The 112,398-nt window shown below is 69.6% G+C and carries 106 protein-coding genes, 1 tRNA gene and 1 pseudogene (1 of these 108 cut by a window edge); 44 read left to right on the plus strand and 64 right to left on the minus strand.

What is annotated here, in order from left to right:
• Positions 1-148: 148 nt before the first annotated feature.
• The 3 genes from ACFWDI_RS20205 to ACFWDI_RS20215 all read right to left on the minus strand — a co-directional run bounded on the left by ACFWDI_RS20205 (position 149) and on the right by ACFWDI_RS20215 (position 4,214).
• A complete protein-coding gene (locus ACFWDI_RS20205; RefSeq protein ID WP_385305688.1) occupies positions 149-2,602 on the minus strand; it encodes an ATP-binding protein in 2,454 nt (817 codons plus the stop codon).
• Positions 2,603-2,864: 262 nt separating this feature from the next.
• Positions 2,865-3,188, minus strand: a complete 324-nt coding sequence (locus ACFWDI_RS20210; RefSeq protein ID WP_327328499.1) for an STAS domain-containing protein — start codon at positions 3,186-3,188, stop codon at positions 2,865-2,867.
• Between the two features lie 177 nt (positions 3,189-3,365).
• Entirely contained in the window at positions 3,366-4,214 is an 849-nt protein-coding gene (locus ACFWDI_RS20215) for a 3-hydroxyacyl-CoA dehydrogenase family protein (protein ID WP_327326120.1), read from the minus strand.
• Positions 4,215-4,571: 357 nt separating this feature from the next.
• Between ACFWDI_RS20215 and ACFWDI_RS20220 the strand changes: the two genes are divergently transcribed.
• The gene (locus ACFWDI_RS20220; RefSeq protein WP_362680072.1) at positions 4,572-5,144 is read left to right on the plus strand and encodes a cob(I)yrinic acid a,c-diamide adenosyltransferase; all 573 of its coding nucleotides are present in this window, start codon (positions 4,572-4,574) and stop codon (positions 5,142-5,144) included.
• A 62-nt stretch (positions 5,145-5,206) separates the two neighbouring features.
• Here ACFWDI_RS20220 and ACFWDI_RS20225 read toward each other — a convergent pair whose 3' ends face one another.
• Positions 5,207-5,773 (minus strand): hypothetical protein, encoded by a 567-nt coding sequence (locus ACFWDI_RS20225; RefSeq protein WP_385305691.1) that lies wholly within the window; start codon positions 5,771-5,773, stop codon positions 5,207-5,209.
• A 151-nt stretch (positions 5,774-5,924) separates the two neighbouring features.
• Here ACFWDI_RS20225 and ACFWDI_RS20230 point away from each other — a divergent pair, with 151 nt between their 5' ends.
• From ACFWDI_RS20230 to ACFWDI_RS20240, 3 genes are all read left to right on the plus strand, one after another.
• On the plus strand, positions 5,925-7,121 hold the full coding sequence (locus tag ACFWDI_RS20230) for a sensor histidine kinase (protein ID WP_385305692.1): 1,197 nt from the start codon (positions 5,925-5,927) through the stop codon (positions 7,119-7,121).
• The gene (locus ACFWDI_RS20235) at positions 7,118-7,768 is read left to right on the plus strand and encodes a response regulator (RefSeq protein ID WP_385305694.1); all 651 of its coding nucleotides are present in this window, start codon (positions 7,118-7,120) and stop codon (positions 7,766-7,768) included. Before ACFWDI_RS20230 ends, ACFWDI_RS20235 begins: the two co-directional genes overlap by 4 nt.
• A gap of 323 nt (positions 7,769-8,091) precedes the next feature.
• On the plus strand, positions 8,092-9,858 hold the full coding sequence (locus tag ACFWDI_RS20240) for a glycosyl hydrolase family 18 protein (protein ID WP_385305843.1): 1,767 nt from the start codon (positions 8,092-8,094) through the stop codon (positions 9,856-9,858).
• A gap of 68 nt (positions 9,859-9,926) precedes the next feature.
• Here the strand turns inward: ACFWDI_RS20240 and ACFWDI_RS20245 are convergent, their stop codons facing one another.
• The 26 genes from ACFWDI_RS20245 to ACFWDI_RS20370 all read right to left on the minus strand — a co-directional run bounded on the left by ACFWDI_RS20245 (position 9,927) and on the right by ACFWDI_RS20370 (position 37,832).
• The gene (locus ACFWDI_RS20245; RefSeq protein WP_327326115.1) at positions 9,927-10,373 is read right to left on the minus strand and encodes a DUF2550 domain-containing protein; all 447 of its coding nucleotides are present in this window, start codon (positions 10,371-10,373) and stop codon (positions 9,927-9,929) included.
• Positions 10,374-10,545: 172 nt separating this feature from the next.
• Positions 10,546-10,920 (minus strand): F0F1 ATP synthase subunit epsilon, encoded by a 375-nt coding sequence (locus tag ACFWDI_RS20250; protein ID WP_327326114.1) that lies wholly within the window; start codon positions 10,918-10,920, stop codon positions 10,546-10,548.
• A gap of 111 nt (positions 10,921-11,031) precedes the next feature.
• Positions 11,032-12,483, minus strand: a complete 1,452-nt coding sequence (gene atpD / locus ACFWDI_RS20255) for a F0F1 ATP synthase subunit beta (RefSeq protein ID WP_385305696.1) — start codon at positions 12,481-12,483, stop codon at positions 11,032-11,034.
• A complete protein-coding gene (locus ACFWDI_RS20260; RefSeq protein WP_362680057.1) occupies positions 12,484-13,401 on the minus strand; it encodes a F0F1 ATP synthase subunit gamma in 918 nt (305 codons plus the stop codon).
• Positions 13,402-13,421: 20 nt separating this feature from the next.
• Positions 13,422-15,011: a F0F1 ATP synthase subunit alpha gene (gene atpA / locus ACFWDI_RS20265; protein WP_385305697.1), complete on the minus strand. Its 1,590-nt coding sequence runs from the start codon at positions 15,009-15,011 to the stop codon at positions 13,422-13,424.
• Positions 15,012-15,151: 140 nt separating this feature from the next.
• Entirely contained in the window at positions 15,152-15,967 is an 816-nt protein-coding gene (locus ACFWDI_RS20270) for a F0F1 ATP synthase subunit delta (RefSeq protein ID WP_385305699.1), read from the minus strand.
• Positions 15,964-16,518: a F0F1 ATP synthase subunit B gene (locus ACFWDI_RS20275; RefSeq protein WP_327326109.1), complete on the minus strand. Its 555-nt coding sequence runs from the start codon at positions 16,516-16,518 to the stop codon at positions 15,964-15,966. The genes ACFWDI_RS20270 and ACFWDI_RS20275 overlap by 4 nt, the downstream gene beginning before the upstream one ends.
• 37 nt (positions 16,519-16,555) lie before the next feature.
• On the minus strand, positions 16,556-16,807 hold the full coding sequence (locus ACFWDI_RS20280; RefSeq protein WP_324976791.1) for a F0F1 ATP synthase subunit C: 252 nt from the start codon (positions 16,805-16,807) through the stop codon (positions 16,556-16,558).
• Positions 16,808-16,875: 68 nt separating this feature from the next.
• Positions 16,876-17,718 carry a F0F1 ATP synthase subunit A gene (gene atpB / locus ACFWDI_RS20285; RefSeq protein ID WP_327328497.1) on the minus strand — a complete coding sequence of 281 codons (843 nt, stop codon included), beginning with the start codon at positions 17,716-17,718 and terminating at the stop codon, positions 16,876-16,878.
• Between the two features lie 210 nt (positions 17,719-17,928).
• Positions 17,929-18,366, minus strand: coding sequence for a hypothetical protein (locus ACFWDI_RS20290; protein WP_327326108.1), 438 nt, complete (start codon positions 18,364-18,366; stop codon positions 17,929-17,931).
• Between the two features lie 263 nt (positions 18,367-18,629).
• Positions 18,630-19,982 (minus strand): MraY family glycosyltransferase, encoded by a 1,353-nt coding sequence (locus ACFWDI_RS20295; protein ID WP_385305702.1) that lies wholly within the window; start codon positions 19,980-19,982, stop codon positions 18,630-18,632.
• Between the two features lie 106 nt (positions 19,983-20,088).
• Entirely contained in the window at positions 20,089-21,360 is a 1,272-nt protein-coding gene (glyA, locus tag ACFWDI_RS20300; RefSeq protein ID WP_385305704.1) for a serine hydroxymethyltransferase, read from the minus strand.
• Between the two features lie 103 nt (positions 21,361-21,463).
• Positions 21,464-22,111 (minus strand): protein-tyrosine-phosphatase, encoded by a 648-nt coding sequence (locus tag ACFWDI_RS20305; RefSeq protein ID WP_385305706.1) that lies wholly within the window; start codon positions 22,109-22,111, stop codon positions 21,464-21,466.
• Positions 22,108-22,755, minus strand: a complete 648-nt coding sequence (locus ACFWDI_RS20310) for an L-threonylcarbamoyladenylate synthase (protein WP_327326104.1) — start codon at positions 22,753-22,755, stop codon at positions 22,108-22,110. The genes ACFWDI_RS20305 and ACFWDI_RS20310 overlap by 4 nt, the downstream gene beginning before the upstream one ends.
• A gap of 56 nt (positions 22,756-22,811) precedes the next feature.
• On the minus strand, positions 22,812-23,693 hold the full coding sequence (gene prmC, locus ACFWDI_RS20315; RefSeq protein ID WP_385305708.1) for a peptide chain release factor N(5)-glutamine methyltransferase: 882 nt from the start codon (positions 23,691-23,693) through the stop codon (positions 22,812-22,814).
• A 34-nt stretch (positions 23,694-23,727) separates the two neighbouring features.
• Positions 23,728-24,807: a peptide chain release factor 1 gene (gene prfA, locus ACFWDI_RS20320; protein WP_327326101.1), complete on the minus strand. Its 1,080-nt coding sequence runs from the start codon at positions 24,805-24,807 to the stop codon at positions 23,728-23,730.
• Positions 24,808-24,911: 104 nt separating this feature from the next.
• A complete protein-coding gene (gene rpmE / locus ACFWDI_RS20325) occupies positions 24,912-25,136 on the minus strand; it encodes a 50S ribosomal protein L31 (protein WP_215092884.1) in 225 nt (74 codons plus the stop codon).
• Positions 25,137-25,275: 139 nt separating this feature from the next.
• Complete coding sequence (locus ACFWDI_RS20330; protein WP_385305711.1) at positions 25,276-26,382, minus strand: LCP family protein; 1,107 nt, start codon at positions 26,380-26,382, stop codon at positions 25,276-25,278.
• A 195-nt stretch (positions 26,383-26,577) separates the two neighbouring features.
• Positions 26,578-28,338, minus strand: a complete 1,761-nt coding sequence (locus tag ACFWDI_RS20335) for a trypsin-like serine protease (protein ID WP_385305713.1) — start codon at positions 28,336-28,338, stop codon at positions 26,578-26,580.
• Positions 28,339-28,653: 315 nt separating this feature from the next.
• A complete protein-coding gene (rho, locus tag ACFWDI_RS20340) occupies positions 28,654-30,708 on the minus strand; it encodes a transcription termination factor Rho (RefSeq protein WP_385305715.1) in 2,055 nt (684 codons plus the stop codon).
• A gap of 388 nt (positions 30,709-31,096) precedes the next feature.
• The gene (thrB, locus tag ACFWDI_RS20345; protein WP_385305716.1) at positions 31,097-32,014 is read right to left on the minus strand and encodes a homoserine kinase; all 918 of its coding nucleotides are present in this window, start codon (positions 32,012-32,014) and stop codon (positions 31,097-31,099) included.
• Positions 32,015-32,435: 421 nt separating this feature from the next.
• Positions 32,436-33,506 carry a threonine synthase gene (thrC, locus tag ACFWDI_RS20350; RefSeq protein ID WP_385305717.1) on the minus strand — a complete coding sequence of 357 codons (1,071 nt, stop codon included), beginning with the start codon at positions 33,504-33,506 and terminating at the stop codon, positions 32,436-32,438.
• Between the two features lie 7 nt (positions 33,507-33,513).
• Positions 33,514-34,803, minus strand: a complete 1,290-nt coding sequence (locus tag ACFWDI_RS20355) for a homoserine dehydrogenase (RefSeq protein ID WP_385305844.1) — start codon at positions 34,801-34,803, stop codon at positions 33,514-33,516.
• A 99-nt stretch (positions 34,804-34,902) separates the two neighbouring features.
• Positions 34,903-36,294, minus strand: coding sequence for a diaminopimelate decarboxylase (gene lysA, locus ACFWDI_RS20360; RefSeq protein WP_362680018.1), 1,392 nt, complete (start codon positions 36,292-36,294; stop codon positions 34,903-34,905).
• A 13-nt stretch (positions 36,295-36,307) separates the two neighbouring features.
• Entirely contained in the window at positions 36,308-37,351 is a 1,044-nt protein-coding gene (nrtL, locus tag ACFWDI_RS20365) for an ArgS-related anticodon-binding protein NrtL (protein ID WP_385305719.1), read from the minus strand.
• A 55-nt stretch (positions 37,352-37,406) separates the two neighbouring features.
• Positions 37,407-37,832, minus strand: a complete 426-nt coding sequence (locus tag ACFWDI_RS20370) for a response regulator (RefSeq protein ID WP_327328495.1) — start codon at positions 37,830-37,832, stop codon at positions 37,407-37,409.
• A gap of 218 nt (positions 37,833-38,050) precedes the next feature.
• Here ACFWDI_RS20370 and ACFWDI_RS20375 point away from each other — a divergent pair.
• Positions 38,051-38,122 (plus strand) — tRNA-Arg (locus ACFWDI_RS20375).
• A 251-nt stretch (positions 38,123-38,373) separates the two neighbouring features.
• On the opposite strand, the gene ACFWDI_RS20380 is transcribed toward ACFWDI_RS20375, so the two are convergent.
• The 3 genes and pseudogenes from ACFWDI_RS20380 to ACFWDI_RS20390 all read right to left on the minus strand — a co-directional run bounded on the left by ACFWDI_RS20380 (position 38,374) and on the right by ACFWDI_RS20390 (position 39,789).
• Positions 38,374-38,670, minus strand: a complete 297-nt coding sequence (locus ACFWDI_RS20380; RefSeq protein ID WP_385305720.1) for a GYD domain-containing protein — start codon at positions 38,668-38,670, stop codon at positions 38,374-38,376.
• Positions 38,671-38,883: 213 nt separating this feature from the next.
• A pseudogene (locus ACFWDI_RS20385) lies at positions 38,884-39,067 on the minus strand (site-specific integrase); the annotation flags it as partial.
• Positions 39,068-39,357: 290 nt separating this feature from the next.
• Positions 39,358-39,789 (minus strand): hypothetical protein, encoded by a 432-nt coding sequence (locus ACFWDI_RS20390; protein WP_385305722.1) that lies wholly within the window; start codon positions 39,787-39,789, stop codon positions 39,358-39,360.
• Between the two features lie 533 nt (positions 39,790-40,322).
• Here ACFWDI_RS20390 and ACFWDI_RS20395 point away from each other — a divergent pair.
• Positions 40,323-41,114 carry a hypothetical protein gene (locus ACFWDI_RS20395; RefSeq protein WP_385305723.1) on the plus strand — a complete coding sequence of 264 codons (792 nt, stop codon included), beginning with the start codon at positions 40,323-40,325 and terminating at the stop codon, positions 41,112-41,114.
• Positions 41,107-41,592: a GntR family transcriptional regulator gene (locus ACFWDI_RS20400; RefSeq protein ID WP_385305725.1), complete on the plus strand. Its 486-nt coding sequence runs from the start codon at positions 41,107-41,109 to the stop codon at positions 41,590-41,592. The genes ACFWDI_RS20395 and ACFWDI_RS20400 overlap by 8 nt, the downstream gene beginning before the upstream one ends.
• A 373-nt stretch (positions 41,593-41,965) precedes the next feature.
• Here ACFWDI_RS20400 and ACFWDI_RS20405 read toward each other — a convergent pair whose 3' ends face one another.
• Entirely contained in the window at positions 41,966-42,895 is a 930-nt protein-coding gene (locus tag ACFWDI_RS20405; protein WP_385305727.1) for a DUF4344 domain-containing metallopeptidase, read from the minus strand.
• 694 nt (positions 42,896-43,589) lie between these two features.
• Between ACFWDI_RS20405 and ACFWDI_RS20410 the strand changes: the two genes are divergently transcribed.
• A complete protein-coding gene (locus tag ACFWDI_RS20410) occupies positions 43,590-44,096 on the plus strand; it encodes a hypothetical protein (RefSeq protein ID WP_385305729.1) in 507 nt (168 codons plus the stop codon).
• A 158-nt stretch (positions 44,097-44,254) separates the two neighbouring features.
• Here ACFWDI_RS20410 and ACFWDI_RS20415 read toward each other — a convergent pair whose 3' ends face one another.
• The 6 genes from ACFWDI_RS20415 to ACFWDI_RS20440 form a co-directional block, all read right to left on the minus strand.
• Positions 44,255-44,662, minus strand: coding sequence for a transposase family protein (locus ACFWDI_RS20415; RefSeq protein ID WP_385305845.1), 408 nt, complete (start codon positions 44,660-44,662; stop codon positions 44,255-44,257).
• A gap of 15 nt (positions 44,663-44,677) precedes the next feature.
• The gene (locus ACFWDI_RS20420; RefSeq protein ID WP_385305731.1) at positions 44,678-45,073 is read right to left on the minus strand and encodes a transposase family protein; all 396 of its coding nucleotides are present in this window, start codon (positions 45,071-45,073) and stop codon (positions 44,678-44,680) included.
• A gap of 26 nt (positions 45,074-45,099) precedes the next feature.
• On the minus strand, positions 45,100-45,699 hold the full coding sequence (locus ACFWDI_RS20425) for a GNAT family N-acetyltransferase (RefSeq protein WP_385305733.1): 600 nt from the start codon (positions 45,697-45,699) through the stop codon (positions 45,100-45,102).
• Positions 45,700-46,258: 559 nt separating this feature from the next.
• Positions 46,259-46,678, minus strand: coding sequence for a hypothetical protein (locus ACFWDI_RS20430; protein WP_385305735.1), 420 nt, complete (start codon positions 46,676-46,678; stop codon positions 46,259-46,261).
• A complete protein-coding gene (locus ACFWDI_RS20435; protein WP_385305737.1) occupies positions 46,678-47,145 on the minus strand; it encodes a hypothetical protein in 468 nt (155 codons plus the stop codon). Before ACFWDI_RS20435 ends, ACFWDI_RS20430 begins: the two co-directional genes overlap by 1 nt.
• A gap of 1,257 nt (positions 47,146-48,402) precedes the next feature.
• Positions 48,403-48,612, minus strand: coding sequence for a hypothetical protein (locus tag ACFWDI_RS20440; RefSeq protein ID WP_385305739.1), 210 nt, complete (start codon positions 48,610-48,612; stop codon positions 48,403-48,405).
• A 728-nt stretch (positions 48,613-49,340) separates the two neighbouring features.
• On the opposite strand from ACFWDI_RS20440, the gene ACFWDI_RS20445 reads away from it, so the two are divergent.
• Entirely contained in the window at positions 49,341-50,255 is a 915-nt protein-coding gene (locus ACFWDI_RS20445; protein ID WP_385305741.1) for a glycosyltransferase family 2 protein, read from the plus strand.
• A 260-nt stretch (positions 50,256-50,515) separates the two neighbouring features.
• Here the strand turns inward: ACFWDI_RS20445 and ACFWDI_RS20450 are convergent, their stop codons facing one another.
• On the minus strand, positions 50,516-51,982 hold the full coding sequence (locus tag ACFWDI_RS20450; RefSeq protein ID WP_385305743.1) for a DUF2079 domain-containing protein: 1,467 nt from the start codon (positions 51,980-51,982) through the stop codon (positions 50,516-50,518).
• A 510-nt stretch (positions 51,983-52,492) separates the two neighbouring features.
• On the opposite strand from ACFWDI_RS20450, the gene ACFWDI_RS20455 reads away from it, so the two are divergent.
• Together ACFWDI_RS20455 and ACFWDI_RS20460 are read left to right on the plus strand one after the other, a co-directional pair.
• Positions 52,493-52,918, plus strand: coding sequence for a rhodanese-like domain-containing protein (locus ACFWDI_RS20455; RefSeq protein WP_385305745.1), 426 nt, complete (start codon positions 52,493-52,495; stop codon positions 52,916-52,918).
• Between the two features lie 139 nt (positions 52,919-53,057).
• Positions 53,058-54,533: a DUF2079 domain-containing protein gene (locus ACFWDI_RS20460; protein WP_385305746.1), complete on the plus strand. Its 1,476-nt coding sequence runs from the start codon at positions 53,058-53,060 to the stop codon at positions 54,531-54,533.
• Positions 54,534-54,629: 96 nt separating this feature from the next.
• Here ACFWDI_RS20460 and ACFWDI_RS20465 read toward each other — a convergent pair whose 3' ends face one another.
• Positions 54,630-55,349: a peptidylprolyl isomerase gene (locus ACFWDI_RS20465; RefSeq protein WP_385305748.1), complete on the minus strand. Its 720-nt coding sequence runs from the start codon at positions 55,347-55,349 to the stop codon at positions 54,630-54,632.
• Between the two features lie 539 nt (positions 55,350-55,888).
• Here ACFWDI_RS20465 and ACFWDI_RS20470 point away from each other — a divergent pair.
• Both ACFWDI_RS20470 and ACFWDI_RS20475 read left to right on the plus strand, forming a co-directional pair.
• Positions 55,889-56,113, plus strand: a complete 225-nt coding sequence (locus ACFWDI_RS20470) for a DUF6296 family protein (RefSeq protein ID WP_385305750.1) — start codon at positions 55,889-55,891, stop codon at positions 56,111-56,113.
• Positions 56,114-56,263: 150 nt separating this feature from the next.
• Positions 56,264-56,617 carry a hypothetical protein gene (locus ACFWDI_RS20475; RefSeq protein WP_385305752.1) on the plus strand — a complete coding sequence of 118 codons (354 nt, stop codon included), beginning with the start codon at positions 56,264-56,266 and terminating at the stop codon, positions 56,615-56,617.
• A gap of 19 nt (positions 56,618-56,636) precedes the next feature.
• Here ACFWDI_RS20475 and ACFWDI_RS20480 read toward each other — a convergent pair whose 3' ends face one another.
• Positions 56,637-57,524 (minus strand): DUF2867 domain-containing protein, encoded by an 888-nt coding sequence (locus ACFWDI_RS20480; RefSeq protein ID WP_385305753.1) that lies wholly within the window; start codon positions 57,522-57,524, stop codon positions 56,637-56,639.
• Between the two features lie 45 nt (positions 57,525-57,569).
• On the opposite strand from ACFWDI_RS20480, the gene ACFWDI_RS20485 reads away from it, so the two are divergent.
• Positions 57,570-58,175, plus strand: coding sequence for a TetR/AcrR family transcriptional regulator (locus tag ACFWDI_RS20485; protein WP_385305755.1), 606 nt, complete (start codon positions 57,570-57,572; stop codon positions 58,173-58,175).
• Between the two features lie 74 nt (positions 58,176-58,249).
• On the opposite strand, the gene ACFWDI_RS20490 is transcribed toward ACFWDI_RS20485, so the two are convergent.
• Positions 58,250-59,305: a Ku protein gene (locus tag ACFWDI_RS20490; protein ID WP_385305756.1), complete on the minus strand. Its 1,056-nt coding sequence runs from the start codon at positions 59,303-59,305 to the stop codon at positions 58,250-58,252.
• A gap of 49 nt (positions 59,306-59,354) precedes the next feature.
• Between ACFWDI_RS20490 and ligD the strand changes: the two genes are divergently transcribed.
• The 3 genes from ligD to ACFWDI_RS20505 all read left to right on the plus strand — a co-directional run bounded on the left by ligD (position 59,355) and on the right by ACFWDI_RS20505 (position 61,675).
• Positions 59,355-60,230, plus strand: coding sequence for a non-homologous end-joining DNA ligase (gene ligD, locus ACFWDI_RS20495; protein WP_385305758.1), 876 nt, complete (start codon positions 59,355-59,357; stop codon positions 60,228-60,230).
• On the plus strand, positions 60,227-61,171 hold the full coding sequence (locus ACFWDI_RS20500) for an RNA ligase family protein (protein ID WP_385305760.1): 945 nt from the start codon (positions 60,227-60,229) through the stop codon (positions 61,169-61,171). Before ligD ends, ACFWDI_RS20500 begins: the two co-directional genes overlap by 4 nt.
• 66 nt (positions 61,172-61,237) lie before the next feature.
• Positions 61,238-61,675 (plus strand): nuclear transport factor 2 family protein, encoded by a 438-nt coding sequence (locus ACFWDI_RS20505; RefSeq protein WP_385305762.1) that lies wholly within the window; start codon positions 61,238-61,240, stop codon positions 61,673-61,675.
• Positions 61,676-61,750: 75 nt separating this feature from the next.
• Here ACFWDI_RS20505 and ACFWDI_RS20510 read toward each other — a convergent pair whose 3' ends face one another.
• Positions 61,751-62,551 carry a nuclease-related domain-containing protein gene (locus ACFWDI_RS20510; RefSeq protein WP_385305764.1) on the minus strand — a complete coding sequence of 267 codons (801 nt, stop codon included), beginning with the start codon at positions 62,549-62,551 and terminating at the stop codon, positions 61,751-61,753.
• A 115-nt stretch (positions 62,552-62,666) separates the two neighbouring features.
• Between ACFWDI_RS20510 and ACFWDI_RS20515 the strand changes: the two genes are divergently transcribed.
• The 8 genes from ACFWDI_RS20515 to ACFWDI_RS20550 all read left to right on the plus strand — a co-directional run bounded on the left by ACFWDI_RS20515 (position 62,667) and on the right by ACFWDI_RS20550 (position 71,836).
• Positions 62,667-64,745 carry a PBS lyase gene (locus ACFWDI_RS20515; protein WP_385305765.1) on the plus strand — a complete coding sequence of 693 codons (2,079 nt, stop codon included), beginning with the start codon at positions 62,667-62,669 and terminating at the stop codon, positions 64,743-64,745.
• Positions 64,742-65,044, plus strand: a complete 303-nt coding sequence (locus ACFWDI_RS20520) for a zinc-ribbon domain-containing protein (protein WP_385305766.1) — start codon at positions 64,742-64,744, stop codon at positions 65,042-65,044. Before ACFWDI_RS20515 ends, ACFWDI_RS20520 begins: the two co-directional genes overlap by 4 nt.
• 316 nt (positions 65,045-65,360) lie before the next feature.
• Positions 65,361-66,083 carry a hypothetical protein gene (locus tag ACFWDI_RS20525; protein WP_385305767.1) on the plus strand — a complete coding sequence of 241 codons (723 nt, stop codon included), beginning with the start codon at positions 65,361-65,363 and terminating at the stop codon, positions 66,081-66,083.
• Positions 66,080-67,369, plus strand: coding sequence for a histidine kinase dimerization/phospho-acceptor domain-containing protein (locus ACFWDI_RS20530; RefSeq protein ID WP_385305768.1), 1,290 nt, complete (start codon positions 66,080-66,082; stop codon positions 67,367-67,369). Before ACFWDI_RS20525 ends, ACFWDI_RS20530 begins: the two co-directional genes overlap by 4 nt.
• 133 nt (positions 67,370-67,502) lie before the next feature.
• Entirely contained in the window at positions 67,503-68,882 is a 1,380-nt protein-coding gene (locus tag ACFWDI_RS20535) for an FtsW/RodA/SpoVE family cell cycle protein (RefSeq protein WP_385305770.1), read from the plus strand.
• Complete coding sequence (locus ACFWDI_RS20540; RefSeq protein ID WP_385305771.1) at positions 68,879-70,336, plus strand: penicillin-binding transpeptidase domain-containing protein; 1,458 nt, start codon at positions 68,879-68,881, stop codon at positions 70,334-70,336. The genes ACFWDI_RS20535 and ACFWDI_RS20540 overlap by 4 nt, the downstream gene beginning before the upstream one ends.
• A 4-nt stretch (positions 70,337-70,340) precedes the next feature.
• On the plus strand, positions 70,341-71,390 hold the full coding sequence (locus ACFWDI_RS20545; protein ID WP_385305773.1) for an amidase family protein: 1,050 nt from the start codon (positions 70,341-70,343) through the stop codon (positions 71,388-71,390).
• Positions 71,387-71,836, plus strand: coding sequence for a DUF3291 domain-containing protein (locus tag ACFWDI_RS20550; protein ID WP_385305774.1), 450 nt, complete (start codon positions 71,387-71,389; stop codon positions 71,834-71,836). Before ACFWDI_RS20545 ends, ACFWDI_RS20550 begins: the two co-directional genes overlap by 4 nt.
• Here ACFWDI_RS20550 and ACFWDI_RS20555 read toward each other — a convergent pair whose 3' ends face one another.
• Entirely contained in the window at positions 71,837-72,478 is a 642-nt protein-coding gene (locus ACFWDI_RS20555) for a Uma2 family endonuclease (protein WP_385305776.1), read from the minus strand.
• A gap of 72 nt (positions 72,479-72,550) precedes the next feature.
• On the opposite strand from ACFWDI_RS20555, the gene ACFWDI_RS20560 reads away from it, so the two are divergent.
• Positions 72,551-72,832 carry a hypothetical protein gene (locus tag ACFWDI_RS20560; RefSeq protein ID WP_385305777.1) on the plus strand — a complete coding sequence of 94 codons (282 nt, stop codon included), beginning with the start codon at positions 72,551-72,553 and terminating at the stop codon, positions 72,830-72,832.
• 60 nt (positions 72,833-72,892) lie between these two features.
• Here ACFWDI_RS20560 and ACFWDI_RS20565 read toward each other — a convergent pair whose 3' ends face one another.
• Entirely contained in the window at positions 72,893-73,999 is a 1,107-nt protein-coding gene (locus ACFWDI_RS20565) for a ferritin-like domain-containing protein (protein ID WP_385305779.1), read from the minus strand.
• Positions 74,000-74,198: 199 nt separating this feature from the next.
• Between ACFWDI_RS20565 and ACFWDI_RS20570 the strand changes: the two genes are divergently transcribed.
• A complete protein-coding gene (locus tag ACFWDI_RS20570; RefSeq protein ID WP_385305781.1) occupies positions 74,199-75,134 on the plus strand; it encodes a diiron oxygenase in 936 nt (311 codons plus the stop codon).
• A 51-nt stretch (positions 75,135-75,185) separates the two neighbouring features.
• Entirely contained in the window at positions 75,186-75,914 is a 729-nt protein-coding gene (locus ACFWDI_RS20575) for a TetR/AcrR family transcriptional regulator (RefSeq protein WP_385305782.1), read from the plus strand.
• A gap of 175 nt (positions 75,915-76,089) precedes the next feature.
• Here ACFWDI_RS20575 and ACFWDI_RS20580 read toward each other — a convergent pair whose 3' ends face one another.
• Both ACFWDI_RS20580 and ACFWDI_RS20585 read right to left on the minus strand, forming a co-directional pair.
• Positions 76,090-77,166 carry a mandelate racemase/muconate lactonizing enzyme family protein gene (locus ACFWDI_RS20580; protein WP_385305784.1) on the minus strand — a complete coding sequence of 359 codons (1,077 nt, stop codon included), beginning with the start codon at positions 77,164-77,166 and terminating at the stop codon, positions 76,090-76,092.
• A gap of 42 nt (positions 77,167-77,208) precedes the next feature.
• Positions 77,209-78,447, minus strand: coding sequence for a hypothetical protein (locus ACFWDI_RS20585; RefSeq protein WP_385305786.1), 1,239 nt, complete (start codon positions 78,445-78,447; stop codon positions 77,209-77,211).
• A 116-nt stretch (positions 78,448-78,563) separates the two neighbouring features.
• Here ACFWDI_RS20585 and ACFWDI_RS20590 point away from each other — a divergent pair, with 116 nt between their 5' ends.
• Genes ACFWDI_RS20590 through ACFWDI_RS20600 form a run of 3 tightly spaced genes read left to right on the plus strand, consistent with a single transcriptional unit; the run spans position 78,564 to position 81,207 of the window.
• Positions 78,564-79,688, plus strand: a complete 1,125-nt coding sequence (locus ACFWDI_RS20590; protein WP_385305788.1) for a DegT/DnrJ/EryC1/StrS family aminotransferase — start codon at positions 78,564-78,566, stop codon at positions 79,686-79,688.
• Complete coding sequence (locus tag ACFWDI_RS20595) at positions 79,685-80,446, plus strand: hypothetical protein (RefSeq protein ID WP_385305790.1); 762 nt, start codon at positions 79,685-79,687, stop codon at positions 80,444-80,446. Before ACFWDI_RS20590 ends, ACFWDI_RS20595 begins: the two co-directional genes overlap by 4 nt.
• A complete protein-coding gene (locus ACFWDI_RS20600; protein ID WP_385305792.1) occupies positions 80,446-81,207 on the plus strand; it encodes an amidohydrolase family protein in 762 nt (253 codons plus the stop codon). Before ACFWDI_RS20595 ends, ACFWDI_RS20600 begins: the two co-directional genes overlap by 1 nt.
• A 42-nt stretch (positions 81,208-81,249) precedes the next feature.
• Here ACFWDI_RS20600 and ACFWDI_RS20605 read toward each other — a convergent pair whose 3' ends face one another.
• Positions 81,250-82,233: a dihydrodipicolinate synthase family protein gene (locus ACFWDI_RS20605; RefSeq protein WP_385305793.1), complete on the minus strand. Its 984-nt coding sequence runs from the start codon at positions 82,231-82,233 to the stop codon at positions 81,250-81,252.
• An 81-nt stretch (positions 82,234-82,314) separates the two neighbouring features.
• On the opposite strand from ACFWDI_RS20605, the gene ACFWDI_RS20610 reads away from it, so the two are divergent.
• Positions 82,315-83,313, plus strand: a complete 999-nt coding sequence (locus tag ACFWDI_RS20610) for an LLM class flavin-dependent oxidoreductase (RefSeq protein ID WP_385305795.1) — start codon at positions 82,315-82,317, stop codon at positions 83,311-83,313.
• Between the two features lie 34 nt (positions 83,314-83,347).
• Here the strand turns inward: ACFWDI_RS20610 and ACFWDI_RS20615 are convergent, their stop codons facing one another.
• From ACFWDI_RS20615 to ACFWDI_RS20625, 3 genes are read right to left on the minus strand one after another with little or no spacing between them, the layout of a single operon-like run.
• Positions 83,348-84,151, minus strand: a complete 804-nt coding sequence (locus ACFWDI_RS20615; RefSeq protein WP_385305796.1) for a carbohydrate ABC transporter permease — start codon at positions 84,149-84,151, stop codon at positions 83,348-83,350.
• On the minus strand, positions 84,151-85,224 hold the full coding sequence (locus tag ACFWDI_RS20620; protein WP_385305797.1) for a carbohydrate ABC transporter permease: 1,074 nt from the start codon (positions 85,222-85,224) through the stop codon (positions 84,151-84,153). Before ACFWDI_RS20620 ends, ACFWDI_RS20615 begins: the two co-directional genes overlap by 1 nt.
• Positions 85,221-86,480 carry an ABC transporter substrate-binding protein gene (locus ACFWDI_RS20625; protein ID WP_385305798.1) on the minus strand — a complete coding sequence of 420 codons (1,260 nt, stop codon included), beginning with the start codon at positions 86,478-86,480 and terminating at the stop codon, positions 85,221-85,223. Before ACFWDI_RS20625 ends, ACFWDI_RS20620 begins: the two co-directional genes overlap by 4 nt.
• Before the next feature lie 218 nt (positions 86,481-86,698).
• On the opposite strand from ACFWDI_RS20625, the gene ACFWDI_RS20630 reads away from it, so the two are divergent.
• The 3 genes from ACFWDI_RS20630 (at position 86,699) to ACFWDI_RS20640 (ending at position 90,904) form a co-directional block, all read left to right on the plus strand.
• Positions 86,699-86,974 carry a hypothetical protein gene (locus ACFWDI_RS20630; RefSeq protein ID WP_385305800.1) on the plus strand — a complete coding sequence of 92 codons (276 nt, stop codon included), beginning with the start codon at positions 86,699-86,701 and terminating at the stop codon, positions 86,972-86,974.
• 36 nt (positions 86,975-87,010) lie between these two features.
• Positions 87,011-89,614 (plus strand): PQQ-binding-like beta-propeller repeat protein, encoded by a 2,604-nt coding sequence (locus tag ACFWDI_RS20635; RefSeq protein WP_385305802.1) that lies wholly within the window; start codon positions 87,011-87,013, stop codon positions 89,612-89,614.
• A gap of 150 nt (positions 89,615-89,764) precedes the next feature.
• Entirely contained in the window at positions 89,765-90,904 is a 1,140-nt protein-coding gene (locus ACFWDI_RS20640; RefSeq protein ID WP_385305804.1) for an NlpC/P60 family protein, read from the plus strand.
• Positions 90,905-90,931: 27 nt separating this feature from the next.
• Here ACFWDI_RS20640 and ACFWDI_RS20645 read toward each other — a convergent pair whose 3' ends face one another.
• Genes ACFWDI_RS20645 through ACFWDI_RS20665 form a run of 5 tightly spaced genes read right to left on the minus strand, consistent with a single transcriptional unit; the run spans position 90,932 to position 96,607 of the window.
• Entirely contained in the window at positions 90,932-92,173 is a 1,242-nt protein-coding gene (locus tag ACFWDI_RS20645) for a styrene monooxygenase/indole monooxygenase family protein (RefSeq protein WP_385305805.1), read from the minus strand.
• A 28-nt stretch (positions 92,174-92,201) separates the two neighbouring features.
• On the minus strand, positions 92,202-92,837 hold the full coding sequence (locus tag ACFWDI_RS20650) for an ATP/GTP-binding protein (protein ID WP_385305806.1): 636 nt from the start codon (positions 92,835-92,837) through the stop codon (positions 92,202-92,204).
• A complete protein-coding gene (locus tag ACFWDI_RS20655) occupies positions 92,818-93,216 on the minus strand; it encodes a DUF742 domain-containing protein (protein ID WP_385305807.1) in 399 nt (132 codons plus the stop codon). Before ACFWDI_RS20655 ends, ACFWDI_RS20650 begins: the two co-directional genes overlap by 20 nt.
• Positions 93,213-93,695 (minus strand): roadblock/LC7 domain-containing protein, encoded by a 483-nt coding sequence (locus ACFWDI_RS20660; RefSeq protein ID WP_327326048.1) that lies wholly within the window; start codon positions 93,693-93,695, stop codon positions 93,213-93,215. Before ACFWDI_RS20660 ends, ACFWDI_RS20655 begins: the two co-directional genes overlap by 4 nt.
• Positions 93,692-96,607 (minus strand): nitrate- and nitrite sensing domain-containing protein, encoded by a 2,916-nt coding sequence (locus ACFWDI_RS20665; RefSeq protein ID WP_385305808.1) that lies wholly within the window; start codon positions 96,605-96,607, stop codon positions 93,692-93,694. Before ACFWDI_RS20665 ends, ACFWDI_RS20660 begins: the two co-directional genes overlap by 4 nt.
• Before the next feature lie 366 nt (positions 96,608-96,973).
• Between ACFWDI_RS20665 and ACFWDI_RS20670 the strand changes: the two genes are divergently transcribed.
• On the plus strand, positions 96,974-97,762 hold the full coding sequence (locus ACFWDI_RS20670) for a hypothetical protein (protein WP_385305809.1): 789 nt from the start codon (positions 96,974-96,976) through the stop codon (positions 97,760-97,762).
• Between the two features lie 17 nt (positions 97,763-97,779).
• Here the strand turns inward: ACFWDI_RS20670 and ACFWDI_RS20675 are convergent, their stop codons facing one another.
• Positions 97,780-98,262 (minus strand): MarR family winged helix-turn-helix transcriptional regulator, encoded by a 483-nt coding sequence (locus ACFWDI_RS20675; protein WP_385305811.1) that lies wholly within the window; start codon positions 98,260-98,262, stop codon positions 97,780-97,782.
• A 228-nt stretch (positions 98,263-98,490) separates the two neighbouring features.
• Between ACFWDI_RS20675 and ACFWDI_RS20680 the strand changes: the two genes are divergently transcribed.
• Complete coding sequence (locus tag ACFWDI_RS20680; protein WP_385305813.1) at positions 98,491-99,318, plus strand: lysozyme; 828 nt, start codon at positions 98,491-98,493, stop codon at positions 99,316-99,318.
• 35 nt (positions 99,319-99,353) lie between these two features.
• Here the strand turns inward: ACFWDI_RS20680 and ACFWDI_RS20685 are convergent, their stop codons facing one another.
• Together ACFWDI_RS20685 and ACFWDI_RS20690 are read right to left on the minus strand one after the other, a co-directional pair.
• Positions 99,354-100,187: a pentapeptide repeat-containing protein gene (locus ACFWDI_RS20685; protein ID WP_385305815.1), complete on the minus strand. Its 834-nt coding sequence runs from the start codon at positions 100,185-100,187 to the stop codon at positions 99,354-99,356.
• Positions 100,188-100,261: 74 nt separating this feature from the next.
• The gene (locus ACFWDI_RS20690) at positions 100,262-103,102 is read right to left on the minus strand and encodes a M4 family metallopeptidase (protein ID WP_385305817.1); all 2,841 of its coding nucleotides are present in this window, start codon (positions 103,100-103,102) and stop codon (positions 100,262-100,264) included.
• A gap of 149 nt (positions 103,103-103,251) precedes the next feature.
• Here ACFWDI_RS20690 and ACFWDI_RS20695 point away from each other — a divergent pair, with 149 nt between their 5' ends.
• Together ACFWDI_RS20695 and ACFWDI_RS20700 are read left to right on the plus strand one after the other, a co-directional pair.
• Positions 103,252-104,259, plus strand: coding sequence for a helix-turn-helix domain-containing protein (locus ACFWDI_RS20695; RefSeq protein WP_385305818.1), 1,008 nt, complete (start codon positions 103,252-103,254; stop codon positions 104,257-104,259).
• A gap of 26 nt (positions 104,260-104,285) precedes the next feature.
• The gene (locus ACFWDI_RS20700) at positions 104,286-105,098 is read left to right on the plus strand and encodes a trypsin-like serine peptidase (RefSeq protein ID WP_385305819.1); all 813 of its coding nucleotides are present in this window, start codon (positions 104,286-104,288) and stop codon (positions 105,096-105,098) included.
• Between the two features lie 119 nt (positions 105,099-105,217).
• Here ACFWDI_RS20700 and lon read toward each other — a convergent pair whose 3' ends face one another.
• A complete protein-coding gene (gene lon / locus ACFWDI_RS20705) occupies positions 105,218-107,635 on the minus strand; it encodes an endopeptidase La (RefSeq protein ID WP_385305821.1) in 2,418 nt (805 codons plus the stop codon).
• Between the two features lie 176 nt (positions 107,636-107,811).
• On the opposite strand from lon, the gene ACFWDI_RS20710 reads away from it, so the two are divergent.
• On the plus strand, positions 107,812-108,456 hold the full coding sequence (locus ACFWDI_RS20710) for a GNAT family N-acetyltransferase (protein ID WP_385305823.1): 645 nt from the start codon (positions 107,812-107,814) through the stop codon (positions 108,454-108,456).
• Between the two features lie 127 nt (positions 108,457-108,583).
• Entirely contained in the window at positions 108,584-109,066 is a 483-nt protein-coding gene (locus ACFWDI_RS20715) for a protealysin inhibitor emfourin (protein ID WP_385305825.1), read from the plus strand.
• Between the two features lie 19 nt (positions 109,067-109,085).
• Here ACFWDI_RS20715 and ACFWDI_RS20720 read toward each other — a convergent pair whose 3' ends face one another.
• Positions 109,086-109,481, minus strand: a complete 396-nt coding sequence (locus ACFWDI_RS20720; RefSeq protein ID WP_385305827.1) for a VOC family protein — start codon at positions 109,479-109,481, stop codon at positions 109,086-109,088.
• Positions 109,482-109,534: 53 nt separating this feature from the next.
• A complete protein-coding gene (locus ACFWDI_RS20725; RefSeq protein ID WP_385305829.1) occupies positions 109,535-110,317 on the minus strand; it encodes a rhomboid-like protein in 783 nt (260 codons plus the stop codon).
• Positions 110,318-110,614: 297 nt separating this feature from the next.
• Between ACFWDI_RS20725 and ACFWDI_RS20730 the strand changes: the two genes are divergently transcribed.
• The 3 genes from ACFWDI_RS20730 to ACFWDI_RS20740 all read left to right on the plus strand — a co-directional run.
• On the plus strand, positions 110,615-111,292 hold the full coding sequence (locus tag ACFWDI_RS20730; protein ID WP_385305831.1) for a spermidine synthase: 678 nt from the start codon (positions 110,615-110,617) through the stop codon (positions 111,290-111,292).
• A 103-nt stretch (positions 111,293-111,395) separates the two neighbouring features.
• On the plus strand, positions 111,396-112,133 hold the full coding sequence (locus ACFWDI_RS20735; protein WP_327326033.1) for a response regulator transcription factor: 738 nt from the start codon (positions 111,396-111,398) through the stop codon (positions 112,131-112,133).
• Positions 112,134-112,191: 58 nt separating this feature from the next.
• On the plus strand, positions 112,192-112,398 hold the start of the coding sequence (locus ACFWDI_RS20740; RefSeq protein ID WP_385305846.1) for an ATP-binding protein. It continues 855 nt past the right edge of the window; the window shows 207 of its 1,062 coding nt (coding positions 1-207); its start codon is at positions 112,192-112,194; the stop codon falls past the right edge of the window.

Consider the following 112,398-nt stretch of genomic DNA (forward strand, 5'->3'; position numbering starts at 1 on the left):
GCGTTTGGGGGTGTGTGGTGCCCAAAAACACCGGGCGGCGGGTTTCCCCCCACCAAATGATCTGTTTTTACTCCCCTTCCCGCCATGTGTGCTTGAGCCCGCCCCGGGCCGCCACGCCCCCCCGGGGCCGTACTGCATCAACTGAAGGTCAGATCACCGGCGAGCCGGCGCTGGAGCCGGACGGTTCGGACGACGCGGACGACCCGGGGGCGCTGCTGTTCGTGACAGGGGCGCTGGCCGAGTCCGGTGTCGACGGGGTGGGCGTCGGCGTGGTGGACGGCGTAGTGGACGGCGTGCTCGAAGGCGAGGAGGTGGACGGAGAGGGGTGGCTCGACGATGAAGGGGTCGGCTTCGTCGGGGGGTTCGTCGGGGGCCTGCCCGAGGTCGACGGCCTGCCCTCCGGCGTCGCCGAACTCGACGACGGCTTCCCGCCCGGCGTGGACTGCGCACCCGACGAAGAGGTCGCGCCCGGCGTCACCTTGTCCGGGTCCTTCGGGTCGCCGCCCCCGCCGCCGGGGCTCTTGGTGGAGCCGTCGGCCGGCTCGTCCGCGTCCAGGCCGTTCTGCGAGTCGTCCTCGTTCGCGGACTGGCCGTTCCTGACCTTGTTGCCAGGGGCGTCGTTGTTGTCGGAGGTCGCGCCGAGCGTCACCACCGTGCCGAGCACGGCGGCGAGCAGCGCGCCCGCCCCCGCGGCAACGAGGTTGCGCCGGGCACCGCCGAGGAGCGAACGGCCGCGGCCCGGCCATGTGCCGCCCGCGGGCGTCTCGCGCCGCGACACAGTCGCCGCAGGCTCGTCCGCGGACTTCCGCAGACCCACAGAACCCGGTCCCGAGACCTGTCCCAGCCGCGAGAGCGGCACGGCTGCCGGTACGCCTCCGGGCGGCGACGCCGACTCCTCGTGGCGCGCGGCCGGCACCTCCTCGCCCGCCGGGGTGCGTCCGCCGGGCACCGGGCCGCCCGCGCGGTCCGCAACGAGCGCCAGCGCCCTGCGACCCGCGACGGTGCCGCGCTTGTCGGCGAGCGCCCCGCGCATGCCGATCGAGGCCTCCAGCTCGGCGCGCGCCCGCTCCAGGCTGCCGTTGCAGAGCGCCAGAACGCCCAGTTCATGGTGGAAGTACGCCTCTTCGGCCACTTCGCCCGCCAGCCGGGCCGCTTCCGAGCCGACCCGCAGGGCCCGCTCCCAGGCGCTCCAGTGCTGCCCGGCCGCGAAGGCGGGCGCGGCGCTGCGGGCCAGCAGTACGGCTGTGCTGGGGTGTCCGGACTCCTGGCCGGGCACGAGCGCGGTCAGCGCCGCGAGTACGGCGTCCGCCTCGGCCACGGCCCGCTCGGGCGTCACCGAGGGATGCCCGGCCCACCAGGCGTAGTGCTGGGCGGCGGTGTGGGCGTGAGCCGCCGTGTCACTCGCGTAGCCCTTCTCCGTCAGCTGCGCGATCACGCCGGCCGCCAGCCGGTAGCGCGCGCCCACCGGGGAGAGCAGCCCGCAGCTCATCAGCTCGCCGATGGCGGCGTCCGCGTGTGTGTCCCCGACGAGTGCCGGCAGATGCGCCTGGTGCGGGACCTCGCCGCCGAGCGCGACGGCGAAACGCAGGGTCTGGCGGGCGGACTTGCTCAGCCGGGAGGCGAGCAGCGCGGCGGGCGCGGCACCCTCCGCCAGGCTCGGCAGCGGTACCTCGCCCCCCTCGACGCGCTCGGCGGGCGTGTACGGGTCGAAGTCCTCCGGGTCGGCACGCAGGGCGTCGCACTGCCGCAGCAGCGCGCCCGCCTGTACGAAGCGCAGCGGCAGGCCCTCGGACTCGAACCAGAGGTCGCCCGCCCAGTTCGCCTCGTCCTCGGTGAGCGGCCGTTCCACGGCGCGCTGCAGCAGCTCCAGCGAGGCGCTGCGGCCGAGACCGCCGAGGAAGACCTCTTCGAGGTGTGAGTCCGCGGCGGGTGCGGCGACGTCGGGTGTGGCGGCGACCAGGAAGGCGCATTCGGGTGCGGCGTCCAGCAGCTGGCCGAGCGCGGCGCCGCCGAACTCCAGGTCGTCGAGGAGGACGATCGCACCGATGTCACGGACGCGCTCGAGCAGCCCGGCCTGGTCGGGCCGGTGCCGAGGAGCCTTGTGGACGATGGCGTAGAGCGCGTACAGCAGCTCGGTGGGGGTGCGGTTGTGGCCGCTGAGGCGTACGACGCCGTCGGGCGCGAGATCCGCGCACTTCTCCGCGACGGTGTCGAGCAGTGCGCTGCGTCCGGAGCCCGCGGGGCCGGTGAGCCGCACCGAGCGGCCACGGCCCAGCAGCCGTACGAGCCGCCGGCGCTCCTCGTCGCGCTCCAACAGCGGGAGCCGCGGGGCGGGAGGCCCTGCCGGTAGGGGCGGCTGCGCCGCGCGCTGCAGCTCGGTGCGTTCGGCGGCGGTGTGCCGGGCCGGTGACGCGGGCCGCTCACCCGGCGGGCAGGGCTCGATCTCGCTGCCGTCGACGGGATTGACGGTGAGCAGAAAGTCGCCCGAGACGAGTTGGACGGTACGGGCGAGCGTCGGTGCGGACTGTCCGAGGTCCGGCGTGGTGGCGTCGCGCGGCGTGCGAGCCTGGCCCGCGCCCTCGCCGAAAGTGTCGTTGTCCATGGTCCAAGCCCCCCAGATGCGCTTCGCTTAGCTTCGTCCCCGCCAAGATCATTTGATTTCCTGGAGGCGGAGCCGCGTGCGGATGTGTCCCTCCCGGCTTTCTGCACGCCCCGCTGTAGCTTCGGTCCGGTGCCCACCGCATGGGTACGTCGAAACGGCGGGCGACCGAACCTTAGACCTTCGCTCAGTATCTATGCACCAGGGGGGTGCCGACCCGCCCGTGACGTCACAGTCTCGTGAGGATTGCGAGCGTCATAACGGTTCAGACCCGAGGAAGCGTTTCGGCCGCGATGCCGCCTTCGATGGCAAGGATGCGATGCAGCCGGGTGGCCACCAGTAGTCGCTGCATCTGCGGGGGGACTCCGCGCAGCACCAGTCGGCGGCCGCACCGGCCGGCCCGGCGGTGTGCGCCCATGATGACCCCGAGCCCGGTGGCGTCCCAGGAGTCGAGATCGGTCAGGTCGAGCACCAGGTCGCCGGCTCCGCTGTCGACGGCCGAGTGCAGGACCGTACGGGCGTCCGCCGCGCTGCGGACGTCGAGGCGGCCCCCGACGACCAGCTCGGCGTGGTCGCCCCTGATGTGCATATGCGCTCCCCGAGAGTGCTTCAGGCCCTGTGTCTGTCTGTGTCTGTGCTGACTGTCTGCTTCTGTCTTGTTCCGTCTTGCAACAACTGACTGCCGCACGGGCAGAGCGGTTGCTGCTTGTGAGCGAACCGATACCGAATTCACCCCGACGGGTGATACCAAAACGGTCGATGAGGGTCAGTGCTTGTAGAAGCCCTGCCCGCTCTTGCGGCCGATGTCACCGGCATCCACCATCCGGCGCATCAGCTCCGGCGGCGCGAACTTCTCGTCCTGGGACTCGGTGTAGATGTTGCTCGTGGCGTGCAGCAGGATGTCCACGCCGGTGAGGTCGGCGGTGGCGAGCGGCCCCATGGCGTGGCCGAAGCCCAACTTGCAGGCGATGTCGATGTCCTCGGCGGACGCTACGCCCGATTCGTACAGCTTCGCGGCCTCGACGATGAGCGCCGAGATCAGGCGCGTGGTGACGAAACCTGCGACGTCGCGGTTGACGACGATGCAGGTCTTGCCGACCGACTCGGCGAACTCCCGCGTGGTGGCGAGCGTTTCGTCGCTGGTCTTGTAGCCGCGCACCAGTTCGCACAGCTGCATCATCGGGACGGGCGAGAAGAAGTGCGCGCCGACGACCCGCTCCGGACGCTCCGTCACTGCCGCGATCTTCGTGATCGGGATGGCGGAGGTGTTGGAGGCGAGGACGGCGTCGTCCCGTACGAGCTTGTCGAGCGTACGGAAGATCTCGTGCTTGATCTCGAGCTTCTCGAAGACCGCCTCGACGACGATGTCCGCGTCGGCGACGGCATCCAGGTCGGTGGTGGTCGTGATGCGCGCCAACGCCGCGTCGGCGTCGGCCGCTTCCAGCTTGCCCTTGGAGACGAACTTGTCGTAAGAGGCCTTGATGCCGTCCCTGCCGCGGGTCAGGGCCGCGTCGGTGACATCACGCAGCACGACCTCCCAGCCCGCCTGGGCCGAGACCTGCGCGATACCGGACCCCATGAGTCCGGCCCCGATGACGGCGAGCTTCCTGGCCACTGCGGCACTCCTTAACACCCGTTTACATGTGGACTCTCTGCGGGAGGTTAGCGCCCGTGAGGGGCCGTGTGGCGGTGAAGAGATACGCGTCACGTCTCGAATGACGGACATCACACTGGTACGGCCGATCAGGCTTCCCGGACCGCGTACTTGAGCACCTTCTCCCCCAGCACGTCCTCCATGTCGTCGAGGAGGTCCAGGGACTCGCGGGAGACCTCGTCGGGGTGATCGGCGGGGTCCGCGCCGGTCTCCTCGCGGGGAGACGACCCGACCTCATCGGCTTCGTCTTCGTGCTCGGGTCCGTGACGGCCGGCACACGTGTCTTCCGCAGGGCCGGCGCGTAACTAGGCTGGTCGCATGGTCAACCTCACGCGCATCTACACCCGCACCGGCGACCAGGGCACGACGGCCCTCGGCGATATGAGCCGGACGGTCAAGACCGATCTACGGATCGCGGCGTACGCCGACGCCAACGAGGCCAATGCCGCCCTGGGCACGGCCATCGCGCTGGGACAGCTGGACGCGGAGGTCGTACAGGTCCTCGTCCGCGTCCAGAACGACCTCTTCGACGTGGGCGCGGATCTGTGCACCCCCGTGGTCGAGGAGCCGGAGTATCCGCCACTGCGGGTCGAGCAGTTCTACATCGACAAGCTGGAGGCGGACTGCGACCGCTTCAACGAGGAGCTGGAGAAGCTGCGCAGCTTCATCCTGCCGGGCGGTACGCCGGGGGCGGCGCTGCTGCACCAGGCCTGCACGGTCGTACGGCGCGCGGAGCGCTCGACCTGGGCGGCGCTGGAGGTGCACGGCGACATCATGAACCCCCTGACGGCCACGTATCTCAACCGCCTCTCCGACCTCCTGTTCATCCTGGCGAGGACCGCGAACAAGGAGGTCGGGGACGTGCTCTGGGTGCCCGGCGGCGAGCGGTAGGCCACTGTCCCGGGGCCCCGCCCCGGGACCCGCGCCGCACCCGCCCGCGAGGCTTGAGATTCCTAGCGCTCGACGCGGACCCGTTCGCGCTCCGCCACCGGGGCCTTCTTCGGGAAGAGCGTGTAGCTCCCGGCGATGATCACGTTGATGCCGATGACGAAGAGCATCTTCTGCTGCCACATGCGCAGTGAACCGACGTCACCGTCGCCGCCGACGTACCAGATCGCGGCCTGCAGCAGGCCCATGGCGACCACCGCGGCGACGGTCCAGCGGATGGCCGTCCTCCACTCGTGGATCATGCGAGCGGTGCCGTACTTCGGAGGCTTCACGGGCGGCGGGCCGCCGGCGAAGCGGTGCGCGACCCGGGCGTCGACCCATTTGATCGTCTGGTGGCCCAGACCCACGGTGAAACCGATGTAGACCGCGGCGAGTCCGTGCTTCCAGTCCGGTGCGGCGCCGTTCTTGAGGTCGATCGCCGTCACGACCAGCAGGACGACCTCCAGCAGCGGCTCACAGAGCAGCACGGCAGCGCCCAGACGCGGCATCTTCGCCAGGTAGCGCAGGGCAAGTCCGGCGGCCAGCAGCACCCAGAAGCCGACCTCGCAGATCACGATCAGCGTGACGATCACAGCACTCTCCCTTCCTTCTGGCCCCACACTTCCGTCCGTACGGCGGTGATTCGTCGTCGGCAGTGACGAAGTGGCACTGCATCCTTCGATGTAGTCGGCCTTCACCCGCGACGTGGAGGCCCGCGCGCCGCCCGCCGTGTTTGATGGGTCTGTGACCGCTCTCCCCCGCCCCCACCGCGACGATGTGCTCATCGCCGTGGCCGGCTTCCTCGGCGGCCTGCTGCTCTGGTCGCTGGGCCTGGACAGCCGTGGGGGGCACGGTTTCGACCCGCGCGCGCTCGCGCTGCTGCCGCTCGCGGTGATGAGCGGGGCGGCGCTGCTGCGCCGGACGATGCCGAACACCGCGCTGACGATCGGCTGTCTGGCGATGCTGGCCGACCCGTTCACCGCCGGGAACGTCGCCACGATCGCGCTGTTCACGGACCTGGTGTACGCGGCGGTCCTCTACGGCACTCAGGCCGCCGCTCGCCGTATCCCCGCCGTGTCCATGGTGGCCACCGCCGCCGTCACCGTCACCGCACTTGTCGTCTTCCAGGATGCGCAGGCCGTGCTGCTCGGTCTGCTCTTCGCGGTGGTCACGGTGGCCCCCGCCTGGACCGGCGTGAGCGTACGCACCCACCGTGACGCCGCCGAGGCGGCCCGGCTGCGCGCCGAGCAGACCGCACTGCTCGCCGAGATCGACCGCACCCAGGCGGTGACTGCCGAGCGCGCCCGGATGGCCCGCGAGCTGCACGACATGGTCGCCAATCACCTCTCGGCGATCGCCATCCACTCCACGGCCGCGCTCTCCATCGACGATCCGAAGACCTCCCGCGACGCTCTCGGCGTCATCCGCGAGAACAGCGTCGACGGCCTCGCCGAGATGCGGCGGCTGATCGGGCTGCTGAGGGACAGCGGCGGCGACACGGAGCCGTCCACCGTGCCGAGGCTTTCCGGCGTGGACGCGCTGCTGGAGCAGGCACGGACGAACGGCGCCTCCAGCGGCATGGAGTTCACACTCACCGACACCCGCGCGGAGAACCTCCCGCTGCCCGCGCCGGTCGAGCTCGCGGCGTACCGCATCATCCAGGAGTCGCTGACCAATGCGCTCAAGCACGCCTCTCCCGGGGGGATCACGGTCGCGCTCGGCCGGGACGGGCAGATGCTGACGGTAGGCGTCACCAGCCCGTACGGGGACGGGCCCGGACCGCGCGCCCCCGGCTCGGGGGCCGGTCTGGTCGGTATGCGCGAGCGCGTGGCGCTGCTGGCGGGGACCTTCGACTCCGGGCCGGTCACCACCGCGGACGGAACCAGGATCTGGCAGGTACGGGCGGAGCTGCCCCTCGACGAAGGGAACGGGAAGGCATGACGATCCGGGTACTGGTCGCGGAGGACCAGAGCGCCGTACGCGCCGGTCTGGTCCTCATCCTGCGCAGCGCGCCGGACATCGAGGTGGTCGGTGAGGCGGCGGACGGCGAGGAAGCGGTACGGCTCGCCCGCGAACTGCGCCCGGATCTCGTACTGATGGATGTCCAGATGCCGCGGCTTGACGGGGTGTCGGCGACCCGGCTGGTCGTCGCCGAACAGCTTGCCGACGTCCTCGTGCTGACCACGTTCGATCTGGACGAGTATGTCTTCGGGGCGCTTCGAGCGGGGGCCGCGGGCTTTCTGCTCAAGAACACCGAGGCCAACGACCTTCTCGAGGCGGTGCGCACAGTGGCGCGCGGCGAGGGGCTCATCGCGCCGGCCGTCACCCGCCGGCTGATCGCGGAGTTCGCGACGCCTCAGCCCGTACGATCCGCGGACGCGCCCGACCCCGCGATCCTCGACCCACTCACCAGACGCGAGCGCGAGGTGCTTTCGTGCATCGGTGAGGGGATGTCGAACGCCGAGATCGCGGGCCGGCTCGACATGGCGGAGGCCACGGTGAAGACCCATGTGAGCAGGCTGCTGGGCAAGCTGGCGCTGCGCAGCCGGGTCCAAGCGGCCGTACTGGCACAGGAGTTGGGTATCTGACCGGCGGCCGACCCGCCGCCCGACCCATCTCCGACCCACCGTCCGACCGGCACCTCGCCCGCCACCCGGCCCGCATCTGATCCCACCCCTTCCCCACCCACCACAGCTTTGGTCTGGACCTATTGACGATTGGTCCAGACCTTCCTACTCTCACCGCACACGCTGCGGAGAGCCGTCGCAGGGTGCGCAGTTCACGGACCACCCCGAATGTCCGTCCGCAACTCGAGGAGCACCCCTTGAGCACCCAAGCCCCCCTGCATCGAAGAAAGTTCAGATCCAGAGCCGTCGCGGGTCTGACTGCGCTACTGCTCCCCCTCGCCGCCATGGTCGGCCTCGCCTCCCCCGCAGAGGCCGCCGCATCGGCCACCGCGAGCTACGTCAAGGTCTCCGACTGGGGATCCGGCTTCGAGGGCAAATGGACGGTGAAGAACACCGGCACCACCTCCCTCGGCTCCTGGACCGTCGAGTGGGACTTCCCCTCCGGCACCTCCGTCACCTCCGCCTGGGACGCCGACGTCACCAGCTCCGGCACCCACTGGACCGCCAAGAACAAGAGCTGGAACGGCACTCTCGCCCCCGGCGCCTCCGTTTCCTTCGGCTTCAACGGCGCGGGCCCCGGCGCCCCCTCCGGCTGCAAGCTCAACGGCGCCTCCTGCGACGGCGGCAGCGTCCCCGGCGACAACCCGCCCTCCGCCCCCGGCACCCCGAGCGCGTCCAACATCACCGACACCGCGGTGACGCTGAGCTGGACCGCCGCCACCGACGACAAGGGCATCAAGAACTACGACGTGCTGCGTGACGGCGCCAAGGTGGCGACGGTGACCGGCACGACGTACACCAACACCGGGCTCACGGCCGGCACCGACTACTCGTACACCGTCCAGGCGCGTGACACCGCCGACCAGACAGGACCGGTCAGTGGCGCCCGCGCGGTCCGCACCACCGGCGGTGGCGGAGACCCGGGCCCCGGCCCCGGCTCCACGGTCAAGCTCGGCTACTTCACCGAGTGGGGCGTCTACGGACGCAACTACCACGTGAAGAACCTGGTGACCTCCGGCTCCGCCGCCAAGATCACGCACATCAACTACGCCTTCGGGAACGTCACCGGCGGCCGCTGCGCGATCGGTGACTCCTACGCCGACTACGACAAGGCGTACACCGCCGACCAGGCCGTCGACGGCGTCGCCGACACCTGGGACCAGCCGCTGCGCGGCAACTTCAACCAGTTGCGCAAGCTCAAGGCGAAGTACCCGAACATCAAGGTGCTCTGGTCGTTCGGCGGCTGGACCTGGTCCGGCGGCTTCGGCCAGGCCGCGGCCAACCCGGCGGCCTTCGCGCAGTCCTGCTACGACCTGGTCGAGGACCCGCGCTGGGCCGATGTCTTCGACGGTATCGACCTGGACTGGGAGTACCCGAACGCCTGCGGTCTGTCCTGCGACACCAGCGGCGCGGCCGCCTTCAAGAACGTGATGCAGGCGATGCGCGCCAAGTTCGGTACGAACAACCTGGTCACCGCGGCCGTCACCGCGGACGCCTCGTCCGGCGGCAAGATCGACGCGGCCGACTACGGCGGCGCTGCCCAGTACGTCAACTGGTACAACGTGATGACGTACGACTTCTTCGGCGCCTGGGCCGCACAGGGCCCGACCGCCCCGCACTCCCCGCTCACCTCGTACCCGGGCATCCCGCAGGCGGGCTTCAACTCCGCCGAGGCGATCGCCAAGTTCAAGGCGAAGGGCGTGCCGTCGGCCAAGCTGCTGCTGGGCATCGGCTTCTACGGGCGCGGCTGGACCGGAGTGACCCAGAGCGCGCCGGGCGGCACCGCGACAGGACCCGCCCCCGGCACCTACGAACAGGGCATCGAGGACTACAAGGTCCTCAAGAACAGCTGCCCGTCCACCGGAACGATCGCCGGCACGGCGTACGCGAAGTGCGGCAGCAACTGGTGGAGCTACGACACCCCGGCCACCGTCGGCTCGAAGATGAGCTGGGCGAAGGGCCAGGGCCTGGGAGGCGCGTTCTTCTGGGAGTTCAGCGGTGACACCACGAACGGAGAGCTGGTCGGCGCGATCAACAGCGGTCTGAACTAGCTGCTCGAACCAGCACTGCGTACACAGCGAAGCCCGGGAGACCTGCTCTCCCGGGCTTTGTCACACTCTCAGGCTACGTTGACGCGCTGGCCGGGCGGAGCCGCCTCCAGCCAGGCGAGGAATCCGGTGAGCGCGTCCTCACTCATCGCCAGCTCCAGGCGTGTCCCGCGGTGGTGACAGCCGAGCACGACCGCGTCGGACAGCAGCGCCAGCTCCTCCTCGCCCTCGGGCTTACGGCGCGCGACGACCTCGATGGCCGAGCGCTCCAGGAAGCGGCGCGGGCGGGGGGCGTACGAGAAGACCCGGAACCACATGATCCGGTCACCGCTGTAGCGGGCGACGCCGTACACCCATCCCTTGCCGGAGCCATCGGTCTCCTCCGGGACGTTCCAGCGGAGGCTGCAGTCGAAGGTACCGCCGGAGCGCTGGATCAGCCGCCGGCGCAGTCCGAAGACGAAAAGCCCGATCACCACCAGTGCGACGACCAGGCCGCCCACAAGAAGAGCGAGGAACATCTCCACCGACCTCCTCGCATCGTCCAGTAACGGGAATACCGCTCGTACCTTCACCTGCATCTGCCTCAGCCGCGGCACGCCCTGGAGAGTTCCAGGCCGGGCCGCGGCTGACGCGAGTGTGTCTGTCCGGGGTGCGACCCCCAGACCCCCGAAGGGACTGTCGGCGGGATGCCTAGTGCACCGCCACCGCGCGCAGACGGACATCGGCGCGCCGCTCTGCGGCATCGTCCTCGTCCGACTTGGCACGCTCCAGCGCACGCTCGGCGCGCTGTGCGTCGATCTCGTCCGCCAGCTCGACGATCTCCGCCAGCAGAGAGAGCTTGTTGTCCGCGAAGGAGATGAATCCGCCGTGGACAGCAGCGATGACGGTCCCGCCTTCGCTCGTACGAATGGTCACCGGGCCCGATTCCAGCACACCGAGCAGCGGCTGGTGACCGGGCATGACGCCGATGTCGCCGGACGTGGTGCGCGCGACGACCAGGGTGGCCTCGCCGGACCAGACCTGTCGGTCCGCGGCGACCAGCTCGACATGCAGCTCAGCAGCCAAGGGTGGCTCCTCGGGTCACCACCCGGCGGTTCTGCCGGGTGTTGGGTCAAATTCTAGTGGGCGTTGCGAGAGGGGCGGGACACACCCGCCCCTCTCACGGAGTCACGGGCCTCAGGAGACGCCGAGCTCCTTGGCGTTGGCCTTGAGGTCCTCAATGCCACCGCACATGAAGAACGCCTGCTCGGGGAAGTGGTCGTACTCACCGTCGCAGATCGAGTTGAACGCGGCGATCGACTCGTCGAGCGGCACGTCCGAACCGTCCACGCCGGTGAACTGCTTGGCGACGTGGGTGTTCTGCGACAGGAAGCGCTCGACGCGACGGGCACGGTGGACAACGAGCTTGTCCTCCTCGCCCAGCTCGTCGATACCGAGAATCGCGATGATGTCCTGGAGGTCCTTGTACTTCTGGAGGATCCCCTTGACACGCATGGCGGCCTCGTAGTGGTCCGCCGCGATGTAGCGCGGGTCCAGGATGCGGGACGTCGAGTCCAGCGGGTCGACCGCCGGGTAGATGCCCTTCTCCGAGATCGGACGCGACAGAACGGTCGTCGCGTCCAGGTGGGCGAAGGTGGTCGCCGGCGCCGGGTCGGTCAGGTCGTCCGCGGGGACGTAGATCGCCTGCATCGAGGTGATCGAGTGACCGCGGGTCGACGTGATGCGCTCCTGCAGCAGACCCATCTCGTCAGCCAGGTTCGGCTGGTAACCCACCGCGGACGGCATACGGCCGAGCAGCGTGGAGACCTCGGAGCCGGCCTGGGTGTAACGGAAGATGTTGTCGATGAAGAAGAGCACGTCCTGCTTCTGCACATCGCGGAAGTACTCCGCCATGGTCAGACCGGCAAGCGCGACACGGAGACGGGTGCCCGGGGGCTCGTCCATCTGACCGAAGACAAGCGCCGTCTTGTCGATGACGCCGGAGTCGGTCATTTCCTCGATGAGGTCGTTGCCCTCACGGGTACGCTCACCGACGCCCGCGAACACCGACACACCGTCGTGGTTGTTGGCGACGCGGTAGATCATTTCCTGGATCAGAACGGTCTTGCCGACACCGGCACCACCGAACAGACCGATCTTTCCACCCTTGACGTACGGGGTGAGAAGGTCGATGACCTTGACGCCGGTCTCGAACATCTCGGTCTTGGACTCGAGCTGGTCGAAGGAGGGCGCCTTGCGGTGGATGGGCCAGCGCTCGGTGATCTCGACCGTGGACGGGTCCACGTTCAGGATCTCACCGAGGGTGTTGAACACCTTGCCCTTGGTGATCTCGCCGACCGGCACCGTGATGCCGTTGCCGGTGTCCGTCACCGTGGCCTGGCGGACCAGACCGTCGGTGGGCTGCATCGAGATCGCGCGGACCAGGCCGTCACCCAGGTGCTGGGCGACCTCGAGGGTCAGCGTCTTGAGCTTGCCGTCCTCGGCCGGGTCGGCGACCTGAACGGTCAGCGCGTTGTAGATCTCCGGCATCGCGTCGACGGGGAACTCCACGTCGACGACCGGGCCGATGACCCGGGCGACGCGGCCCGTGGCGGCGGCCGTCACTTCGTTCTCGGTAGTCGTCGTCACTTACTTGTCACTCCCCGCGGTCGCGTCGGCCAGGGCGCTGGCGCCACCGACGATCTCGCTGATTTCCTGGGTGATTTCGGCCTGGCGGGCCGCGTTGGCAAGCCGGGAGAGGGTCTTGATGAGCTCCCCGGCGTTGTCGGTCGCCGACTTCATCGCGCGGCGGGTGGCAGCGTGCTTGGAAGCAGCGGCCTGAAGCAGCGCGTTGTAGATCCGGCTCTCGACGTAGCGCGGCAGCAGGGCGTCGAGGACGTCCTCCGCCGACGGCTCGAAGTCGAACAGCGGAAGGATTTCGCCCTTGGTACCGGACTCCTCGGCCGCCTTCTCGAGGCTGAGGGGCAGCAGCCGGTTCTGTACCGGCGTCTGCGTCAGCATCGAGATGAACTCGGTGAAGACGATGTGGAGCTCGTCCACGCCGCCCTCGGCCGTGTCCTGCTGGACGGCCGCGATCAGCGGAGCCGCGACCTTCTTGGCGTCCGCGTACGTCGGGTTGTCCGTGAAGCCGCTCCACGAGTCCGCGATCTTGCGCTCGCGGAAGCCGTAGTAGGCGACACCCTTGCGGCCGACGATGTACGTGTCGACCTCCTTGCCCTCACCACGGAGCCGCTCGGTGAGCTGCTCCGCCGCCTTGATGGCGTTGGAGGAGTAGCCGCCGGCCAGACCGCGGTCGCTCGTGATGAGCAGCACCGCGGCGCGGGTCGGGGCTTCCGCCTCGGTGGTCAGAGGGTGCTTGGTGTTCGACCCGGTGGCCACCGCAGTGACCGCGCGGGTGAGCTCGGTCGCGTACGGCGTGGAGGCCGCCACCTGGCGCTGCGCCTTGACGATGCGCGAGGCGGCGATCATCTCCATCGCCTTGGTGATCTTCTTGGTCGCGGTGACGGATTTGATGCGACGCTTGTAGACCCGGAGCTGGGCTCCCATGAGTCAGGTCCCTTCCGTCGTCACTTGGCCGTGACCGGCGCGTCTTCGCCCAGAAGCTTGCCGTCCGAGGTCTCGAACTGCTGCTTGAAGGCGGTGATGGCGTCGGCGATCGACTGCAGCGTGTCGTCGGACATCTTGGCGCCCTCGGCGATGCTGGTGAGGAGTTCCTTGCGCTCGCGGCGCAGGAACTCGAGCAGCTCGCTCTCGAAGCGGCGGATGTCGGCGACCGGGACCTCGTCCATCTTGCCGGTGGTGCCGGCCCAGACGGAGACGACCTGCTCCTCGATCGGCATGGGCTGGTACTGGCTCTGCTTCAGCAGCTCGACCATGCGCTTACCGCGCTCCAGCGAGGCCTTGGAAGCCGCGTCCAGGTCGGAGCCGAAGGAGGCGAACGCCTCGAGCTCACGGTACTGGGCGAGGTCCACGCGAAGCCGGCCGGAGACCTGCCGCATGGCCTTGTGCTGGGCGGAGCCACCGACACGGGAGACCGAGATACCGACGTTCAGGGCCGGACGCTGGCCGGCGTTGAACAGGTCGGACTCAAGGAAGCACTGGCCGTCGGTGATGGAGATGACGTTGGTCGGGATGAACGCCGACACGTCGTTCGCCTTGGTCTCGACGATCGGCAGACCCGTCATCGAACCGGCGCCCATGTCGTCGGAGAGCTTGGCGCAGCGCTCCAGCAGACGCGAGTGCAGGTAGAAGACGTCGCCCGGGTAGGCCTCGCGGCCCGGCGGACGGCGCAGCAGCAGCGACACGGCGCGGTAGGCGTCAGCCTGCTTCGACAGGTCGTCGAAGATGATCAGGACGTGCTTGCCCTGGTACATCCAGTGCTGGCCGATGGCCGAACCGGTGTACGGGGCCAGGTACTTGAAGCCGGCCGGGTCGGACGCCGGAGCCGCGACGATCGTCGTGTACTCGAGGGCGCCGGCCTCCTCCAGCGCACCGCGCACGGACGCGATGGTGGAGCCCTTCTGGCCGATGGCGACGTAGATGCAGCGCACCTGCTTCTTCACGTCACCGGAGCGCCAGTTGTCGCGCTGGTTGATGATCGTGTCGACGGCCAGAGCGGTCTTGCCGGTCTGACGGTCACCAATGATCAGCTGACGCTGGCCGCGGCCGATCGGCACCATGGCGTCGACGGCCTTGTAGCCGGTCTGCATCGGCTCGTGCACCGACTTACGGACCATGACGCCCGGAGCCTGCAGCTCGAGGGCGCGGCGACTGTCGGTCTCGATCTCGCCGAGGCCGTCGATCGGGTTGCCGAGCGGGTCGACAACGCGGCCGAGGTAGCCCTCGCCGACGCCGACGGAGAGCACCTCACCGGTGCGCTGCACCGGCTGGCCCTCCTCGATACCGCTGAACTCACCGAGGACGATCGCACCGATCTCGCGCTCCTCGAGGTTGAGGGCGAGACCGAGGGTGCCGTCCTCGAACTTCAGCAGCTCGTTCGCCATGGCCGAGGGAAGGCCCTCGACCTTCGCGATGCCGTCACCGGCAACGCTGACCGTACCGACCTCCTCGCGCGAGGCCGCGTCCGGCTGGTACGACTGGACAAAGTTCTCCAGCGCGTCCCGGATCTCCTCCGGCCGGATCGTGAGCTCCGCCATCTGGGTTCCCTGCTCTCCTTGTTGGGCCCGAAGTTTCTTAGGGGGTCTGGGGGCCGACCCCCAGGAATCTTCTGCAATCTCTGCACGGCCCAACCGGGCCGCTCGTACTGCTTCGTACTGCTTGTTCAGTTGGTGGCTGGTCAGCCGGCGATGCGGCGGGCCGCCTCGTCGAGACGTGCCGCGATGGTGCCGTTGATCAGCTCGTCGCCGACGCGCACCTGCACTCCGCCGATGACCTCGGGGTCCACGTCGAGATTGAGGTGCATCTCGCGGCCGTAGATCCGAGCCAGACCGGCGCCGAGGCGCTGCTTCTGCTCATCGGTCAGCGGCACCGCCGAGGTGACGACCGCGACCATCCGCTCCCGGCGCGCCGCGGCGAGCCTGGACAGGGACTCGAGTCCAGCTTCCAGGCTACGTCCTCGGGGCTGGGTCACAAGACGGATGACCAGCCGCTCGGTGGCCGGATTGGCCTTGCCGTCGAGCAGGCTGCGCAGCAGCTCGCCCTTGGCGGACGCCGGCGCCGACTTGTCGGTCAGCGCGGAGCGCAGCTCGACGCTGGAGGCGACGATCCGGCCGAACCGGAACAGCTCGTCCTCGACGTCGTCGAGCGCACCGGCCCGCTGCGCCGCGGTGAGGTCGGCGGTGGCCGCCAGCTCCTCGACCGCGTCGACCAGATCGCGCGACTGCGACCAGCGGGAACGGACCATGCCTGCGAGCAGGTCGATGGTTTCGCTGCCCACCTGACCGCCCAGCAGCCGCCCGACCAGCTCGGCCTTGGCCTCGCCGGGCTGCGCCGGGTCGGTCAGGACCCGACGCAACGACACCTCACGGTCGAGCAGCGCGGTGACGGCGGCCAGCTCCTCGGCGAGCTTCGCCACGTCGACCGACGTGTTGTCGGTCAGCGCGTCGAGAGACTCGCGTGCGGCAGCCAGTGCCTCGCGGCTCGCTCCGTTCATCGCGTGGCCTCGGCCTTCGAAGCGCTGTCCTCGAGTGCGTCGAGGAAGCGGTCGACGGTGCCGCTCTGCCGGGTGTAGTCCTCGAGGGACTCACCGACGATCTTGCCGGCCAGTTCGGTGGCGAGCTTGCCCACGTCCTGGCGCAGCGCAGCGGCCGCGGCCTTGCGGTCGGCCTCGATCTGGGCGTGACCGGCAGCGATGATCTCCTCACGCTGCCGCTGGCCTTCCGCCCTCATCTCCTGCAGGATCACGGCGCCCTGCTCCTGCGCCTCCTGGCGCATACGAGCGGCTTCGTGACGGGCCTCGGCGAGCTGAGCCTTGTACTGCTCAAGCACGCTCTCGGCCTCGGTCTGGGCCGCATCGGCCTTCTCCATACCGCCTTCGATGGCCTCGCGGCGCTCGTCCAGAACCTTGTTGATGGTCGGAAGGAGCTTCTTGGCGAGGAAACCGAAAACGATGGCAAAGGCGATGAAGCCAATGACGAGCTCAGGGATCGGCGGGATGAGCGGATTTTCCGCTTCCTCCGCCGCGAGCTGAACCAGAGGGTTCACGTCAGTGCCTTCCGTCGAATGGGCTGTTCGCGACCGGTCAGGAGGTCGGGTAGACGAACGGCATGACCAGACCGATCAGGGCGAGCGCCTCACAGAAGGCGAAGCCGAGGATCTGGTTCTGGCGGATCAGACCGGCGGCCTCGGGCTGACGGGCGAGAGCCTGGGTACCGTTACCGAAGATGATGCCGACGCCGACACCGGGGCCGATGGCCGCAAGGCCGTAACCGATAGAGCCGAGGTTGCCCTTGATTTCGACGCTGGTGGCGGCGAGGGTCTGGAGAGCAGACATGCCGGTTCTTCCTTCTCTTTCTTGGTCCGGTGGGGGTTGGCCACCGGGTGCTTCGGGAGGTTGGGTGCTCAGTGGCCCTTGGCGAGAGCGCCCTGGATGTAGCTGCAGGTCAGCAGGACGAACACATAGGCCTGGACAGCCTGGATGAAGAGCTCGAAGGCGGTCATCACGATGACCATCACGAACGACACACCTGCGTAGGCGATGCCGATGCCGTTGAGCAGGTACCAGCTGGCGATCGTGAAGAGCAGCAGCAGGGTGTGGCCCGCGAACATGTTGGCAAAGAGCCGGACGGCGTGCGTGAACGGCCTGACGAGCAGGTTCGAGAAGAGCTCGATGGTCATCGAGAGCGGCAGGACCGGGCCGAGGCTCTTGTCGTAGCCCGAGAAGTTCTTGAAAGCTCCGACGAAACCGTGCTTCTTGAAGGTCAGGCTGACCCACAGGACGTACACGATCGCGGCGAGCGCGACCGGGTACGAAATGATCGCCGTCACGGGGAACTGGGCGACCGGGATGATGGACCAGAGGTTCATCATCCAGACGAAGAAGAACAGGGAGACCACCAGCGGGACGTACTTCTCACCGTCGCGCTTGCCGATCGTCTCGTAGACGACGCCTCGGCGTACGAAGTCGTAGCCGGCCTCGGCCACCATCTGAAGCTTGCCGGGAACAACCTTCGGCTTACGGAAGGCCGCCCAGAAGAAGCCGACGATGATGACCGAGCCGAGCAGCGCCAACAGCATCGTCTTGTTGAAGTACAAGTTGCTGTCCCCGTCGCCCCAGAGGGGCTGGAACAGGAACGAGTGCAGGCCGGGAGCCGGGAAACCACAACCGCTGTTCTGGAAGATGTGGCAATCGGTCTCGAAGGCGAGCACCGTCGTCGGGTCAGCACTCACCGCGGGCTCCTTCAGCGTGGCGCATAGGTACGGCAACCTCGTTGTGTCGGCGCGGCGCACAGCCGCTGATCGGCACTGGACTGGTGTTACGGATGTGGGGGCGGCCGGCAGGCAGGGAGCCTCGCGATTGAGCAGGCGTCAGCTCAGATGCCCGCGCCCGCAATGCCGCAGTTGGCACCGGACGATAGCAGGATCGCGAACGCGTGCTTATACCGGCCCTACCCCTCACGAGGAAGACCCCTTGTTCTCGGGCTTCTTGCCCTCGGAGGAGTCCGGTTCGACATAAAGCATTTTGGCCTTCATGTGCGCACGGGTCTGCGCGGCGATCCACACGAGGGTCGCTGCGACCAGCGTGATGGCAAAGGCCTTCGGGTTGAACAACGTGGTGTTCTTGAACGCGGCGACAAAGATGAACAGCAGCAGAATCTGTGCTGCATAGAGCATGAGCCCCATGGCCTGGAACAGATGCGGAAGCGACTTGGCCGTCCGCTCCAGGACCACCAGCCCGATCCCCATGAACAGGATCACAACCAGCGTCGCAACGACAGCGCCTACCGCCCCCTTACCGCCGGCGACCACCGCGCTGATCGCGACGGCAACAGCGCCGGCGACAGCGGTGGGTACGGCGGCTCGAAGGAGAGTCCGGACGTCGTTGGACGGCATGGCGGCAGCTCCGCTTGCTGGTGGGGGCAGTGGTGTCGTCATGGACGAGCGTAGGCCCGGTCCGAGTTGGGTCCTCGGGGCCAAAGAACCGTCGCACTACGGTCTTTCGGCTCTGTCTCCGGGTCTCGTGAACGGTATCACAAACTATTTGATGAGGTCTTTACCTGAGGGTGTGCTGACTGTCACACATGAGAGTGAGTGCGCGCGTGTGTGCAGAATAACTGGTCGCTATGTCTGGTAATGGGCGAACATGCAGCGACTCGTCACCCGCGCGTTCCGGCCTTCCGCCGGTCCGGGAAACGCGAACGGGGGCCGATAGCAGTCGCTCCGTTGACGCCCGCCGGAACCGGGGTCCGCTCCTCGGGCTCCTCCAGCGACTCCTGTGACGCCTCCGCCGCCTCCGCCGCCTCCGACTCGTACGCGGGGACCGCAGGCCCGGGAAGCGTTGTGCGGCGCCGGTAACGCGGCGGAACGAAAGCCTCCGCCCAACGCGGGGCGCGCGGAGTGAAGCGCGGCAGCAGCAGAAGCACGAGGCCTACCGCGCTCAGCGCCACAATGAGCAGCACGCTCCACATCGACGCCGAGTGCACCGAGTACGCGACGACACCGAAGGCGATCAGGGCCGACCAGAAGTACATGATCAGGACTGCTCGGCTGTGCGAATGTCCGATCTCCAGGAGCCGGTGGTGCAGATGGCCACGGTCCGCCGCGAACGGCGACTGTCCGTTCCAGGTACGGCGGACGATCGCGAGCACCAGGTCGGCGACCGGGATCGCGATGATCGTCAGCGGCAGCAGCAGCGGGATGAAGACCGGCAGCGCCGCGTGGGTGGCCTGGCGGGTGCTGCCCTCGAAGATCTTCAGGGCGTCCGGGTCCACCTGTCCTGTCACCGAGATCGCGGCCGCCGCGAGCACCAGGCCGATCAGCATCGATCCCGAGTCGCCCATGAAGATGCGCGCCGGGTGCATGTTGTGCGGCAGGAAGCCGAGGCACATGCCCATCAGGATCACGGTGAACAGGCTGGCGGGCGCCGCCGCCTCGATGCCGTACCTGAACCAGATCCGGTACGAGTAGAGGAAGAAGGCCGCGGCGGCGATGCAGACCATGCCGGCGGCGAGGCCGTCCAGGCCGTCCACGAAGTTCACCGCGTTGATGGTGATGACGACGAGGGCGACGGTCAGCAGGGTGCCCTGCCACTGGGTCAGCGAGACGGTGCCGACGCCGGGGACGGGGATCCACAGGATCGTCAGACCCTGGATCACCATCACACCCGCGGCGATCATCTGGCCGCCCAGTTTGATCAGGGCATCGATCTCGAACTTGTCGTCGAGGACACCGATGATCCAGATCAGGGCAGCGCCGGAGAGCAGTGCCCGCGGTTCATTGGACAGCTCGAAGACGCTGTTGAGGTTCTGCAGATGGTCCGCGACCAGCAGACCGGCGCACAGGCCGAAGAACATGGCGATACCGCCGAGTCGCGGTGTCGGCTCTCGGTGTACGTCGCGGGCACGGATCTGCGGCATCGCACCGGTCGCGATGGCGAACTTCCGCACCGGCCCGGTCAGCAGATACGTCACCGCAGCCGTGACACAGAGCGTCAGCAGGTAATCACGCACGGGCTGCCCCACAGGAATCGCTGGCCATCTCAGCCCCACACCCTAGCTCTGGTAGCCACATGCTTGAGGACATACGGGCGCGGGCGATGGTTGCACGACTCACCGGCTACCCCCGATAAGGCGGAAATCTACCGGTCAGTTCCCGCACCTCCGTACGGACCTTCCGCGCCTCCTCGCCGTCTTCACGCATCGCCGCCGTGAAGAGTGCCGCGATCCGCGCCATCTCGCTCTCGCCCATGCCCTGGGTGGTGACGGCAGCGGTGCCCAGCCGGATGCCGCGCCCGTCCCCGTACGGCAGTGCGCAGGTGTCGAGGACCATGCCCGCCGCGGCGAGACGGCCGCGGGCCGCCTTGCCCGCCACGCCCAGCGGAGCTGGATCCGCGCTGATCAGATGGGTGTCGGTGCCGCCGGTCAGCACGGACAGGCCCTCCGCCGCGAGCCCGTCGGCCAGTACCCGCGCATTGGCGACCACCTGGTGGGCGTACGCCGCGAAGGCCGGCGTAGCCGCCTCACCGAAAGCGACAGCCTTGGCGGCGATCGTGTGCATCTGGGCGCCGCCCTGGGTGAAGGGGAACACCGCCCGGTCGATGCGTTCGGCCAGCTCGGAACCGCAGAGGATCATCCCGCCGCGTGGCCCGCGCAGCACCTTGTGGGTGGTGGCGCACACCACATCGGCGTACGGGACGGGGCTGGGGGCCGCGCCACCGGCGATCAGGCCCATGGGGTGGGCGGCATCGGCGATCAGATAGGCGTCCGCCTCGTCCGCGATCTCGCGGAAGGCTTCGTAGTCGGGATGGCGGGGGTACGAGATCGAGCCGCAGACGATGGCCTTGGGCCGGTGCTGCCGGGCCAGGGCGAGGACCTGGTCGTAATCGATCAGTCCGGTCTCGGCGTCGACGCCGTAGCCGACGAAGTCGAACCAGCGCCCGGAGAAGTTCGCGGGTGAACCGTGGGTGAGATGACCGCCGTACGACAGTCCCATGGCGAGCACGGTGTCACCGGGCTTGAGCAGCGCCGCGTACGCCGCAAGGACCGCGGAGGAGCCGGAGTGCGGCTGCACATTGGCGTGTTCGGCGCCGAAGAGAGCGGTGGCGCGCTCGACGGCGATCCGCTCGGCGGCGTCGACCAGCTCGCAGCCGCCGTGGTGGCGGGCGCCGGGGTAGCCCTCGGCGTACTTGTTGGCGAGCGGGGAGCCGAGGGCGGCGAGGACCGCGGGTGAGGTGAAGTTCTCGGCGGCGATGAGCTGAAGGCTGTCGCTCTGCCGCCCCAGCTCCCCCAGGATCACTTCGGCGATCTGCGGGTCCTGTCGGCGCAGGGCGTCGAAATCCGCGCCGGGGGTGGTGATGCGGACGGCGTCTGGTGCAGCGGTGACCGGCATCTGTGGCTCCAGCTGAACGGATCGTCCTCGCGAGGTGAATCCCAGTGGAAACCAATGTAGGCCGGTGCGAGGCGCGATGCGCGCCGATCGTCTCCGCGAGCCCTCACTGCCGCGCGGAGACGCCCGTCAGAGCCGTCACCACAGGGTCCAGCGCCTGGTTGATCTCGTCGCCGATCGAGCGGAAGAACGTGATCGGCGCACCGTACGGGTCGTACACCTCATCGGCGTCCGGGCTCGGCGCCAGCAGCCAGCCGCGCAGCGCCGCCGCCGCCCTGACCAGGGCCCGAGCACGCTCGACGACGCCTTCGTGCGGGTCCGGCAACGTTGCCGGGTCAATCGCCCGTACAAGCCGGGTGAACTCCTTGAGCGTGAAGGTGCGCAGGCCCGCCGAGTGACCCATCGAGATCACCTGGGCGCGGTGGTCGCGCGTCGCGGTGAGGACGAGGTCGGCGCGGATCACATGCTCGTCGAGGAGTTCACGGCCGACAAAACCGGTCGCGTCCGCGCCGAAGTCGGCCAGGACGATCTCGGCGTTGGCCTCCATCGGGGCGCCTTCGTGGCCCCAGGTGCCTGCGCTCTCCACGATCAGGCCGCCCGTCAGCGGATCGCCGAGGCGGTCGCTCAGGGCATGGCGGGTCAGCCGCTCGGTGATCGGCGAGCGGCAGACGTTGCCGGTGCTGACGTGGAGGATGCGGAAAGTGGTGGTGTTGCTGACGGATTCCGCTATGCCACGCCCCTCAGGGGCGGTCAATTGGCCACCTCGAGGTCGGGTACGACCTTGCGCAGCTCGTCCGCCGAGAGTGCTCCCGCGCGCAGCAGGACCGGGACCTTGCCGGTGACGTCGACGATCGAGGACGGGACGATGCCCGGCGTCGGGCCACCGTCCAGATAGACCGAGACCGAGTCGCCCAGCATCTCCTGCGCGGCGTCACAGTCCTCCGGCGCGGGATGCCCGGTGAGGTTGGCGCTGGAGACGGCCATCGGGCCGACCTCGGTGAGCAGTTCGATCGCGACCGGGTGCAGCGGCATCCGGATCGCTACGGTGCCCCGGGTGTCGCCCAGGTCCCACTGCAGCGAGGGCTGGTGCTTGGCGACGAGCGTCAGCGCGCCCGGCCAGAACGCGTCGACCAGCTCCCATGCCTGCTCGGAGAAGTCGGTGACCAGGCCGTGCAGGGTGTTCGGGGACCCGATGAGGACAGGGGTGGGCATATTGCGGCCGCGCCCCTTGGCCTCCAGCAGGTCGGCGACTGCCTCGGAGCCGAAGGCGTCCGCACCGATCCCGTACACGGTGTCGGTGGGCAGCACGACCAGCTCGCCGCGGCGGACGGCCGACGCGGCTTCACGCAGACCAGTCGTACGGTCGGTCGCGTCGTTGCAGTCGTATCGCCGTGCCATTTAACGGCCCTCCTCGAACAGGGTCTGGAGATGATGCTGCGGGTCTGGATTGCCGGTCACGGCATGGCCTTGCGTGCGGTCGCGAAGCGCGGTCGCCTGTTCAGGTCGGGGTGGTCGGCCGCGTCCGCCCAGCCGGCCTCCTCGTTGAAGATCCACGGCACCTGGCCGCCCTGGGTGTCGGCGTGCTCGATGACCACCAGGCCGCCGGGCCGCAGCAGCCGGTGAGCGGTGCGCTCGATACCGCGGATGGTGTCCAGGCCGTCCTCGCCGGAGAAGAGCGCCATGTCCGGGTCGTGGTCACGGGCCTCGGGCGCGACATACTCCCACTCGGTGAGCGGGATGTACGGCGGATTGGAGATGACCAGGTCGACCTGGCCGTCGAGCTCCGGCAGGGCGGTCAGCGCGTCGCCCTGGTGGACGGTGACGCGCGAGCCCTCGGCGTTCTTACGGGTCCACCGCAGCGCGTCCTCGGAGAGCTCCACTCCGTGCACACGCGAGCGCGGCACCTCCTGCGCCATGGCGAGCGCGATGGCCCCGGAGCCCGTACACAGATCGACGATGAGCGGCTCGACGACATCCATGGCCCGTACGGCGTCTATGGCCCACCCGACGACCGACTCGGTCTCCGGGCGCGGTACGAAGACGCCGGGGCCGACCTGCAGCTCCAGGAAGCGGAAGAAGGCGCGTCCGGTGATGTGCTGGAGCGGCTCACGGGCCTCGCGGCGGGCGATCGCCTCCCAGTAGCGGGCGTCGAAGTCCGCGTCCTTGACGTTGTGCAGCTCTCCCCGCTTCACGCCGTGCACGAACGCGGCGAGCTCCTCGGCGTCGAAGCGCGGCGAGGGCACGCCGGCGTCGGCCAGCCGCTGGGTGGCCTGGGCCACCTCGGCAAGCAGCACAGATCGGGGGGACGGGGGTCGTCCCCCGGGAGTTAGCTGCACGCTGGTCCTCCGGGGCTGGGGCGGTGTGCTGGGCTTACTGGGCGGCGGCGAGTTTGGCGGCGGAGTCGGCGTCGACACAGGCCTGGATCATGGTGTCCAGATCCCCGTCGAGCACCTGGTCCAAGTTGTACGCCTTGAAGCCGACGCGGTGGTCGGAGATCCGGTTTTCCGGGAAGTTGTACGTACGGATCTTCTCGGAGCGGTCGACGGTACGGACCTGGCTGCGGCGGGCGTCCGAGGCCTCCTTCTCCGCCTCCTCCTGTGCCGCGGCAAGCAGCCTGGAGCGCAGGATACGCATCGCCTGCTCCTTGTTCTGGAGCTGGCTCTTCTCGTTCTGGCAGGAGGCGACGATGCCGGTCGGCAGGTGCGTGATGCGCACCGCGGAGTCGGTGGTGTTGACGGACTGGCCGCCGGGGCCCGACGAGCGGTAGACGTCGATCCGCAGGTCGTTGGCGTGGATCTCGACGTCGATCTCCTCCGCCTCGGGCGTCACCAGGACGCCTGCCGCGGAGGTGTGGATACGGCCCTGGGACTCGGTGGCCGGCACCCGCTGCACGCGGTGCACTCCGCCCTCGTACTTCAGCCGCGCCCAGACGCCCTGTCCCGGCTCGGTCGCGCCCTGGCCGCCCTTGGTCTTCACCGCGACCTGGACGTCCTTGTAGCCGCCCAGCTCGGACTCGGTGGCGTCGATGATCTCGGTCTTCCAGCCGACGCGCTCCGCGTAGCGCAGATACATCCGCAGCAGGTCACCGGCGAACAGGGCGGACTCGTCGCCGCCCGCGCCGGCCTTGACCTCGAGGATGACGTCCTTGTCGTCGCTGGGGTCGCGCGGCACGAGCAGCAGCCGCAGCTTCTCGGTGAGCTCCTCGCGCTGCTTCTCCAGCACCTTGACCTCGGCGGCGAAGTCCGGGTCGTCGGCGCCCAGTTCACGCGCGGTCTGGATGTCGTCCCCGGTCTGCTTCCAGGAGCGGTACGTGCCGATGATCGGGGTCAGCTCGGCGTATCGCTTGTTGAGCTTGCGCGCGTTCGCCTGGTCCGCGTGGACCGAAGGGTCGGCGAGCTTCTTCTCGAGATCGGCGTGCTCGCCGATCAATTCCTCGACCGCCTCGAACATCGGGTGCTCCTGGTTTTGTACACGAAGGGGGCTGCTCAGAACGGACAAAGCGCCGGCCTCGGCCACCCCGGGCAGGGGCGGCCAAGGGCCGGCGCAGTGGCTCGCTACTTCTTGGCGGAGCCGGCAGCCTTGCCGAAGCGGGCCTCGAAGCGGGCCACACGGCCACCGGTGTCGAGGATCTTCTGCTTGCCCGTGTAGAACGGGTGGCACTCGGAGCAGACCTCGGCCCGGACGGTGCCGGACTCGATGGTGCTACGGGTGGTGAACGACGCGCCACAGGTACAGCTGACCTGGGTCTCGACGTACTCGGGGTGGATGTCGCGCTTCAAGGGTGTCTCCTAGTTTCGGGAGGGCACCGGGTCGTACGCGCGGATTGCTCGTACGTGAACCGGGGCCGACGTACCAGTCTGCCAGGACTGGCCGTATCTCCCAAAACCGGGGTCGGGCCGGAGGTATTCCCTGCCGGGGTCAGTGGCTCTGCACGAGGGAGCCGGCGGCGCCCTTGTCGCCGGCGGAGTCCTTGACCGCGGAGGCGGGGATCGGCTTGTCCTGCTTGAGCGCCGTCCAGACCTGGCGGGAGGCCGCCTTGATCGGGATCACGCGGTTGGGGTCGGCCGGGTCGTACTCCACCGGCATCGTGATCATGTGCACGTCCTCGGCGCCGAGACCGCTGAGCCCCTTGGCGAAGCTCATCAGCTCCTGCACCGAGTCGAGCTCGGAATCGGGCGTGATCGCCTTGGTGGCGGTGTCGGCGACGTCGAAGAGCTTCTTGGGGTTGGTGAAGACGCCGACGTCCTTGACCTGGTTGATGAACGCCTTCATGAACGCCTGCTGGAGCTGTATTCGGCCGAGGTCGCTGCCGTCGCCGACGCTCTTGCGGGTCCGTACGAGACCGAGCGACTTCTCACCGTTGAGGGTGTGCGTGCCGGGCTTCAGGTGCAGATGGCTCTTGGAGTCGTTGATCGGCTTGGTGGTGGTGATCTCCACGCCGCCCAGCTTGTCGATGAGTTTCTTGAAGCCCGTGAAGTCGACCTCGATGTAGTGGTCCATGCGGATGCCGGACATCTTCTCGAGGGTCTTCACCGCGCAGGCCGGGCCGCCGACCTCGTACGCGGTGTTGAACATGGCGCGCTTCTCGCCGGAGACGGAGCCGCCCTTCGCGTCGGCGCAGCGCGGTCGGTCGACAAGGGTGTCGCGCGGGATGGAGACGACGCTGGCCTTCTTGTGGCCCTCGTAGACGTGCACCATCATCGCGGTGTCGGAACGGGCGGCACCTTCGTCGACGCCGTACTCGGAGTTGGCGCCGGAGCGGGAGTCGGAGCCCAGGACCAGAATGTCCATGGAGCCGTTGTCGACGTTCTCGGGGCGGTCGGTGCCGAGCGCGGCGTTGATGTCGACGCCCTTGATGTTGCCGTTGAGCTTGAAGTAGACGTAACCGAGGCCGGATCCACCGACCAGCACCAGACCTGCTGCGGACCACGCGGCAATGGTCATCGCCCGGCGGCCCCTGCTGGGCTGCCTACGGCGCTTGCCGCGGCTGCGTATTCGGCTTCCGGTGCTGCTCTGCTCGCCCATGCTCTCCTCGGCTCTCGCTGTTCCCGCTACCCCCTGCCGCGGTGATCAGGCACGGTTTGTCGGTATTTGTCGGACACATTGGTCAGACGGTGAAGAAGCAAGAAGGGTTGCACAGGGAGCTAAGAGCTCCGTAAGAAAGCGCTGTGCCCACCGCGCGAGGCACGGTGGGCACAACTCGGCGTGTGCGCTGGGGCTTTAGCCGAAGAGGTTGTACGCCTGCCAGCCGGTGCCGAAGGCGACACGTGTGGCGAAGATCCCACCGGTGGACTTCCCGTTGCCCGGGTAGAGCCAGAGCTTGCCGGTGGTGTCACGGGCGAAGAGGTCGGCGTTTCCGTCGCTGTTCACGTCGCCGGTGGTGACCAGCGCGTTGTAGGTGCTGCCGAAGGTGCCGATGAGACGGCGGGCCGCGAACGCGCCGGTGGCCTTGCCGGTACCCGTGTACAGGTAGGTGGCGCCGCCGGCGCCCCGGGCCAGGATGTCGGCCCGGCCGTCGCCGGTGAAGTCACCGTGGCCGCGGACCATGTTGTACTGCCCCCAGCCGGCGCCGATCAGGATCGGCGCGGCGAAGGCGCCGGTGCCCTTGCCCGGGTAGAGGTACGCGTTGCCGGAGGAGTTGATCGCCACCATGTCCGGCAGATCGTCGCCGGTCAGGTCGCCGGGGACCAGGATCTGCTTGTGCGCTCCCCAGCCCTTGGCGATGAGCTTCGGCGCCAGGTCGTTGCTGTAGGACCAGTAGACGTCACCGTTCGGCGCGCGGTAGATGAGGTCCTGGTAGTCGTCGCGGTTCAGGTCGGCCTGAACCATCAGGGTCACACCGCCGAAGGCGCCGTGGTTGTACTGGCGGGTGAGCGAGGTCACCTTCGAGGTCCAGCCGAACAGCGTGCTGTCGGAGGCACGACGGGCCAGCAGGTCCGCGGCGTGGTCGTTGCTCCAGTTGCTGTCGTTGACCCGGGCCCGGATCGGGGCCGAGTACGTGCTCACCTTGGCGTAGACGCCGTACTTGCCCGGGGCCGAGCAGTTCGCGTCACCCCAGGAGACGAGGCCGACGAGCTTGCCGCCGGCCACCAGCGGGCCGCCGGAGTCACCGTTGCAGGTCGTCTCGGTGGTGCTGTCGTCACCGGTCGGCGCGGCTCCGGCGCAGACCATGTGACCGACGACGTAGTCCGAGCCGTACGCGGTCTGGCAGGCCGCGTTGGAGTTGATGTCCGCGTCGGCGACCTTGAGGGTCTGCGAGGAGCTGTTGGGCTCGGTGGAGCTGGTGCGGCCCCAGCCGTACACCTTGGCGTCCGTGCCCGGCGTGTACAGAGCGGTGTCCGTGTTCTGCATGATCGGCAGCGGCGTCACGGAGACCGGCGCGTCCAGGGTGAGCACGGCGACGTCGTTGTCGACGGTGACCGGGCTGTACTGCGGGTGGTTCCACTGACGGTAGGCCCCGCGGACCTGCCCGCCGTGGAAGTCGAAGATCGCGTCGCCGTTCGCGTCCTTCTGGCCGGTGTCCGTGGGCAGCTGGTCGGTGCCGGTGATGACCGACCCGGTCGCGTACCACTTGATGCCCTTGACGCAGTGCGCGGCGGTGGCGACCTTCGTCGGGGCGACGACGACGCCACCGCAGAAGTAGCCGGCGCCCGTGTCGTCCTGGAAGTAGAGCTGAGCCATCCACGGCGCCGCCGAGATGGTCGTCTCCTTGCCGCCGATGATGCGGGCGCTCGGCGCCGACCTCGTGTCGGGCGACGACGAGGCGGAGGGCTCCTTGGCGAGGCTGCGCTTGCTGGCCTTGCCGGCCTTTATCGCGCTGATCGCGCGGCTGCGCAGTTCCGTCTGCGACAGCGGGTCGGCCTGCTGCCGGGCGCTGATCTGCGGGCCGCCGGCCTCGGCGGCCTGCGAGCCGGACATGGCCAGTCCCGTGCCGACCAGAGCGGCGACTGCGGCAACGGCCGTCGGTACCACGACTCTCATACGGCGCTTGTGCCGACCACCACGGGTGCGAATCTGCACTCGGTAACCCCTCGGGTTGAACCGGCGGGGCGCACTCGCCCCACCGGAAGACAAACGGGTAGTGGTGGGGCATACGAGTAACAGGGCAGTCCGGATCCGAGGCCCCCCGGCCTCTCTCGGCACTGCGGCGGAATTCCCCCCACCAACCAGGGCATGTTACGCCTGTCAACTGGGCGTTGACCAGCGGCTGGTGAGGCGTACGGGAAAACGAGACCGCCCCGTCACTTTCGTGCCGGGGCGGTCTCGTTCACTGCGAAGAACGTCATGCGAAGAACGTCAGTCGTTGCCGTTCCCGGCGGACGGAGTCGTCTTCTGGATCTGCAGCAGGAACTCGCCGTTCGACTTCGTCTGCTTCATCTTGTCCAGCAGCAGCTCGATCGCCTGCTGCTGGTCGAGCGCGTGCAGCACCCGGCGCAGCTTCCAGGTGACGGCGAGCTCGTCGCTGCCGAGCAGGATCTCTTCCTTACGGGTGCTGGACGCGTCCACGTCCACCGCCGGGAAGATGCGCTTGTCCGAGAGCTTCCGGTCGAGCTTGAGCTCCATGTTGCCGGTGCCCTTGAACTCCTCGAAGATCACCTCGTCCATGCGTGAACCTGTGTCCACCAAAGCGGTCGCGAGGATGGTCAAAGATCCGCCGTCCTCGATGTTCCGCGCGGCACCGAAGAAGCGCTTCGGCGGGTAGAGCGCGGTCGAGTCGACACCACCGGAGAGGATGCGGCCGGAGGCGGGCGCCGCGAGGTTGTACGCACGGCCCAGGCGGGTGATCGAGTCCAGCAGGACGACCACGTCGTGACCCAGCTCGACGAGACGCTTGGCGCGCTCGATGGCCAGCTCGGCGACCGTGGTGTGGTCCTCGGCCGGGCGGTCGAAGGTCGAGGAGATGACCTCGCCCTTCACCGACCGCTGCATGTCGGTGACCTCTTCCGGACGCTCGTCGACAAGGACGACCATCAGGTGGCACTCGGGGCTGTTGACGGTGATCGCGTTGGCGATCGCCTGCAGGATCATGGTCTTGCCGGTCTTCGGCGGGGCCACGATCAGGCCTCGCTGGCCCTTGCCGATCGGCGACACGAGGTCGATGATCCGGGTCGTCAGGATGCCCGGGTCGGTCTCGAGGCGCAGTCGGTCCTGCGGGTACAGCGGGGTCAGCTTGTTGAACTCCGGGCGGCCGCGGCCGGATTCGGCCGCCATGCCGTTCGCCGAGTCCAGGCGTACGAGCGCGTTGAACTTCTCGCGGCGCTCGCCGTCCTTCGGCTGACGGACCGCTCCGGTGACGTGGTCACCCTTGCGCAGGCCGTTCTTGCGGACCTGGGCGAGGGAGACGTACACGTCGTTCGGGCCCGGCAGGTAGCCGGAGGTCCGGATGAACGCGTAGTTGTCGAGGATGTCCAGGATGCCCGCGACGGGGATCAGGACGTCGTCCTCGGAGACCTGCGGCTCGTTGCCGAAGGAGTCCTCGCGGCCACGACGGCCACGACGGTCGCGGTAACGGCCACGGCGTCCGCGGCGGCCGCCCTCGTCGTCGAAGTCGTCCTGCGGGCCCTGCTGACCACCCTGCTGACCACCCTGCTGGCCGCCCTGGCGCTGCTGGCGCTGGCCGCCCTGCTGGTCGTCGCCCTTGCCACCGCGACGGTCGCGCTGACGGTCACGGCGGTCACCGCGGTCGCCGCCGCGCTCACCACGGTCACCGCGCTGGCCCCGGTCCTGACGGTCGCGCCGGCCCTCGGCGGTGTCGGCGGCGGCCTCGGCCTTGGCGTCCGGCTGGGCGTCAGTCTTGACGTCGACGGCCGTCTCGGTCCGGACCTCGGTCCTGACGTCGGCCTTGGGCTCGCTCGTGGTGTCCGGGCTGCCCGCCTGGGCGGTGGCCCGACGACGGCGGCGCTCACCGGCGGCCGGCTGGTCGTCGCTGGCCGGCTGACCGGGAATGTCGATCTGCTGCTGGGCGACGGCCTTCTCGGCCTTCTCGGCCTTGTCCGCCTTCGCCGCGGCGGCCGTGGACTCGTCGCCCGTGCGCGCCTTGGAGGTGGCGCGCCGCTTCGGCTTGGTCTCGGCCACGCCGGTGCCCGCCTCGGCGCTCTTCGGCGCGGACGAGCCGCCGCCCGCCTGCGCCTCCTTGATGACCTCGATCAGCTGGCTCTTGCGCATACGCGCGGTGCCCCTGATCCCGAGGCCGGACGCGACCTGCTGCAGCTCGGCCAGGACCATGCCCTCGAGGCCGGTGCCGGAGCGGCGGCGCCGTGAGGTGGTGCCAGAGGCAGCACCTGCGGCGGGCGCGGCGGTGTCGACGTTGTTGTCGGCAGTCACGCCCATCAGATCGGTGGTGTCGCTCACGAAGGGTCCTTCCCTGGAGCGGACGTCGGCCTTCTGGCTCGGCGACCGGTTGTGCTGTCCGACGTCGGTCCTGGTTTGCGGACCGTGTCGGAGCGATGGTCCCGCCGGCAATTAACGGCGGAGAGATATACGTGCAAAAACCCGGCCCGAGGTTCCCCCTGCTCGGCCCACTCCTGGAAAAGCGAGGGGTGTCGTGCCGTTTCCGGAGCGTGCTCGAAACTGCTCAGGCAGGCTGCTCAGGCAGGGTCGGGGAGGCTCCCGGAAGAATGTTGGTCCCGAATGGGGACACTAAGCACCGCGCCACAAAAACGTCGGCTGCAGACTTGAGGTTAACACTACCGGCTCCAACAAACATTCCCCCTCTCCATCACCGGCAATCTTGGTGTCGCTACTGGGCGAGCGGCAGAACACTCGCTCCCGCTGCGTCGAAGGTGAGCCGGTTGGCCGCCCACCCCTCGCCCGCCAGCCGTGCGACCTTGTCGGCCACACCGTCCTCGGTCAGCGCGAGCACGGTGGGGCCGGCGCCGGAGATGACTGCTGGGACGCCGTCGGCGCGCAGTCGGTTGACAAGTTCCGCGCTCTGCGGCATCGCCGGGGCGCGGTACTCCTGGTGGAGCCGGTCCTCCGTGGCGGGCAGCAGCAGCTCGGGACGCCTGGTCAGCGCCTCGACGAGCAGGGCGGCGCGGCCCGCGTTGGCGGCGGCGTCCACATGGGGGACGGTACGCGGAAGCAGTCCGCGCGCGGTCTCGGTGAGCACCGGCTTGCCGGGGACGAAAACCACCGGAACGACGGAATCGGCAGGATCCATCCTGATGGCGCGCGCCGCTCCCCCGTCGGTCCAGGCGAGCGTGAAGCCGCCGAGCAGACACGCGGCGACATTGTCGGGGTGCCCCTCGATCTCGGTGGCGAGCTCGAGCAGCGCCGCGTCGTCGAGTCTGGCGTCGCCGCCTATGGTCACCGCCCGGGCGGCGACGATGCCGGCGCAGATGGCTGCCGACGACGAGCCCAGACCGCGCCCGTGCGGGATGCGGTTGGCGCAGACGACCTCGAGGCCGCGCGGCTGCCCGCCGAGCAGGTCGAAGGCCGTACGCAGGGAACGTACGAGCAGATGGCTCTCATCGCGGGGAAGCGTTGTGGCGCCCTCACCCGCGATGTCGATGTGCAGACCGGAGTCCGCGACCCGGACGACCACGTCGTCGTACAGCCCAAGGGACAGCCCGAGGGCGTCGAAGCCCGGGCCGAGATTGGCGCTGGTGGCGGGGACGCGCACTCGGACGGCGGCGGCGCGGAACGCTGGACCGGCCATCGCTCGATGACACTCCTTGGTTCTGACTGCGAGATTTTTTTCGAGAGGTACGAACACCCGTGGGCCGTAACGGCAACAACACCGCGGCATATGCGGCGGGGCGGGATCAGGTACAGCCTATCGAAGGAAGGTTGAGTGGCGACATAGGGCGCACGGGAGGCGCACGATGCGTGTCGCAAGCCTCCTGTGCCCCTACGTACGGCGTTGTCCGGCTTGCCATGCTTTCCCAGGTGCGCCCCGGGAAGGCGGGCGGGGCTCTGCGTCAGAGCTTTATGCCAGACCTTTACCCAGAGCTCCACTCAAGAACTCTCCGCGGGGGCGTCCCGCGGAGAGTTCTTACGCGGAGGCCTCACCCGAGTCCTTGCCCGAGGCCTCACCTGTGGCCTCACCTGTGGCCTCACCTGTGGCCTTACCTGTGGCCTTACGCAAGACCGAGCTGCTCCGCGGCCGCGGCCGCGTCGACCGGCACGGTGACCGGCTGGGGCGCTCCGGCGACCGCCCAGTCCGGGTCCTTGAGTCCGTTTCCGGTGACCGTGCAGACGATTTTCTGGCCCGGGTCGACCTTGCCCTGCTCGGCGGCCTTGAGCAGACCGGCTACCGAGGCGGCCGACGCGGGCTCCACGAAGACGCCCTCCTGCGAGGCCAACAGCCGGTAGGCGCGCAGGATCTCACGGTCCGTCACCTCGTCGATGAAACCGCCCGACTCGTCCCGCGCGGCGAGCGCGTACTGCCAGGAGGCCGGGTTGCCGATCCGGATCGCGGTGGCGATGGTCGACGGGTCCTTGACGATCTCGCCGCGCACGATCGGCGCCGAGCCGGAGGCCTGGAAGCCCCACATTCGGGGAGTGTGCGTGGACATCTGGTCCGCGGCGTACTCCTTGTACCCCTTCCAGTACGCCGTGATGTTGCCGGCGTTGCCGACCGGCAGCACATGGATGTCCGGGGCGTCACCGAGCGCGTCGACAATCTCGAACGAAGCGGTCTTCTGACCCTCGATGCGGAACGGATTGACCGAATTGACCAGCGCCACAGGGTAGTTCTCGGACAGGCGGCGGGCCAGGTTCAGGCAGTCGTCGAAGTTCCCGTCGACCTGCAGGATCCGCGAGCCGTACACCAGCGCCTGCCCCATCTTGCCGAGGGCGATCTTGCCCTGGGGCACCAGGACGGCGCAGACCATTCCGGCCCGTACGGCATAGGCCGCGGCCGAGGCGGAGGTGTTGCCGGTGGAGGCGCAGATGACCGCCTGCGCGCCCTCCTCCTTGGCCTTGGTGATGGCCATGGTCATACCGCGGTCCTTGAAGGACCCGGTGGGATTGGCGCCCTCGACCTTGAGGTGCACCTCGCAGCCCGTGCGCTCGGAGAGGACCTGAGCGGGGACGAGCGGCGTACCGCCCTCACGGAGCGTGACGACCGGCGTCGCGTCCGTGACCGGAAGACGGTCCCGGTACTCCTCGATGATGCCGCGCCACTGGTGGGTGCCCTTGCTGGTCATGGGTCCTTTACTCCCCTTCAACACGCATGATGCTGGCGACACCGCGCACGGTGTCGAGCTTGCGCAGCGCCTCGACGGTCCCTGAGAGGGCGGCGTCGGGCGCGCGGTGGGTGACGACGACGAGGTCGGCCTCGCCATCCTTGCCCTGCTGACGGACCGTATCGATGGATACGCCGTGCTCGGCGAAGACCGTCGCCACCTGGGCGAGTACGCCAGGCTTGTCGGCCACGTCGAGGCTGATGTGGTACCGCGTCACCACGTCGCCCATGGGGCTCACGGGCAGCTGGGTGTACGCGGACTCGCCCGGTCCGGTGGACTCGGCGAGCTTGTTGCGGCAGACGGCCACGAGGTCGCCGAGTACCGCGGAGGCGGTCGGCGCGCCGCCGGCGCCCGGACCGTAGAACATCAGCTGCCCGGCCGCCTCGGCCTCGACGAATACGGCGTTGTACGCCTCGCGGACGGAGGCGAGCGGGTGGCTGAGCGGAATCATCGCCGGGTGGACGCGGGCGGTGACGGACCGGCCGTCGGCCGCGCGCTCACAGATGGCGAGGAGTTTGACGGTGCAGCCCATGCGCTTGGCGGAGGCGATGTCGGAGGCGGTGACCTCGGTCAGGCCCTCGCGGTAGACGTCGTCGAGGCGTACGCGGGTGTGGAAGGCGATCCCGGCGAGGATGGCGGCCTTGGCGGCGGCGTCGAAGCCCTCGACGTCGGCGGTCGGGTCGGCCTCGGCGTATCCGAGGGCGGTGGCTTCGTCGAGCGCCTCGGAGTAGCCGGCGCCCGAGCTGTCCATCTTGTCGAGGATGAAGTTGGTCGTGCCGTTGACGATGCCGAGCACGCGGTTGACCTTGTCGCCCGCGAGGGACTCGCGCAGCGGCCTGATCAGCGGAATCGCACCCGCGACCGCGGCCTCGAAGTAGAGATCCCTACCGTGCTCCTCGGCGGCGGCGTAGAGGGTCGCGCCGTCCTCGGCGAGCAGCGCCTTGTTGGCGGAGACGACGGACGCGCCGTGCTCGAACGCGGCGGTGATGAGGGAGCGGGCGGGCTCGATGCCGCCGATGACCTCGATGACGACGTCGATGTCGCCGCGTTTGACCAGGGCGGTCGCATCGGTGGTGATCAGCGCGGGGTCGATGCCCTCGCGCACCTTGGAGGGCCTGCGGACCGCCACGCCCGCCAGTTCCACCGGAGCGCCGATACGAGCCGCGAGGTCGTCGGCGTGCGTCGTCATGATGCGCGCCACCTCTGAGCCGACCACTCCGCAGCCCAGCAGCGCCACCTTCAGCGGACGCGTACGCATCATCCGACCTCGTTTCGTGTACATCTACGGTGTGGACCAGTCTCACTCACCGGACGGGAGTTTCTATCCCCCGTCCGGCATGCGAGACATCTATCTCAACTAACCGACATCGAGACGCAGGAGATCTTCCTCCGTCTCACGCCGGACGATCACGCGCGCCTCGCCGTCCTTGACGGCGACGACGGGCGGGCGCAGTGCGTGGTTGTAGTTGCTGGCCATGGAGCGGCAGTACGCGCCGGTGGCGGGCACGGCGATCAGATCACCGGGCGCGAGGTCGGCCGGGAGGAAGGCGTCCTTGACGACGATGTCGCCGCTCTCGCAGTGCTTGCCGACGACGCGGGTGAGCATCGGCTCCGCGTCGGAGGTCCTCGACACGAGCGCGACGCTGTACTCGGCGTCGTAGAGGGCCGTACGGATGTTGTCCGACATGCCGCCGTCGACGGAGACGTACGTACGCAGTCCCTCGAGCGGCTTGATGGTGCCGACCTCGTACAGGGTGAAGGCGGTGGGCCCGACGATGGCGCGGCCCGGCTCGACGGAGATCCGGGGCGTCCGCAGGTTCGCGGCCTCACACTCACGGGTGACGATCTCGCTGAGGGCCTTGGCGATGTCGTGCGGCTCGCGCGGGTCGTCGTCGGAGGTGTACGCGATGCCGAGACCGCCGCCGAGGTCGATCTCGGGCAGCTCGATGCCGTGCTCGTCCCGTACTTCGGCGAGCAGCTGCACGACGCGGCGCGCGGACACCTCGAAACCGGCCATGTCGAAGATCTGCGAGCCGATGTGCGAGTGAATACCGATCAGCTCGAGTCCGTCGAGCCTGAGGGCGCGCCGTACGGCCTCGGCGGCCTGCCCGCCGGCGAGGGCGATCCCGAACTTCTGGTCCTCGTGGGCGGTGGCGATGAACTCGTGCGTGTGCGCCTCGACGCCGACGGTGACACGGATCTGGACGCGCTGGCGCTTGCCCTGACGCTGGGCGATGTGCGCTACGCGCACGATCTCCTGGAAGGAGTCGAGAACGATGCGCCCGACGCCGACGCGTACGGCTCGTTCGATCTCTTCCTCGGACTTGTTGTTGCCGTGGAAGGCGATGCGCTCGGCGGGCATCCCGGCGTCGAGGGCGGTGGTGAGCTCGCCCCCGGAGCAGACGTCGAGATTGAGGCCTTCCTCCTTGAGCCACCTGACGACGGCCCGGGACAGGAACGCCTTTCCCGCGTAGAACACATCCGCGTCCTTGCCGAAGGCGTCGGCCCAGGCGCGGCAGCGGGCCCGGAAGTCGTCCTCGTCGAGGAAGTAGGCGGGGGTGCCGAACTCCTCGGCCAGCCGCGTCACTTCGATCCCGCCGACGGAGACGGCGCCGTCCTCGTTCCGGGTGACCGTCCTGGCCCAGACCTTCTCGTCGAGGACGTTGAGGTCGGTCGGCGGGGCGGTGTAGTGGCCCTCGGGGAGGACGTCTGCGTGGCGGGGCCCGGCGGGGTGTGCGGAACGGCTCATTTTCGTTGCTCTCTCACAAGTATTCGGGTGCGCTGATGCCGAGCAGGGACAGGCCACCGGCGAGCACCGTCCCGGCGGCTTCGGCGAGCGCGAGCCGGGAACGGTGGGCGGCCAGGGGTTTTTCGTCGCCGATGGGCAGCACCGTGTGCTGGAAGGCGAGGAGGGAGTCGGCCGTGCTCTCCAGATGCCGGGCGAGCCGGTCGGGGGCGCGGTGGCGGGCGGCGCCGGCGAGGACGGCGGGGTAGTCACCGACGGCGGTGGTGAGGACGGCGGCGTCGACGTGCGTCTCGGGGGCACTGTCGAAGTGGAGCTGTGCGGCGTTACGGGTGAGGGCGCGGCTGCGGGAGCAAGCGTACTGGATCTTGAACAGCGGGTTGCTCTCGTGCTGCGTCAACAGCTCCTCCCCGGCCGAGGGGTGATCGTGCCCGGCGGGTCGCAGCAGCGCCCAGCGCGCGGCATCGGGCCCGAGCCGCTGAAGGAGTTCACGGGCGCCGTCCTCCGCGGGCACGGGGGTCACATCGGCGGGCAGATAGCGGCGTCCCCCCTGCGCCTCGACGCGTACCCGCAACTCGGCCCAGGCCGGGTCGGCCACCCCTTCGCAGCTGGTACGGACGAGGGTGCCCTGCGACACCAGGATCCGGCGCAGGGCATCGGCGGTGACGGCGGCGCGCACGTCGGCGCGGTAGCTGGGTTGCGCGACCGCCCCGGTCGGCGCGATCCACCCGTACTTGCTCCCCCGCTCCAGCACCTCCCGTACAAGCGCCTGCTGCGCGCCCGCGTCCAGGGTGATGTTGAGGAAGCCGGGCCCGGTGATCTCGATCCCGGCGATCCCGGGGACCTCGGCGATTCGGCGCCCCAGCAGTTCGGCGACCGCACGGGGCCGCTGCCCGGCCGGCCCGGCCAGCCGCAGCGCGACATTGGTGGCGTAGTCCCCGCAGCCACCGGGCCGCGGCCGCTCGACGCTGACACTCTCGGGCACGGGCGCCCGCAGCGCACCGTCCTCCACCGCGCGGCACACGGCGTGCAGCACGGTTCGGGAGAGCTCGGCGGGGGTCACGGGACAAGCGTATGGGAGGGAGGGGGGCCCTTCGCGAACCGGTTTCGCGATGCGGTCAGCCCCGTGCGCTTCCCGCCCGCCCGGCGCCATGCCTGCCGTCGACGGACGGCGGACCCTCCCGACGCATCAACTGCCGTACGAGACGGACCAGCTCGGAGGGCTCGAAGGGCTTCGCGAGAAAGGCGTCCACACCGGCGGTGAGCCCGCTCTCCACCTCGTACTGCGTGCACGCGCTGATGATCGCGACCGGCAGATGGCTGGTCCGCGGATCGGCCCGCAGCCGGGCGGCGGTGCGCAGTCCGTCGAGGCGGGGCATGACGACATCGAGGGTGACCACATCGGGGCAGACGCGATGCACGACATCCAGACACTCGGCACCATCGGCCGCGGTCACGACCTCGAAGCCCTCCAGCTCGAGGTTGACCCTGATCAGCTGCCGTATGACCCTGTTGTCGTCGACAACGAGCACCCGGCCGGACACGCCTGACACAACTCGAGAGTAGGTCGGGGGGCAGGGCTGCGTCCGGGTTTTGCCCACTTCCACCCTGTGCGGGCGACCGGAGCGGGCGCGGGACGAGGGCGACGGGGCAGACGCGCGGGCGGCTGCAGGGGCGGCTGGAAGGGGCGGAAATACCTGTTCACGGCGACCCTGTGGGAGCTGGTAGGGTTCTACCCGTCGCCGCAGAAGTGCGGCGGAACGCCCCCGTAGCTCAGGGGATAGAGCAACGGCCTCCGGAGCCGTGTGCGCAGGTTCGAATCCTGCCGGGGGCACCCTGTATGAGGTGCCCAAAGACCCCGCCATCAGCGCTTAGCTGAGGACGGGGTCTTGGCGTATGTGCAGCCGTATGCCACTCAAAGCCGCCGTATGTCGGCGTCCGTGGACTATTCGTGGACAGGAATCCGGTCATCGGCGCAGGTCGGCCCGCGATATGGCGAGCCCGGGACAGATGCAGGGGCTTCGGAGTGTCCCGCCCTGGGCGGATCACTCGTCCTCGCGAGACAGGTCCTCGATCTGAAAGGCCTCAGCCAGTGGCTTTGGCGATGATGCGGTCCATCTCCTCCCGGCCGAAGGCCCGCAGGGTGGTGGTACGGATGTTGCCCCATCCGGCGAGCTGCAGGAGCGCCGCAGTAGCGGTCTCGTCATCGGGCGCCTCTACGACGGCCACGATGTCGTACGGACCGACGGTCCAGTAGAGGTTCAGGACCTTCACCCCCAGCTTCTGTGCCGCTGCGGCGAAGGCCTCGGCGCGCTGCGAGGTGTCCTTGTAGCCCCGGACCCCCTGATCGGTCCAGTTCAGCAACGAGACATACGTCGGCATGGTCTTTCACCCCTATGAAGGAGAGACAAAACATCGTCGATCAATTCTGAGCACCATGCGCGTAGTGCGCATTTAGAAGCACGCCGGACGAGTGACTCACCGCTGCGGACTGTCTGTGGACAGGAATGCCGGGCATCCGCCCAGGTCGGTTTGCAACATGGCGAAGGCTCCCGGACAGATCCAGGGGCCTCGGGACATACCGCAGTGGGCGTGTCACTCGTACTCACGCAACAGATCCTCGATACGGCGATTGGCGACCTCCGGGCGGCCGTCGAGGCCCTTGGCGTACCGACTGAGCAGCACCTCAACGCTGTTGCCCGCGCGCTCCGCAACCTCGGTCGGGTCCGTGCCTGCGTTGAGCCACGTGGGAGAGCGCGGAGTGCCGCAGGTCGTCGGGAGCGGCGGGGAACCGCGGTCGCCGACAGTGCGCGGAGAGCCTGGACGCCGGGCGACCAGGATCCGTCTGAGCACAACGCCGGCCAACGGAACCGCTACGTCACTCTCGACTGTCCCCGCCCCGGCGAACGTTGACCGATCTCACTGAAGTTGGCGGCCCCCGCTGCCGTCCACCGAGCTTCGACTGCCCACGCCAGGCCCCGGCGAAGTCCTGAGTGGCAATGGAGCCATCGGCCGCAACGTAGCCGATGGCGCGAGGGAACGCCCCAGGCCGGCCTGCGCCATGACCACTTACCCCGCCTTGCCTCGCCCATCCGGGCCGTCCCTCGTCAGCAACTGCACCAGGGCCTCGATCGCGACGGCAGCGTCCGAGCTGACCAGCACGAGTACCGGATCCGGCGTCCGCAGCAGCAGCCCGCTCCAGACACGGAAGACGGGACTGCCGTCCGGCCCACCACAGTCGAAGGAGATGCACCCCGGCAGGTCCGCGCTGTCGCCCCCTCCGGGCAGCCAGAACGGGGGCCGGTCCATGAAGCGGAGGTAGTTGTGACTGGTGAACGGATACCACCGGCTCAGCGCACTCGCCCGCGCTGCCACCACCAGCTCCTCCTCGACGGGCGGCACCCAGGACTCCGTGTCCCGCACGCTCGCGTCAGCAGCCCGCGCGCACTCCACCATCCAGTCCCACGCATCATTCAGAGACCACGGGCTGTCCTCTCCCATGTCCCGAGTCTGGACGAACCAGCGGATCCGGGTAACTCCCTTACCCCGACTTGGCTGAGACGGCGGCGTAGGACTCCAGAGATCATGGAGACCGCCCACGCTTCGCAGAGACAGGGCACCGCTGACCTGGGCGATGAAACTTCGGTGGGACGAAACCCACGGTCGTCAAACAGCACTGAGATTCGTCAGTGTCCCGTCTCCGTCGGTATGGTCTGCGCCTCAAGTGGTCTGGTCCGATTCGCCTCTGGTCTCAGGTGATCCGGTATGACGCGCGGGAAGCGGTCGTGCACACAACGTGGATCAGCACACGATGGAACGCGCGATGCGGAATCCCACGTCGTCACCGTGGGCTGAGCCCGCCCAGGGGGCGCCCCTGGGCCGGAGGGCGTCCCCTCCTTGCGCCCGGAGGGAACCCCCTTGCGCCAGAAGCCGTCTCCCTTTGCATCGCCTTGTATCGAGTGCTTGACACAAGATCCCGACCAGGGCATCTTGTACCCACCGCTTGGTACAAGATGATCTGGGGGGATCTCCATATGCTCGACACCGTCCCGCTCCAGTCCCGGTTCCTCGACCACGCCGACCACTACGCCCGCTGGTCCGGTCTGGCCATTGGCATCGTGGCCGCACAGCAGTTGGTCACGATGGAGAGCGGCGACATCACGATGCCCCTCGTGTTCGCCATCACCGCTTTCGGCCTGTGCGCGGTGGGCGGTGTCCTGCTCGGCGACGCCCTGACGCTGCGTCCCCAGGAAACGGTACGTACCGCGAGTCTCGCCCCGCGCCTGGTCCGAGCCCACGTACCGCCCCGTATGACACCCCTGCTTCTTCTGCAGGCGGCGTCCCTCGTCACCCTGCTGGTGATCGGTGCGGTCACGGCCTCCTCCGACCCCGACCGGATAGGCAGAGCGGGGCGTGTCATGACCGTTACCTGCGAAGGGATGCGCGTTTCCCTCGGCCCCTGGCCGGGCCTGTACTACAGCGGCCCGATGTTCGCCGCCCTCGCAGTCGGAACCCCCGCCTGCGTCTGGGCCCTGCGCCGTATCGCCCATAGCCCGGGCGACGACCAGCAGCGCCGCGACCGCGCGTGGGCGATTACCGGAGCCTGGGGGCTGATGGTGTCGAGCCAGGTGCTGCTCGTCGTTCTGATGATCTTCGTCGCGCTCACGGAGAAGGCCTGCGCCGGCCCGCTGGGCGCCGCCACCATCGTGGTGATCTGTCCCCTGGGCCTGCTGAGCCTGTTCACCTTCGGATGGTCCCTGGTCACCGTGGTGGCACCCCGGGCGGTCGACGACGAGGCTGCCGACGATGGGACCGACGATGAGTGACCCCGCCGTCCGCGTCGACACCACCAGCCAGGTACCGCCGTACGAGCAGATCCGCGCCCAGCTGGCCGCGCTGATCCGCACCTGCCGGCTGGCCGAGGGTGAGCGCCTGCCGACCGTGCGCCAGCTCGCCGCCGACCTCGGTCTGGCGCCGGGCACCGTGGCCCGCGCCTACCGCGAGCTGGAGGCCGCCGAGCTGATCCGCACCCGCCGTGGCGCGGGCACCCGGGTCGCGGCGCTCCCGTCCGAGCCGCACGCGCACGATGCCGACCAACTCACCACTCTGGCCCGGCACTTCACCTCCGCCGCCCGAGCGCTCGGCGCCGACACCGAGGACATCCTGACCGCCGTCCGCGACGCCCTGGACCCGGGGCCCGCCTCCTCTTCGGCCACCGTCGACAGCGGAGCGGGTGGCCCCAAGACGGCCGAGGCGTCGGCGCACGTCACAGGCGTGAGGAATAGGCTTGAGCAGCAGGCGTAAGTAACAGACGCGGCACAGGTAACAGTGGGTGATGAGCCACTGTTACGCCACGGCGCGGCCACTGAAACGTTCCGTTCCTACGGCCCTGACGCAGCCGGAGAACCTCCACTCCGATCGGCCAGAGGAACAGGAACAGGACCGGCATCTGTTCTGGACGACCGCGCGGCCGACCTTCCGCACCGTGCCCCGCGCGGGATCGAGCTCGACCGCCACGGAGAGGACCGCAGATGTGAAGTGAGGCGTCGCTCGATGGGGTGATGTTTCCGGTTTCTTCGGGCCACGTACCACCGTGACGGTGGCGGAGGACCGCTACCGATCACAGGCCCGCGCCCTTAAGGGACGGCCGGAGATGCGGGCCGATGGCTCTGCATGCTCATTGCCCGCTGCGGACCTTGTCGAGCTCCTTCTCGAAGGCCTTCGTCTCGGCGATCAGCTGGTCGCGTGCGTTCTCCTGCGCCTTGTCGCCCTGGTCCCTGAATGCCCCGCTGAAATGTTTCTTGAGTTGGGTCCACCAGCCGAAGTCCAGCATCGCCCATGCCTGCGGACACAACGGGGCGCGGGTTTTCGGCAGATAACCGGCACCGACCAGGGGCTCGCGGAACCTCTTCGGGTCGCTCCCCTCGAGGTAGCAAAGGAAGTTGAAGACCCGTTGCTGGGTGACGGGGTGATCGCTCGAGAGCCCCTCCAGCGTCAGCTTGCCCTCCGCGCGGGCGATCTCGTCGAACAGGATCGCGGCTGCCAGCGACGGATCCGGTCCAACCTCGTTGACGGTGTAGAACGACGCGAACCCGTCGGCGGCGTCCTCCTCGAGGCCGAGATTGGCAAGCAGAAGCTGACGCTGCAGAGCATGGCCCATCTCGTGACCGAAGATGAACTGGGTCGACAGCGCGGTCAGGTCGTCGGCATTGAACCTGGCCTCGGGGAACAGGGCGGGACGCTTGACCGTCTTGACCACGTTGCTGAGGGCCCCTTCGATCTGGGTCAGGAACGGCGGGGGCACAAAGATCGTCCTGCCGTCGGGCTGGGTGACCGCATCCGTGACCCCCGGTGGGACCTTGCCGGTGACTTTCACGACCAGGTCATGCGGGAGGGCGACCGACTTGTTCACCCAGTCGGCGACCTGCTCGAGTACGCGGGACTTCCGGATCACCGCTACGGCCTGCCGATCCCTCGGCTTGATCGCGTTGTCCTGGTAGACGACCGTGACCTTGCCGTTCGCGTCAGCCTTGGTGCCGTCGCCGCCGCACGAGGCGACTGCGACGCCGGCGACGAGCAGCGCCCCCGCGAAAGCAGTCCTGGACATGGCCGAGTACCCAGCACTGCTCAGCACCCTAGTCAGCTCTTTTCCTTGGTCAGGGCGTTGGGGCGGGCGGTTGCACTTTCGTGGTCTTCGAAGCCACTTCCCGATGCCGGAGGAGGGACTCGAACGTAACGAGCCGGGGACGGCGAGCGGTATCGCGGGTTCGATCGTGCCGACGGCCGGATGCCGGAGGCAGGACTCGAACCTGACACGCGGATTATGATCGACGGGCCCTGCGTCCGCAATGCTCCATTTGCAGCGTTTTTCGTCCCGCATGCGCTGGCCACCTACGCCATCGATGCCACAGGTCAGCGGGTCCGACCTCGGCGCAGTGAGCGGTCGGCGGACCCGGCCGCTCGCTGGACGGTGTTTCAGCGCTTATGCCGTGTCGCCGTCTTCCTCCAGAAGCTTCGCGATCTTTCTGGACGTCTCGGGGCCCAGCGGGTCCCAGCGACGGCGACGAGCTCGTCGAGTGTGGTCCCGGCGGGCGCATGGGCGATGCAGTAGGCAATATGGCGCGGGTGGTGCGCTTGGACGCGCTCCAGCCCAGGGCCGTGGCCGAGCACCGAGCACCGAGCACCGAGCAGTGCGGTAGGCGTCCGCGGTCTCCCCACGACGGGTTGCAGTCGCGGCGCCGAAGGATTGCGGTGATCCCGTCAGGGGGAGGTGGCTGGCTGCGCACGGGCATGGTGCGTCGGTGACCGCGCTGTACAGGAAGGCGACGGCCATGACAGCGATGCCGAACAAGGCAGGGCTAGGGCACGGGGGGCCCGGCAGCGAAACGATGAACGGCGCGTCCCTGTCTGCCGGGGCCATGCTGATGCTCAGCGGGCCACTCAGCATTCTTATGGGCGCATCCGGCATCGCACAGGACACCGTGTTCTCTTCCTCGTCCCACTACGCCTACCGGTTCGACCTCACCGCTTGGGGCGTGATTCACCTCGTGGTCGGAGTGGCGCTCGTCATCGCCGGCCTGGGAGTCTTGACACACAAGAGCTGGGGTCGCGGGGCCGCCGCAGCAGCGGCAGGGATCAGCCTGATCACCCAGTTCATGTTCATTCCGTACTACCCGGCGTGGGCCATCTTCGTGATGACACTCGACCTCATGATCGTGTTTGCGCTGACGAGGTTCCATGTCGGAACTTACGACCATGGGGGAATTAAGTTCGGGGCGTGTTGGCCTGGCGGTTCGGCTGGTGGCTGATCAGCAGGCAGTGTCGCGGGCGAGGACAAGTTCGGTGCTTGTCCGGCGCTGGGTGGGGCGCTTGGCGGCGCGGTCGGAGATCAGGCTGGCGATCGCGAGGTGGGTCTCGGCATAGGTTGCACGGCGGCCGGTGAAGCGTCGGAGCGGAGCCCACTGCCTCAGTTCGGCGTTGGTGTGCTCGACACAGATGCGGGCCGAGGAGTGGCGGCGCCTCGCCTCACGCCAGGCGTACTTGTCACCGTCCCAGGCATCGTCCTTGGGTTCTTCGGCGGGGCGCTCACCTGACAGGGGAACTCCTTGGCCAGCCCTTGGTATCCGGAGTCGACCTTGGCTTTCACGCGGGGGTGCTGGCGGAACTGCTCGGCGATGCCCTCGCTGCGGACGGCGGTCTGATCGTGTATGCGGCCTGGCCGGACGACACCGGACAGCACCATGCGGCCCTGGCCGTCGCTGAACGTCGTTGTCTTGATGGTGTTCTGCCGGCGCTTGCCCGAGACGAACGCCCGGCGGCCTGGGCGGGCCGCCTGCGGGCGGCGGACCTGGGTCTCAGCCCCATCCAGCCGCAGTTCGACCCCCTCGGCCTAGGCGTAGGCGAAGACGTCCGCGAGCGTCTTGAGCCGCAGGCCGGGCCGGTCGGGAACGGCGAAGCCCCGGGCCGCGAGCAGAGGGCGGACCTGCCGGACCGCAGCGGAGACCGTGGAACGGTCCACGTCGAAGAGCTCGGCCAGGACCGCGTGCGGCAGCCCGTGCCGCAGATGGACCAAGGTGACCAGCAGCCGGTCGACGAAGACCAGCTTCGGCTTGCGCCCCGCCCCAACCGCTCGCTGACGAGGTCCGCCACGCTCGGCACGCAGTACGGATTCCCGGGCGGCTTCCCACGGGCGAGCGACCTCTTCGAGTAAATCGCCGAAATGTGCACGGGAGACCCCGGACAGGGCAGGATGGGAACAGGCCGCACGGGCCCAGGTCGGCTTCACAACTCACCCAACCTGCGCGGCCCTTCTCATGTCACGGCCCGACCGGGACGATCGCCATGTCCGCCGAGGCCGTAAAGCTGCGCAGCCTGAATCGCGTCTGCCGGGACCTCGAAGACGATCTCGAGCCCGTCGCGCTCGTTCCCCTGCTCGCCGACGCGCGTGAAACCGAAGCCCGCGATGGTGGCCAGGGAGGCGTTGTTGTCGGATCTGATAGTGGCCCGCACGGTCCTGACACCGGGTTCGGCGGCCGCCCTGACGAGCAGCGCCGTCAGCATGGCGCGGGCATAGCCCTGGCGGCGGTACCCGGGCACGACGGTGTAGCCGACCTCGACCATGCCGGCCTCGTCCGGCGGCCCGTGGAACCCGGCGTCGCCGACGACGGCCCCGTCCGGCTCGGACACCACGGCCCGCGTGATCCAGGGCGCGACAGACGGGTCCTCGGCGAGCTGGTCAGCGCGATAGCCGAAGATCCAGCGTGCCCGGTCACACACGAAGTGTTCGTCAAGGGCGACCCCGGCCTCGGCGCTGCCGCCAGCGAGGTCACCGTCGGCAAGCGCCCGCAGCGCCTTTGCGCTGAGCGCGACGAAGCGGACGCGTTTGGGTATGGAGAGAAGTTCGCTATTCATCGCGGAGATGCTCGCCCAGCACCGGAGGGCTGTCCACCGCTTTACCGCCTCGGCGGACAGGATGATCGTCTCGGTCGGGCCGTGACATGAGAAGGGCCGCACGGACGCAGCGATACCTACGCCGAGACCCATCGCGCGATTCGCTCACTCGTCTCCGACCGATCCGCGCAGCGGGCCACCCGCCGCCGGATGTGCACCGAATCGACCTCGTCCGCGACGCCGCCCGCTGATCACCCACCAGCCGAGCCGCCAGGCCAGCACTTCCGAAGCTCAATTTCCCCCGAGAGCGTTAGCGGCGGTCAGTGAACCCAGACGGGACCATTGCCGGTGGGAACCATTGCGGACGAGACCATGGGCAACGCCAACGAAGCAGCAGGCCGTGAGTAGTTGGAACTCCTGAACACGCTCACCCGCGCCCGCTGAGGTACGCGGAGAGACTTCCGGCGCTACATGAGGAGCATCGACTACGCCTGGGAATGTGGCACTCCCTCCCCGAGAAAGGCGCAAAGGTGCGCATGGCACCTTTCCGCCTTCCTCTCAGCCCCGCCAGGGGAAGGTGTCAGGACCGGACCTTCACCGGCAGCGAGCACATGTTCTGCCCGCCCCCGATGATGCACACCTCGAAGGAGTGCTGCACGCCCTCCTTGATGTCGCCGCCCCTCCAGTCACTGGCAGGCGCGTTCTTCCCCTTGGTGGACGCGATCCGCAGCCCGTCGATGTCCGCCTGGATGTAGGAGCCGTCCTTTACCGAGTCGAACGCGATCAGAGTGTCCCCGGGAAGGTCCCCCACAGGATCCTGGATCCACTGACCGCGCCCGACGATGCGGTCGCCGACCAGCACCTCGAATTCATCCGTGCCGTTGGCGTGTTGGTAGAGGAACCGCGGGACGGGGGCAGCGTGCGCGGCGGAAGAGGTGAAGGCCCCTGCGCCGAGCACAGCGCAGGCAGTCACCACCCCGGCCGCCCGCGTAAGCCGCATCACGCCTTCACCGCCAAGCCGGGCGAGCAGATGGTGCCGGAGGAGGAGACCAGGCACAGGTTGATGTGGAGGGACTTGCCCTCGGCGACATCCTTGGTCACGCACCGCTTGGCGGGCGCCGTCAGGCCCTTGGTGCTGACGGTGGCGGGGATGGAGACCTCGGCGCGCACAGAGCGGCCATCGCCCGAGTAGTCACTGGCGCACAGGGTGTCGCCCTTGGGGTTGGCAGTGCCGCCGGGATCGGCCTGCCAGTGGGCCTCTGCGATGACTTCGCCGTTCTGCTTGGCCCAGACGGTTCCGTCGCCGCCGATGTCCCCGCGCGAGCCCCACGTGATGGAGGAGGCTGCGGACTCGGCAGCATCGATGGACGCACTGGGTGCTGCCTCTGCGGAGGCGGCATTGAGCCCGGTGAAGGCGCCGGCGAGGAGGCCGGTGGCGGCAATGAACGATGCTGTACGAGTACGCATAGTCACGTATGTCCCTTTCCTGGGTGTGGTGTTACCAGCCCGTCACACCTACTGAGCTTGGTCAACGCGGCATGGATCGAACCTGTGTGCGTCAAGGGTTGCGGGATCCCGCCGGGAAGTCGTTAGCCCTCGGTTCACACATTCCTTAGCTGTGAGTCGACTTCGTGCGTGCGAGGGTCTGCTGCCGGTAGTCCTGCGGCGGTATGCCGTAGGCGATGCAAGGGGTGCGTGTGGCGGCGTGAGCTGCAAGTCGGGTCAAGCCCGCCAGATCGTCCTGAACGGTCAGCGCAGGACGGGGACTTGCCGTGGGGCGCGGCGGGCCAGTTCCGCAAGCGGCCTGGTCCCGACGCGAGGTTCAGGAGGCCATCGGGGTAGCGTCCAAGCGGCACGCCAGGATCACCGTATGAGGACCTCAGAGGCTCGTAACTAACACGGCTGAATTGACGCACACTCTGCGCGCGACTGTCCGTTCTGGCAACCGGCCTGCGAGAGGCCCCCACTGTCGAAGTCGTCCTGTTCGACGCACGAAAGGTGCAGGCGACGATCCCGATTGCAGCCGGCGGCGCCGGCTTGAGCGTCGTCGACGGAGAGCAGTGGCTGGACTGGATTGGATCCAACCCTTCGAGCGGGGGCGGGGACTCGCTGCCCAGTCGTGGACCGACCTTGAAGACATCTACGGTGACGCGTTCAAGATCCAGCCTCCGCTGTCCACTGCGACGGAGAGGTTCCTGACACAGCGCGGCGTTGAACGTGCGCGATGGGAACCTCAGTAGGGTCAGTCAGCTACCTGCATGGCGTCCCGGCAGCGCTGCACCTCATTTGCAACGTGCCCCATGAACCAGTGCACGATCTCGTAAGGGACCACGTGCCCGTCTGGGCTGTGCACGTGGAATTCAGGCTCCCTTGACGGGTCCTCGTCCGGCACTGGCGCAGCCATGAAGTCCCGGCCCGGCGTCCGAGCGTCGGCCCCCCAAGCCGGCACGGGCACCATCTCGCTCAGCTCTACGCGCCATGCGTCGTCGGGCAAGGCGTAAGTGAATTGGACGGCGTACCACCGACCCCCGTGCTTTCGCTCCTCAAACGGCATGAACCCAGGTTGCCAGGTGTGCGGAACGACGTCGCTTGGATAAGTCGCAGCCGTCCGCCGAAGGGCCGCCCCTAGGGGTGCCAACTGGTCGACTGTTCGGTAAGCCTCTGGCCTGTGCAACTTCGCATCGAGGAGGTCCGTCGGAGCGCCGACCGCGGTGTCGGCGCACCTCACGAGTAGAAGCCAACCCAATACTCGTCATGGCTGCACACGAAGTCATCCGGGCGCTCGACGCGCAGCACCTCGTATCTGGCTGCGTAGCTGCGGATGGCCTCGTGAAGCGAGCAACCGAGGTGGTCCATGAGCGTCTTGTGGCCGAGGATGATCTTTCCAGCGAGGATCTGGTCGTCGGCAACGTCGACGGCGGCACCATCTGTCATGGCCGCGATCAAAGCCGACCGGTGCCTCGTCGGCAACCGGATAGCCGGGCCGCAGCCTCGTAACCCGCGCACCCGGCAACCATCGGCAGCGCCGTTGGCCACGTCGCCGTAGCGCAGGCGGTCGCCGAGCTCCTTCCGCCTGAGGCCGGCTGCTCGCCGTCCAGCAACTCACCGACTGGGGCTGGGCGCGGGACAGCGAGGCCACATAGACCACCGCGCTGCTCGTCGCCGAACTGGCCACGAACCCGGTCACCCACGGCCGCGTGCCCGGCCGTGACTTTGTGCTGATCCTTATGGTGATCCAGCGCACGATTGCCCCGGCCACACTCCGCATCGGGTCTGATCGAAGCGCTCGCCGACCGGTGGGGCGTCGACCCACGGCCGCCGTCCGGCAAGCCGGTCTGGGCCGAGCTCCCCGTCGTGGAACGATGACAAAATCTTCGAATCGGCCGACAAGCTGCACTTCCTGCCTTCGTACTCGCCCGAGCTGAACCCCGGCGAGCCAGTCAACACCGATCTCACACGCGGCCTGCCCATGAGCAGCCGGGCCCGGGACCAGGACCAACTGGCTGCCGAGACCCAAAGGTTCTTCCACCGACACGCAGGGAGCATGTACGGCGGTGCGGTACCGCCGGGTATGTTCCACTATGGGCATGCCGGAGATCGGGATTTCGGTCGTCGTGCCGTGCTACGACGAGAATGAAGTGATCGGTACCTTTCATGCTGCCTTGACCGCTGAACTCGAGCTGGTCGGTGAGCCCTATGAGATCTGCTACGTCGACGACGGCAGCGGCGACGGTACGGCAGAACGGCTGAGGGAACTGGCGGCCGGCGCGCCGCAGGTGCGCTACACCTCCTTCAGCCGGAACTTCGGCAAGGAAGCCGCGCTGCTCGCCGGCATGCACATGTCCCGGGGCGCCGTGGTCGTCCTCATGGACGCCGATCTGCAGCACCCCCCGGAGCTCATGCACCGCATGCTGGAGCTGTACCGGCGTGGCTACGACCAGGTGGTCGCACGCCGCGACCGTGCCGGGGAAGGCGTCGTGCGGACCGCGGTCAGCCGGGCGTACTACCGCCTCGTGCGCCACTTCATGGACGTCGAGGTCGTGGACGGCGCGGGCGACTTCCGCCTGCTGTCGCGGCGCGCGGTCGACGCCGTCCTGTCGCTCCCGGAGAGCAAGCGCTTCTCGAAGGGGCTCTTCTCATGGGTCGGCTTCGACACGGTCAATTTCACCTACCGCAATGTGCGTCGGGCGGCCGGGCGGTCCAAGTGGGGTGGCCGACGGCTCATCGACTACGGCATCGACGGGCTGCTCTCCTTCAACAGCCGTCCGCTGCGGCTCGCGATCCACACGGGTATGTGGCTGTTCCTCTCCGCCCTCGTCTACGCGTTCTGGATCGTCATCAACTCGGCGGTGAACGGCGTCGACACGCCCGGATACGCGACACTCATCACCGCCATCGTCGCGCTCAGCGGCATCCAGCTGGCTGTGCTCGGCATCATCGGGGAGTACGTGGGCCGCATCTACCACGAGGCGAAGCGCCGCCCGCACTACGTGGTGCGTGAGACGAACGAGTCGGCTCCCTTGCGGCCCGCCCGCGTCCTCCCCGTTGCCAGCGCAGCGGCACAGACCAAGCCGTGAACCCGTCTGCCCCGTTCAGCAGTTCACCGCCCTCACCGCGATCGGCCTCGCCAACACCGTCGTCCACTACGCCGTGTGCGTCGTGCTGAACCTCTGGATGCCCTACCTGCATCCGCTCATGAATGCGCGGGCACACCAGCATGTACGCGAAGAACAGGGCATCCGCCGGAGTCCGGATCTGCCAACCGATGCCGGACTCCTCGTCGCGGGATCCGCCCGCCGCCGGATGAGCGCGTCGACGAACAGCGGGATCCTCGGCACTACCCCGAGCGCGAGAGGAGTACGTAGCCGTCCTGCTCGGTGACCGTGCGGTAACCCCTCCTGCGGAGATCATCCAAGCTGCTCTCGCTCATCTGCATCCCATTGACCTGCAGCCGATACGGCCGCGCCCATGTGTCCACCATGATCCACTGCGGATTGGGGCGGCTGGCGGGCCAGCCGTAGAGGCTGACGCTCGTACGGTTGGCGAGCTGGGGTACCAGGCTGTTGGACACCTGGACCGTCACGTCGTCGGGGATCCGGTCCATCAGCCGGTGAGCGACGGCGATGCGAGGGTCGGTCCACCACGTGCCCGGCTGGGTCAGCCACCACAGCGGAAACTGCGGAAGCAGCAGGAGGCTGATCGCGGCACAGGCCGCGACGTATCGACGCACAGTGCCCCTGCTCGAGTGCCGCCGGACCAGGGCATCGACGAAGGCCGCGAAGACGATCGGCATCAGCGCGAGCGAGTAGTGGTAGCCGGTGCCCCAGGGCTCGGGGTAGGTCGAGGCGAAGCGCCACAGCAGAGTCGGCAGCGCGACCCACATCAGTGAGGACCGCAAGGCCAGGAACAGGGTGGGCGCCAGCAGGAATACGAGCGTTGTGATCTTGGTCTCGGGGGTGATGAGACCGATCGTGAACCGGTAGAGCAGATCCCCCGGCCCTCCCGTGCTCCCGCCTACACCCAACCATTGCAGTCGGCCGTAGCCGCCCGCGGGGTTGAAGGACGGCAGGATCACGAGCACCTCCAGCAGGGTTCCGCCCAGACCGATCGCGGCGGTGGTGATCCCGAGCCTGCGGTCGCCGCGCCGGGCGATGAGGACTCCGATCGCGGCCACCGTCAGCCCGAGGTCTTCCTTCACCAGCAGCAGCGGCAGGGCCCAGTACGCCGCCTGCCGCAGCCGGTCGTTCGCGAGGGCGGTCAGCGAGCACATGACGAGGGGCACGGCGAAGGGCACTTCGTGGAAGTCGTAGCCGACCGCGCTGGCGATGCCCCAGGAGATGCCGTAGCTGATGCCGATGACCGCGGCCGGCGGGGAGCCCAGCGCTCGGCGCGCCCAGAGTGTCAGCGGCAGAACGCTCACGGCGATCAATGCGGCTTGTACTGCGAGCAGGACCTTCGGTGACGCCCATAGCCAGTAGAGAGGGGCGATGAGGGCAAGAATGGGCGAGAAGTGGTCCCCCAGAACAGGGAAGTCGGGTCCCCTTACCTCGGAGACGGGCAGGTGCCCTTCCGCGTAGGAGCGCACGACCTGCTCGAAGATGGCCAGGTCGAAGCTACTGGTGCGCAAGTGCTCGTGGAGCAGCAGTGACAGCAGCAGATACGTGGAGAAGAGTGCTCCGGTCAGCGCCCACATCCACCACACGACGCGGGAACGATCGTTATCGGCGGGCCCGCCTGCCGCGACGCCCTCTGCGGCCGAGTGCTCCGGCGGCGCCGTGAGGGTGGCGGTGGGAAGTGCTTGCATGGCCGTGCCTTCCGCGAGGTGAGGCTGAGGCCATCAAGATGCCAGCAAGGTTCGGCCCACGTCTCCGGAGCGCATCGTGCGTTGTCAGAATCCCCCAAACAGCCGAAGGCGCGGAAGCAGCGCCGCGGCGGAGGGCCCCCCGGCGTAGTCCTGGACGAAGTACCCCGACCCGTGACGTCCGCGTCGGATCACCGATCCCCGCCAGAAGGACACCCCCCTGACCTGGCAAGAGACCCGGGTGCGGACATGCAGTCCCCGGCGGTCCTTGCCGATGCGGAGAGTCTCAGTCGTCGCTGCTGGCTCCCTCACCGACAGAATCTGCCGGGGGCCTGGCCAGAGCCGGGACGAGAGTCACACGGGCCTTTGGACGTCTCCATAGGCGCTGCGGCTCTTTCCGGTTGTCCGGTGTATTGATGAGTTTCCTCCCTATTTCTCCTTAGTCAATACTTTTGCTCCATTTTCCCTGGGCAGTATCCAGCCATTCCAGGCCGACCCCCGGACGTGTGGGGGGTGCTCTGCGACGAGCTTGACGACCGCTTCGCCGGCCTGGTCGGCGAGGTCGTCCCGTTCGGCACGCGTCTGGTGCTGGTGCTGCCGGAGTCGGCCGAGAGCGCGGCCGGCGAGGCGGTGATCCAGCTGCTGCGGATCGGATACGAGAACGTGGCGGGTTATCTGGCGGGTGGTGTCGACGCCTGGCAGGCAGCCGGCCGACCGCTGCGTATTTCCGTACCGCGGACGTGCGCGAACTGGCCGGGCACATCGCCGAACGGCTGGTGCTCGACGTACGGCCGGAGCGCCCCGAGGCGGAATTCCAGGCACGATCGCCGTGCCACTCGCCGAACCGCCCGGGCGGCTCGGCGGGATGCCCAGGGAGCGCGAGATCTGGACGGTCTGCGGGAGCGGCCGGCAACCGAATGCTCGTTGAGTAGCAAATGAGATGGCCTCTTCGGTTCGATGGCGCCCGCGCCAGGGGTGCGGCCATTCGGAGGATTCTGACCACACAGGAGGTAACTCGGAGTCAAGTATTGGAGCTTGCTGGCATCTTGAGGGCCCTCAGCCTCAGCTTTTGGAAGGCATGGCCATGCAAGCACCCCCCACCGACACCACCACGCGCCCACAGCAGCAATCAGATTTCGAGAATCAGGCGGAAGCCAAGCCGTCTCACAGGAGTCGCTCCGAAGTCGCATGGTGGATGTGGGTCCTGGCGGGGGCGCTGTTCTGCGCGTACACGGCTTTGTCCCTGCGTATCCATCAACGGATGCTCACCCGCAGTTACGACCTGGGAATCTTCGAACAGGTCGTCCGCTCCTACGCGGATGGGCATCTACCCGTCTCCGAACTCAAGGCGCCGGACTTTGCCGTCCTGGGGGATCACTTCTCTCCCGTTCTGGCTCTTGTGGCACCTCTCTACTGGCTGTGGCGATCGGCGAACGCCTTGCTCGTGATGCAAGCTGCCTTGCTGGCGGCAAGCGTTCTGCCCCTGATGGTCTGGGCACGCCGAAGGCTGGGCGCCAAGGCGGCTGCCGTTATCGGTGTCAGCTACGGCGTCTCCTGGGGTATCGCCAGTGGGGTCGGCTTCGACTTCCATGAAGTGGCCTTCGCAGTTCCGCTCCTCGCATGCTCACTGACCGCTCTCGGGAGTGACCGGCTGCGCGCCGCGGCGTATTGGGCGCTGCCCTTGCTGCTGGTGAAGGAAGATCTCGGGCTCACGGTGGCCGTGATCGGTCTCGTCATCGCCTGGCGCGGCGACCGCAAGCTCGGGATCATCACCGCTTCGGCCGGTCTGGCCGGGTCGCTGCTGACGCTGCTGGTGGTTCTGCCGGCCCTCAATCCGAGTGGGTCCTTTGCCTATTGGTTCTGGCTGGACAGCCCGGGAGGCAGTGAAGGCGGGCTGACGGATCTTCTGTACAAAAGCACGATCGGTCTCATCACCCCCCAGGCAAAGGTCTCGACTTTCCTGCTCCTGCTGGCCCCAACCCTATTTCTGGCCTTGCGATCCCCACTGCTGTGGATTGCCCTGCCGACTCTGCTGTGGCGCTTCGCCTCGGGCAACGAATTTCACTGGGGCACCAGCTGGCACTATTCGCTGGTTCTGATGCCGATCGTCTTCGCGGCATACATCGACGCGCTGATCCGACGACGCCCAAGTACCAGCAGTCTGCGCCGTTACCTCGCGGGCTCTGCTGCGGTGAGCTTCTTGCTCCTTCCGCAGTTTTCGTTGTGGCAGCTGGTCCAGCCGGCCACCTGGCGGACCGATCCCCGCGTCGCTGTCGCCCACAGCCTGATGGACCGCATCCCTGACGGGGCCACGGTCCAGGCATCCAACAATCTGGGTCCCCAGCTCACCAACCGTACGAGCGTCAGCGTCTACGGCTATCCCGACAGCCGCCCCAATCCTGAGTGGATCATGGTAGACACATGGGTGCCGGGGGATCGGCGATGGCCACTGAATATCATCGAGGAGAAAATCTCCCTGGACCGTGCCCGTGCTCAGGGATATCGCACCGTGGCTGACCGAGACGGCTACGTACTGCTCAGCCGCACGGGCTAGTCAGACATCAAGGGCAGTCAGTGGGGCGCCGGTCGGACTTGGCCGGCACCCCACCGGACGTCACCCACTGCTCTCACGGGGGCTTTTGGTCGCTGACTACCGCACCCTTACCGACTTGATGATGACGGCCTCCTTGGGCCTGCCATCCGTGGATCCGTCCAGCGTCCCGTTCTCGGCGATCTTCTTCAATACGTCCAACCCATCGACGACTCTCGCGAACGGAGTCCAACCGGGCTGCATGTGGTATTCGGGATCGGCGTAGGTGATGAAGAACTGGCTGCCATTCCTGCCAGGAACCGCCTTGGACATCGCGACGGTGCCGGCCGAATATTTGGCGCCGTCCAGATTCTCGTCCCGGAAGAAGTACCCTGGATCAGCCTTACCTTCTCCTGCGGGGTCCCCGCATTCCAATACGAAAATACCCCGGGTGGTTACGCGGTGGCACTTGCTGTCGTCGAAGTACCCCTTCCTGGCAAGGAAGGAGAACGAGTTGGTGGCGCAGGGCGCATTTTCGGTCAGGGCCTCGAGGGTGACGGTTCCCATGTTGGTGGCCAGTTTGGCCTGGTACGGCCGAGCCGCCGTTTTGGCGTCGAAGGCGGGGATACCCACGGACCTTTTGCCGCCGGTCGGCGTGTAGGAACATGGGGCCGCCGCCGGCGACTTCGCATCGGTACCCCGGCCGGTCAGGGAGACAGCTGTCCAGACCAGCCCTGAGCAGGACGCGGTGACTGCGAGTGCAATCGTCGCCGCCCTGGCCATACGCCTCCTGCTCTTTGTGACTTCATTCAGCTTTCCCGGCCAATCTCTGATGGACATTCGAGCCTCGATGTGGGTGGGTGGCAGTGGATGATGCGAAACGGAGCGTATCCAGGCGCCTTTGGATCGGTTACGCCGACACGCACCGTTCCCGTGCCAACCCGGCGTGCCCGCGAAGGTGGTGCGCAGACCGGCCCGGATTGACCACCCGGCTCCGGCCACAACTGTCATCAGCTTTTAGGAGGATGATCCCGACCGCATTTCTTTCCGCTGCTTACCGACCCGAATACGGCTGGCTGTTTCGACGGCTCAACGGCGGGTGTTCCCGGCGCAGCGGAGTTCTCGAAGACCGCAATCCATCACCGCGCCAGTAGTGCCGCACGCCGATATGGCCGCGGGGCGCGGCGCCCGCGGGTGTCGCGGGTGTCGCGGGCAGCCTCGCAGGGTGCGGCAGTCGCGGGATCCGGGCTGGTCCGGGCTGGTTCGGGCCGCTCCTGAGGCGCGGTGGGCGGGCGTGGGCGACCATGGAGGGGATCAGGTGCAGCGGCGAGACGTGGAGCGACGCTCCAGGCCCCTGCCGAGCCTTGTCGGGAGGCCCTATGGAGTACCCGGAAAGGTACGAGCTGATATTTCAGGCGTCCGCCGTTGAGGACGACGTCGTGATCGTCCGGCGCACCGAGAGAGCGGGAGCGGGCGGATACCCGATCTACGAGGACGAGACGGGGATCGTGCGCGCCGAGATCAGTGACCGAGGAGAGGTACGGATGGTGGCCAGTGGAGGACATCAAGCGCCGGGGTCTCCGACGGCGCGGGCACTCGGCTGACGCGGTGCGCCCGGCAGTGCGGCCGGCGTGCGGTCACTCCTTGACGGTCCACTCGGGCGGCTATGTGGCCGCTGGGCTCCCGTCCCGTGTGTCGGCCCGCGCGGGCGGCCGGGTCGACGCACGGCGCAGGCTCCCTCTGGAGGTGCGCTCATGAACCCCCGCAAGGTGCCGGCCCGGTGGGCGGAGCCCCTCCAGCCCCCACCCGGCTATTTCGGAGCGGAAGACAGCCCGCCCGACGAGACGCGACGGCGCCTCATCCTCGACTGGGCGGTGAATCAGCGGATCGCCAGCGGCTGGCGCGTCGAATCCCGCTCGGAGACGCAGGCGGTCATGGTTCGCGGCGAGCCGGTGAATCATGTGCTGCACGCCATCCTCAGCCTCGTCACCTGCTTTTTGTGGGTCGTCGTGTGGGCCGTGCTCACCGTGGTGAACAGGGTCGAGCGGGTCGCCCTCACGGTCGATGCGCAAGGGCACGTCGTCGCTGTGCACGCTCCGCGGTGCTGAGCCGTCCCGGCACTCCGAGTCACCTCGCCGGCGCCGTCCGTGCCGAGGCCGGCGGCGCCGCGAAAGCCAGGCGGCGGTGAGCGCGGCGGAGCATCAGGCGGGACATGAACGGGTGGAGGCGGCGGACCACCGCGAAGTAGAGCCTGCCACGCCTGTTGTGGGTCTTCACCACCGTGGTGAGCGTGACTTTGTCGTCGGCGATCAGGACCGAGGCGCGGAAGTCCAAGTGGCTCGCGTCCTCGCCCAGCAGGAGCTCGTTCGACGCGGTCGCCCGGACCGCAAAAGGGAGGACGCCGCGCCAGGCCTCGGGGTCGTGGGGCATGCCCGGGTTCAGAGGGAGTTGCCAGGCATCCGCGAAGTCCGGGGCTGCGAAGGCCTGGTGGGCCAGTTCGGCCTCACGCGGCACGCCCGTCGCGGTCGGACGGTCCCAGATCATGCGGCGCATCAGACGTGCTCGCCGGGACCAGCGGTACGGGCGGCGCAGACCGGACGGGGATGCGGCGCGCTCGATGTTGTCGATGAGCTCCTCGACCATCGTGTCGTGCATCGGGCGGATCACCAGGGTCCAGAGCAGCCATGATCTGAGGCCCTGCTCCTGTTCGAGCACGTGGCGGACGCGGCAGCGGTCCGCGTCCAGTGGTTCTACGGCGAGGGCGTGGAAGCCGTTGGACGGCGGGGCGAAGTCGAAGCGGATGCCACTGCCGGGGTCGTACGCGCTCACCGAGTAGCGGATGAAGCCGTGACCGCCGTTCGCACCGACGGCGAGCGGGCCGTCGAAGAGGATCGGCGGCCAGACGGGGCTCGGGCTGAGCGGGTCGTCCTGGGAGGAGAGGCGGTCGAGCAGGGCGCCGACCACCTCCGGTGAGGCCTGAACTATGCGGTCATGGACGTTTTGTACCGTGCGCATCCCGCACCTCCGTACGGTGGCGTATGTTTCACCATACGGTAGCGTATGGACATGGCACGAGCAGAGCAGGCAGGGCAGCCAAGGGGACCGGGACGCAAGAGACTCTCGGCCCGCGACTGGGCCGACGCGGCGCTCGCCGCCATCGGTGAGCGCGGGCTCGCGGCTGTCGCGGTGGAGCCGCTGGCCGCCCGGCTCGGGACGACCAAGGGCAGCTTCTACTGGCACTTCACCAACCGGGAAGCGCTGATCGAGGCCGCGCTCAGCCGGTGGGAGGAGATCTGCACCGAGGAGATCATCACCGCCATGGAGTGCGAGCCGGACCCCGAGAAGCGGCTGCGCACCCTCTTCGCCCAGGCGACCGCCTCGGCCGCCGAGGATCCGCTCGAGGTCTCCCTGCTCGCCACCGCCGACCACCCCCAAGTAGCGGTCGTGCTGCGGCGGGTGACGGATCGTCGAGTCGGCTATGTGGCGCACCTCTTCGAGGAACTGGGTTTCCCGCCGGACCAGGCGCGGCAGCGCGGACTGCTCGCGTACACCAGCTACCTCGGGCACACCCAGCTGAGCCACGCCGTACCGCAGGCCCTCCCCGTCGGGGCCGAGCGCGGCGACTATCTGGAGTCCATGATGGACACCCTGCTGCGCCGCGCATAGCGCTGCGCCGCCTACAGAGCCGCGCCACGCATGGACGGCTCAGCCCGAGGCCCCGAGCCGGGATCGGACCGGGATCAAGCCGAGGCGCGCTTCTTCGCGGTGGCCTTCTTGGCCGTGGTCTTCTTCGCCGCCGACTTGGCCGCCGTGGACTTGGTCGCGGTCGCCTTCTTCGCCGTCGACTTGGTGGCCGTGGACTTGGTGGCACCGGACGCCGTTTTCTTCGCCGCCGTCTTCTTCGCCGCCGTCGCCGTGGACTTCTTCGCGTCGGCACCGCCCGACTTCGGCGCGGCCGCCGCCCGCCTGCGCCCCTTGATCGGAGTGACCTCGGCGACCTCCCCGCCATCCTCGCCCCGCGCCTCCTTCGCCGCGCGCACGCTGCTCTCCAGCGCGGCCATCAGGTCGATGACCTTGCCGGGGCCGTGCTCCGCCGGCGCCGCCTCGGGCAACACGCCGCCACCCTCCACCTTGGCCGCGATCATGGCCTCGACCGCCTCCCGGTAGTCGTCGTGCAGCGAGTCCAGGTCGACTTCGCCGAGGGTGTTCATCAGCGCGTCGGCCAGGTCGAGTTCGGCCTCGCGGACGGTCACCTCGGTGTCCGGCGCGACGTCCTGCGGGCTGCGGATCTCGTCCGGCCAGAGCAGACCGTGCATGGCGATCACATCGTCGACGACGCGCAGCATGCCCAGGCGCTCCCGGCCGCGCAGCGCGAATTTGGCGATGGCGACCTTCTCGCTGCGCTTGAGCGCCTCGCGCAGAAGTGTGTACGGCTTGGCGGCCGGGATGCCGTTGGCCGACAGGTAGTACGCCGCGTCCATCTGGAGCGGGTCGATCGACGACGCCGGCACGAAGGCGACGATCTCGATCGTCTTCGCCGTGGGCAGCGGGAGCGCGGCGAGGTCCTCGTCGGTGATCGGGATGAGTGATCCGTCGGCGGCCTCGTACGCCTTGCCGATCTCGGCGGCCGTCACTTCCTTCTCCTCCAGCTCGCAGACCTTGCGGTAGCGGATCCGGCCGCCGTCGGCGGTATGGATCTGCCGGAACGAGATGGAGTGGTTCTCGGTGGCGTTGACGAGCTTGATGGGGATGCTGACCAGCCCGAAGGAGATCGCACCGTTCCATATGGATCGCACGTTTCATCCCTTTCATCCGAAATCTTGGGATTCATGGGATTCTCATCGTATGACGCCGATCACGGAAGTGGAGGGGCGACGCCTGGCGCTCACCAACCTGGAGAAGGTCATCCACCCCGCCACCGGAACCACCAAGGGCGAGATCCTGCACTACTACGCCACCACGGCGGGCGCGATACTCGCCCATCTCGCCAACCGTCCGGTGTCCTTCCTCCGCTACCCGGACGGGCCGGACGGGCAGCTGTTCTTCACCAAGAACCCGCCACCCGGTACGCCGTCCTGGGTACGCACCGCCGCCGTACCCCGCTCGGAGGACAAGAACGCGCGGCAGGTCGTCATCCAGGACCTGTCGTCGCTGATGTGGGCGGCGAACCTCGTCGTGGAGTTCCATACCCCCCAGTGGCAGGCGGACGAGCCGGCGGTCGCCGACCGTATGGTCTTCGACCTCGATCCGGGCGCGCCCGCGACGATCGTCGAGTGCTGTGCCGTTGCGCTGTGGCTGCGCGAGCGGCTGGCCGCGGACGGACTGCACGCGTACGCCAAGACCTCGGGTTCCAAGGGGCTGCACGTCCTCGTGCCGCTGGAGCCCACCCCTTCCGAGAAGGTCTCCGCGTACGCGAAGAGCCTGGCCGTCGAGGGCGAGGCCGCGCTGCCGGGGCTGATCCTGCACCGGATGGCCCGCTCCCTGCGGCCCGGGAAGGTCTTCGTCGACCACAGCCAGAACGCCGCCGCGAAGACCACCGCGGCGCCCTACACGCTGCGCGCCCGCGCCGAGCCGACCGTCTCCACGCCAGTGACCTGGGAAGAGGTCGAGGCACAGCAGAACCTCGACTTCCGGATCGGCGACATCTCGCCACGGCTGGCGCGGTACGGGGATCTGCTCGGCCCGCTCATCAATCTCAACCGGGCCGGGCCACTGCCATGAGCAGCGCGCCGAGGCCCCCGCTGAAGGTGGCGCTCGCCGAATCGGTGAGCGTGCTGCCGCGCGGCCACGGCCTGGCGTACGAGCCGAAGTTCGACGGCCACCGGATGGTGATCTTCCGGGCCGGTGGCAAGGTGGTGCTCCAGGCCCGTTCGGGACGGATCGTCACCTCGGCCTTCCCCGATCTCGAGGATGCGGCACGGCAGTTGCCGGACGGCACGGTTCTGGACGGCGAGGTGGTGGTCTGGACGGAGGGCCGTACGGACTTCGCCGCCGTACAGAAGCGCGCGGCCGCCACACCGGGACGCGCGCCCACTCTCGCGCGCCGACTGCCCGCTTCGTACGCGGCCTTCGATCTGCTCGCCGAAGGGGGCGAGGATCTGCGGCGGCTGGCGTACGAGAAACGGCGCGCGCGGCTGGTCGCGCTGCTCGGCCCGCTCGGTCCGCCGCTGCAGGCCGTACCGATGACCCTGGACGCCGAGGAGGCGGCCACCTGGTTCGAGACCCTGCCCGCGATCGGCGTCGAGGGGCTGGTGGTCAAGCGCCTCGACCAGACCTATCGGAGCGGCACGCGCGCGTGGCTGAAACTGCGGCACACGTATGCGCGCGACGCGGCGGTCGTCGGCTTCACCGGTACTCCGGCGCGGCCGGCCGCGCTGGCGCTGGCACTGCCGGACGACGACACCCCGGTGGTGTCGAGTCCGCTCGCTTCGGCACTGCGCGCACAGGCGGCGGTCGCGCTGCACGGGCGGGCGACCGGCGAGACCGGGACGGCGATGGCGATCGGGGTGGGCGAGATCGCGTACCGAACCGTAGAGCCGGGAGTGACGGCCGAGGTGGAGCAGGGGACGACGCGGCACACCGTCACCACGGTGCTGCGGCTGCGGCTCCCTCAGGATCAGGATCTGGATCAGGACCTGAGCCAGGACCAGGAAGGGAATTAATCAAGTTTGACTAGTCGATGACCGGGAATACCTCCCTCAAGTAGTCACACTTGAAGAGGAGACCGCGTGACCGTTCTGCCCGACACCGGATACACCCCCACCCCCGGGGAACTGGCGAGCATCGAGGCGTGGTTCGCCGCGTACGACGCACACAGCGCCAAGCGCGAGGTCGAGCGCATGGCGGACCTCGCCGTCTTCCCGCTCAACCTGGTCAGCGACGACTCGGCGGGCAACGGCGCCTCCGCGCAGTGGGACCGGCAGCAGTTCATCGAGACCATGGGCCAGGTGATGGGTGACGGCCGTGACGACATCACCTTCGAGTCGACGCGTACGCCCGTCTTCCTCTCCCCCGCCATGGCCGTCGTCTTCACGGACTCGACCATGACCATGACCATGGACGGACAGACGCAGCAGCTGCGGTACGCCGACATCCTGATCAGGCGGGACGGGACGTGGGCGTTCCAGACCATGCTCCAGGGCGGCTGGGGCGACAACCTCCGCTGACCGCAGACCACTCGCTGCTGGCTGCCGACTGCCGACGCGTGATGCGTGATGCGTGATGCGTGATGCGACGCAGCGTCAGACGCGCAGCCAGCTGCGGCGGTCGCGCGCCGTCGCGTACAGCGCCTCGATGTCCGCGGGCTTCAGTACGCCGCCGAGCCTGGTCAGCGCAGGCACCTCGTCGTCCCGCAGAATCCTTACGTCCGGCGGTGCGGGCACCACGTCCAGCCGCGCCGCTCCGACCACGGCGAGCACCGGGCGTACCACGGCCGTCAGTGCGAGCGCGGCGCGCTCGGCCCGGCGGCGGGCCAGGCGCAGCTGTGGAACCGGCTCGCCGCGGCCGACCCGGACCATCGGGTCGGCGATCCGCACCCGCAGCCGGCGGGCCTGGAGCGTGTGCACGGCCAGCACCCCGGCGGGCCCGATGACGAGATGGTCGATGTGCTCGGTGCCGGGCAGCGGAACCGAGTGCAGGATCCGCCAGCCCGCGCCCTCCAGCCGGTCGAACTCGCCGCCCAGCAGCTGCTGCGCGGCGAGTTCGGCGCGGCGCGGATCCTGGCGGAAACGGTGCCCGGCGGGGAGATGGTCCAGTTCGGCGTGCAGCGCCTCGCCGGGGCGGTTGGGGGCCAGGTCGTCGTCGGGGTGCAGAGACAGCCTGGCGAGGTCGGCGGACGTGGGGACGGGCGGCGGACCGACGGTCACACCGTCGGTGAGATACGGGGCGAGGGCTGCCAGCACATCGGCGCGGTGGCGGTCGGAGACCAGGCTGACCCGGCCGGTGTCCCGGTCGTACCAGGCGATGCTCCGGCCGTTCGGCAGGCTGACGTACAGCCGGTCCCGGCCCTGCCTGCGTGCTGGTGTGACGCGCAGTCCCGTCATGCCACCACCCCCCGACCATGGGAACAGCCCACGTGCCTTCGGGGCAATAACCCCGCGATGTCCGAGCTGTGGTGCACACTCTCCCCAAGCGCACAGTTCTTGGGAGGGGGCAAGCGTGTTCGGGGGGATCGACGAGGTCGAGTGGGCCGCACTGGGGCATGCCTACGGCCCGGCGGACGATGTGCCGCAAATGCTGCGCGGACTGGCTTCCGCGGACCCGGCGGAGCGCGAGACGGCGCTCGACGGGATGTACGGGGCGGTGCACCACCAGGGCGATGTGTACGACTCGACGCTCGCCTGCATCCCGTTCCTTCTCGAGCTCGTGGCGAATCCAGCCGTCCAGGACCGGGGCGGCATCGTCGAGTTGCTGACCAGCATCGGCGGCATCGATCTGGACGGCGACGACGAACTGGACCCGGAGGACGAGGAGTTCGAGTACGCCGCGAACTACGCGATGGCCGCGTCGGCCGTGACCGCCGGCGCCGACGCCTTCCTGGGGCTGGTCGACGCCGACGACCGCGGGGTGCGGCTCGCCGCGCCGCTCGCGCTCGCCACGCTGCACGACGATCCCGAGCTCGTGCTCGGTCTGCTGCGGGACCGGCTGGGCGTGGAGCCCGACGCGGAAGTGCGGTTCGCCTGCGTCGAGGCCGCGGGCCGGATAGCGCTGCGGCACGAGTATCTGGCGCCCGAGGTGGTGCAATGGCTCTCCGGTCTGACCCGGGTGTCGTACGGCCCGGGGCTGCGCTTGGCCGCGCTGGCGCAGCTCGCCCGCTGCGCGCCGGGGGAGCTGCCCACCGGTGTCGTACCGAGCGTGGCCGGCCTGCTGCGCGAGCTGCGCGCCGAGCCGGTGGTGACGGCGCAGGCCGCCGAGCGGCCGTCGACGCCGACGCTCATCGGGCAGCTGCGCGAGCGCCACGAGGCGGATACGGCGGGCCGCCACGCCCCCTGGACCGCGGATCTGCTCCGTACGCTGCACTCCGGTCTCGGCGATCGCGTCGACGACCGGACAGCGCTGCTGACCGATCAGCTGTGCAGCCCCGACTGGGGGCAGCGGATCGACGCCGTACGGATGAGCAGCGGGCTGCTGCGGACCTGGCGCGGTGCGTACGAGGAGCTGGTCGGTCTGATCGGGGAGCAGCTCGGCGACCCGGAGCCACGGCTGGCCGAGGCGGCCGCCGACGCGCTGGAGGAGCTGTTCTCGCTCGCCGGGCCCGCCGCGGACGCACTGGCGGACCGGGTCGCCGCGGACCCCGCGACCTGGGTGCGGGAGTGGGCGGGCGGGCCGCCGACCCTCGGCAGCGCGGTCACCGCGCTGGCACGGGCGGGCGACCGGCGCGCGGTGCCGGTGCTCGCGCGGGCGCTGGAGCGCCCCGAGGCGCCGAACGATCTGGCGTACGCGCTCGACCACCTGGGGGCGGCCGCAGCACCGCTCGTGCCCGCGCTGCGCCAACGCCTCGGCGAGTTGGAGCTGGACGCCCGGCTCTACGACCGGGCGGGACCACTGCTGTACGGACTCACCGCGCTGCGGGCCGCCGATGCGGTGCCCGAGGTGCTGCGCATACTTCGGGGAGCGCCGGAGTACCGCAAGGAGTGGGTGACCGAGTCGGCGCTGCGGGCGCTCACCGCCTTCGGGCCGGCGGCAGTCGAAGCCGTGCCGGATCTACGCGCGATGCTGGGCCGCGGCGGCTGCTCGGCGGTCCTCTCGGCGCGGACCGCCGGCGCGCTGTGGGCGATCGAGGGCGACGCCGGGACCGTACTGCCGGTGCTGCGCGCGGCACTGTCGGAGCGGGACTCCGCGGCCCGGCGCTCGGCGGCGACGGTGCTCGGCACGCTGGGGGCGGCGGCCGCCGAGGCCGCTCCGGCGCTGGGTGAACTGCTGCGGGCGGCCGAGCCATGGACCCGGGTGGACGCGGCGATCGCGCTGTGGCGCGTGACGCGAAATCCGGAGCGCCCGTGGCCGGTGCTGCTGGCGGCCTGGGAGGGGCAGGCGCACACCCGCGTGCCGACGGCCGAATGCCTGGCGGAGCTGACGGCCGACGGGGTGGAGGGCGCCGAGCGAATACTCCGCGGCGAGCTGGGATCCGCAAGACGTCATAACGCGATCGACGGCGGATACGGCAGTCATGACATCTTTACTGACGAGAAACTGCTGGCCCTGTGCCGGCAGGCACTGTCCACGGAGGGAACAGCATGATCATCTTTGGCACCAGGGGATACCTCTACCAGCTGGCGATACTGACGCTGGTGTGCGGGCAATGCGGCAACCCGTCCGCGCACACGCTCAGGAAGCGCGTCACGAAATTCACGCTGTTCTTCGTGCCGCTGTTCCCGTTCTCCACGAAGTACGCGACGCAGTGCACGTTCTGCGGCGCGGAGGCGAGCGTGAGCAAGGAGACGGCGGAGCAGCTGCAGGTCCAGAGCGCGGGCGCGCAGGGCGGTCAGGCGTACGGGCAGCCGCAGCAGCAGCCCGGACAGCAGCCGTACCAGCACTGACGCCGGGCCGGGAGGCAGGCAGGCAGGCAGCGAGATCGGGGCGGACGAGGGCAGCGGCGCACGGGGGCAGCGGCGGACCGGGGCAGCGAGGTTCGGGGCGGACGGGGCGGCAGCCCGGCGTGTGCGGAGGACATCACCACCCGCGGCAACGTCGCAATGCTCGCGGCTGGCCGCGGCCCCACCGCGCCCGGCGCCGCCGGGTGGACCGGCCTGAGCAGGCCTGCTGGTCCCCCGGTAGCGTCACCCCGGGCGGGAAAGGGGGTATCCGTCCTGGTGACGCATGACGACACGGCCGAACGCCCCCGCTAGGAGACCCTTGAGCCCGAGCTCGCACCGCCTGAGGTACGCGACGTACGCGGTGCTGCTGACGGCGACCGCGGCCGCGGTGCTGTCCGGCTGCGGCAACGAGGGCCGGATCAAGAGCGCGGGCGCGACCCCCACGGCCATCGGCCCGGTCCGCCTCTGGCCCGATCTGCCGCCCGTCACCGCACCTCCCAACGACTTCGGCGAGACGGACACGGAGCGCGTCCCCGGTATCAAGGTGCCGGGCGACGGCGACGGCGTCCGCGCCCTGGACCCGGTCGCCGTGGTGCAGGCCGAGGCCGACGCCTACCCCGACGAGTACGCCGGTATGGACGGGCGCTACCAGGAGACCGTCGCGAAACTCCACACCTGCAAGGACAAGCCGAAGTACTGCCCGGTGCTCAAGCCGTACTACCGCGATCTGACCGGTGACGGCCGGGAGGAGCTGATCGTCGGCATCAGGATGCCCGAGCAGCAGACGTCGGTGCGCTGCTACATGCCCGCCAAGGGCGGGCTGACCCGGATCATGTCCACCTCGGACCAGCTTGTCAGCGTGAATCTCGCGGGCCGTGACGTGATCCTGCGGTCGGTCTCGGCCGGCATCCCCGGATACGAGTACCGGACCGCATGGTCCTGGGACGGCCAGCAGGGTGCGATGCTTCCCGCCAGCGACGAGATCGTACGGGTCAAGCCGCCCCGCTCCCCCGCGCACAAGGCCTCGGCGGGCGCGTCGTGAGACGGCTGCGGCTGCCGCGCTGGGCCGCGACCCTCACCTGGAAGGCCGCGGTCTTCATCACCGTGATGTGCTGCGCACTCGCCGCGATGCTGGGTGCGCTGGTGCATGTCGCGGTGACCCGGCAGACGGTGGATCAGGCGCGGGAGAAGGCTCTCGGCCGGCTGGTCGACGTGACACGGGCCTACGAGGCGGGCGAGCCGATGCGCCCGCACGCGGGCGTGGATCCGCCGGGCCTGCCCCCGTCGCTGCGTGAGCTCGCCGTCGCCGGGAAGCGCGGCACGATGGTCGCCGACTTCCGGGGCCGCCCCACCATGTGGGCGGCGGGGCCCGCCGACGGCCGGGCAATCGCCGTCCAGGTCGACTACACCCTCAGCGCCGACACGATCACCGGTCTCGACCAGGCGATCGTCGGCTCGTCGGTGCTGGCGATCGGCGCGACCTTGCTGGTGGGCGCCTTCGCCGTCACCCGGGTCACGCGGCGGCTGCATCTGACCGCGCAGGTGGCGCGGAGGATCAGCGCCGGCGATCTGGACGCCCGCGTCAACGACCCACGTACCAAGGACCCTTCGCGCCCCCAGGACGAGGTGGCCACGGTCTCCGGCGCCCTGGACACCATGGCATCGTCCCTGCAGGGCAAGCTGCTGAGCGAGCAGCGCTTCACCGCCGATGTGGCGCACGAGCTGCGCACTCCGCTGACCGGACTGTCCGCCGCGGCCGAGCTGCTGCCGGAGGGCCGCCCGGCCGAGCTGGTACGGGACCGGGTCCGGGCGATGCGTTCACTGACCGAGGATCTGCTGGAGATCTCCCGGCTGGACGCGGGCAGCGAGACGGTGGACCTGGACGTGCACGAGCTGGCGCATCTGGCCGAGCGGGTGGTGCGGGCCTCCGCGACGGACACGGAGGTACGGGTCGTACGCGATGCGACGGTCGAGACCGACAAGCGGCGTCTCGAGCGGGTGCTCGGCAATCTCGTCGCCAACGCCCACAACCACGGGCAGCCGCCGGTGGTGCTGACCGTGGACGGCGGGGTGGTGACGGTCGGCGATCACGGGGCGGGCTATCCGGAGTATCTGCTGGAGCACGGGCCGCAGCGGTTCCGTACGGACGGCGGCAGCAAGGGGCACGGGCTCGGACTGACCATCGCGGTCGGGCAGTCGGCGGTGATCGGCGCGGAGCTGCGCTTCCTGAACGCGCCGGAGGGCGGTGCGGTCGCCCGGCTCACGCTTCCCGAGTACATACAGTTCGTGAGCGACGGCGAAGCCGCCGCTCAGCCGTGCGCGGAGTGACGCGTCGCCAACATCGGCTCTGTGCCCCGCTGGTATCCACACGCTGACGCTCCGTCGACTCTTCCGCACACTCTTCCTCGACGCCCTATGACATAAAGGGACATAAGGCTTGCGTCTTGCTACGTTGCGTGGCATGACCGCAACGACGGCGGACGCTCCCCCGCCCGATCTACGCCTCCCCAAGCGGCGGGGTGTCGAGCTCTCGCTCCTCGTCTGCGCCGTCCTCATCTCCGTCTACGGCTATATCGACGTGGGCCTGACGAAGAGCGGCGCCGTGCCGCCGGACGCCGCGCACTACGGAGCGGGCCTCGGCGTGCTGGCCCTCCTGGCCCACCTCGCCGTCCGCTACCGCGCCCCGTACGCCGACCCGCTGTTCCTCCCCATCGCGGTCCTCCTCAACGGCCTCGGCCTGGCGCTCATCTACCGTCTCGACCTGGAGACCCCGAGCAACGCGGCCGCGCCCACCCAGCTGATCTGGTCCACGCTCGGCGTCGCCCTGTTCATCGCCGTCGTCGTCTTCCTGCGCGACCACAGGATTCTGCGGCGGTACGCGTATCTCTCGGTCGTCGCTGCCCTTGTGCTGATGCTCGTACCGATCCTCTTTCCCGCCGTGAACGGCGCCAAGATCTGGATCCGGATCGGCGGACTCTCCTTCCAGCCGGGCGAGTTCGCCAAGATCCTGCTCGCCGTCTTCTTCGCCTCGTATCTCGCCGCCAACCACAACGCCCTTGCGTACACCGGCCGCAGAATCTGGAAGCTCCAGCTGCCCACCGGCCGCGTACTCGGCCCCATCGTCGCGATCTGGCTGCTCAGCGTCGGCGTTCTGGTGCTCGAGCGGGACCTCGGCACCTCACTGCTCTTCTTCGGGCTCTTCGTGATCATGCTGTACGTGGCGACGGGCCGGACCGGCTGGATCGCCGTCGGGCTGCTGCTCGCCGCGGCCGGCGCAGTCGCCGTCGGCTCCTTCGAACCGCATGTCCACAGCCGGGTCGAGGACTGGCTCGACCCCTTCGCCTCCATCGACGCCGGCGAGGGCCCGGGCCAGCTCGCCCAGTCACTCTTCGCCTTCGCCGCCGGCGGGATGCTCGGCGCCGGGCTGGGACTCGGCCACTCCATCCTCATCGGCTTCGCCGCCAAGTCCGACTTCATCCTCGCCACCGCGGGGGAGGAGCTCGGCCTGGTCGGCCTGACCGCGGTCTTCATGCTGTACGCGCTGATGGTGGCCCGCGGCTACCGCGCCGGACTGGCACTGCGCGACCTCTTCGGACGGCTGCTCGCCATCGGCTTCGCCTCGATCCTCGCGCTCCAGGTCTTCGTCATCGCGGGCGGCGTGATGGGACTGATCCCGCTCACCGGGATGGCGATGCCCTTCCTCGCGCAGGGCGGTTCGTCCGTGGTCACCAACTGGGTCATCGTGGCGCTGCTCATCCGGGTCAGCGACTCGGCCCGCACACCGCAGCCCGAGCCGGTCGAACCAGGTGTCGTCGCACCGGTCCTGGAGGTCGAGCGGTGATCCGCTACATCCGGCGGGCCGCCGTCCTGTGTCTGCTGCTCCTGGTCGCACTGCTGGTCAACGCGGCTCGCGTGCAGGTCATCGAGGCCACGTCGCTCGACAAGAATCCGGCCAACCGCCGACTGGTCATCGACCGTTACGACGAGCCGCGCGGCGACATCCTGGCCGGCGGCGGACCGGTCACCGGCTCCCAGGACACCGGCGAGCAGCTGCGCTACGAACGCACCTACCCACAGGGGCCGTTGTACGCACCCGTCACCGGTTACGCCTCGCAGACGTACGGCACCTCGCTCATCGAGAACGCCGAGGACTCCATCCTCTCCGGTGCGTCCTCGCTGCTCACCCGGATCCCGTTCTGGAACGACCTCAGCCGCACGCAGCGCCCCGGCGGCAATGTCGTCACCACCATCAAGCCCTCGATGCAGCAGGCCGCGTTCAGCGGCCTCAACAACAGAAGGGGCGCGGTCGCGGCGATCGAGCCGTCGACCGGCAGGATCCTCGCACTGGTCAGCAGCCCTTCGTACGACCCCGGTCTGCTCTCGGGAACCGGGAAGCAGGTCACCGACGCCTGGACCAGGCTCAACGGCTCGAGTGTCCAGCCGATGCTCAACCGGGCCATCCGGCAGACCTATCCGCCGGGGTCCGCCTTCAAGATCGTGACGGCCGCGGCCGCGCTGGAGGCCGGCGTGGTCACCGACGTCGACGCGCCGACCGGCACGCCCGATCCGTATGTCCTGCCCGGCACCTCGACCACGCTCCCCAATGAGGCGAAGGGCTGCGGCAACGCCTCGCTCGCGTACGCCATCCAGTGGTCGTGCAACACCGTGATGGCACATCTCGGAGTGCAGGTCGGAATGCCCGGAATGCTGGACGTGGTCGACAGGTTCGGCTTCAACGACCGCGGGCTGACGATTCCCTCAGGTGTGGCCGCGTCCAACTTCGACAGCCGGATGACCGTCGACCAGCTGGCGCTCTCCTCGATCGGGCAGTTCGACACCGCGGCAACGCCGCTGCAGATGGCGATGGTCGCGGCCGCGGTCGCCAATGGCGGCGACATCAGACGTCCCTTTCTGGTGGACCGGGTGACCACGTCGGACGGCCACACCGTCTCCCGGCACAGCCGGAAGTCGTACCACCGGGCGATGAGCCCCTCGACGGCGCAGCAGCTCCAGCAGCTGATGGTCGATGCCGTCGAGGAAGGCACCGGCGCGAAGGCCGGGATCGACGGGGCGAGGGTCGGCGGCAAGACCGGTACGGCACAGCACGGCATGGGGAACTCCGGTACGCCGTACGCCTGGTTCATCTCCTGGGCGCAGGGGGACCGCGCGGCCCGGCCGGCGGTCGCGGTCGCGGTGGTCGTCGAGGAGGCAGCAGCGGTGCGCGGCGAGATCAGCGGCGGTGGCAGCGCGGCGCCGATCGCCCGGGCGGTGATGGAGGCGGCGCTGCGAGACTGATCCCATGACGGTGGTGGAAGCGCTGGAGCGGATCGCGCGGCTGGACCCTGGCCTGTGCGCCTTCGTCGAGGTGTGGCCCGAGCAGGCGCTCGCGCGCGAGGTGGGCCCCGAACTCCCGCTGGCCGGACGCCCGTTCGCGGTCAAGGGACCGTCCGGCATCCATTCGTACGCGGCCCGGCGGCTGATCGCGGCCGGCGCGGTGGCGGTCGGCTCGACGGCGGTGCCGGGCCCCGGCACGTACTGGCAGACCTGGGGTCTCGGCGCCCACGGCCGTACGGTCAACCCGTGGCGTGCGGACCGTACGCCGGGCGGTTCATCGGCGGGCTCGGCGGTGGCGGTCGCGGCGGGGATGGTGGGGCTCGCCACCGGCAGCGACGGGGCCGGGTCGGTGCGGATCCCGGCGGCGTGGTGCGGGGTGTTCGGCCTGAAGACGACGAACGGACTGCTGCCGTCCCCGGACCGGACGGGTCTGGCCTCGGCGGGCGTGCTGACCCGTTCGGCGGCGGACGCGCGGGCGTATCTGCGCTGTGTGCTCGACGGGTACGAGGACGTGCGGGTGGAGTTGCCGGTACGGGCGCGCTGGTCCGCGGACCTGGGCTTCGCGCGGACGGAACCTGAGGTGGAGTCGGTGGCGCGGGCGGCGGCGGAACGACTGGCGGCGGCCGGAATCGTACGCCTCGACGAGCGGCCGCTCGCCCTGCTCGACCCGCGGGGGGCCTGGCAGGCGGTGCGGCGCGGGGAGCCTTCGGCGGGGGCGGCGGTGCGCGGCGAGAACGACCGCCGGCTCGATGCGCTCTTCGCGGACACCGAGCTGCTGCTCACTCCGGCGACCCCGAACCGCCCGCATGGCCACGACGGCCCTGGCGAGCTCTACTCCACCGCACTGACCTGGGCGTTCAATCTCAGCGGCCATCCGGCGGCCAGCATCCCGGCCGGCTTCACGAGCGACGGCTGCCCGGTCGGCCTGCAGCTGGTGGCGGCGCGCGGCGCGGACGTCTCGCTCCTCGAAATGGCGGTGGCGGCGGAGCAGGGCACGATTATCGTGCGCCCATGACCTTCGAACTCGCCCAGGTGAACATAGCCCGACTCAAATTCCCGCTGGATTCCCCGGAGTTGAAGGATTTCGTCGACGGCCTCGAGCCGGTGAACGCGGTCGCGGACGCGGCGGACGGCTTCATCTGGCGGCTGAAGAGCGACACCGGCAATGCCACGGACGTGCCGGTGTTCGGGGACGAGTGGCTGATCGTGAACATGTCGGTGTGGCGGGACACCCATGCGCTGACGGCGTTCATGTACCAGGGACAGCACCGGGAGCTGCTGGGCCGCCGCTACGAGTGGTTCGAGCGGATGCAGGAGATCATGACCACCCTGTGGTGGGTGGAGCCCGGCCACCGCCCGACGGTGGAGGAGGCGGAGAGGCGCCTGCTGCACATACGCGAGCACGGGCCGACGCCGCACGCGTTCACGCTGCGGACGTCGTTCCCGCCGGGAGCGGAGTGATCAGCCGGCCTCGGGCCCCGCGCCCCCGGGAGTGGTGCCCCTGAGTCGACGGCGGTTGACGGCGGTGAGGTCGACGTCGACGGGGAACGGGAGGTCCAGCTTCAGCTGCTTGTGGTGGACGCCGGCTACTGCGTAGGTGCCCGTGGCGGGGTCGAGCTGGTAGACGTAGACGACAGGAAGCCCGCCGTCCTCCTCGACCCGCCAGAAGTGCCGGATGCCTGCCCTGGCGTACTTGTGGGGCTTGACCTCACGGTCACGTTCTACAGAGTCGGCGGAGACGATCTCGACTGCCAGGAGGACGTCGTCAGGGTCGTAGCAGGTCTGCCGCGGGCCGGTGGTTGCGCTCCCGGAAACCACCATCAGGTCAGGCTCAGGCCGATCCCGCTTGGCGAGTTTGGTAGTCATCTCACGGATGACGTCGAGGTCCTCAGGCGCATGGTCCAGCAGGGCGTTCTCCAGCAGGCGCAGGGTGGCCATGTGGAAGTGGGTCTGCGGACTCATGAAGACGAGGCTCCCGTCGATCAGCTCCGTGTGCGGAGGAAGATTCGGAAGCTTGTCGAGGTCATCCGCCGTCCAACCGCCGACCGGCGGACGGGCCCACTCGTACTGCTCGTCCAGCCCGTACTCGCGTGCGGCGCTCATGATGGCTCCCATGCGACGGAGTCTGCCTGGCACAGCCAGCGTACCCAGCGGGAACGCCGGAACGCCCCTCCAGTGAGTGAACCGCTCTCCGGCGTTGACCAGCTGCACCGCGTGCCGTGCCCGCTGCTGGTGGTGGTCCTGGCCCTGCGGTCGCAGCCGCCGATGCCCGGCATGGAATGGTTCGACGAGCTGCTGGAGGCGTATGCCAAGGGCCTCGACCAGGAGCTGGCGCGGCTCGCGGACGAGCGCCCCACGGCGACGGTCGAGGACATCGACGCCACGCACGCCACGCTGCTCGAGGAGCCGACGGCGGTGGCCGCGCTGGGGCGCCGGTTCCTGGGCCCGCCGGCCTAGGAGGGCTAGGCGGACTAGGCGGGCTGCGCGCCGTCCGCGATCCCTCCTGGGCCCGCCGGCTTAGGAGGGCGCGCCGTCCGCGATCGCCTCCTCGACCTCGGACACCCGTGCCTGCTCCTCCGCCGCGAAGCGCTCGCGGTCGAGCTGTTCGGCGATCTCCTCGTCCTGGGACATCAGCAGGTCGAGGTTGGCGTCGCCCATCTCGAAGACGCCCATGTCCAGATAGGCCTTCTGCAGCCGCTCGCCCCACAGCCCGATGTCCTTGACGCACGGCACGATCCGGCTGAACAGCAACTTCCGGAACAGCTGCAGGTATTCGGACTGCTCGGACAGCTCGGCCGCCTCCTGCTTGGGGATGCCGAAGTTCTCCAGGACCTCCACTCCGCTCAGCCGGTCGCGCATCAGGTAGCAGCCCTCGATGACGAACTCCTCGCGCTCACGCAGCTCCGCGTCGCTGAGCTCCTTGTAGTAGTCGCGCAGCGCCATCCGCCCGAAGGCCACATGGCGGGCCTCGTCCTGCATGATGTACGCGAGGATCTGCTTGGGCAGCGGCTTGTCCGTGGTGTCGCGCAGCAGGCCGAACGCCGCGAGCGCGAGGCCCTCGATGAGGACCTGCATGCCGAGGTACGGCATGTCCCAGCGGGAGTCGCGCAGGGTGTCGCCGAGCAGGCCCTGGAGGTTGTCGTTGATCGGGTAGAGCATCCCGATCTTCTCGTGCAGGAAGCGGCTGTAGATCTCGGCGTGCCGGGCCTCGTCCATGGTCTGGGTGGCGGAGTAGAACTTCGCGTCCAGATCCGGGACCGATTCCACGATCCTCGCCGCGCACACCATCGCGCCCTGCTCGCCGTGCAGGAACTGGCTGAACTGCCAGGAGGTGTAGTGCTTGCGCAGCTCGCCCTTGTCCTTCTCGGTGAGCTTCGCCCAGTGGCGGGAGCCGTAGAGCGTGAGCGCCTCGTCGGGGGTGCCCAGCGGATCGTACGGATCGACCTCCAGGTCCCAGTCGATGCGCTTGGCGCCGTCCCACTGCTTGTCCTTGCCCTTCTGGTACAGGGCGAGGAGACGGTCGCGGCCGTCCTCGTACTCCCAGCTGAAGCGGGCCGCGCCTGAGGCCGGGACCTGCCAGAGGGAGTGTTCCGGGGCGCGTGTATAGCGATCGTGCGTCGACACTGACGGCTCCTTCGCCTCATATCCCGTGACAACCAAGGACAGTTGGCAGGCTCACACGTTGGTAGACGAAGAGTCAACAAGTCGCGCGCAAGGGATTGACGACCTTGCTGACATGGAGTCTCATAAGGCGTGCCCCGGGCCTCGGCCTGCCCGGGGGCAATTCCCGGACCCGATGCCGACTCGTGAGGTGCCCTCCGCCATGACGACCGTGACCGAACGCGATGTGCAGCTGCTCCGCGACGCACTCGGCCCGCTCCGGGACCGCGAACAGGTCGCCGAGCGGCTGCTCGAGTCCTCCGCCAAGCACTCCTTCGACCCCGACAAGGAGCTCGACTGGGAGTCTCCCATCGAGGAGGGCAAGTGGTTCTGGCCGCCGGAGCTGCTCTCCCTCTACGACACCCCGCTCTGGCACAAGATGTCCGAGGAACAGCGGCTGGAACTGGCCAGGCACGAGGGCGCGTCGCTCGCCTCGCTCGGCATCTGGTTCGAGATCATCCTGATGCAGTTGCTGGTGCGCCACATCTACGACAAGTCCGTGACCAGCAACCATGTGCGCTACGCGCTCACCGAGATCGCGGACGAGTGCCGGCACTCGATGATGTTCGCCAGGATGATCCAGAAGAGCGGGGCGCCCGCCTATCCGGTACCGCGGATGTACCACAATCTGGCACGCGTGCTGAAGACCGTCTCGACCACGCCCGGTTCGTTCGCGGCGACGCTGCTCGGCGAGGAGATCCTCGACTGGATGCAGCGGCTGACCTTCCCGGACGAGCGCGTGCAGACGCTGGTGCGCGGCGTCACCCGTATCCATGTGGTGGAGGAGGCACGGCACGTGCGGTACGCCCGCGAGGAGTTGCGGCGCCAGATGGTGACCGCGCCGCGCTGGGAGCAGGAGGTCACCCGGATCAGCAGCGGAGAGGCGGCGCGGGTCTTCTCCGTCTGCTTCGTCAATCCGCAGGTGTACACGAACATCGGCCTGGACCGGCGCGAGGCGGTCGCGCAGGTGAAGGCGAGCGGACACCGGCGCGAGGTGATGCAGTCGGGCGCGAAGCGGCTCACCGACTTCCTGGACGACATCGGGGTGCTGCGGGGGCCCGGCCGACGGCTGTGGAAGGCGTCCGGCCTGCTGGCGTGATACTCGTCGCCGGCCCGTACGGTGGCGAACAGTGCGGTTACGCTGCGGAGCATGACCAGTCCCGCTCCAGCGACCCGTGCGTACCGACGGCTCAGCGTCGAGGAGCGCCGTAAGCAGCTTCTCGCCGCCGCCCTCACGCTCTTCGCGCACCGGCCGCCGGACGAGATCTCGCTCGACGACGTGGCGGAGGCGGCCGGTGTGTCCCGGCCCCTCGTCTACCGCTACTTCCCCGGCGGCAAGCAGCAGTTGTACGAGACGGCACTGCGGTCCGCCGCGGACCAGCTGGAGCAGTGCTTCGCCGAGCTGCCCGCCGGTCCGCCGACCGAGCGGCTCTCCCGGGTGCTCGACCGCTATCTCGTCTTCGTCGACGAGCACGACGCCGGGTTCAGCGCACTCCTGCGCGGCGGCAGCGTCGCCGAGACGTCCCGTACGACCGCGATCGTCGACGAGGTGCGGCGGGCCGCGGCGGAGCATGTCCTCGTCCATCTCGGGGTGGCCCGTCCCGGACTGAGGCTGCGGCTGATGGTGCGCACCTGGATCGCGGCCGTCGAGGCGGCGTCGCTGATCTGGCTGGACGAGGGCAAGCAGCCGTCGGCCGATGAGCTGCGCGACTGGCTGGTCGACCATCTCATCGCGCTGCTGGTGGCGACGGCGGCGACGGATGAGGAAACGGCGGGGGCGATGCGGGACCTGGTGGCGCTGGAGACGCCGACGGGTCCGGTGGGAACGCTGGCGAGGCGGGTGGGGCCGGTGGTGTCGGCCGCGGACCACCTGCGATAGCAACCGTCGGGGGTGGGTCGACGCCTGCGGCGGGCCTGTTCCCCCGCCCGCCCTTTCCCGCGGCGCCGATGTGCGGCTCCGCCGCGGGGTGGGCTCTCCGCCCCGGACCCCGCGCCTCAATCGCCGGCGGGGCTCAAAGTGAGCCCGTCCGGCTGGGGAAGGACCGCCGCAGGCGTTACAGGTCGTGGCCCAGACCCGGCCCCACCGGCACGTCCATCCACCCCGTGTCCCCCACTCCCGCAAACGCCGTAGGAGCCAGCGGCTCCGCGTCCACCAGCAGCGGCCCCACCAGATCCGCCGGAACCGTGGCATGCGGAAGTGCGGCGGCCAGATGGGCGGCGGCCAGTGTGGCGACACCCAGTTCCGGCATGGTGCCGATCTTCACGGCGAGGCCCGCGGACTCGGCGAGCGCGGCGACCTGCCGGGCCCGGTGGAGCCCGCCCACCTTGAGGATCTTGATGTTGAGGACATCGGCGGCGCCGCCGCGGACGATCGCCAGGGCGTCGTGCAGCGACTGCATGCTCTCGTCGGCCATCACGCGCACACCGCCACTGCTGCGCAGCGCGGCCATGCCGGCCAAGTCCCAGCGGGGCAGCGGCTGTTCGACCAGGTCGAGGCCGGCGTCGGCCAGCCGGGCCACCGTCCTGGCCGCGGTGCCGGGGTCGTAGCCCTCGTTGGCGTCCAGGGAGAGCTCGACGGAGTCCGGGACCGTCTTGCGCACGGAACGGACCAGTTGCTCGTCGAGCTCCGGGTCCTCGCCGCCCTTGACCTTGATGTGGGTGAAGCCCTTCGCGGCGTACACGGTCGCCTCCTCCGCCATCTCCTCGACCGTGCCGAGGCCCACCACCCAGGTGGTGGGGACGCGCGGGCGGGCGCAGCCGCCGAGCAGCAGGTGCACGGGCCAGCCCGCCGCCCGCGCCGCCACGTCGTGCAGCGCGATGTCGAGGGCCGCCTTGGCGAGGTGCTGGCCGCGGATGGCGGTGTCCATGGCGGCGTGCGCTCCCGCCAGGTCGCGGGGGTCGCGGCCGATGAGCGCGGGTGCGGCGTGCTCGGTGAGGGCCGCTTCGAGTCCGGCGAGGGTCTCGCCGGTGTAGGCGGTCATCGGAGAGGCCTCACCGAGGCCGTAGTCGCCGTCGGCGGTACGTACTTCGACAACCAGGCTGATGAGTTCGGGGCTGGTTCCGCTGCTGATGACGAACGGGCGCCGGTAAGGGGCCCTGACGACACGGGTGTTGATCGAGGCGATCTTCACGCGCGGCTCCTTCGACTTACGGCCCGGACCGTAAAACCGGGCTCAGATGCGTACGCGGTAGACGATCGGGGGGCGGCCGGTCTGGCCCTGCTGCCGGTCGGCCGTGGGGACGGCCAGGCCCGCCCGTTCAAGACGTTTGAGGATGCGGCGGGCCGTGCGCTGCTGGACGGAGAGGTGCTCGGCCACGCGGTGCGCGGTGATGCCCGACTCCGGGTCCCGGCCGGCCAGTTCGCGCAGCCGGTCCAGCGTCCCCGGGTTCAGTCCGACGCGGCGGGCGAGCGTCACCGTGCTCTCCGGGCCCGCCGGCGGTCCGGGCGGCGCGTCCGCGGACCGTTGGCCGTCGATCACGATGTCGACGTCGTCGGCCATCGAGACGACTCCGGCCACCGCGCCCGCCGAACGGGCCCGTTTGACCGCGCGCCTGGCCAGCGACTCGGCCTCCGCGGCGGTACGGCCGAGACCGAAGCCCACATGCGCGGTGCCGTGCCGGGCCGCCAGGTCGTCGAGGAACGGCAGCCGGGTGAACTGCTCGCTCACCGTCTCCAGCACTCCGCGCGTGGTGACGACCAGCCGCTGCCCGTCGGGCAGGTCGACGAGGCTGCCGCCCAGCACCCGCAGATCCGCCGCCAGCTCCTGGTCGGCCGCCGGGAGATCGATGATGCCGAGAGCGACCTGCGCGTCTCCGCTGTGCTGTCCCGCGGTGGCGAGCGTCAGGGCCAGGAGCGTGGAGCGTATGGAGTGCCGGGACGGCGCCAGACGTACGGCGTGCATCTCGTGGTCGAGCAGTTGGAAGGCCGAGCCGAGACAGGTGATGGCGACCCGGGTCTCCTTCTCGTCGCGCGCGGCGAGATGGAAGTCGGCCAGGTCCCGCGAGGTCAGTCCCGGCCGGTACGGCAGTACATGCACATGCTCGGTGGGGAGCTTGGCCTCGGTGAGCGTCTCCATGACCTCACTGCGGCGCAGCGTGTCGATGGAGATACGGGAGACGTCATGGCCGAGGCGGAGCAGTTCGACGAGCGCGCGCAGCAGGGTCGCGCCGTTGTACGGCACGTACATCGCGGGCAGGTCGACCAGGCCCGCGGCCGTGGCGAGCGTATGCGGTACGACGCCCGTGAAGAGAAGAGCGTCGACCTCCGACCGTGCTTTGGCGACCACCTCGAGGGTCTCGTCCTCGTGCCGGTACGGAAGGGCCACCAGCCGGACCGCTCCGGCCGGGTCGCCGACCGCGATCACCTTGTGCACGAGGTCGTCGGGGCCGATCACTCCGACCGTGAGAGCCATCGGCCGGTCTCCGTTCTTCTGGAGTGGTTCCGGGGGTGCTTCTTGACGCCTGCCAACGGCCGTCCTAATTTCGGCCCAGTCCATAACTGCAGGCTTGCCGAGAGGATAGTGCCCCGATGCCCGAACGGGAAATGCACCTGCCAACAGTTCTCGGTCCGCGCGGCCGCACCTTCGGTGAGGAGGAACGGGCCGCGGTCCTGCGCGTACTGGACTCGGCGGTGCTGTGCAGCGCCTTCGGCAGTGAAGCACGTTCCCTGGAAGCCGAGATGGCGCAGCTGTACTCCCGCGCCGAGGCGGTGGCTTCCAGCTCGGGGACGGCGGCCCTGCATCTGGCCGTCGCGGCGGCAGGCGTCGGCCCGGGGGACGAGGTGATCACTACGCCGCTCTCCGACTTCGGGACGGTCGCGCCCGTACTGGCGCAGCAGGCGCGCGTGGTGTTCGCCGACGTACGCCCCGAGGACGGCAATCTCGACCCGGAGGCCGTCGAGGCCGCCGTCACCCCACGTACGAAGGCCGTCATCGCCGTGCATCTCTTCGGCGGTGCCGCGGACGTCGGCGCGCTGCGCGCGATCTGCGACCGGCACGGACTCGTACTCATCGAGGACTGCGCCCAGGCCTGGCTCGGGGAGGACACGGCGGGCGAGCTGCTGGGCACGCGGGGGGACATCGCCTGCTTCAGCCTTCAGCAGTACAAGCACATCACCGCCGGCGACGGCGGTCTCTCCGTGACCGACGACCCCGCCCTCGCCCGCCATATGCGGCTGTTCATGGACAAGGGCTGGGACCGCACGGAGGGCCGGATCCACCGCGAAGCGGGCCTCAACTACCGGATGACCGAACTCACCGCCGCGGTGGCCAGGGTCCAGCTCACCCGTGTCGCCGAGGTCGTCCGGCTGCGGCGGGAGCGGGCCGAACGGCTGGCCGCCGCGATCGCCGGGCTCGACGGCGCCCGGATGCCCGCGCAGCGCGCGGGTCACGCCTGGTGGGTGGTGCCGCTCCTGGTCGAGGACAACTCCCGCTGGGCGAAGAGCCTCCAGGCCGCGGGCGTACCGGCGCTGCCCGGCTATCTGGAGCGGCCGCTGTACGCCAATCCGGCACTGCCCGGGTATCCGCCGGGCCTGTGTCCCCGCGCGGAGCGGCTGATCGACCGTACGCTGCTGGTGCTGCAGTGGAACGAGGCGTACACCGAGGGCGATGTTGACCGGATCGCCCGGGCCCTGGGCGAGGCGGGATCACGATGAGCGCGTATGAGTGGCTGAACGCGTACGAGTGGCTGCATCCGACGCCGGCGGAACAAGTCGGCTGGGACGTGGATGTGCTGTACGGGGCATGGCCGCGGCACCACCTCGATGTCGGGCTCGAGGAGGTCCGGGCCCGGCTGGCCCGTTCTCCCGTCGCCGGCGCGCTGGCGCTGTCCACCCGGGGCCCGCTCTTCGACGACGAGGCAGGCAACGCCGAGACACTGCGCGATCTCGCGGGCTGCCCGGAGCTGCTGCCGGTCGGCACGGTCGACGTACGGGACGCGCTGACCGCGGAGGCCCGGCTGGACGAACTTTCCGCCGCCGGCGTGCGATTCCTGCGGCTGTTCACCGTCGAGCAGGCGGCCGAGCCCGGCTTCCCCGGATACCGGCGGGTGGTCTCACTCGCCCTGGACCGCGGCATGGCGCTGCTGCACGACGGCGACCCGCGCCGCTTCGGACCGCCACTCGCGGGCCGCGGCGCCGATGTGGTCTTCCTCGATCTGCACGCCTATCTGCTGGCCGACTTCCTGCTGCTGGCCCAGGAGGAACCCGGCTTCCGGGCCACCACCCGGATGCTGTCCGGGCCCGACTCCATCGAACGCGTGGTGGACTCGGTGGGCCCGCGGCATCTGGTCTTCGGCTCGCGCACGCCCTTCATGGACATCTCGCCGCAGACACTGCGGCTGCGGTACGCGGACATCTCGGACGACGACCGTGCCGCGATCACCACCAAGAACGTCGAGGAGCTGCTGGCCTGATGCCGATCATCGATGTGCACGCGCATGTGGGCCGCTGGCAGTTCCATCTGACCACCGGGGATGCGGACACCAATCTGCGGCAGATGGACCGGTACGGCATCGATCTGCAGCTCGTGTCGTCCGCCGAGGCGGTGGTGTACGACGCGGTGGCGGGCAACGCGGCACTGCGCGAGGTGCTGGCGCACCAGCCGCGGCTGTACGGATACGCGGTGGTGAACCCCAACCGGCCCGAGAGGAGCGCTGCGGACCTGCGGCGCTGTCTGGACACCGGGAGGTTCGTGGGAGCGAAGATCCACACCCACTATCCGGGACGGCTGCCGGGGTCACGGGAGATGGCGGAGGCCTTCGACGTGGTCGCGGAGGCCGGTGTGCCGCTGCTGCTGCACACCTGGGGCCGTGAAGTCACGCTGCTTCCCGAGTTGCTGGCGTCCCGTCCCGGACTGCGCGTGATCATGGGCCATGCGGGCGGCGACGCCTGGCGCGAGGCGGCACACGCCGCGGCCGCGTGCGACCGGCTCTACCTGGAGCACTGCCGTACGGCGACGGACGCGGGCCGTGTGGCGTACGCGCGCGAGGCCGGGGTGCCGGTGGAGAGGCTGCTGTTCGGGACGGACGCGACGCTGATCGACCCGTGTGTGTCGCTCGGCGTGATCCGCGACGCGGGGTTCACCATGGCGGAGCTGGAACGGGTGCTGTGGCGCAACGCGGCGGAGCTGTTCGGGTTGGGGGCGGTTCCGTCCCCTACTCGCCCCTGCCCGTAACGAGAGGCTGCGCCCCGGACTCCCCGTACGCCCGTCGGGGCCTCAGTCGCCGGACGGGCTGACGTTCTCCTTCGCGAGCGCCTCCAGGCACGAGACGACCGCCTGGCGCTCGCCGGCGGGCAGCGTCGGGCCGTACGGATCGTGCGCCGCCTCCTCCGGGATGAGCCCCTCCCAGACCGCCGCCCACAGCATCCGCTGCACATAGCCCTCGATGGGCGCCAGGAAGGTCGCTTCCGCGAACCGGTCCAGCCGGGCCGACGCCCGTACGAACCCGGTGTGGTCACCCGCCCGCCAGCTGTCCAGGACCGCCGTCGTCAGGGACACCCGCGCCGCCGCGATGCCCACCAGCGCGGAGTCCGCGCCCCACATCAGCGAGGGACCGAACATCCGGTCCTCGCCGGTGATGACCAGCTTGCCGCTCTCGCCTGCCGCGCGGATCGCGTCCTGGCAGGCCATCGCCCGGTCCAGCGTGGCGAGTTTGACCCCGGCGGCGGACGGCAGCGCGAGCAGCCGGCGGATCAGCTCGGGCGGGTAGGGATAGCCGCCCGCCTCGCCGTGCAGAAAGAAGCCGAGCACCGGCAGCCCGCTCTCCTCGGCCACCCGCTCATGCAGCCGTACCGCCTCCGACTGGCCCCCGGGGCGCTCGGCGAACTGCGCCAGCGGATAGACCATGACCGCGTCCGCGCCGAGACCGGCCGCCTCCACCGCCATCGCGACGGTGGCGTCCCATGCCTCCCGCAGGTTGCTGGGGCGGACCGAGCGTGGCACCCCCGCGCCTGCCACGATCGGCCCCTCGACCACGTCCCGCCAGATGCGCAGCACCTGATGACGGTCGGGCCCGGAGAGATGAAGACCGCGGCCGGTGTGTGCCCAGACGGCGACGCCGCCGATCCGCTCGGCCGCGATCCGCTCGGCGTAACCGCGCAGCGCGTCCAGGTCCACGACTCCCCGGGGATCCATGGGAGTGGCCACCGCGGGCAGTACGGTGCCGCGCAGCCCGCGTACCAGGTCCTCCGTCGCAGACATGGGCGATCTCTCCCGTCTGTTGCGGTCGTTGGCGACACGCTAGCCTTTACGGTCCGGACCGTAAAGGAAGGGCCAGCGAGAATGTCACAGCGCTCCATGCGTGTCGGCCTCTACGTCAATCTCTACGCGGACAAGGCCGACCGGCCCCGGCTCGCCGATGCGGTGGAGCAGGTCCGGCTGGCCGAACAGGCCGGATTCGACTGGGTGGTGCTCGGCGAACGCCATCTGCACCGGCCCGGCTACCACGAGGCCCTCACCTCTCTGGCGTATCTCGCCGCGCACACCGAGCGGATCGGGCTCGCCACGGCGGGGCTGATCGCCCCGGTCTACCAGCCGGTGTGGCTGGCCGAGACCCTCGCGCACATCGATGTGCTCTCCGGCGGGCGGCTCACCGCCGGTTTCGTACTCGGCTACCGGCCCGAGGAGTTCACGCTGTACGGCACTCAGCCGCGCGAGCGCGTGTCCCGCTTCGAGGAGTGCCTGGAGCTGGTCACCCGGCTGTGGACCGAGGACGAGGTCACCCACCACGGCCGCTGGACGTCGGTCGACGATGCCTTTCTCGCGCCACGCCCGGTGCAGTCGCCGCGGCCACGTATCTGGAACGGCGGGCGGGTCTCCGCCGCTCTGGAGCGTACGGCCCGGATGTGTGACGGCTGGACGACCTCCTTCAACGAGCTCGACTCCGAACTGCCCGACAAGATCGCGGAGTACCGCTCCTACCCACGCGGCGCGGCGAGTCTCGGCGCGGAAGTCATCGTCTGCCGCGAGGGCTACGCCGCCGCCACCTCGAAGCAGGCGCGGGCCGCCCTGGAGGGCCCGCTGCGCGGGCTGTACGACGCCTACGGCGACTGGAAGCGCACCTCGGCCGACGCCGCGCGCTATGCCCAGCAGTGGGACGACATCGAGGCGCGCTCCGTGATCGGCTCGGTGGACCAGTGTGTGCAGCGGCTCGGCGAGTACGGCGAGATGGGCGCCGATGGCGTAGTGCTGCGCATCCAGCCGCCCGGCATGCCGCAGACGGACGCTCTCAGCGCAATCGAGTCGTTCGGGACCGAGGTGCTGCCGGGCCTGGGCGGCTGAGCCGGCGCCGCCGGATGGCGTAGCGCCGACGGTGTCAGTTCTTGAGACCGGTGGTGGCGATCGAGTCGGTCAGATACCGCTGGAGCAGTCCGAAGACGAGCAGGCAGGGCAGCACGGTGATGGTGGCCCCGGCCATGATCTGGTTGACGGCCATGTTCTCGCCCTGCAGCGTGGCGAGGCCGACGGTGAGGGTGCGCATCTGCTCGGACTGCCCGATCACCAGCGGCCAGAGGAAGTCGTTCCAGTGCCACAGGAAGACGAACACCCCGAGGGTCGCCAGGATCGGCCGGATGAGCGGAATGACGATGGTGGTGTAGATCCGCCACTCCGACGCCCCGTCGATCTTCGCCGCCTCGAAGAGCTCGTCGGGCAACTGGTACATGAACTGCCGCATCAGGAAAACCGCCTGGGAGTTGGCGAGCGTCGGCACGATCAGCCCCCAGTACGTGTCGACGCCGCCCATCTTCGACACCAGGATGTAGTACGGGATGAGGGTGGCCTGAAAGGGCACCATCAGCGTCGCGAGGAACGCCCAGAACAGGATCTCGCGCCCGGGGAACCGCTTCTTGGCGAAGGCGTATCCGGCCATCGACGAGAACAGCAGGATCAGCACGACCGAAACCAGCGAATACACGAGGGAGTTGAGCGCCCAGCGGCCGATGTCCGCACCGCTGAGGACGTCGGAGAAGTTCTGCCAGGTGGCGCGGGTGAGGTCGAAGGCACCGGGGAGGGTCTGACCGCCCGGCGGGGCGAAGGCGACCAGCACCATCACCAGGAACGGCGTGACGGTCACGAACGCGACCAGGATCAGCAGCACGGGGAGTCTGAGCCGCGCCATCAGTCCGCCTCCCTTCCGATGAGCCGGCGCTGGATGAGCGAGAAGATCAGGACGACGAGGAAGAGCATCAGGCCGACCGCGCTGGCGTACCCGAAGTCGAAGTACTTGAAGCCCGAGTCGTACAGGAAGTAGACGAGCGAATAGCTGGCCCGGATCGGTCCGCCCGCGGTCATGACATACATCGCGTCGAAGACCTGGAAGGCCTGGATCGCCTCGATGACGAGCACAAAGAAAAGCACGGGCCGCAGCAGCGGCAGCGTCACCCAGCGGAAGCGCTGCCAGGCGCCGGCGCCGTCGATGGTGGCCGCCTCGGTGATCTCGCGGGGGATGGACTGGAGCCCGGCGAGAAGGATCAGCATGGTGTAGCCGAAGCCCTTCCAGGCGGAGGTCGCGGCAATGGAGGGCAGGACAAGGGACTCATCGCCGAGGAAGTCGACCGGGCCGAGGGAGAGGGCGCCGAGTGCGGCGTTGAGGAGCCCGTCGTCGACCTGGTAGATCCACTTCCAGATGACGGCGGCCAGCACGATGCTCGTGACGTAGGGCAGGAAGAACAGGCCGCGGAAGAAGCCGCGCAGCCAGAGGGTGCGGTGCAGCAGCACGGCCGTGCCGAGTGCGAGCAGCACGGTCATCGGGACATAGACCGCGGTGTAGACGGCGGTGACGCCCAGGCTCCCCCAGAACAGGTCGTCCTCGAACAGGCGGGTGTAGTTCTCGGCCCCGATGAACCGCCATTCGCCGCTGAGCCGGTAGTCGGTGAGCGAGAGGAACACCGCACCGATGGTCGGGCCGAATCGGAAGACGATGAACAGCACCAGCATGGGGGCCACGAACGCGAGGCCCACGAGGGCCTCGCGCCGTCGTGCGGGGGTGCCGGGCCGGCCTTGGTGACGGCCCGCCTTGCGAACCTCCCGCTTGCCGGTGGCCTGTACGCGGACGGTGGCCACCTCGCGCGTGACCGGTTCGCCTGTGGCCGGTTCACCTGTGGCCACCCCGTGCGAGGCCACCTCGCGCGTGGCCGGTTCACCTGTTGCCGCCTCGCGCGAGGCCGTTTCGCGTGTGATCTCCTCGCTCAACGCTGCCGCGCCAGCAGGTCGTCGGCCGCCTTGGCCGCCGAGTCGAGCGCTTCCTTGGGGCTCTTCTTCCCCGCCAGCGCCGCCTGGATCTCCGGCGCGAGCAGACCCATCAGCTGGCGCGCGGCCGGGTTGGGTTCACCGGGACTGACGTCCGCCAGCGCGGCCTGGTACTGCTTCGCGTACGGAGATGCGTTCGGCACGGTGACGTCCGTACGCGGTGAGAAGTAACCGCTGGCCCTGCCCAGGGACTTGACCTGCTCAGGCTCCGTCATGAAGGCGAGGAACTTTTCCGCGCCCGCCGCATTCCCGGACTTGGCGTTGACGCTGAGCGCACCGGGGATGCCGAACGCGACCTCCTTCGCGGGGCCCCTGAGCGGCGCTCCCACCACGACGTTCTCCGGGCCCCAGGTCTTCGCGGCCAGTTCGGCGTCGGCGAGGACGACGGAGAAGCCCATGGCAGCCTGCTGCTTGCCGAGTGCCTGGTCTGCGAGGAGGTTGGTGTTCGTCATCGACGACCTGGGGACCGAGCCCGCCTTGTAGAGGTCGGTGAGGAAGGTGAGCGCCTCGACGCCCTCGGGACTGTTGAAGGCGGCCTTCTTGCCGTCCTCGGTGAAGACGCTGCCGCCGGCCTGCCACAGCAGCGGATAGAAGTTGAGGTTCAGCGAGGCCTCGTTGCTGGCGGAGTAGTCGAGGAGGGCGACGCCGTTCTTCTTGAGCTTGGGGGCGGCGGCCTTGATCTCGTCCCAGGTGCCGGGCGGCGTGGCGATACCGGCTGCGGTCAGCAACTTCTTGTTGTAGACGGTGGTCGTGATGGTCTGGTAGATGGGCGCGCCGTAGATCTTGCCCTTCTGTTTCATCGCGTCAAGGGTGGCGGGCAGGAACTTGCCGACGCTGGCCCCCAGCGCCCCGTCCACCGGGCTGATGGCGCCGCTGGCGGAGAACTGCGGAATCTGGTCCGGCGTCAGCAGGACGACGTCCGGCCCCTTGCCGCCGCCGAACGCCGTGGCGATCTTCTGGTCGCGGTTCTCCCACGGCTGCTGCTCGATGGTGAGCGAGGTGCCCGGCGCGGCCTTCTCGAAGTCCGCCTCGATCTGCGCCCAGTAGGCGGAGCTGGCCTTGGGATCGGCAATCACCGGGTACATCCAGACGGTGACCTTCTTCGACCCCGAATCGCTGTCTCCGCCACAGCCGGCGAGCAGGGCGGCGAGCGTGAACAGGGCGAGAGGTGCGGCGGCGCGCTTGAAGCCTGTCTTCATGGGGGCCTCCGGAAGGCCTGAGAAGGGAGCCAGAGCCCGGCTAGTTTCGGCCTGGGCCGAAAGTATCGGGGCGGATTTGGCGTGTCAATGCCACAAGCCGAGCGGATCGGCCGGAAGTGCCGCCCGGACCCTGCCGGGCACGTCGGCAGACGGGTTCTTCCGGACGGCGGGCGCGCCCGGTGCGGACGGTGTGTGGGGCCTGCGTGACACTGGCTCACGTGAGAAGCGAGAACACCCCCTTCGTGGGCGGGCCACTGGACGGGCGTGTGCTGCCGGTCCTGGTCGGGATGACGGGCCATCCGCCGAAGTGGTACGAGATCCCCGTACCGAACGAGGACGGCAGCCCGCCGACGGTGTACGCGTACCGGCGCGTACCGGCCGGTTACACCAAACGGCTGAGGCTGCAGCGCGGCTGGAAGTACGAGTACGTCCCGGAGGGCGTGGAACGCCGCGCGCTGAGGTGGCCCTGGTCCAAGCCGAACGGCGCGCCATAAGATCACGGGACCGTGTCGCCAGGGGGGATGCACTCGATGGAGCCGCTGCAGCAGGACGATCCGCGCCGGATCGGCCCGTTCACCACCCTGGCGCGCCACGGGGATTCGGCGGTCTGCGTCCGCTACCTCGCGCACGGGCCGAACGGCGCGATCGCGGTCGTCTCGGTGGCCAGGCCGGAGCTGGCGGCGCTGACGGCGTTCCGGCGCCGCTTCCGGTCGGAGACGCGGCGGACGCAGCGGCTGGCCGGGGGCTGGGTGGCACCGATCGAGTCCAGTACGGACGGCACGGACGGGACCGAGGGTGCTGAGGCCACGGGCGGGGAGCCGCTGTGGACGGCGAGCCCGTACGTCCCGGCGCTGACGCTGCGCGAGGCCATCGCGCTGGCCGGCCCACTTCCGGAACGGGCGGTACGAATACTGGGCGCGGCTCTCGCGGAGATCCTGTCGCGCGTGCATGCGACCGGGACGGTGCTGCACGGGCTGGCGCCCGACACGGTGCTGCTCGCGGCGGACGGACCGCGGCTCACCGCGTTCGGGGCACTGGGCGCGGCCGCCGTCGCGGAGGCGCGGCCGGACGGGCAACTGACGGTGAAGCTCGGCTATCTGACCCCGGAACAGGCGACGGGCGCGAAGCCCGGACCGGCGTCGGACATTTTTGTCCTGGGCCTGCTGCTGGCGTACGCGTCGACGGGTACGACCCCACTGGCGGACGCGGACGGTATCGCGCATGGAGAGCCGGAACTGGGCGGAGTACCGGGTGAGTTGCGCCCCTTGGTGGCCCGCTGCCTGTCCAAGTCTCCGGAGGACCGCCCTTCGGCGAGCACGGTGGCGGCGGACCTGGCCCTGGAGGGCGCGGCGGCACTGGCCCGGGAGGGCTGGCTGCCCCCGAGCCTGGTAGCTGCGGTGGAGGGGCAGGCGGCGCGGGTGAGGTCGCTGGGGCAGGGGGATGCGTGGGGGGCCGGTCCCGGCTCCGGCTCCGGCTCCGGCTCCGGCTCCGGCCAATCGGAGGCGGGCCTCCAACCGGCAGACGCGAAGCCGGCGGATGCGGTGGCGGCACAGCACGCGGGCGCCGTCGGCGCGGGGCCGGGCTCCCTGCGGGACACGGACACCCTGCTCGTGGGCGGCAGCCGCAACGCGCCCGGGGCGAGCGGGCTCGGGGCGGGCGTTGACCGGGTCACCGCCGCGCTCGCCGTACCTGCGGCGCGGAGCGCGCCGACCAGCACCGCAGCCGCAGTCGCGCGGCCGGCCGTCGCTCCTGCGACCGCAGCGCCCCTCCCCACCGCCGTCCTTCCCACCGCGGCCCTCCCCGCAGCACTGCCCCCCGCCCCCGGCGCGCCCCTCCCCGGCGCTCCCGCGCCCGATCGGCGTGCGCTGCTCACCGGCATCGTCGGCGCGGCTGCCGGGCTCGTGGTCGGCGGCGCCGCGGTGTACGCCGTCGCCGCCGGGGACTCGGACAGGAAACCCGCCCAAGCCGCCCCCGCTCCGCGCCGCGCCCGGATGGCCGGGCTGCCGCCGGAGCCGGTGTGGCGGTACGAGCATCCGGCGACCGCCGCCGAACCGCTGTCCGCCACCGTCTGGCAGGACCGGGTGCTGGTCCTGACCGGCAAGGAACAGTCCACCGGGGTCGATCTCCGTACCGGAAGACCGCTCTGGCAGCGCAAGGAGGCCGCGTCGGCCTCCCGCGCCGTACCCGTCGACGACGCGCTCTGCTTCGTGGACAGCCCCGACGCGTTCCTGTGGATCGCGGCACAGGATGGACAGGTCAAGCACCGGATCGCCAAGGCCGCACTGGCCGGTCCCGGCGAGGTCCTGACGCTCACCGGCAGGACCGGCCTGGACGGGACGACGCTCTGGGTGACCGGCCAGGTCAAGAAGGGCGCCGCGCTGGAGTCGTACCTGCTCGCGTACGACCTCGTCGCCCGGAAGTGGCTGTGGCGCACCCGGATCCCGGGCGCACCTGCCCCGTATGCGCCGCAGTACCAGCTGATCGGTGTGCGCCCCGCCGAGATCGTCGTACGGCAGTACGCGTCCACCCTGACCCCCGCTCAGCAGAAGGTCGCCAAGGGCGCATCCGTGCTGCTGGCCTTCGACCGGAAGACCGGCAAGCAGCTCACGTCGCTGCGGCTGGCCGGCGTCCATCCCGCCGCCGCCCTGGTGGGCGATGCGTCGGGCAGGCTGTTCGCCCCGGTGGCCGACCGGCTGAACGCGTACACGATCAGCACCGGCGCGCTGCTGTGGCGGCTGGCCCCGGCCGATACGGCTCCCGGCGAGAGCGGAGTCTTCGGCTTCGGCGGCGCGATCCTCCGCAGCCCCATGCTGTACGTCGCCAACCGCCACCAGCAGGTGTCCGCTGTCGACACCGCGAACGGCCGCCGACTGTGGCAGCGCTCCACCGACGCGCCGGTGTCGGACGAGATTCCGGGGACCGGCGTCAGCACGAGCGGCCGGACGGTACTCGCGTACGACAGCGGCCAGCTCACCGCGTTCGCCGCGCGCGACGGAAAGCGGCTGTGGAAGTTCCAGGAGACGGGCGCGCAGGACGGCGGAACCGGCACACCCCGCTACGAGCCGCTCGCCGGTGGCGGCCGGAATCTCGTCGTCCGGCGGGACCGGACCTTTTACGCCCTGCCGGTGGACTGACACGCCGACGTATCCCCGTACTCCGCCACAACGAGTGACCGCATTGCGCCGAATCGACCACTCGTGGGGCGGTGCGAGCGGCGCGCTCGCATCATCGGCTGCGAGGTGGACGGCGTGGACGGCACGCCCCCGGCAGCCGGAGGTGATGTGGTGTCAGACAGTTTGCTCCGTGCTGTCTGTACGGCGGCGCTGGCCGTCGCCACATTGACCGCGGCGGTGCCGGCACCACCGGCCGCCGCCGTGCCGCCCGCGCCCACGACCGTCTCCGGAATGCTGAGCGAACTTCAGAAGCTGTACCGCCAGATCGAGGAGGCCGGCGAGACGTACAACGCCACGGAGGTAAAACTCAGGCAGCAGCAGGCCGAGACGGCCAGGCTCGCCCGCGACCTGGCCACAGCGCGCAACGCGATCGACGCCGGCCGCCGCGACGTGGGCCGACTGGCGCGGGAGCAGTACCAGGGGCAGTCCGATCTCTCCTCCTACCTCCAGTTGCTGCTCGCCAAGAACCCGCGGCAAGCCCTCGACCAGGACCATCTGATCGAGCGCGCGGCCAGCGACCGGCTGGCGACGATCGCGCGGCTCGAGGAGGGCGCGAAGCGGGCGGACAGGCTGGCGAGCGAGTCCCGCAAGGCCCTGGACAAGGAACAGACGCTCGCGAACAAGCAGAAGCAGGCGCGCGACAGGGCCACGGCGCGGCTGAAGGAGGTCGAGAAACTGCTCGCCTCGCTCTCCGTCGAGGAGATCGCCGAACTGGCCGCGCTGGAGCGGTCCCACACCGCGACAGCCCAGAAGAAGCTGCTCTCCACGGGCGTGCTCAACGGCAAGCGCACCCCCTCCGAGGAGGGCGACCAGGCGCTGGAGTACGCCGTCGAACAGATCGGCAAGCCGTACGTCTGGGGCGCGGAGGGCCCCCAGGCGTACGACTGCTCCGGGCTGACCTCCCAGGCCTGGGCGCGGGCCGGACGCACCATCCCGCGTACGTCGCAGGAGCAGTGGCGGGAGCTCCCGAAGGTGTCACTGCGCCGGCTGCGCCCCGGTGACCTGGTGATCTACTTCCCCGAGGCCACCCATGTGGCGCTCTATCTGGGCGAGGGCCTGGTGGTGCAGGCCCCGCACCCCGGCACCCGCGTCAAGGTCTCGCCGATCGCCGCGAACCCGCTGCTGGGCGCGGTCCGCCCGGATCCGGACGGAGCCGCGCTGCGCAGCTACACACGGCCGGCGCTGCCGCCCGGCGCGACGGCGGGCTCGGATGCGGCGTACGGAGCGGAGTCGGCCCCGGCCGCCGACTGATCCGCACCCGGGGCAACCCCCATTGCGTCAGGCGCCGGCGCCCGCGACCTCGTCCAGGTAGGCGTTGGTCTTCTCCGGGTCGTAGAAGAAGTTCTCGAAGTCCGCCGGGTCGTTGAAGCCGTTCGCGAAACGGTCGGCGACCGGCTGGAGCTGGCCCGCGGCACCGATCAGGTTGAGGACATGCTCGGGCGGCACGCCGAGCATTGCGTTCGTCCACTTGGTGACGTGCTGCGCGGTGTCCCAGTAGCGGTCGAAGGTGGACTGCATCCACGCCTCGTCGAACGGCCGGTCGCCGTGCTCGGTGATCGAGGAGAGGTAGGCGGCCGCGCACTTGGACGCCGAGTTGGAGCCCTGGCCGGTGATCGGGTCGTTGGCGACGACCACATCGGCGACGCCGAGGACCAGTCCGCCGCCGGGGAGGCGGCCGATGGGGTTGCGGACGGTGGGCGCGTACCGGCCCGCGAGAGTGCCGCCCGCGTCGGTCAGCTCGACCTTGGTGGCGCGCGCGTACTCCCAGGGCGTGAACTTCTCCATGAGCTCGAGGGTCAGCGAGAGGTGCTCCGCCGGATCCTTGACGCCCTGGAAGACATCGAGCGGACCGCCCGGGATGCCCTCCCAGAAGAGGATGTCCGCGCGGCCGGTGGTGGTGAAGGTCGGCATCACGAAGAGCTCACCGACGCCCGGCACGAGGTTGCAGCGGACCGCGTCGTACTCGGGGTGCTCGGGGCGCGGGCCCAGGCCGTGGACGTAGGAGACGGCCAGCGCGCGCTGCGGGGCGTCGTACGGCGAGCGGGAGGCGTCCCGGCCGAACATCGAGACCAGTTCGCCCTTGCCGGCCGAGACCATCACCAGGTCGTACGTACGGGAGAAGAAGTCCAGGTCGGAGACTGCCGCGCCGTGGATGACGAGCTGCCCGCCGCGCTGGGCGAAGGTCTCCATCCAGCCGGCCATCTTCACCCGCTGGTCGACCGACTGGGCGTAACCCTCCAGCTTGCCGACCCAGTCGATGGGCCGGGAGGCGTCGGGGGCGGCGACGGAGACGCCGAGGCCCTCGATGCGCGGGGCCTGGGACTCCCAGAAGTTGATGCCGAGATCGCGCTCGTGCTGCAGCGCCGTGTCGAACATGCACTGCGTGGACATGACCCGGCCGGACCGGATCTCGTCCGCGGTGCGGTTGGACATCAGGGTGACCTCGTAGCCCTGCGACTGGAGTCCGAGGGCGAGCTGGAGACCGGACTGACCGGCTCCGACTATGAGTATCTTCCGCATCGAAGGAGTCTCTTTCGTCAGTTCAGTGCTATTCGGGGGTGGCTTCGAGAGCGTGGGCGACCAGCGCGAGCAGCGATTCGATCACCGTGATCCGATTGCGCGCGTCCATGATCACAACGGGCACATGGGGCGGGACGGTCAGGGCCTCGCGCACGTCCTCGGCCTCGAACACCTCCGTACCCTCGAAGTGATTGACGGCGACGATGTACGGCAGCCCGGAGCTCTCGAAGTAGTCGAGCGCCGGGAAGCAGTCCGGCAGCCTGCGGGTGTCGGCCAGCACGATCGCGCCGATCGCGCCGCGCACCAGGTCGTCCCACATGAACCAGAAGCGCTGCTGGCCGGGCGTCCCGAAGACATACAGCACCAGATCGTCGTCGAGCGTGATCCGGCCGAAGTCCATGGCGACGGTCGTGGTGAGCTTGTCCGGCGTCCCGGTGAGATCGTCGGTCTCCTCGCTCGCCTGCGTCATCAAGGCCTCGGTCTGCAGCGGCGTGATCTCGGAGACCGCCCCGACAAAGGTGGTCTTGCCGACGCCGAAGCCGCCCGCGACCACGATCTTGGTGGCGATGGGGGCCCGGGTGCGGTCCAACTGCCATGCCTGCAGCTCCTCTTCGGGCTGCGGGTGGGGCCGGGCGAGGAGCGTGTCAGAGGCGGCGGAGTCCACTCAGCACCCTTTCGAGCAGCGCGCGGTCGGGCTGGCCGGCGCCGTGCCCGGTCCCGTACACACGGATCTTTCCCTGGTCGGCCAGGTCGCTGAGCAGCACCCGGACAACGCCCAGCGGCATCTTCAGCAGCGCCGATATCTCGGCGACGGTACGCATACGGCGGCACAGCTCGACGATGGCCCGCAGTTCGGGCATCACCCGCGAGGAGAGGTCGCCGTTCGGCAGCTCCCTGCGCTCGGCCGGAGCTTCGAGCGCGGCCACGAAGGTCTCGACGAGCAGCACATGGCCGAAGCGGGTGCGGCCGCCGGTGAGGGAGTAGGGGCGGACCCGGGCGGGGCGTCGGCCGTCGCCGCGCACCGGCAGTTTGGGGGGCGTCACTGGGCGCTCTCCATCGATTTGCGCAGTTCGCTGCGGAGTTCGGGGGTGAGGACATGTCCGGCACGGCCGACGAAGAGGGCCATGTGGTAGGCGACGACACTCATGTCGCAGTCGGGAGCGGTGTGCACGCCGAGCAGCGAGCCGTCACTGATCGACATGACGAAGACGCTGCCTTCGTCCATCGCGACCATCGTCTGCTTGACGCCGCCGCCGTCCATCAGCTTGGCGGCACCGATGGTGAGGCTGCCGATGCCGGAGACGATCGTGGCGAGGTCCGCGCTGGAGCCTCTGGGGCCTTCCGGGCGGCTCCTGGCGGCCGGGACGGCGTTCTGGGCGGGGTCGGAGGAGAGCAGCAGCAGTCCGTCGGACGAGACGACAGCGACCGAGCGGGCTCCTGGTACCTCCTCCACGAAATTGCTCAACAACCAGTGCAGATTGCGGGCTTCGCTGCTCAGGCCGAATGTGCCGGTCGCAGTCAACTGCGTGCCTCCTCGACTGTGTCCCCCGCTTCTTCTGTTGTTGTCCGTGTATCGGCCGCGGTCTGTTCCGCGAGCTCCGCCTCGACGTCGCGGCGGCCGTCCTTTGCGCCCTGGTGGAATCCGCCGAGTCGGCGCCGCAGGGCTTCGGCGTCGACGCTGCCGGTGCGCTCGGTCGGTGCGCCGGTGGCGGGCTTGACGACCTTCGGGGTGCGCTTGGGCAGGCCCTTGTCGGTGACGCGCTCCCACTTGGGACCGGCTGCCGGCTTTTCGGCCTCGGGTTCCGGCTGCGGGACGGGCTCGGGCCCGACCGCCGACTCGGGAACGGGCTCGGGTCCGACCGCCGACTCGGGAACGGGCTCGGGTCCGACCGCGGACTCGGGGCCGGGCTGCGGGTCCGCCTGGGCCGTCGGCTCCGGGCCCGCCGGGGCCTCCGGCTGCGGGCCCGCCGGAGCCTCCGGCTGCGGCTCGGGCTCCGGCTCCGGCTCCGGCTCCGGCTCCGGCAGACGCATCTCGAACGTCGCCTCGTCGACCCCGGTGCCGGTGGTCTCCGGGTCGCCGTCCGCCGTCCGCTCGTGCGTGTCCGGCTCCGCCGCGCGGATCGCCTGCTCGGCCGCCAGCACCAGTGGGTCGACCCGCCGCGGGCTGCCGGGCAGCGCATTGGAGTTGGCCTCCGCCACCGATCCGGGCAGATGCTGCGTGGGCGCCGCGCCCGCCACCGTCACGGTGTGCGACTCGGCGGCCGGCGGTCCGGCCGGAAGCAGCGACTGCGACAGCACGACGACCGCGGTGATCCCGCCCTGCTTCTGCTCGCGCAGCTGGACCCGTACGCCGTGGCGGGCGGCGAGCAGCGCCGCCACCCGCAGTCCGAGGCCCTCGCCGTCGCTGCCCGCATGTGTCTCGTACGCCTCGGGGTCCTCCAGCCGCGCGTTCAACTCGGTGATGCGCCCGCTGGTCATCCCTATGCCGGTGTCCTGTACGGAGAGCATCACCTCGCCGCTCTCCAGCAGCCAGCCCGACAGCTCGACCTGGGCGTCCGGCGGCGAGAAGGCGGTGGCGTTCTCGAGGAGTTCGGCGATCAGATGGCTGAGGTCGTCCGCGGCGAACCCGGCGACCTGGGCGTGCGGCGGCAGGGACTGGATGACGACTCGCTCGTACCGCTCGATCTCACTGACGGCGGCGCGCAGTACGTCCACGAGCGGGACGGGTCCCGCGTGCGCATGCCCGTGCTCGGCGCCCGCGAGGACCAGCAGGTTCTCGCTGTGTCGGCGCATGACGGTGGCCAGGTGGTCGAGCTTGAAGAGGGTGGCGAGCCGCTCCGGGTCCTGCTCGCGCTCCTCCAGCTTCTCGATGACGCCGAGCTGCCGTTCGACGAGGCCGAGCGTGCGCAGCGAGAGGTTGACGAAGGTGTGGTGGACGGTGTGCCGCAGCCGCTCGAGGTCGGCGGTGATCTCGGCGGTGCGCTCCTGGAGTTCGGCGCGTCCGGCGGCCAGTTCGGCGGCGAGCGCGTCGCGGGCGCCGGTCAGGTCGACGCGGTCGTTGTCCAGCCGCTCGACCCGTACGCCGAGGTCCCGCAGCTTGCCGTGCAGGGTGTTGAGGGACCGTACGACCTGAGCGAACTCGTCATTGCGGCCGGTGAAGCGGACCTGCTCCTCCGCCTCGGGGGCGGCGGCGAGCCGTGCCGCGCCGATCCGCAGGACGGCGAGCGGGCGGGTGAGCGTACGGGCGACGGCGGCGGACACGCCGATGGCGACGATCAGCAGTCCGCCGAGCAGCGCGATCCGCAGCTCCAGCGCGGTGACATCGTCGTCGCGCAGCTGCGCGAAGCCCTCGGTCCGGTCGGCGGCGAGGGAGGACTCGACGCCCCGCATCTGCTCGATACGGGCGGTGAGCGAGGACTCGAGCTTCTCGCGGTTGGACTTGCGGTCGCCGGTGGAGAGCTCGGGCTGGTCGGTGAGGCGGGCGAGATAGAGCTCGGCGGTCTTGACCTCGGGTCCGGTGACGGTGGCGGCCAGCTTGTCGCGGGCGTCCTTGCCCGCGGCCTGGTCGAAGTCGGCGAGCGCGGCGAGTTCCCGCACCCGGGACTGCTGGGCGGCGGCGCTGAGTGCGTTGCGCGTACGGTCGGCGGCCCCGTCGTCCTGGCCCTCGTCCTGGACGGGGAGGCCGGTGACCGGGTCGATGCTCTGGGTGCTCCGCTGCCGGGGCACGGAGAGTGCGGCGAGCAGCAGCCCGCGGGTGGCGGAGGCCTGCTCCACGGCGAGGCTGAGGGCGGCGGGCGCGCGGGTGCGGTCGGCGGCGCGCGGCGGGGTCTTCTCGGCGAGCTCGTCGGAGAGGGCCTGGAGGTTCGCCATGACGGCGGAGTAGGCGCGGTGGGCCTCCATCGCCGTGCCCTTGCCGGTGAGGGCGGTACGGCGGACGGAGGGGACGGAGGCGAGGTCGCGGCGCAGCTCGGCGTGGTCGCCGGGGACGCTGCCGCGGATCTCGTCGATCTGCCGGTCGACGCGGGCGCTGCGGCTGCCGGAGATCTCGCGCCGGGCCTTCTTGTCGCCCTTCTGGTCGTCGCGGCCCGCCGCGATGTACGCCGTGACCTCGTCGCGCTCGTCGGCGAGTGAGTGGGCGAGGGTGACGGCCTGGCGGTCGAGCCCGGCGAGGGTGACCAGGTGCTGCGACTCGGTCAGTTCGGCGGAGGTGGCGAGGATGCCGGGGGTGCCTGCGGCGATGACGACAAGGCTGACGGCGGCGACACCGGCGACGAGCCGACTGCGTACGCGCACGGTGCGCCCGCGCGCGGCAGGGCCGTTCGAGGCCTCCTGCGGAGGCTGGATGCCCTGAGGGACCTGAGTGGCCAGGGCCGGGGGGAATCCCGGGGTTTCGGAGGGCCTGCCGCCTTTGCCCCGAGGCCGCTTCTTCTGCACCGGTGCTCGCAATCTTGCTTGACTCGTCCACCCATGAAGCAGAGATGACGACCGGTCACACACGAGAGCCCCACCCCTGGCACGGCTTCCGACCATTCCAGCGCTTTTGGGAGGGAGGCGCGCATCGGCCGCTCCGCCACCCGAACGAGTGAACAGCACTCCGGAGTTGGCAAACAACTCGCGGCGGCGGCCGGTCGGCCGACATGTGGGCCAACGGCTGGATCTTCCGGCCGGGCTTTGGCAGGATGCGCGCCCGCAGCTTTCCGGCCCCGCATCCCTCGACCTTGGGATCCCCCCTGACCTGCTGGTATGCGCCAAATGTACGGTGATGTGGGCCATGTGAAGGAGTCATGCAGACTGGATCTCATGCGTATCGAACTCGCCACCGCCCCCGGCACTCCCGAACGCCCCAACGAGGACTGGGCGTCCGTGACCCTGCCCGCCTCGGGCCAGGGCGGAACACTGGTCGTGCTGGACGGCGTGACCCCTCCGAAGGGGGATGACGGATGTGTGCACGGAGTGCCCTGGTTCACCGCCCGGCTCGGCGGCGCGCTGGTCGAACTGTCCGGTTCGCGACAGGATCTGACGCTGACGGAGATCCTCTCCACGGCAATCCGGCGCACCGCTGACACCCACCGCGAAACCTGTGACCTTTCTCACGTGCGCACGCCTCAGGCAACGGTGGTCATGGCGCGCTGGGGTGCCGCGACGGAGGCGGTGGAGTATCTGGTGCTCTCCGACTCCACGCTGCTGCTGGAGTCACCGGGCGGTGAGGTGCGGGCGGTGCTGGACGACCGGATCGACCGACTGCCCCGGGCCTCCCTGCGTACGCACGCCTCGGCGGACGCCCTGCGCAATGCGGAGGGCGGGTTCTTCACCGCCGCGGCCGATCCGGCTGTGGCGGTCCGTGCGGTGACGGGCAGTACGCCGCGTGCCGAGGTACGGGCGGTGGCCGCGCTCACGGACGGCGCGTCCCGCTGGGTCGACATGTTCGCGGAGGGCAGCTGGGCCGAGTGCCTGGGCCTCATCCGCAAGGAAGGGCCGCAGGGGCTGATCGACCGGGTCAGGGCGCTGGAGAAGTCGGCCGAAGAGCGCACGGCCGTGATCCGCTGGAAGCTGCACGACGATGCGGCGGTCGTCTTCGCGGAGCTCTGACCCCGCTGCCGGCTCCCTCAGCTCTCCGCTCGCGCGTTCAGCTGGTGCAGCAGCCGGGCCAGCTCCGCGATCTCGCCGCGGTCCCAGCCGGCCAGTTTGTTCACATAGCTGTCGCGGCGCGCGTCACGCACCCGGCGGAAGCGGGCCAGGCCCTCGTCGGTGAGCCGGACGAGTGAGGCCCGTCCGTCGGCCGGATCGGGTTCGCGGGTCACCAGACCGAGCTCCTCGAGGGCGCGCAGCTGGCGGCTCATGGTCGCCTTGCCGACGCCGAAGTATCCGGCGAGCGCGGTGGCGCGCTGCTGCCCGACCTCTTCCAGACGTACGAACAAGCCGTAGGCGGCGGGCTCCAGCTCGGGGTGGACCTCGCGCGCCATTTCGCCCGAGGACGCCCGGGCCCGGCGCAGAAAGACGGCCAACTCCCGCTCCAGGGCGAGGAATACGTGGTCCACACCACTCTCACCCTTGGGGTCCGCTTCACTCCCCGTACCGCTTTCGTGCACGTCAGCACCCCTCGCACGCTTTCCGGATCCTGAAAGTTTCTTCCGGCGGCATCCATTGCCGCAGCTCGGCCAGTATTTCGCAGGCGTAGACCAACGGCAGCACCCCGCCCCCCTTCCACTGCGCGGTTCTACGTGCGTAGCTTCATGAATGGCATGTCCACACCATATTCCGCCACGACATGTCGATTCATCGCCAGATCCCCCCACCGAGGTCTTCGGAGGCACGCCATGCCCGTGCACAGATCCGGAACGACCGGCCGCTCACGCCTCGCGACAGCCGCCGGCACTCTCCTCGCAGTCCTCACCCTCCTCATCACGCTCCCCGGAGCGGCCGGCGCCACGGACACTCCCCCGCGCGGTTCGGCCCACCTGGGTACGGGCGTCGTCGCCCACGACGGTCAGGGCGGCGCCCCGCGCGACAACCGCGCCGCCCAGACCGAAGGTGTGGACGTCTCCAGCCACCAGGGCAACGTCAACTGGGCGGCGCTGTGGAACAGCGGTGTGAAGTGGGCCTACGTGAAGGCCACCGAGGGCACGTACTACAAGAACCCGTACTTCGCGCAGCAGTACGGCGGCTCGTACAACATCGGAATGATCCGCGGCGCGTACCACTTCGCCACCCCCGACACCGCGACCGGCACCGCACAGGCCGACTACTTCGTGAACAACGGCGGCGGCTGGTCCCGCGACGGCAGGACCCTCCCCGGCGCGCTGGACATCGAGTGGAACCCGTACGGCGCCGCCTGCTTCGGCAAGACCCAGTCCGGCATGGTCACCTGGATCCGCGACTTCCTGAACCGCTACCGGGCACGCACCGGGCGCGACGCGGTCATCTACACCGCCACCAGCTGGTGGACCCAGTGCACGGGCAACTACAGCGGCTTCGGTGCGACCGACCCGCTGTGGATCGCGCGCTACAACACCACACCGGGCACGCTCCCGGCCGGCTGGATCTACCAAACGATGTGGCAGTACACCTCGTCAGGACCGATCGTCGGCGACCACAACAGGTTCAACGGCGCGTACGACCGCGTCGTGGCGCTCGCCAACGGCTGAGCAGAGCCAATAGGGCCCGCCTCGCGCCCCGCTGGTCACGACCAGTGCGCGGGGCGGGTCAGCGCGGGCGGGAGCCTCGTCGCCGCGTCGCCTTTCGCCGCGTTGAGCTGCGGCTGGGTGAGGAAGAAGCTCCCCGTCAGATCCGCACCCGCGAGATCCGCGTCCCTCAGGTCGGCCCCGATGAGATCGGCCAGTCGCAGATCGGCACCCGTGAGATCGGCGGCGATGAGATACGCGCCCCGCAGACTGGCGCCCCTGAGGTCCGCGCCCCGCAGCCTCGCTCCCATCAGGTCGGCCCCCCTGCGGTCCTTCTTCTTGCGTCCGGCCCGACCGGCTTCGGCCCGGACCAGCTCGCTCGTGCGGAGCAGCAGCACATTGACGTCCTGCCGGTGCGCCGCCACATCCAGCTTCCCGAGGGCATCGGGACCGAGCTCGGTCAGGCGTTCGGTCTCGTCGAGCAGCCGGCGGATATCGCCGTGCAGCGAGCGGGCCGGCCGCAGCGTCAGCGCCTCGGTCAGATACCGGAGCAGCTCATGGAGCTGCCGTACGACCGGGAACACCGCGAACATCTCCTGCGCGGTCTCCGGTGCCTGCCGCCAGTCCTTGCCACCGAAGGTGACCTGGGAGACCTTCTGTCCGGCGCCGAAACAGTCGTACACGGTGCAACCGGAGAATCCGCTCTGCCGCAGCCGGGTGTGGATGCCGCAGCGGAAGTCCGTCCGCAGATTGCGGCACGGCGTTCCGGCGTCCTTGTTGACCGCGAAATCGGCCGACGCGGTGAAGGGCAGCGCGACACAGCACAACCCGAAGCAGCTTTCGCAGTCGGCCTGCAGGGCGCGGTCCTCACTCTGTCCGGTCACGGTGTCCATGGAACCATTCTGAAGGACCCCCGGCGCACGGGCGCCGGGGGTCCGTCTCTCACGGAGAGACCATCACAGAACCGTCAGCCGCACAGACCCGCCGGCCGGTCACGGGTGACCAGGTCGGTCCAGCCCGTGGTGCCGTCGATCCAGACGACCTGCCGGCCGGAGACCGCGGCCGGCGAGATCTGCTCGCCACGGTTGCAGGAGACCCGCTCCCGGCGCGAGCCGTCCGTGGTCAGCTGCCACAGCTTCGGCAGCGACTCATTGCGGAGTGCCGTGCCCGGCAGCGCGCCGTTCACGGTGACCGCGTCCTCGGAGGACGTGAGGTCGGAGGAGATCAGCGCGCCCGGCTTGCGCTCGGGGCTGATGTCCACCGTGCCGGTGCCGTCCAGGTCCGAGCGGCGGACCGACATCTGGCCCTCGTCGGCAAGGTTCTCGTCCACCAGCGAGAAGACGTACGACGAGTTGATACCGGTCTGGCCGAGTACCTCCGGCTCACCGAGCTGCTCGGTGAGCGCGGGCTTGCCGGTCTTCAGGTCGTAGACCTCGACGCCGAGCTTGTACCCCGCGCTGGTCGGATAGAGCTTGGCGTACGCGAGCTTCCCGTTCTTGATCGAGGGAAGAGCGGTGAGGATCTCGAAGCCGCCGCCGTCCACGGTGGTGGGCTGACGGTCACCGGGGCGCAGATACTGGACATGCCGCTCGAAGAACCCGAGTGTCTCGAAGACGACCACGCCGTTCTCGACCCGCAGACCGCTGATGTCGCTGGACGAGGTGTACAGCTTCTTGATCGGGCCGCCCGCGATCGGACGGGAGAGGATGTCGAGACTGGTCGCGCCGTACGCCGCCCAGACGACCGTCTTTCCGTCGGTCGCCGGATAGACGTGGTAGCGGCCGTCGTTGGGGCTCATCAGCTTCGGCGCGCCCTTGCCGTCCGTACGGCCGGCATAGACGGAGTACGGCTCCGAGCCGTCGTCGTTCGACTGTGAGACGGTCCACCAGCCGCCGCCCGCCTGGGCTCCGGTGCCGGCGGTGTTGACCTTGCCGAGCAGCTGGTCGGTGTCGACGCCGAGCGCGTCCTCCCAGCCCGGCACGATGCCGTGGGCGTTGAAGGAGCGCTTCGCGGCGTTGAGCTGCTGCGCGCTGACGCCGAGGTCCTTGGCCGCGGCGAGCACGGCGTTGCGCCCGTCGGTGAAGCCGTCGAGCGGCGTCATGTACTCGGACAGCGCCTTGTAGACGATCCGGTCGGCGAGCTCCCCGCCCACGTCCTGGCGCAGGTCCCACAGCGCGCCGGAGAAGATGGTGGAGTTGAGGTGCACGCCGCCGTTGTCGGTGCCGAAGGTGATCCCGAGGAAGTTCTTCGAGGTGCTCGCGCCGTCGTTGAGGTTGCGGAAGGCGCAGGCGCGCGGCTTCGCCGTACGGCAGAGGTCCTCGCCGATCAGGCCGGAGTCCGGGTCGTCCATGGAGATACCGGAAGCGGCGGTGTCGATGGCGTTGCCGAAGTAGTCGGCGAGCGCCTCGTTCATCGCTCCCGACTGGCCTGCGTAGACCAGGTTGGCGGTGTTCTCGACGACACCGTGGGTCATCTCGTGGCCCACCACGTCGAGGTCGGCGGAGAGCGGCTTGTACTCGTCGTCCCCGCTGCCGTAGACCATCTTCTGGCCGTCCCAGAAGGCGTTGACGTACGGCGAGCCGAACTCGGTCACACCGACCAGGGAGTTGATCGTCATGCCGCGGCCGTCGAGGCTGTCGCGGGCGTGGTTGTTCCGGTAGTAGTCGTAGACCTTGCCGGCCGCCCAGTGTGCGTCGACCGCGCCCGACTCGGTGGCCCCCTTGCCGAAGTCCGCCGCCGGGTCGGCGAATTCCTTCAGCCCGCCGGGCCAGACGCCCGACACCTCGGAGACGTCGCGGCCGCGCGCGTCCCAGGTGGTGAGGGTGTTCTTGGTGGTGGCCGTCATACGCGACGAGTCGATCATCACGTACTGGTTGGCGGTGGTGTCCAGGTGGACGTCGAGGCCGACCTTGGCGCCGTCCAGCTTGACGCCGGTGCCCTTGACGCCCGCGGCCGGGTCGGCGTCGGCAGCCGCCGCTCCTGCCTTCGGAGCGGCCTTGGCGGCCGCGGAGGACGCCGCCGCCTTCGGCGCGGTGAGGGTCTTGATGCCGCTGAACTGGAGCACCGGGAAGCCGGCGCCGGCGTCGATGTAGACCTGCTGCAGCACCGGTTCGCCGGTGGAGGGGTTCGTGCCGCGTACGGTCACGTGGTACGCGAGCACACCTTCGCCGCGCGGGATCACCACGAGGCCGCCCGCGGTGCCGCTGAGTGCGGCCGCCTTCGCGGACTTGTCCCCCTTGCGGTGTACGGCGTCGGCCTTGCTCAGCGTCTTGCCGCCGAGGCGGGCGGCGGTGGCCGAGACCGCGCGGCGTACCGCCGTGTCCTCGCTGACGCTCGCCCTGGTGCCGGTCTTCAGGCCGGTGAAGTACTTGCCGGAGGTGCCAGTGACGACGCGCTTGCCGCCCTTGGACTCCATCCGTACGACGTACTCTCCGCCGAACACCGGGATGCCGTGGTGCTTCTGCTGAAGCCGTACGGTCTCCTCCGCGCCGTGCTTGACGGTCTGCAGCGGTGTGAGATCGCGCCGGGCGTCGGCGATCCTGTAGCGGCTCTCCTTGGCGGCGAGATGACCGCGGGCCGCGTCCGCCGGGCTCGCCTTGGCGTCGGCCGCCTCCCGGATGCCGTCGACGAGCGACGGAGTGGCGGTTCGGGCGCCCGGAAGAACGTCGCCGGGCGGTGCGGCGGCCGGCGGGGTTACCGCCTGGGCCGGTATCGCGGTGAGCAGCAATCCTGCCGCTCCGAGCAGTGCGGCGAGACCGGTCCCCCTGGTAATGCCCGGTCTCTGCGTGCGTGAACTGAGCTTGCGCACAGTACGTACCCCTCCCACGTGCTGGTCAGCCGTAAAGGTGGTCATGGCCATGCAACCGGTGGGACGCCAACCCGACAATGTGGTCGGCAGGTTGACAAGTGGACACGCACACTTGTGTGGCCCGTGAAGACAGAGTGAGAATCCGACGCATGAGCGAGGGGGAACTGCACACCCTCGGCCTGGGTAAGGCCGAGGAACGCACCTACGAGGCACTGCTCAAGGAACGGGCCGCCGGGGCCGAGGAGTTGGCGCGCCTGCTGGGGCTGCCACGCGAGCGTCTTGACCGGGCGCTCGGCCATCTCGTCGAGCACGGCATCGCGCTGCCCGCCGACGGAGGCGGACTGCCGCATCCGGCCGCGCCTGCCGCGGCCATCCGTACCCTCATCCACCGCCGTCAGGCCGAACTCCACTTACGGTCGGCCGAGTTGGAGCGATTACGGATGAGCGCGGACCAGCTCGCCGGCCGGCTGATGTCCGGCTCGCCCAGCGCCCCCGAGGGCGGTATCGAGGTGGTGACGGGCCCCAAGGAGATCGGCGAACGGGCGGAGTATCTGCTGGCGTCGGCGGAGCGCGAGGTCGCGATCCTGGACCGTCCGCCGTATGTGAAGGGCCCCCGCGGGGACGACAGCTCCCGCACCCCCTGCCTGGACATCGAGGCCCTCCTGGACCGCGGGGTGGAGGTGCGGACCGTCCTGGACCGGGACGGGCTCGGCCACCCGGGCCGGATGCGCTCGCTGACCGGCCTTGTCGAGCAGGGGCTGCGGGCACGCGTCGCGACCGCGGTCCCCACCAAACTGATCGCCGTGGACCGCCGGGTCACGCTGCTCCCACCGACCGACGCCGCCGACCCGACGGCATCGGCCCTGGTGATCGGCGATGGTCTGCTCGGCAACGCACTGGTGCCGCTCTTCGAGACGGTGTGGGAGCGGGCCACCCCGCTCGGCGGCTCCGCCAGCAGCTGCGGCTCGCTGCCCACGGCGCAGAAGGAACTCCTCGGACTGCTCGCCGCCGGGCTCAAGGACGAGGCGATCGCGCGCCGTCTCGGCGTCCATGTCCACACGGCGCGCCGAAGGATCAGCCGCCTGCTGGAGACGCTGGGCGCGGAGACCCGCTTTCAGGCGGGAGCGCAGGCGACCTTGCGAGGGTGGCTGGACTGACAGCCGTAAACAGGCAAGATGGCCGGATGAAGTGGATCGCTCGCCCGATGAGGCTGCTGAGGTGGCCCGCAATAGCCCTGCTCGCCGCCGCTACGGCGTGCGGCGGGCCGGTCTCCGCCGATACGGGCAGCAAGCCCGCCGAGCTGCCGGACCCGCCCGAGCCGCAGTCCTCCGCGACTCCGTTCGCGGGTCTGCCGTTCGCCGGGGTGCTGCTCGACAAGGACGGCGAACACTTCTGTTCCGCGAGCGTCGTGGACAGCCCCAAGGGCAATGTCATCGCCACCGCCGCGCACTGTGTCTTCGAGTACGGCAGCTACCTGGAGAACTTCAGCTTCGCGCCGGGCTTCACCGGGGCGGGTGCGGGCAAGGCGCCGTACGGGCGGTGGAAGGTCCGCGCCATCCAGGTGGACGACCGCTGGCGCAAGGTCACCGACGACTCCGACTCCGTGGACTATGCCTTCCTGACCGTGGAGCCGGACGCCAAGGGCCGCAACATCCAGGAGGTCGTGGGCGGCACCCCTGTCGACTGGGCCTCTGCCGTGACCCGCCGGGTCACGGTCGTCGGCTACCCCAACCCGGACCACAATCCGGCCAACAAGCCTATTTCCTGCACCACCGACACCCAGCAGGATCCGGCGCTCGCCGGGTCCGTACGCATGGACTGCTCAGGCTTCTGGGACGGCACGAGCGGCGGCCCCTGGCTCGCCGACTACCGGGATCCCAAGCATCCGGGCCATCTGATCGGGGTGACCAGCGGCGGCGACACGGACAGCGTCACCACCGCGGTCCGCTTCAACGCCGATGCCCGCAAGCTGTACGAGAAGGCTGCGAAGGGGTAGCCCGCGGCGGCGGGCGGACAGCGCTCGGCCCGGCCGGGGGACGCTGTGCTCGGGACCGGCCGGCGGACAGCGCTCGGGCCCGGTGGTGTGGCACACCACCGGGCCCTGCCGTCGGACCGTCAGGCCGCGGCCGCCACCGCCACCTCGGCCGGAGACAGCGCGATCTCCAGGACCTGGCGGACATCCGTCACCGGATGCACCTCGAGCTTGTCCAGGATCTCGGCCGGGACGTCGTCCAGGTCCGCCTCGTTCCGCTTGGGGATGACAACGGTCGTGATACCGGCTCGGTGTGCGGCAAGGAGCTTCTGCTTCAGACCGCCGATCGGCAGCACCCGTCCGGTCAGCGACACCTCTCCGGTCATCGCCACATCCGTACGCACCTGGCGTCCGGAGAGCAGCGACGCGAGCGCCGTCGTCATCGTGATGCCCGCGCTCGGGCCGTCCTTGGGCACCGCGCCCGCCGGGAAGTGGATATGCGCGCCCCGGTCCTTCAGATCAGCAACCGGAAGCTCCAGTTCCGCGCCGTGCGAGCGCAGGAAGCTCAGTGCGATCTGCGCGGACTCCTTCATCACGTCGCCGAGCTGGCCGGTGAGGGTCAGTCCCGCCGCGCCCGTCTCCGGGTCGGCCAGCGAGGCCTCGACGAACAGGACGTCGCCGCCCGCGCCGGTGACCGCGAGGCCCGTGGCCACACCGGGCACGGCCGTACGGCGCTCGGACGGGTCCTGAGCGGACTCGGGCACATGGTGCGGCCGTCCGATCAGACCGCGCAGCTGCTCGGCGCCGATCGTGAACGGCAGCTCCTGCTCGCCCAGTTCGTGCTGGGAGGCCACCTTGCGCAGCAGCCGGGCCACCGAACGCTCCAGGTTACGCACGCCCGCTTCCCGGGTGTACTCGCCGGCGAGCTTGCGCAGCGCCGAGTCGTCCAGGGTCACCTCGCCGGGCTCCAGTCCCGCCCGCTCCAGCTGGCGCGGCAGCAGGTGGTCCCTCGCGATGACGACCTTCTCGTCCTCGGTGTAGCCGTCGAGCCTGACCAGCTCCATCCGGTCGAGCAGCGCCTCCGGGATGGCTTCCAGGACGTTCGCCGTGGCGAGGAACACCACGTCGGACAGGTCGAGTTCGACCTCCAGGTAGTGGTCGCGGAAGGTGTGATTCTGTGCCGGGTCCAGGACTTCGAGCAGCGCCGCGGCCGGGTCGCCGCGGAAGTCGGAGCCGACCTTGTCGATCTCGTCGAGCAGGACGACCGGGTTCATCGAGCCGGCCTCCTTGATGGCGCGGACGACACGACCGGGCAGCGCGCCGACGTACGTACGCCGGTGGCCGCGGATCTCCGCCTCGTCCCGTACACCGCCGAGCGCGACCCGGACGAACTTCCGGCCCATCGCGTGCGCCACGGACTCGCCGAGTGAGGTCTTGCCGACGCCCGGCGGGCCGACGAGCGCGAGCACCGCGCCCCCGCGCCGCCCGCCGACCACGCCGAGCCCCCGGTCGGCGCGCCGCTTGCGCACCGCCAGGTATTCGGTGATCCGCTCCTTCACGTCCTGCAGGCCCGCGTGCTCGGCGTCCAGGATCGCCCTGGCGCCCTGGATGTCGTGCTCGGCAGTGTCGTCAGTTCGCTCGTTCCAGGGCAGCTCCAGGACGGTGTCGAGCCAGGTGCGGATCCAGGAGCCCTCGGGGTTCTGGTCACTGGACCGCTCCAGCTTCTCGACCTCCTTGAGGGCGGCTTCCCGCACCTTCTCCGGGAGGTCGGCGGCCTCGACGCGGGCGCGGTAGTCGTCGGACTCGTCCGCGGCGTCGGTGATTCCGCCGTTGAGCTCGCGCAGCTCCTTGCGTACGGCTTCGAGCTGACGCCGCAGCAGGAATTCGCGCTGCTGCTTGTCGACGCCCTCCTGGACGTCCTTGGCGATGGACTCGGCGACGTCCTGCTCGGCGAGGTGTTCGCGCAGCTGATCGGTGGCGAGCTTGAGGCGGGCCACCGGGTCGGCGGTCTCGAGCAGTTCGATCTTCTGAGTGGTGGTGAGGAACGGCGAGTAGCCGGAGTTGTCGGCAAGCTGCGAGACATCGTCGATTTGCTGAACCCGGTCCACGACCTGCCATGCGCCGCGATTCTTCAGCCAGCTGGTGGCGAGCGCCTTGTACTCCTTGACGAGCTCGGCGACCGAGCCCGGCAGGGGGTCGGGCGCGCTCTCGTCGATCTGGGCGCCCTCGACCCAGAGCGCGGCCCCGGGTCCCGTGGTGCCCGCGCCGATCTTCACGCGGCCGCGGCCGCGGATGAGCGCGCCGGGGTCGCCGTCGGAGAGCCTGCCCACCTGCTCGACGGTCCCGAGCACACCGGTCCCGGCGTACGAGCCGTCGACCCGCGGAACAAGCAGCACCTTCGGCTTGCTTTCACCGCTGGAGCGGGCGGCAGCCTGGGCGGCCTCCACGGCGGCCCGCACCTCGGTGTCGGACAGGTCGAGCGGCACCACCATTCCGGGCAGCACGACCTCGTCGTCGAGCGGCAGCACGGGCAGGGTGAGCGGTGTGGACGTCGAAGCCATGATCTCCCCTATGGCAGTCAAGTTGAGCTTTATGGACTCAATGCACAGAGCCCTGGAGATGTTCCCCCGGACCTGTTCGCTGTCAGCGATCAGCTCTCGCGAGGCGAGGCTCCTCAGGATGTAATAGCCAATCATGGAGTGTGTCTATTACTAATCCAGCTGCCCGAGGAGTACGGATGACCTTCGAGTCCACCGCCGAGACCGTCCGGGCCTGGGTCCACGGCTGGGTCGCCTCGCGCGGCGCGGCGGATCCCGTCGCCGAACCCTGGGGGTTCAGCGTCGACGTGGGCCAGGTACAACACGCCACGCGCCATGTGCTGACCGCCGACGACGAGGCGACCGTCCGCAAGATCGCCGACGCGGTCGCGGCCCCGAGCGTCTGGCTCAAGGTGTTCGCCGACCCCGAGTCGGCCCTCTCCTGGGCCGGGCCGGGCTGGAAGGTCGACGAACCGGGCTGGCTGATGTGGGCCGAGCTCCGCCGTACCGAGACCGCCGTGCCCGACGGCTACACCCTCAAGACCTGGTCCCGCGGCGGCGTCACCCGGGTCCTGGTGGTCGCCGCGGACGGTTCGTTCGCCGCCCGCGGCCAGATCGCACCGACCGGCGCCACCGCCGTCGCCGACCAGGTGGAGACCTCGTCGGCGCACCGGCGCAGGGGGCTCGGCAGCCTGGTGATGCGTACGCTCCACAACGCCGCGGTCGAGCAGGGCGCGGGCATCGGAGTGCTGGGCGCGACACCGGAGGGGCGGGCACTGTACGAGTCGCTGGGCTGGCGGACGCAGGCCCCGCTGGTCAGCCTCTCCTACGACCCGCCGGCCTGACCCGTATGCCCGACCCATGCCGCCCGACCCGTACGCGCGACCGACTGCCCCGTACGCCTGACCGGTCGGGGCTCCGGAGGCGATACTGCGGGCACGTACTGGTGCGGTACGGACGACAGGTGGGCACATGCGACTGATCACACGGGCTCGGTGCGGTACGGCGGGTGTGCTGCTGGCCGCCGCCCTGACGGCGGGGTGCGCGGGAGGCGGCGGCGCCGGGTCGCCGGGCCCGGCGGAATCAGCGAGCGCCTCGCCCGCACCGTCGCCCTCGGCGACCCCTGCTCCGGCGCGGCCGCTGGTCGGGATGACGGTCACCGGCGGCATCGCCGGCGTACATGACACGCTGGCGGTCCGGGACGACGGCACGTACACCACGTCATCGAGGACCGGACCCGCCCGGACCGGCCGGATGACACCCGCCGAGCTGACCGAGCTGCGCACGGCCCTGGAGAAGGCGGATTTCGCCCGCCTGCCCCGCGAGGCCACAGGCAGCCCGATCGCGGACGGATTCACCTACCGGCTCACGTACGCCGGTCACACCGTCACCACCGACGACACGACACGGCCGCCGGCCCTGCGGGCGGTGTTCGCCGCACTCCCGCAGGACTGACCGGGCCACCCCTTGGCGGTCAGCTGCGCTCGACGATCCGGAGTGTGTTGCCGTCCGGATCGCGGAAGACGAACATCGCCGGCACTCCCCCGCCCCAGCGCAGCACATCGGGGCCGGCGTCCACACCTGCGGCCGGCAGGGCCGCGTGGTCGGCGTCCGCGTTCCCGGTCGTGAGGCGGATGCCCGTCTCGACGCCGGCGGGCAGGTCATCGGTCGCGGCGACGAGCGCGAGCGAGGTCTCCGCTCCCAAGGGCGCGACCTCGATCCAGCGCTCGCCCGCTCCGAAGGGCGTGTCGACGCGCTTCTCGAAGCCCAGCGTGCCGACATAGAACTCAAGGGCCCGGTCCTGGTCCGTGACCGGGATCGACACCGTACGCACCTGGGTGAGGTGAGTCTTTGCGTGGTTGCTGCTCACTTCGGTCTCCTGTTCGCCGGTTTACCCATCAGGACGGCCGGCGCCGGAGAAACTCATCGGCCGTGGAGCACGGGCTCTTTCCGCCGCGCCGACCAGCGGCCCACCGCGGGCCAGCAGGCGATTCCGGCCAGCAGCGCCAGCGGATGGCCCCAGTTGGTGAGCGGATCCTCAAGGGCAAGCAGGTCCTGGACGAGGATCAGGGACACACAGCCGAGGAGCGTGCCGCGAGCCACCGGTCGGAGCAGTCCGGCCAGGGCGCCGATGCTCGCCATCAGACCGAAGCTGATGCCGTAGTCGAGGCGGTGCAGGGAGCTGACGGGCAGATGTCCCGTCACCACCGAGACCGCGACCGGTATCTCGGTGGCCAGCGTCGCCGCGACATGGCCGACCAGGAAGACTCCGGCGGCGCGCCAGCCGCCGATGCGGCGTTCCAGCGCGGTGAGCGTGAAGAGGAACGCGATCGCGTACGGGCCCAGCAGACCGCCCGCGACCCACAGCGCGCTGGCGCCGAGAACGAGCAGGGGGGTGTCCACCAAGTGGGCGACGTCGGTACTGGAGCCACGGAGCAGCGCGGAGACGGTCGCGGGGTCTCCGTACTGCGCGAAGAGCGACGTGGTGAGCAGTACGAGGACGTAGCAGAAGGTGAACGGCGTCCCGGTCGGCGTGGGCAGCAACTGGAGCGCCTGCCGCCACAGGGGCAGTCGCGGGCACGGGACGGGCCCGGGTGCGGACGGGAGGGCAGGCGTCGCGACCCGCGCCGGCGCCGTGGGCTGGGTTGGTATACCGCCCAGCAGCTCCTGGCCCTTGACCGGATCGCGCGTCGTCAGCTGTTCCACGCGTGAGGCCCCTCTCGTCAAGCCCCGAACAAACCCCCACCCAACGCGATCACCATCACCCCCGTCTATGACCTGCGCCACACGAGGCAACCTTGATCCCGCCTCGAGCGTCGCGCACATGTCAGGTCTTGCCGGGCGGGCTGTGATCCCGCTGTGGCCCGGCTGTGAATCGGCGGTGAACCCCACCGGCCCGCACAGCATTTGTCCCTCTCGCCCCATGGCGCCACTATGGCCACCGCAACGCGTCCGACCGCTCCCCCGCCTCCGGCGGGGGCCCATTGCCCGGAGGTCACCGCCATGCCGCTCCATACCGACGGCCCCGTCACCCTGGACCGGCGCGAGGGGCCGTACGGGGAGGTCGTGCTGCGGCAGCGTGGCGAGCAGCACGAGATCATCGCCAACGGGTGCTTCCTGATGGACACCTCCGACGGCCGCTCCGAGCGTCTGCTCGTCGACGCGGCCCTCGACGCGCTCGCCGGCCACCCCGCACCGTCGGTGCTCATCGGCGGTCTCGGCGTCGGCTTCTCGCTGGCCCGGGCCGCGGAGAACCCCCGCTGGCGCCGTATCGCCGTCGTCGAGCGCGAGCAGGCGATCATCGACTGGCACCGCACGGGCCCCCTCGCCGCGATCACCCGCGACGCCCTCGCCGATCCCCGCAGCGTGATCCTGCACACGGACCTCGTCACGTATCTCCGCACCACTACGGACCGCTACGACGCCCTCTGTCTCGACATCGACAACGGACCCGACTGGACCGTCACCGACGACAACGAGAACCTCTACTCACCGTCCGGACTCGCCGCCTGCCAGGGCCGGTTGGAGCCGGGCGGAATCCTCGCCGTGTGGTCCGCGCAGCCCTCCTCCGCGTTTGAGGATGCGTTGCGGAATGCCGGATTCACCGGGGTTACTACCGAAGAGATCCGGGTTGCCCGAGGAGTCCCCGACGTGGTCCACCTCGCTGTTCGCCCTGCGTAGCCGGGATGCCGTAACTGCCCTTACGCTGCTCACCTACACACGGCATCTACTTCGGCATCCACATCAGCATGCAGCTCGCGAGAACGCGTACAGGGGCGGGGCGATGGAGCAGACACACACCACGCACAACGGCGTCGCGGCCACGCCCGGCGCCCAGCGCCGGGTGCTGGTCGTCGAGGACGACGCGACGATCGTCGACGCCATCGCCGCCCGTCTACGGGCAGAGGGCTTTCTGGTGCAGACGGCCGTGGACGGCCCGGCCGCCGTCGACGCCGCCGAGGCCTGGCAGCCCGATCTGATGGTTCTCGATGTGATGCTGCCGGGCTTCGACGGCCTCGAGGTCTGCCGCCGGGTCCAGGCGACGCGTCCCGTCCCCGTGCTGATGCTCACAGCGCGCGACGACGAGACGGACATGCTGGTCGGCCTCGGTGTCGGCGCGGACGACTACATGACCAAGCCGTTCTCGATGCGGGAGCTCGCGGCCAGGGTGCATGTGCTGCTGCGCCGGGTGGAGCGCGCCGCGCTCGCCGCCGTGACGCCGCGCAGCGGGATCCTCCGCCTCGGCGAGCTGGAGATCGACCACGCCCAGCGCCGGGTCCGGGTGCGCGGCGAGGACGTACATCTCACCCCCACCGAGTTCGATCTGCTGGTCTGCCTGGCGAACACGCCGCGCGCGGTCCTCTCCCGCGAGCAGCTGCTCGCGGAGGTGTGGGACTGGGCGGACGCCTCGGGCACCCGGACCGTCGACAGCCACATCAAGGCCCTGCGCCGCAAGATCGGCGCCGAGCGGATCCGTACCGTCCACGGAGTCGGCTACGCGCTGGAGACGCCGGCACCATGAGGCGGCGGCCATGAGACGGCGGCGGCCCTGGAACGGGCTGCGCAGCTGGCGGACCCGGATGCGCTCCGTTTCCATCTCGATCAAGACCAAGCTCGGGACGCTCGTCGTCGTCTCGGTCTTCATCACCACCGGTCTGCTCGTGGTCGCTCTGCGCACCGAGACCGAGCTCCGTTTCATCACGGTCTTCTCGGTGATAGCGACCCTTCTGATCACCCAGTTCGTGGCGCACAGCCTGACCGCGCCGCTGGATGAGATGAACACCGTC

Source organism: Streptomyces sp. NPDC060064 (assembly GCF_042736455.1).
GTDB lineage: Bacteria > Actinomycetota > Actinomycetes > Streptomycetales > Streptomycetaceae > Streptomyces.

What these genes read in the sequence shown, in the direction of transcription:
- ACFWDI_RS20460 (WP_385305746.1), top strand. Translation starts at nt 53,058, where the DNA reads ATGGCCATGCAAGCACCCCCCACCGACACCACCACGCGCCCACAGCAG.
- ACFWDI_RS20270 (WP_385305699.1), bottom strand. Translation starts at nt 15,967, where the DNA reads ATGAACGGAGCGAGCCGCGAGGCACTGGCTGCCGCACGCGAGTCTCTC.
- ACFWDI_RS20355 (WP_385305844.1), bottom strand. Translation starts at nt 34,803, where the DNA reads ATGCGTACGCGTCCGCTGAAGGTGGCGCTGCTGGGCTGCGGAGTGGTC.
- ACFWDI_RS20625 (WP_385305798.1), bottom strand. Translation starts at nt 86,480, where the DNA reads ATGAAGACAGGCTTCAAGCGCGCCGCCGCACCTCTCGCCCTGTTCACG.
- ACFWDI_RS20485 (WP_385305755.1), top strand. Translation starts at nt 57,570, where the DNA reads ATGGACATGGCACGAGCAGAGCAGGCAGGGCAGCCAAGGGGACCGGGA.
- ACFWDI_RS20240 (WP_385305843.1), top strand. Translation starts at nt 8,092, where the DNA reads ATGGTCGGCCTCGCCTCCCCCGCAGAGGCCGCCGCATCGGCCACCGCG.
- ACFWDI_RS20235 (WP_385305694.1), top strand. Translation starts at nt 7,118, where the DNA reads ATGACGATCCGGGTACTGGTCGCGGAGGACCAGAGCGCCGTACGCGCC.
- ACFWDI_RS20400 (WP_385305725.1), top strand. Translation starts at nt 41,107, where the DNA reads ATGAGTGACCCCGCCGTCCGCGTCGACACCACCAGCCAGGTACCGCCG.
- ACFWDI_RS20670 (WP_385305809.1), top strand. Translation starts at nt 96,974, where the DNA reads ATGCGTATCGAACTCGCCACCGCCCCCGGCACTCCCGAACGCCCCAAC.
- ACFWDI_RS20395 (WP_385305723.1), top strand. Translation starts at nt 40,323, where the DNA reads ATGCTCGACACCGTCCCGCTCCAGTCCCGGTTCCTCGACCACGCCGAC.
- ACFWDI_RS20680 (WP_385305813.1), top strand. Translation starts at nt 98,491, where the DNA reads ATGCCCGTGCACAGATCCGGAACGACCGGCCGCTCACGCCTCGCGACA.
- ACFWDI_RS20220 (WP_362680072.1), top strand. Translation starts at nt 4,572, where the DNA reads ATGGTCAACCTCACGCGCATCTACACCCGCACCGGCGACCAGGGCACG.
- lon (WP_385305821.1), bottom strand. Translation starts at nt 107,635, where the DNA reads ATGGCTTCGACGTCCACACCGCTCACCCTGCCCGTGCTGCCGCTCGAC.
- ACFWDI_RS20735 (WP_327326033.1), top strand. Translation starts at nt 111,396, where the DNA reads ATGGAGCAGACACACACCACGCACAACGGCGTCGCGGCCACGCCCGGC.
- ACFWDI_RS20280 (WP_324976791.1), bottom strand. Translation starts at nt 16,807, where the DNA reads ATGTCTGCTCTCCAGACCCTCGCCGCCACCAGCGTCGAAATCAAGGGC.
- ACFWDI_RS20475 (WP_385305752.1), top strand. Translation starts at nt 56,264, where the DNA reads ATGAACCCCCGCAAGGTGCCGGCCCGGTGGGCGGAGCCCCTCCAGCCC.
- ligD (WP_385305758.1), top strand. Translation starts at nt 59,355, where the DNA reads ATGACGCCGATCACGGAAGTGGAGGGGCGACGCCTGGCGCTCACCAAC.
- ACFWDI_RS20210 (WP_327328499.1), bottom strand. Translation starts at nt 3,188, where the DNA reads ATGCACATCAGGGGCGACCACGCCGAGCTGGTCGTCGGGGGCCGCCTC.
- ACFWDI_RS20520 (WP_385305766.1), top strand. Translation starts at nt 64,742, where the DNA reads ATGATCATCTTTGGCACCAGGGGATACCTCTACCAGCTGGCGATACTG.
- ACFWDI_RS20715 (WP_385305825.1), top strand. Translation starts at nt 108,584, where the DNA reads ATGCGACTGATCACACGGGCTCGGTGCGGTACGGCGGGTGTGCTGCTG.
- ACFWDI_RS20585 (WP_385305786.1), bottom strand. Translation starts at nt 78,447, where the DNA reads ATGGCTCTCACGGTCGGAGTGATCGGCCCCGACGACCTCGTGCACAAG.
- ACFWDI_RS20590 (WP_385305788.1), top strand. Translation starts at nt 78,564, where the DNA reads ATGCCCGAACGGGAAATGCACCTGCCAACAGTTCTCGGTCCGCGCGGC.
- ACFWDI_RS20470 (WP_385305750.1), top strand. Translation starts at nt 55,889, where the DNA reads ATGGAGTACCCGGAAAGGTACGAGCTGATATTTCAGGCGTCCGCCGTT.
- ACFWDI_RS20260 (WP_362680057.1), bottom strand. Translation starts at nt 13,401, where the DNA reads ATGGGAGCCCAGCTCCGGGTCTACAAGCGTCGCATCAAATCCGTCACC.
- ACFWDI_RS20695 (WP_385305818.1), top strand. Translation starts at nt 103,252, where the DNA reads ATGAGCGAGGGGGAACTGCACACCCTCGGCCTGGGTAAGGCCGAGGAA.
- ACFWDI_RS20335 (WP_385305713.1), bottom strand. Translation starts at nt 28,338, where the DNA reads ATGAGAGTCGTGGTACCGACGGCCGTTGCCGCAGTCGCCGCTCTGGTC.
- ACFWDI_RS20700 (WP_385305819.1), top strand. Translation starts at nt 104,286, where the DNA reads ATGAAGTGGATCGCTCGCCCGATGAGGCTGCTGAGGTGGCCCGCAATA.
- ACFWDI_RS20595 (WP_385305790.1), top strand. Translation starts at nt 79,685, where the DNA reads ATGAGCGCGTATGAGTGGCTGAACGCGTACGAGTGGCTGCATCCGACG.
- ACFWDI_RS20430 (WP_385305735.1), bottom strand. Translation starts at nt 46,678, where the DNA reads ATGCGGCTTACGCGGGCGGCCGGGGTGGTGACTGCCTGCGCTGTGCTC.
- ACFWDI_RS20390 (WP_385305722.1), bottom strand. Translation starts at nt 39,789, where the DNA reads ATGGGAGAGGACAGCCCGTGGTCTCTGAATGATGCGTGGGACTGGATG.
- thrC (WP_385305717.1), bottom strand. Translation starts at nt 33,506, where the DNA reads ATGACCAGCAAGGGCACCCACCAGTGGCGCGGCATCATCGAGGAGTAC.
- ACFWDI_RS20605 (WP_385305793.1), bottom strand. Translation starts at nt 82,233, where the DNA reads ATGTCTGCGACGGAGGACCTGGTACGCGGGCTGCGCGGCACCGTACTG.
- ACFWDI_RS20425 (WP_385305733.1), bottom strand. Translation starts at nt 45,699, where the DNA reads ATGAATAGCGAACTTCTCTCCATACCCAAACGCGTCCGCTTCGTCGCG.
- ACFWDI_RS20440 (WP_385305739.1), bottom strand. Translation starts at nt 48,612, where the DNA reads ATGACAGATGGTGCCGCCGTCGACGTTGCCGACGACCAGATCCTCGCT.
- ACFWDI_RS20710 (WP_385305823.1), top strand. Translation starts at nt 107,812, where the DNA reads ATGACCTTCGAGTCCACCGCCGAGACCGTCCGGGCCTGGGTCCACGGC.
- ACFWDI_RS20510 (WP_385305764.1), bottom strand. Translation starts at nt 62,551, where the DNA reads ATGACGGGACTGCGCGTCACACCAGCACGCAGGCAGGGCCGGGACCGG.
- ACFWDI_RS20480 (WP_385305753.1), bottom strand. Translation starts at nt 57,524, where the DNA reads ATGCGCACGGTACAAAACGTCCATGACCGCATAGTTCAGGCCTCACCG.
- ACFWDI_RS20310 (WP_327326104.1), bottom strand. Translation starts at nt 22,755, where the DNA reads ATGGCACGGCGATACGACTGCAACGACGCGACCGACCGTACGACTGGT.
- prfA (WP_327326101.1), bottom strand. Translation starts at nt 24,807, where the DNA reads ATGTTCGAGGCGGTCGAGGAATTGATCGGCGAGCACGCCGATCTCGAG.
- ACFWDI_RS20685 (WP_385305815.1), bottom strand. Translation starts at nt 100,187, where the DNA reads ATGGACACCGTGACCGGACAGAGTGAGGACCGCGCCCTGCAGGCCGAC.
- ACFWDI_RS20545 (WP_385305773.1), top strand. Translation starts at nt 70,341, where the DNA reads ATGACGGTGGTGGAAGCGCTGGAGCGGATCGCGCGGCTGGACCCTGGC.
- thrB (WP_385305716.1), bottom strand. Translation starts at nt 32,014, where the DNA reads ATGGCCGGTCCAGCGTTCCGCGCCGCCGCCGTCCGAGTGCGCGTCCCC.
- ACFWDI_RS20290 (WP_327326108.1), bottom strand. Translation starts at nt 18,366, where the DNA reads ATGCCGTCCAACGACGTCCGGACTCTCCTTCGAGCCGCCGTACCCACC.
- ACFWDI_RS20435 (WP_385305737.1), bottom strand. Translation starts at nt 47,145, where the DNA reads ATGCGTACTCGTACAGCATCGTTCATTGCCGCCACCGGCCTCCTCGCC.
- ACFWDI_RS20610 (WP_385305795.1), top strand. Translation starts at nt 82,315, where the DNA reads ATGTCACAGCGCTCCATGCGTGTCGGCCTCTACGTCAATCTCTACGCG.
- glyA (WP_385305704.1), bottom strand. Translation starts at nt 21,360, where the DNA reads ATGCCGGTCACCGCTGCACCAGACGCCGTCCGCATCACCACCCCCGGC.
- ACFWDI_RS20730 (WP_385305831.1), top strand. Translation starts at nt 110,615, where the DNA reads ATGCCGCTCCATACCGACGGCCCCGTCACCCTGGACCGGCGCGAGGGG.
- ACFWDI_RS20465 (WP_385305748.1), bottom strand. Translation starts at nt 55,349, where the DNA reads ATGTCCATCAGAGATTGGCCGGGAAAGCTGAATGAAGTCACAAAGAGC.
- ACFWDI_RS20500 (WP_385305760.1), top strand. Translation starts at nt 60,227, where the DNA reads ATGAGCAGCGCGCCGAGGCCCCCGCTGAAGGTGGCGCTCGCCGAATCG.
- ACFWDI_RS20380 (WP_385305720.1), bottom strand. Translation starts at nt 38,670, where the DNA reads ATGCCGACGTATGTCTCGTTGCTGAACTGGACCGATCAGGGGGTCCGG.
- ACFWDI_RS20635 (WP_385305802.1), top strand. Translation starts at nt 87,011, where the DNA reads ATGGAGCCGCTGCAGCAGGACGATCCGCGCCGGATCGGCCCGTTCACC.
- ACFWDI_RS20535 (WP_385305770.1), top strand. Translation starts at nt 67,503, where the DNA reads ATGACCGCAACGACGGCGGACGCTCCCCCGCCCGATCTACGCCTCCCC.
- ACFWDI_RS20450 (WP_385305743.1), bottom strand. Translation starts at nt 51,982, where the DNA reads ATGCAAGCACTTCCCACCGCCACCCTCACGGCGCCGCCGGAGCACTCG.
- ACFWDI_RS20330 (WP_385305711.1), bottom strand. Translation starts at nt 26,382, where the DNA reads ATGGGCGAGCAGAGCAGCACCGGAAGCCGAATACGCAGCCGCGGCAAG.
- atpA (WP_385305697.1), bottom strand. Translation starts at nt 15,011, where the DNA reads ATGGCGGAGCTCACGATCCGGCCGGAGGAGATCCGGGACGCGCTGGAG.
- ACFWDI_RS20245 (WP_327326115.1), bottom strand. Translation starts at nt 10,373, where the DNA reads ATGTTCCTCGCTCTTCTTGTGGGCGGCCTGGTCGTCGCACTGGTGGTG.
- ACFWDI_RS20570 (WP_385305781.1), top strand. Translation starts at nt 74,199, where the DNA reads ATGACGACCGTGACCGAACGCGATGTGCAGCTGCTCCGCGACGCACTC.
- ACFWDI_RS20205 (WP_385305688.1), bottom strand. Translation starts at nt 2,602, where the DNA reads ATGGACAACGACACTTTCGGCGAGGGCGCGGGCCAGGCTCGCACGCCG.
- ACFWDI_RS20600 (WP_385305792.1), top strand. Translation starts at nt 80,446, where the DNA reads ATGCCGATCATCGATGTGCACGCGCATGTGGGCCGCTGGCAGTTCCAT.
- ACFWDI_RS20575 (WP_385305782.1), top strand. Translation starts at nt 75,186, where the DNA reads ATGACCAGTCCCGCTCCAGCGACCCGTGCGTACCGACGGCTCAGCGTC.
- ACFWDI_RS20645 (WP_385305805.1), bottom strand. Translation starts at nt 92,173, where the DNA reads ATGCGGAAGATACTCATAGTCGGAGCCGGTCAGTCCGGTCTCCAGCTC.
- lysA (WP_362680018.1), bottom strand. Translation starts at nt 36,294, where the DNA reads ATGAGCCGTTCCGCACACCCCGCCGGGCCCCGCCACGCAGACGTCCTC.
- ACFWDI_RS20405 (WP_385305727.1), bottom strand. Translation starts at nt 42,895, where the DNA reads ATGTCCAGGACTGCTTTCGCGGGGGCGCTGCTCGTCGCCGGCGTCGCA.
- ACFWDI_RS20615 (WP_385305796.1), bottom strand. Translation starts at nt 84,151, where the DNA reads ATGGCGCGGCTCAGACTCCCCGTGCTGCTGATCCTGGTCGCGTTCGTG.
- ACFWDI_RS20550 (WP_385305774.1), top strand. Translation starts at nt 71,387, where the DNA reads ATGACCTTCGAACTCGCCCAGGTGAACATAGCCCGACTCAAATTCCCG.
- ACFWDI_RS20555 (WP_385305776.1), bottom strand. Translation starts at nt 72,478, where the DNA reads ATGAGCGCCGCACGCGAGTACGGGCTGGACGAGCAGTACGAGTGGGCC.